General features: G+C 38.3%; 113 protein-coding genes, 2 pseudogenes, 1 riboswitch and 2 other annotated features (2 of these 118 cut by a window edge). Of the genes and pseudogenes, 80 read left to right on the forward strand and 35 right to left on the reverse strand.

The features are described from left to right. On the forward strand, positions 1–54 hold the 3' portion of the coding sequence (locus IGI49_RS23735) for an NADH-dependent flavin oxidoreductase (RefSeq protein WP_429965172.1). 1,086 nt of this gene lie to the left of the window's left edge; the window shows 54 of its 1,140 coding nt (coding positions 1,087–1,140); its start codon lies beyond the left edge, outside the window; the stop codon is at positions 52–54. A 35-nt stretch (positions 55–89) separates the two neighbouring features. Here IGI49_RS23735 and IGI49_RS23740 read toward each other — a convergent pair whose 3' ends face one another. Both IGI49_RS23740 and IGI49_RS23745 read right to left on the reverse strand, forming a co-directional pair. Beyond that, on the reverse strand, positions 90–293 hold the full coding sequence (locus IGI49_RS23740; RefSeq protein WP_429965171.1) for a hypothetical protein: 204 nt from the start codon (positions 291–293) through the stop codon (positions 90–92). 45 nt (positions 294–338) lie between these two features. Further along, complete coding sequence (locus IGI49_RS23745; RefSeq protein WP_429965170.1) at positions 339–785, reverse strand: OsmC family protein; 447 nt, start codon at positions 783–785, stop codon at positions 339–341. A gap of 160 nt (positions 786–945) precedes the next feature. On the opposite strand from IGI49_RS23745, the gene IGI49_RS23750 reads away from it, so the two are divergent. The 18 genes from IGI49_RS23750 to IGI49_RS23835 all read left to right on the forward strand — a co-directional run bounded on the left by IGI49_RS23750 (position 946) and on the right by IGI49_RS23835 (position 18,583). Continuing rightward, the gene (locus IGI49_RS23750) at positions 946–1,818 is read left to right on the forward strand and encodes a formate/nitrite transporter family protein (RefSeq protein WP_429965169.1); all 873 of its coding nucleotides are present in this window, start codon (positions 946–948) and stop codon (positions 1,816–1,818) included. A gap of 160 nt (positions 1,819–1,978) precedes the next feature. Then, positions 1,979–2,791: a sugar-phosphatase gene (gene yidA, locus IGI49_RS23755; protein WP_429965168.1), complete on the forward strand. Its 813-nt coding sequence runs from the start codon at positions 1,979–1,981 to the stop codon at positions 2,789–2,791. Positions 2,792–2,860: 69 nt separating this feature from the next. Beyond that, positions 2,861–3,199, forward strand: a complete 339-nt coding sequence (locus tag IGI49_RS23760; protein ID WP_207704502.1) for an iron-sulfur cluster biosynthesis family protein — start codon at positions 2,861–2,863, stop codon at positions 3,197–3,199. Positions 3,200–3,308: 109 nt separating this feature from the next. Then, positions 3,309–4,412 (forward strand): NADH-dependent flavin oxidoreductase, encoded by a 1,104-nt coding sequence (locus IGI49_RS23765; RefSeq protein ID WP_429965167.1) that lies wholly within the window; start codon positions 3,309–3,311, stop codon positions 4,410–4,412. A gap of 68 nt (positions 4,413–4,480) precedes the next feature. Further along, positions 4,481–4,706, forward strand: a binding site (T-box leader). 322 nt (positions 4,707–5,028) lie between these two features. Continuing rightward, entirely contained in the window at positions 5,029–6,390 is a 1,362-nt protein-coding gene (gene trpE / locus IGI49_RS23770; protein WP_429965166.1) for an anthranilate synthase component I, read from the forward strand. Further along, complete coding sequence (locus tag IGI49_RS23775; RefSeq protein ID WP_429965165.1) at positions 6,387–6,965, forward strand: anthranilate synthase component II; 579 nt, start codon at positions 6,387–6,389, stop codon at positions 6,963–6,965. The genes trpE and IGI49_RS23775 overlap by 4 nt, the downstream gene beginning before the upstream one ends. Next, positions 6,949–7,962, forward strand: coding sequence for an anthranilate phosphoribosyltransferase (gene trpD, locus IGI49_RS23780; RefSeq protein ID WP_429965164.1), 1,014 nt, complete (start codon positions 6,949–6,951; stop codon positions 7,960–7,962). The genes IGI49_RS23775 and trpD overlap by 17 nt, the downstream gene beginning before the upstream one ends. Continuing rightward, positions 7,962–8,720: an indole-3-glycerol phosphate synthase TrpC gene (trpC, locus tag IGI49_RS23785; RefSeq protein WP_429965163.1), complete on the forward strand. Its 759-nt coding sequence runs from the start codon at positions 7,962–7,964 to the stop codon at positions 8,718–8,720. The genes trpD and trpC overlap by 1 nt, the downstream gene beginning before the upstream one ends. After that, entirely contained in the window at positions 8,717–9,334 is a 618-nt protein-coding gene (locus tag IGI49_RS23790; protein ID WP_429965162.1) for a phosphoribosylanthranilate isomerase, read from the forward strand. The genes trpC and IGI49_RS23790 overlap by 4 nt, the downstream gene beginning before the upstream one ends. Continuing rightward, positions 9,312–10,505, forward strand: coding sequence for a tryptophan synthase subunit beta (gene trpB, locus IGI49_RS23795; protein ID WP_429965161.1), 1,194 nt, complete (start codon positions 9,312–9,314; stop codon positions 10,503–10,505). Before IGI49_RS23790 ends, trpB begins: the two co-directional genes overlap by 23 nt. Beyond that, positions 10,502–11,287 carry a tryptophan synthase subunit alpha gene (gene trpA / locus IGI49_RS23800; protein WP_429965160.1) on the forward strand — a complete coding sequence of 262 codons (786 nt, stop codon included), beginning with the start codon at positions 10,502–10,504 and terminating at the stop codon, positions 11,285–11,287. The genes trpB and trpA overlap by 4 nt, the downstream gene beginning before the upstream one ends. Before the next feature lie 180 nt (positions 11,288–11,467). After that, positions 11,468–12,529, forward strand: coding sequence for an ABC transporter permease (locus IGI49_RS23805; RefSeq protein ID WP_429965159.1), 1,062 nt, complete (start codon positions 11,468–11,470; stop codon positions 12,527–12,529). 11 nt (positions 12,530–12,540) lie between these two features. Continuing rightward, positions 12,541–13,230, forward strand: a complete 690-nt coding sequence (locus IGI49_RS23810) for an ABC transporter ATP-binding protein (RefSeq protein WP_207704512.1) — start codon at positions 12,541–12,543, stop codon at positions 13,228–13,230. Between the two features lie 630 nt (positions 13,231–13,860). Further along, positions 13,861–14,667 carry a MetQ/NlpA family ABC transporter substrate-binding protein gene (locus IGI49_RS23815; RefSeq protein WP_429965158.1) on the forward strand — a complete coding sequence of 269 codons (807 nt, stop codon included), beginning with the start codon at positions 13,861–13,863 and terminating at the stop codon, positions 14,665–14,667. Continuing rightward, positions 14,660–15,484 carry a DUF169 domain-containing protein gene (locus IGI49_RS23820; protein ID WP_429965157.1) on the forward strand — a complete coding sequence of 275 codons (825 nt, stop codon included), beginning with the start codon at positions 14,660–14,662 and terminating at the stop codon, positions 15,482–15,484. The genes IGI49_RS23815 and IGI49_RS23820 overlap by 8 nt, the downstream gene beginning before the upstream one ends. Next, complete coding sequence (locus IGI49_RS23825; RefSeq protein ID WP_429965156.1) at positions 15,471–16,442, forward strand: methionine ABC transporter ATP-binding protein; 972 nt, start codon at positions 15,471–15,473, stop codon at positions 16,440–16,442. Before IGI49_RS23820 ends, IGI49_RS23825 begins: the two co-directional genes overlap by 14 nt. Next, entirely contained in the window at positions 16,435–17,091 is a 657-nt protein-coding gene (locus tag IGI49_RS23830) for a methionine ABC transporter permease (protein WP_207704516.1), read from the forward strand. The genes IGI49_RS23825 and IGI49_RS23830 overlap by 8 nt, the downstream gene beginning before the upstream one ends. A 79-nt stretch (positions 17,092–17,170) precedes the next feature. Next, complete coding sequence (locus IGI49_RS23835) at positions 17,171–18,583, forward strand: C69 family dipeptidase (protein WP_429965155.1); 1,413 nt, start codon at positions 17,171–17,173, stop codon at positions 18,581–18,583. A 50-nt stretch (positions 18,584–18,633) separates the two neighbouring features. Here the strand turns inward: IGI49_RS23835 and IGI49_RS23840 are convergent, their stop codons facing one another. Continuing rightward, complete coding sequence (locus IGI49_RS23840; RefSeq protein ID WP_429965154.1) at positions 18,634–19,149, reverse strand: hypothetical protein; 516 nt, start codon at positions 19,147–19,149, stop codon at positions 18,634–18,636. 271 nt (positions 19,150–19,420) lie between these two features. Between IGI49_RS23840 and IGI49_RS23845 the strand changes: the two genes are divergently transcribed. Together IGI49_RS23845 and IGI49_RS23850 are read left to right on the forward strand one after the other, a co-directional pair. Then, complete coding sequence (locus IGI49_RS23845; protein ID WP_429965153.1) at positions 19,421–19,930, forward strand: ClbS/DfsB family four-helix bundle protein; 510 nt, start codon at positions 19,421–19,423, stop codon at positions 19,928–19,930. A gap of 12 nt (positions 19,931–19,942) precedes the next feature. After that, entirely contained in the window at positions 19,943–20,134 is a 192-nt protein-coding gene (locus IGI49_RS23850; protein WP_429965152.1) for a DUF6440 family protein, read from the forward strand. A 138-nt stretch (positions 20,135–20,272) separates the two neighbouring features. On the opposite strand, the gene IGI49_RS23855 is transcribed toward IGI49_RS23850, so the two are convergent. Then, on the reverse strand, positions 20,273–21,289 hold the full coding sequence (locus IGI49_RS23855; RefSeq protein WP_429965151.1) for a C45 family autoproteolytic acyltransferase/hydolase: 1,017 nt from the start codon (positions 21,287–21,289) through the stop codon (positions 20,273–20,275). A gap of 148 nt (positions 21,290–21,437) precedes the next feature. Between IGI49_RS23855 and IGI49_RS23860 the strand changes: the two genes are divergently transcribed. Further along, positions 21,438–22,049 carry a TetR/AcrR family transcriptional regulator gene (locus IGI49_RS23860; protein WP_429965150.1) on the forward strand — a complete coding sequence of 204 codons (612 nt, stop codon included), beginning with the start codon at positions 21,438–21,440 and terminating at the stop codon, positions 22,047–22,049. 11 nt (positions 22,050–22,060) lie between these two features. Then, positions 22,061–22,453 carry a hypothetical protein gene (locus IGI49_RS23865; RefSeq protein ID WP_429965149.1) on the forward strand — a complete coding sequence of 131 codons (393 nt, stop codon included), beginning with the start codon at positions 22,061–22,063 and terminating at the stop codon, positions 22,451–22,453. A 204-nt stretch (positions 22,454–22,657) separates the two neighbouring features. On the opposite strand, the gene IGI49_RS23870 is transcribed toward IGI49_RS23865, so the two are convergent. Beyond that, entirely contained in the window at positions 22,658–23,071 is a 414-nt protein-coding gene (locus tag IGI49_RS23870; RefSeq protein ID WP_207704524.1) for a GFA family protein, read from the reverse strand. Positions 23,072–23,211: 140 nt separating this feature from the next. Here IGI49_RS23870 and IGI49_RS23875 point away from each other — a divergent pair, with 140 nt between their 5' ends. Both IGI49_RS23875 and IGI49_RS23880 read left to right on the forward strand, forming a co-directional pair. Next, positions 23,212–23,859, forward strand: a complete 648-nt coding sequence (locus IGI49_RS23875; protein ID WP_429965148.1) for a TetR/AcrR family transcriptional regulator — start codon at positions 23,212–23,214, stop codon at positions 23,857–23,859. Beyond that, entirely contained in the window at positions 23,856–24,479 is a 624-nt protein-coding gene (locus IGI49_RS23880; protein WP_429965147.1) for a class I SAM-dependent methyltransferase, read from the forward strand. The genes IGI49_RS23875 and IGI49_RS23880 overlap by 4 nt, the downstream gene beginning before the upstream one ends. Before the next feature lie 57 nt (positions 24,480–24,536). On the opposite strand, the gene IGI49_RS23885 is transcribed toward IGI49_RS23880, so the two are convergent. Beyond that, positions 24,537–25,268: a GntR family transcriptional regulator gene (locus IGI49_RS23885; protein WP_429965146.1), complete on the reverse strand. Its 732-nt coding sequence runs from the start codon at positions 25,266–25,268 to the stop codon at positions 24,537–24,539. A 195-nt stretch (positions 25,269–25,463) separates the two neighbouring features. Between IGI49_RS23885 and IGI49_RS23890 the strand changes: the two genes are divergently transcribed. The 5 genes from IGI49_RS23890 to IGI49_RS23910 are packed head-to-tail and all read left to right on the forward strand — an operon-like array spanning position 25,464 to position 32,718. After that, on the forward strand, positions 25,464–27,218 hold the full coding sequence (locus IGI49_RS23890) for a class I mannose-6-phosphate isomerase (protein ID WP_429965145.1): 1,755 nt from the start codon (positions 25,464–25,466) through the stop codon (positions 27,216–27,218). Between the two features lie 19 nt (positions 27,219–27,237). Continuing rightward, positions 27,238–28,020 carry a glucose-6-phosphate isomerase family protein gene (locus tag IGI49_RS23895; protein ID WP_429965144.1) on the forward strand — a complete coding sequence of 261 codons (783 nt, stop codon included), beginning with the start codon at positions 27,238–27,240 and terminating at the stop codon, positions 28,018–28,020. 15 nt (positions 28,021–28,035) lie between these two features. Further along, positions 28,036–29,694 carry an alcohol dehydrogenase catalytic domain-containing protein gene (locus IGI49_RS23900; protein ID WP_429965143.1) on the forward strand — a complete coding sequence of 553 codons (1,659 nt, stop codon included), beginning with the start codon at positions 28,036–28,038 and terminating at the stop codon, positions 29,692–29,694. Position 29,695: 1 nt separating this feature from the next. After that, positions 29,696–30,814: a hypothetical protein gene (locus IGI49_RS23905; protein ID WP_429965142.1), complete on the forward strand. Its 1,119-nt coding sequence runs from the start codon at positions 29,696–29,698 to the stop codon at positions 30,812–30,814. 35 nt (positions 30,815–30,849) lie between these two features. Further along, on the forward strand, positions 30,850–32,718 hold the full coding sequence (locus tag IGI49_RS23910; RefSeq protein WP_429965141.1) for a PTS fructose transporter subunit IIABC: 1,869 nt from the start codon (positions 30,850–30,852) through the stop codon (positions 32,716–32,718). A 37-nt stretch (positions 32,719–32,755) separates the two neighbouring features. On the opposite strand, the gene IGI49_RS23915 is transcribed toward IGI49_RS23910, so the two are convergent. After that, complete coding sequence (locus tag IGI49_RS23915; protein ID WP_429965140.1) at positions 32,756–33,124, reverse strand: nuclear transport factor 2 family protein; 369 nt, start codon at positions 33,122–33,124, stop codon at positions 32,756–32,758. A 367-nt stretch (positions 33,125–33,491) separates the two neighbouring features. Here IGI49_RS23915 and IGI49_RS23920 point away from each other — a divergent pair, with 367 nt between their 5' ends. From IGI49_RS23920 to IGI49_RS23930, 3 genes are read left to right on the forward strand one after another with little or no spacing between them, the layout of a single operon-like run. Further along, positions 33,492–34,352 carry a PRD domain-containing protein gene (locus IGI49_RS23920; RefSeq protein WP_429965139.1) on the forward strand — a complete coding sequence of 287 codons (861 nt, stop codon included), beginning with the start codon at positions 33,492–33,494 and terminating at the stop codon, positions 34,350–34,352. A 35-nt stretch (positions 34,353–34,387) separates the two neighbouring features. Continuing rightward, entirely contained in the window at positions 34,388–36,232 is a 1,845-nt protein-coding gene (locus IGI49_RS23925; protein WP_429965138.1) for a beta-glucoside-specific PTS transporter subunit IIABC, read from the forward strand. Between the two features lie 25 nt (positions 36,233–36,257). After that, positions 36,258–37,691 carry a family 1 glycosylhydrolase gene (locus tag IGI49_RS23930; protein ID WP_429965137.1) on the forward strand — a complete coding sequence of 478 codons (1,434 nt, stop codon included), beginning with the start codon at positions 36,258–36,260 and terminating at the stop codon, positions 37,689–37,691. A gap of 334 nt (positions 37,692–38,025) precedes the next feature. Here IGI49_RS23930 and thiD (IGI49_RS23935) read toward each other — a convergent pair whose 3' ends face one another. Together thiD (IGI49_RS23935) and IGI49_RS23940 are read right to left on the reverse strand one after the other, a co-directional pair. Next, positions 38,026–38,826 (reverse strand): bifunctional hydroxymethylpyrimidine kinase/phosphomethylpyrimidine kinase, encoded by an 801-nt coding sequence (thiD, locus tag IGI49_RS23935; protein WP_429965136.1) that lies wholly within the window; start codon positions 38,824–38,826, stop codon positions 38,026–38,028. A gap of 62 nt (positions 38,827–38,888) precedes the next feature. Beyond that, positions 38,889–38,986: riboswitch (TPP riboswitch) on the reverse strand. A gap of 79 nt (positions 38,987–39,065) precedes the next feature. Further along, positions 39,066–39,662 carry an ATP-dependent Clp protease proteolytic subunit gene (locus IGI49_RS23940; RefSeq protein WP_429965135.1) on the reverse strand — a complete coding sequence of 199 codons (597 nt, stop codon included), beginning with the start codon at positions 39,660–39,662 and terminating at the stop codon, positions 39,066–39,068. A gap of 163 nt (positions 39,663–39,825) precedes the next feature. Here IGI49_RS23940 and IGI49_RS23945 point away from each other — a divergent pair, with 163 nt between their 5' ends. From IGI49_RS23945 to IGI49_RS23965, 5 genes are all read left to right on the forward strand, one after another. After that, positions 39,826–40,296, forward strand: coding sequence for a TspO/MBR family protein (locus IGI49_RS23945; protein ID WP_429966069.1), 471 nt, complete (start codon positions 39,826–39,828; stop codon positions 40,294–40,296). A gap of 70 nt (positions 40,297–40,366) precedes the next feature. Continuing rightward, entirely contained in the window at positions 40,367–40,837 is a 471-nt protein-coding gene (locus IGI49_RS23950) for a helix-turn-helix transcriptional regulator (RefSeq protein ID WP_429965134.1), read from the forward strand. A gap of 6 nt (positions 40,838–40,843) precedes the next feature. Then, positions 40,844–41,278 (forward strand): WYL domain-containing protein, encoded by a 435-nt coding sequence (locus tag IGI49_RS23955; protein ID WP_429966068.1) that lies wholly within the window; start codon positions 40,844–40,846, stop codon positions 41,276–41,278. Further along, positions 41,275–41,892, forward strand: coding sequence for a uracil-DNA glycosylase family protein (locus tag IGI49_RS23960; protein ID WP_429965133.1), 618 nt, complete (start codon positions 41,275–41,277; stop codon positions 41,890–41,892). The genes IGI49_RS23955 and IGI49_RS23960 overlap by 4 nt, the downstream gene beginning before the upstream one ends. Before the next feature lie 388 nt (positions 41,893–42,280). Further along, positions 42,281–43,087: a sortase domain-containing protein gene (locus tag IGI49_RS23965; RefSeq protein WP_429965132.1), complete on the forward strand. Its 807-nt coding sequence runs from the start codon at positions 42,281–42,283 to the stop codon at positions 43,085–43,087. 57 nt (positions 43,088–43,144) lie between these two features. On the opposite strand, the gene IGI49_RS23970 is transcribed toward IGI49_RS23965, so the two are convergent. Next, positions 43,145–44,710, reverse strand: coding sequence for a helix-turn-helix domain-containing protein (locus IGI49_RS23970; protein ID WP_429965131.1), 1,566 nt, complete (start codon positions 44,708–44,710; stop codon positions 43,145–43,147). A 438-nt stretch (positions 44,711–45,148) separates the two neighbouring features. Beyond that, on the reverse strand, positions 45,149–46,489 hold the full coding sequence (locus IGI49_RS23975; protein WP_429965130.1) for an AAA family ATPase: 1,341 nt from the start codon (positions 46,487–46,489) through the stop codon (positions 45,149–45,151). Between the two features lie 365 nt (positions 46,490–46,854). Between IGI49_RS23975 and IGI49_RS23980 the strand changes: the two are divergent. The 13 genes and pseudogenes from IGI49_RS23980 to IGI49_RS24040 all read left to right on the forward strand — a co-directional run bounded on the left by IGI49_RS23980 (position 46,855) and on the right by IGI49_RS24040 (position 59,177). After that, positions 46,855–47,542 (forward strand): annotated as a pseudogene (locus tag IGI49_RS23980) (hydrolase). Between the two features lie 1,057 nt (positions 47,543–48,599). Continuing rightward, positions 48,600–50,096, forward strand: coding sequence for a ribosomal protection-like ABC-F family protein (gene abc-f / locus IGI49_RS23985; protein ID WP_429965129.1), 1,497 nt, complete (start codon positions 48,600–48,602; stop codon positions 50,094–50,096). Between the two features lie 295 nt (positions 50,097–50,391). Further along, positions 50,392–50,694: an urease subunit gamma gene (locus IGI49_RS23990; protein WP_207704538.1), complete on the forward strand. Its 303-nt coding sequence runs from the start codon at positions 50,392–50,394 to the stop codon at positions 50,692–50,694. Between the two features lie 102 nt (positions 50,695–50,796). Further along, complete coding sequence (locus IGI49_RS23995; protein WP_429965128.1) at positions 50,797–51,120, forward strand: urease subunit beta; 324 nt, start codon at positions 50,797–50,799, stop codon at positions 51,118–51,120. Further along, on the forward strand, positions 51,117–52,829 hold the full coding sequence (gene ureC / locus IGI49_RS24000; protein ID WP_429965127.1) for an urease subunit alpha: 1,713 nt from the start codon (positions 51,117–51,119) through the stop codon (positions 52,827–52,829). The genes IGI49_RS23995 and ureC overlap by 4 nt, the downstream gene beginning before the upstream one ends. 11 nt (positions 52,830–52,840) lie before the next feature. Next, a complete protein-coding gene (locus IGI49_RS24005; RefSeq protein ID WP_429965126.1) occupies positions 52,841–53,293 on the forward strand; it encodes an urease accessory protein UreE in 453 nt (150 codons plus the stop codon). Next, positions 53,283–53,966 carry an urease accessory protein UreF gene (locus IGI49_RS24010; protein WP_429965125.1) on the forward strand — a complete coding sequence of 228 codons (684 nt, stop codon included), beginning with the start codon at positions 53,283–53,285 and terminating at the stop codon, positions 53,964–53,966. The genes IGI49_RS24005 and IGI49_RS24010 overlap by 11 nt, the downstream gene beginning before the upstream one ends. Before the next feature lie 20 nt (positions 53,967–53,986). Further along, complete coding sequence (ureG, locus tag IGI49_RS24015) at positions 53,987–54,592, forward strand: urease accessory protein UreG (RefSeq protein WP_429965124.1); 606 nt, start codon at positions 53,987–53,989, stop codon at positions 54,590–54,592. 2 nt (positions 54,593–54,594) lie between these two features. Further along, positions 54,595–55,419 (forward strand): urease accessory protein UreD, encoded by an 825-nt coding sequence (locus IGI49_RS24020; protein WP_429965123.1) that lies wholly within the window; start codon positions 54,595–54,597, stop codon positions 55,417–55,419. A 10-nt stretch (positions 55,420–55,429) separates the two neighbouring features. Then, entirely contained in the window at positions 55,430–56,347 is a 918-nt protein-coding gene (locus tag IGI49_RS24025) for an urea transporter (RefSeq protein ID WP_429965122.1), read from the forward strand. 6 nt (positions 56,348–56,353) lie between these two features. Then, positions 56,354–57,436, forward strand: a complete 1,083-nt coding sequence (locus tag IGI49_RS24030) for a FecCD family ABC transporter permease (protein ID WP_429965121.1) — start codon at positions 56,354–56,356, stop codon at positions 57,434–57,436. Positions 57,437–57,445: 9 nt separating this feature from the next. Next, entirely contained in the window at positions 57,446–58,234 is a 789-nt protein-coding gene (locus IGI49_RS24035) for an ABC transporter ATP-binding protein (protein WP_207704547.1), read from the forward strand. Between the two features lie 13 nt (positions 58,235–58,247). Further along, positions 58,248–59,177 carry an ABC transporter substrate-binding protein gene (locus IGI49_RS24040; protein ID WP_429965120.1) on the forward strand — a complete coding sequence of 310 codons (930 nt, stop codon included), beginning with the start codon at positions 58,248–58,250 and terminating at the stop codon, positions 59,175–59,177. A 405-nt stretch (positions 59,178–59,582) separates the two neighbouring features. Here IGI49_RS24040 and IGI49_RS24045 read toward each other — a convergent pair whose 3' ends face one another. Next, on the reverse strand, positions 59,583–60,449 hold the full coding sequence (locus tag IGI49_RS24045) for a MurR/RpiR family transcriptional regulator (RefSeq protein WP_429965119.1): 867 nt from the start codon (positions 60,447–60,449) through the stop codon (positions 59,583–59,585). Between the two features lie 165 nt (positions 60,450–60,614). Here IGI49_RS24045 and IGI49_RS24050 point away from each other — a divergent pair, with 165 nt between their 5' ends. Further along, positions 60,615–61,640, forward strand: coding sequence for a Gfo/Idh/MocA family oxidoreductase (locus IGI49_RS24050; protein WP_429965118.1), 1,026 nt, complete (start codon positions 60,615–60,617; stop codon positions 61,638–61,640). An 11-nt stretch (positions 61,641–61,651) separates the two neighbouring features. After that, on the forward strand, positions 61,652–62,608 hold the full coding sequence (locus tag IGI49_RS24055) for a Gfo/Idh/MocA family protein (RefSeq protein WP_429965117.1): 957 nt from the start codon (positions 61,652–61,654) through the stop codon (positions 62,606–62,608). 545 nt (positions 62,609–63,153) lie between these two features. Here IGI49_RS24055 and IGI49_RS24060 read toward each other — a convergent pair. The 6 genes from IGI49_RS24060 to IGI49_RS24085 form a co-directional block, all read right to left on the reverse strand. Then, positions 63,154–63,312: a hypothetical protein gene (locus IGI49_RS24060; protein WP_207704761.1), complete on the reverse strand. Its 159-nt coding sequence runs from the start codon at positions 63,310–63,312 to the stop codon at positions 63,154–63,156. Continuing rightward, positions 63,309–63,893, reverse strand: coding sequence for a DUF1700 domain-containing protein (locus IGI49_RS24065; RefSeq protein WP_429965116.1), 585 nt, complete (start codon positions 63,891–63,893; stop codon positions 63,309–63,311). The genes IGI49_RS24060 and IGI49_RS24065 overlap by 4 nt, the downstream gene beginning before the upstream one ends. Next, positions 63,880–64,203 carry a PadR family transcriptional regulator gene (locus IGI49_RS24070; RefSeq protein ID WP_207704759.1) on the reverse strand — a complete coding sequence of 108 codons (324 nt, stop codon included), beginning with the start codon at positions 64,201–64,203 and terminating at the stop codon, positions 63,880–63,882. Before IGI49_RS24070 ends, IGI49_RS24065 begins: the two co-directional genes overlap by 14 nt. Positions 64,204–64,424: 221 nt before the next feature. Beyond that, on the reverse strand, positions 64,425–64,913 hold the full coding sequence (locus tag IGI49_RS24075; protein ID WP_429965115.1) for a prolyl-tRNA synthetase associated domain-containing protein: 489 nt from the start codon (positions 64,911–64,913) through the stop codon (positions 64,425–64,427). 170 nt (positions 64,914–65,083) lie between these two features. Further along, positions 65,084–66,385 (reverse strand): glycosyltransferase family 2 protein, encoded by a 1,302-nt coding sequence (locus tag IGI49_RS24080; RefSeq protein WP_429965114.1) that lies wholly within the window; start codon positions 66,383–66,385, stop codon positions 65,084–65,086. Further along, a complete protein-coding gene (locus IGI49_RS24085; protein WP_429965113.1) occupies positions 66,382–66,891 on the reverse strand; it encodes a cell division protein in 510 nt (169 codons plus the stop codon). Before IGI49_RS24085 ends, IGI49_RS24080 begins: the two co-directional genes overlap by 4 nt. 210 nt (positions 66,892–67,101) lie before the next feature. On the opposite strand from IGI49_RS24085, the gene IGI49_RS24090 reads away from it, so the two are divergent. Genes IGI49_RS24090 through IGI49_RS24100 form a run of 3 tightly spaced genes read left to right on the forward strand, consistent with a single transcriptional unit; the run spans position 67,102 to position 68,414 of the window. Then, entirely contained in the window at positions 67,102–67,683 is a 582-nt protein-coding gene (locus tag IGI49_RS24090) for a DUF6434 domain-containing protein (protein WP_429965112.1), read from the forward strand. A 1-nt stretch (position 67,684) separates the two neighbouring features. Continuing rightward, positions 67,685–67,945 (forward strand): DUF5131 family protein, encoded by a 261-nt coding sequence (locus tag IGI49_RS24095; protein WP_429965111.1) that lies wholly within the window; start codon positions 67,685–67,687, stop codon positions 67,943–67,945. After that, on the forward strand, positions 67,938–68,414 hold the full coding sequence (locus IGI49_RS24100) for a DUF5131 family protein (RefSeq protein WP_429965110.1): 477 nt from the start codon (positions 67,938–67,940) through the stop codon (positions 68,412–68,414). Before IGI49_RS24095 ends, IGI49_RS24100 begins: the two co-directional genes overlap by 8 nt. Positions 68,415–68,496: 82 nt before the next feature. Here the strand turns inward: IGI49_RS24100 and IGI49_RS24105 are convergent, their stop codons facing one another. The 5 genes from IGI49_RS24105 to IGI49_RS24125 all read right to left on the reverse strand — a co-directional run bounded on the left by IGI49_RS24105 (position 68,497) and on the right by IGI49_RS24125 (position 73,613). Continuing rightward, positions 68,497–69,270 (reverse strand): DeoR/GlpR family DNA-binding transcription regulator, encoded by a 774-nt coding sequence (locus tag IGI49_RS24105; protein WP_429965109.1) that lies wholly within the window; start codon positions 69,268–69,270, stop codon positions 68,497–68,499. 656 nt (positions 69,271–69,926) lie between these two features. After that, positions 69,927–70,487 (reverse strand): ECF transporter S component, encoded by a 561-nt coding sequence (locus IGI49_RS24110; protein ID WP_429965108.1) that lies wholly within the window; start codon positions 70,485–70,487, stop codon positions 69,927–69,929. Then, positions 70,477–71,301 carry a bifunctional hydroxymethylpyrimidine kinase/phosphomethylpyrimidine kinase gene (gene thiD / locus IGI49_RS24115; protein WP_429965107.1) on the reverse strand — a complete coding sequence of 275 codons (825 nt, stop codon included), beginning with the start codon at positions 71,299–71,301 and terminating at the stop codon, positions 70,477–70,479. Before thiD (IGI49_RS24115) ends, IGI49_RS24110 begins: the two co-directional genes overlap by 11 nt. Positions 71,302–71,444: 143 nt before the next feature. Next, the gene (gene aspD, locus IGI49_RS24120; RefSeq protein WP_429965106.1) at positions 71,445–73,043 is read right to left on the reverse strand and encodes an aspartate 4-decarboxylase; all 1,599 of its coding nucleotides are present in this window, start codon (positions 73,041–73,043) and stop codon (positions 71,445–71,447) included. A gap of 135 nt (positions 73,044–73,178) precedes the next feature. Then, positions 73,179–73,613 carry a GNAT family N-acetyltransferase gene (locus tag IGI49_RS24125; protein ID WP_429965105.1) on the reverse strand — a complete coding sequence of 145 codons (435 nt, stop codon included), beginning with the start codon at positions 73,611–73,613 and terminating at the stop codon, positions 73,179–73,181. 213 nt (positions 73,614–73,826) lie between these two features. Here IGI49_RS24125 and IGI49_RS24130 point away from each other — a divergent pair, with 213 nt between their 5' ends. From IGI49_RS24130 to IGI49_RS24145, 4 genes are all read left to right on the forward strand, one after another. After that, a complete protein-coding gene (locus tag IGI49_RS24130; RefSeq protein WP_429965104.1) occupies positions 73,827–74,072 on the forward strand; it encodes a hypothetical protein in 246 nt (81 codons plus the stop codon). Positions 74,073–74,504: 432 nt separating this feature from the next. Further along, the gene (locus IGI49_RS24135; protein WP_429965103.1) at positions 74,505–75,227 is read left to right on the forward strand and encodes an ATP-binding cassette domain-containing protein; all 723 of its coding nucleotides are present in this window, start codon (positions 74,505–74,507) and stop codon (positions 75,225–75,227) included. Continuing rightward, positions 75,224–75,895: a methionine ABC transporter permease gene (locus IGI49_RS24140; RefSeq protein ID WP_207704746.1), complete on the forward strand. Its 672-nt coding sequence runs from the start codon at positions 75,224–75,226 to the stop codon at positions 75,893–75,895. The genes IGI49_RS24135 and IGI49_RS24140 overlap by 4 nt, the downstream gene beginning before the upstream one ends. 11 nt (positions 75,896–75,906) lie before the next feature. Then, positions 75,907–76,725, forward strand: coding sequence for a MetQ/NlpA family ABC transporter substrate-binding protein (locus tag IGI49_RS24145; protein WP_429965102.1), 819 nt, complete (start codon positions 75,907–75,909; stop codon positions 76,723–76,725). Here the strand turns inward: IGI49_RS24145 and IGI49_RS24150 are convergent. Next, a pseudogene (locus tag IGI49_RS24150) lies at positions 76,722–78,391 on the reverse strand (IS1182 family transposase). The gene IGI49_RS24145 and the pseudogene IGI49_RS24150 overlap by 4 nt on opposite strands. Before the next feature lie 144 nt (positions 78,392–78,535). Further along, entirely contained in the window at positions 78,536–79,282 is a 747-nt protein-coding gene (locus IGI49_RS24155) for an ElyC/SanA/YdcF family protein (RefSeq protein ID WP_429965101.1), read from the reverse strand. A 350-nt stretch (positions 79,283–79,632) separates the two neighbouring features. Here IGI49_RS24155 and IGI49_RS24160 point away from each other — a divergent pair, with 350 nt between their 5' ends. Continuing rightward, positions 79,633–80,043 carry a YybH family protein gene (locus IGI49_RS24160; protein WP_429965100.1) on the forward strand — a complete coding sequence of 137 codons (411 nt, stop codon included), beginning with the start codon at positions 79,633–79,635 and terminating at the stop codon, positions 80,041–80,043. Between the two features lie 74 nt (positions 80,044–80,117). Here the strand turns inward: IGI49_RS24160 and IGI49_RS24165 are convergent, their stop codons facing one another. The 3 genes from IGI49_RS24165 to IGI49_RS24175 all read right to left on the reverse strand — a co-directional run bounded on the left by IGI49_RS24165 (position 80,118) and on the right by IGI49_RS24175 (position 82,568). Continuing rightward, on the reverse strand, positions 80,118–80,381 hold the full coding sequence (locus IGI49_RS24165) for a DUF6442 family protein (protein ID WP_207704742.1): 264 nt from the start codon (positions 80,379–80,381) through the stop codon (positions 80,118–80,120). A gap of 187 nt (positions 80,382–80,568) precedes the next feature. Then, complete coding sequence (locus IGI49_RS24170) at positions 80,569–81,246, reverse strand: YoaK family protein (protein WP_429966067.1); 678 nt, start codon at positions 81,244–81,246, stop codon at positions 80,569–80,571. 62 nt (positions 81,247–81,308) lie between these two features. Continuing rightward, positions 81,309–82,568: a cytochrome P450 gene (locus IGI49_RS24175; RefSeq protein WP_429965099.1), complete on the reverse strand. Its 1,260-nt coding sequence runs from the start codon at positions 82,566–82,568 to the stop codon at positions 81,309–81,311. Between the two features lie 666 nt (positions 82,569–83,234). Between IGI49_RS24175 and IGI49_RS24180 the strand changes: the two genes are divergently transcribed. Both IGI49_RS24180 and mgsA read left to right on the forward strand, forming a co-directional pair. Beyond that, the gene (locus tag IGI49_RS24180; protein ID WP_429965098.1) at positions 83,235–83,849 is read left to right on the forward strand and encodes a histidine phosphatase family protein; all 615 of its coding nucleotides are present in this window, start codon (positions 83,235–83,237) and stop codon (positions 83,847–83,849) included. A 19-nt stretch (positions 83,850–83,868) separates the two neighbouring features. Continuing rightward, positions 83,869–84,291, forward strand: a complete 423-nt coding sequence (gene mgsA / locus IGI49_RS24185) for a methylglyoxal synthase (RefSeq protein WP_207704738.1) — start codon at positions 83,869–83,871, stop codon at positions 84,289–84,291. A gap of 47 nt (positions 84,292–84,338) precedes the next feature. Here mgsA and IGI49_RS24190 read toward each other — a convergent pair whose 3' ends face one another. Together IGI49_RS24190 and IGI49_RS24195 are read right to left on the reverse strand one after the other, a co-directional pair. Continuing rightward, positions 84,339–84,833, reverse strand: coding sequence for a GyrI-like domain-containing protein (locus tag IGI49_RS24190; protein WP_429965097.1), 495 nt, complete (start codon positions 84,831–84,833; stop codon positions 84,339–84,341). A 67-nt stretch (positions 84,834–84,900) separates the two neighbouring features. Continuing rightward, entirely contained in the window at positions 84,901–85,872 is a 972-nt protein-coding gene (locus tag IGI49_RS24195) for a GIY-YIG nuclease family protein (RefSeq protein WP_429965096.1), read from the reverse strand. Between the two features lie 269 nt (positions 85,873–86,141). Here IGI49_RS24195 and IGI49_RS24200 point away from each other — a divergent pair, with 269 nt between their 5' ends. The 15 genes from IGI49_RS24200 to IGI49_RS24270 all read left to right on the forward strand — a co-directional run bounded on the left by IGI49_RS24200 (position 86,142) and on the right by IGI49_RS24270 (position 106,680). Continuing rightward, positions 86,142–87,740 carry an NlpC/P60 family protein gene (locus tag IGI49_RS24200; RefSeq protein WP_429965095.1) on the forward strand — a complete coding sequence of 533 codons (1,599 nt, stop codon included), beginning with the start codon at positions 86,142–86,144 and terminating at the stop codon, positions 87,738–87,740. 611 nt (positions 87,741–88,351) lie between these two features. Beyond that, positions 88,352–89,386 carry a zinc-dependent alcohol dehydrogenase gene (locus IGI49_RS24205; RefSeq protein WP_429965094.1) on the forward strand — a complete coding sequence of 345 codons (1,035 nt, stop codon included), beginning with the start codon at positions 88,352–88,354 and terminating at the stop codon, positions 89,384–89,386. A 154-nt stretch (positions 89,387–89,540) separates the two neighbouring features. Beyond that, positions 89,541–90,254, forward strand: a complete 714-nt coding sequence (locus IGI49_RS24210) for a GntR family transcriptional regulator (protein WP_207703240.1) — start codon at positions 89,541–89,543, stop codon at positions 90,252–90,254. Positions 90,255–90,391: 137 nt separating this feature from the next. Then, the gene (locus IGI49_RS24215) at positions 90,392–91,270 is read left to right on the forward strand and encodes a class II fructose-bisphosphate aldolase (protein ID WP_429965093.1); all 879 of its coding nucleotides are present in this window, start codon (positions 90,392–90,394) and stop codon (positions 91,268–91,270) included. A gap of 15 nt (positions 91,271–91,285) precedes the next feature. Next, on the forward strand, positions 91,286–91,948 hold the full coding sequence (locus IGI49_RS24220) for a ribulose-phosphate 3-epimerase (protein ID WP_429965092.1): 663 nt from the start codon (positions 91,286–91,288) through the stop codon (positions 91,946–91,948). A 142-nt stretch (positions 91,949–92,090) separates the two neighbouring features. Continuing rightward, complete coding sequence (locus tag IGI49_RS24225) at positions 92,091–92,681, forward strand: TetR/AcrR family transcriptional regulator (protein WP_429965091.1); 591 nt, start codon at positions 92,091–92,093, stop codon at positions 92,679–92,681. Between the two features lie 2 nt (positions 92,682–92,683). Beyond that, a complete protein-coding gene (locus IGI49_RS24230; protein ID WP_429965090.1) occupies positions 92,684–93,388 on the forward strand; it encodes an ABC transporter ATP-binding protein in 705 nt (234 codons plus the stop codon). Beyond that, positions 93,388–95,586: an ABC transporter permease gene (locus IGI49_RS24235; protein WP_429965089.1), complete on the forward strand. Its 2,199-nt coding sequence runs from the start codon at positions 93,388–93,390 to the stop codon at positions 95,584–95,586. The genes IGI49_RS24230 and IGI49_RS24235 overlap by 1 nt, the downstream gene beginning before the upstream one ends. A gap of 58 nt (positions 95,587–95,644) precedes the next feature. Then, the gene (locus IGI49_RS24240; RefSeq protein ID WP_429965088.1) at positions 95,645–96,094 is read left to right on the forward strand and encodes a histidine phosphatase family protein; all 450 of its coding nucleotides are present in this window, start codon (positions 95,645–95,647) and stop codon (positions 96,092–96,094) included. Positions 96,095–96,313: 219 nt separating this feature from the next. Continuing rightward, complete coding sequence (locus IGI49_RS24245; RefSeq protein ID WP_429965087.1) at positions 96,314–96,730, forward strand: DUF6323 family protein; 417 nt, start codon at positions 96,314–96,316, stop codon at positions 96,728–96,730. Further along, positions 96,723–97,943, forward strand: coding sequence for a DUF6179 domain-containing protein (locus IGI49_RS24250; RefSeq protein WP_429965086.1), 1,221 nt, complete (start codon positions 96,723–96,725; stop codon positions 97,941–97,943). The genes IGI49_RS24245 and IGI49_RS24250 overlap by 8 nt, the downstream gene beginning before the upstream one ends. Before the next feature lie 529 nt (positions 97,944–98,472). After that, positions 98,473–100,176: a glycerophosphodiester phosphodiesterase family protein gene (locus IGI49_RS24255; protein ID WP_429965085.1), complete on the forward strand. Its 1,704-nt coding sequence runs from the start codon at positions 98,473–98,475 to the stop codon at positions 100,174–100,176. A gap of 1,444 nt (positions 100,177–101,620) precedes the next feature. Further along, positions 101,621–103,783 carry a hypothetical protein gene (locus tag IGI49_RS24260; protein ID WP_429965084.1) on the forward strand — a complete coding sequence of 721 codons (2,163 nt, stop codon included), beginning with the start codon at positions 101,621–101,623 and terminating at the stop codon, positions 103,781–103,783. Positions 103,784–103,793: 10 nt separating this feature from the next. After that, positions 103,794–105,818, forward strand: coding sequence for a glycosyltransferase family 2 protein (locus IGI49_RS24265; RefSeq protein WP_429965083.1), 2,025 nt, complete (start codon positions 103,794–103,796; stop codon positions 105,816–105,818). Continuing rightward, positions 105,787–106,680: a glycosyltransferase family 2 protein gene (locus tag IGI49_RS24270; protein ID WP_429965082.1), complete on the forward strand. Its 894-nt coding sequence runs from the start codon at positions 105,787–105,789 to the stop codon at positions 106,678–106,680. Before IGI49_RS24265 ends, IGI49_RS24270 begins: the two co-directional genes overlap by 32 nt. Positions 106,681–106,971: 291 nt before the next feature. Here IGI49_RS24270 and xerS read toward each other — a convergent pair whose 3' ends face one another. The 3 genes from xerS to metE all read right to left on the reverse strand — a co-directional run bounded on the left by xerS (position 106,972) and on the right by metE (position 111,965). Continuing rightward, positions 106,972–108,069: a tyrosine recombinase XerS gene (xerS, locus tag IGI49_RS24275; RefSeq protein WP_207703227.1), complete on the reverse strand. Its 1,098-nt coding sequence runs from the start codon at positions 108,067–108,069 to the stop codon at positions 106,972–106,974. Between the two features lie 766 nt (positions 108,070–108,835). After that, on the reverse strand, positions 108,836–109,717 hold the full coding sequence (gene metF / locus IGI49_RS24280) for a methylenetetrahydrofolate reductase [NAD(P)H] (protein WP_429965081.1): 882 nt from the start codon (positions 109,715–109,717) through the stop codon (positions 108,836–108,838). Next, positions 109,704–111,965, reverse strand: a complete 2,262-nt coding sequence (gene metE, locus IGI49_RS24285; RefSeq protein ID WP_429965080.1) for a 5-methyltetrahydropteroyltriglutamate--homocysteine S-methyltransferase — start codon at positions 111,963–111,965, stop codon at positions 109,704–109,706. Before metE ends, metF begins: the two co-directional genes overlap by 14 nt. Before the next feature lie 169 nt (positions 111,966–112,134). Continuing rightward, positions 112,135–112,383, forward strand: a binding site (T-box leader). 56 nt (positions 112,384–112,439) lie between these two features. Here metE and IGI49_RS24290 point away from each other — a divergent pair. Both IGI49_RS24290 and IGI49_RS24295 read left to right on the forward strand, forming a co-directional pair. After that, positions 112,440–113,378: a LysR family transcriptional regulator gene (locus tag IGI49_RS24290; protein WP_207703224.1), complete on the forward strand. Its 939-nt coding sequence runs from the start codon at positions 112,440–112,442 to the stop codon at positions 113,376–113,378. Next, positions 113,371–114,477: a PLP-dependent transferase gene (locus tag IGI49_RS24295; RefSeq protein WP_429965079.1), complete on the forward strand. Its 1,107-nt coding sequence runs from the start codon at positions 113,371–113,373 to the stop codon at positions 114,475–114,477. The genes IGI49_RS24290 and IGI49_RS24295 overlap by 8 nt, the downstream gene beginning before the upstream one ends. A 62-nt stretch (positions 114,478–114,539) precedes the next feature. Here the strand turns inward: IGI49_RS24295 and IGI49_RS24300 are convergent, their stop codons facing one another. Both IGI49_RS24300 and xylB read right to left on the reverse strand, forming a co-directional pair. Then, entirely contained in the window at positions 114,540–114,779 is a 240-nt protein-coding gene (locus tag IGI49_RS24300; RefSeq protein ID WP_429965078.1) for a hypothetical protein, read from the reverse strand. 396 nt (positions 114,780–115,175) lie between these two features. After that, positions 115,176–115,343 carry the final stretch of a xylulokinase gene (gene xylB, locus IGI49_RS24305; protein ID WP_429965077.1) on the reverse strand. The gene runs 1,332 nt beyond the window's last position, so the window shows 168 of its 1,500 coding nt (coding positions 1,333–1,500); its start codon lies beyond the right edge, outside the window — the gene reads right to left on this strand; it ends in the stop codon at positions 115,176–115,178.

The following is a 115,343-nucleotide window of genomic DNA, read 5'->3' on the forward strand; positions in this document are numbered from 1 at the left end:
GAAGAGGGCAGTGCCCTGCCGCCACTTCCTGGAGATGAATACCTTAAAGCATAAACAAAAATGCTCTCGAAGCTGACGAGAGCATTTTTTTAACTGTTTCGACCAAGTAAGAAGATAAAAAGGATCATGTACAGGATAGCTATTTCCAAAATAGAAAAAAGTAGAATAAAGAATAGTTGAATCATCCGCTTTTCCTTAAACGATTTGATCGCACCAATCAGGATAAGTACTGGTGCTATTGCTAATAGAATAAATGGAAAGATAAAAATGCTGTCTCCAAGTGATTTAAACATCAGGGCCCCCTTTAGGATTGGCTTCAGCGACTGTTGACTGCGTGATCATGTGGTTGAATGGAAGGAAAGATTCGTTTCCATTTCAGGTGGATTGACTAGTGTATCCTTAACTGGGCAAGTTTTTTCAATAAAGGCGATGAAGGCTTCGATTTCAGCATGCGTATTTGCTGCTTCAATGGTGTAATTGGTTATAATTTTTGAGAAACCAATTTTAACGTCGGGTTTTCCTTTTAATCGGTCGGAGTCGATTTCTCCTAAGACTTCTACCTTCATTGATTTCAATTCAATCTCCTGAGCTTGATAGAAAAAACGAGCGACCATCATTTTGCAGGCGCCTAGAGAGCAAAGTAATGCTTCTAAGGGATTCATCGCAATATTTGAGCCACCAGCACTTTCGGGTTCATCAATTAGAAATTCAAAACCTCTTGCAGAGCATTTAAGCTGCAAACCACCTAGGGATTCTACTTCAGCTTTTAATACTTGTTTTGCCATCATATGTCCTCCTAAACTCTTTTCTTTATCATACCGTGTTTATTAGCAGGTTAAAAGATCCTCATGGCAAAATATTAATGAAAAAGAAGTTGAAAACGTGCTGAAAATAATGTATGATAGGTGCAATTGTGGTCCTATTTTAGGAGAAGGAAGGAAACAAATGAAGTCAAATTTAACAATGGAAATAGATGAGGATACGATGGAAAAATCAAAATCAACGGAAGTATCACAGGCAACTGTAAAATACTTCCCATTAATGAGCCAATTAGATAAATCAATTAAAAAGAAAAAGGAATTATTGGATAACAGTTTTGCGCGTTATGCTGTCCGATCCATGTTTGCTTGTTTATTTTTAGCATTAGGAACAGCGATTGCCTTTTATATCGCAATCCGCACACAAGAGGCCATACCTGGTTTAGAAAAAATGAGTTACGCTTTTATGTTTAGTTGGTCATTAGTAATGATTCTATTCATGAATGCTGAACTTGGAACCTCTAATATGCTTTATATGACGGTTGGCGTTTATCGTAAAAAGATTAAACTTGGTTTTGCAGCGAAATTATTATTCACTTGTATCTTATTCAATTTAATCGGCGGTGTGCTTTGCGGATATTTGCTTTCCCTAACTGCACCTTTTGGTCATTTAGAACCTGGCAATTATATGTTTACTGGTATTGCTGGTAAATTGGCTAAGCCAACCGGTCAAATTCTGGTTGAAGGTATGTTTGCCAACATCGTAGTAAATACGGCTGTTTTAGTCAGCATGCGTATGAAGGACGATGCGGGTAAAGTTATGGCGATTATCTTCATCATCTTTATCTTTGCTTTCTTAGGTTATGAGCACGTTATTGCTAATTTCCCTGCTTTCTCATTGGCTTACTTTGCTTCTCACGGAACCATTGAAGGCATGACGACAGCAAGTGTCCTGCACAACCTTTTCTTCACGTTGATTGGCAATTTTGTCGGCGGCGGATTGGTTATGGGATTAGGCTATGCTTGGTTAAATAAAACAGACACTTCATATGTGGATTAAACACTGCTTTGGCAGTGTTTTTTTCTTGTGTTATTCTCCATTTGTGGCAAACGGTAAATATTTTTCAGGCGGCAATAAATTCTTGCGGTTGCTTTGGGATTGTGGTTAACTGGTAAATGGAGCAATTTTCTATTTTAAGCGGGAATAATAGGAGGAAATTATGGCAGTAAAATTAGTTGCTATTGATATGGATGGCACATTATTAAATGAACGAGGCGAGCTTTCGCCAGCTGTAATCGAAAGTGTAAAAAAAGCACGAAAGACAGGTGCGTACATTGTAATTTGTACGGGTCGACCATTATCAGGTGCTTTGGAGCAATTAGCAGATCTGGATTTGTTGTCGGTGGATGATTACGTTATTTCTTACAACGGAAGTCTAGTCTTAAACACAAATACATGGGATGTAGTCTCACAGCATGGGTTAACTCGGGACGATTTCTTGTACTTTGATATGCTGGCACGTAAGATCGGTGTTCACATTCATACAGTGAGCCGTGATTCGATTTACACGTCTAATCGCGATATTAGCCGTTACTCTGTTAATGAAGCCCATATGGTGAATTTGCCATTGAAGTATCGGACACCTGAAGAAATAGCGGATGAGGTATCACCAGTCAAGCTAATGATGATTGATGAACCTGAGATTTTAGAAGCAGCAATTAAGAAGATTCCTAAGCAGTTATTTGAAGAATACACCCTAGTAACCAGCTCACCTTATTATTTGGAAATCTTAAATAAAGAAGCCAGCAAAGGCTCTGCAGTTAAGGAATTGGCTGCTCATTTAGGGATTGAGCAAGCAGAGGTTATGGCAATTGGTGATGCGGAGAATGATTTGTCCATGTTGAAATTTGCCGGGATATCGGTAGCGATGGGAAATGCTACACCAGAGGTCAAAGCTGTTGCTAAATACGAAGTGGCTTCTAACCAAGAAGATGGTGTAAAAGAAGCTTTGGAACGCTGGGTCCTACAATAGAACGGTGAGCAGATTTGTTTCGTCTCCTTTTCCTCCGCGTTATAATTCAAAGAGAAGGAGGAGATAGTTATGAAGTTAGACATTCGCAAACAAGCAGTAGAAGCACTAACTGACAAACTTGGTTCAAATGAAGGCTTTATTTTAGCCTTGAACGACGGTTCTAACCAATTTTCAACCGTGGGCGGGTCTTGTGCTGTGGGCGATAAATTTCAAATCATTCCAACAGAAGGACCAACCGAGCAGTTTCAAGAAGTATTAGAAAATGACCGCTTTAAAGTGTATATCTCTGACGAAGAAAAAGTTTTCTTAGGCAATGAAGTGGTGATTGATTACAATGATCGCTTGAGCACCTTCTCTTTGAAGAATGAGAGTGGCACCTTAGATTCCAATATTTTATTGAAGAAATAGATCGTAGAAGCAATCCTGTGAATGTATCATGGGATTGCTTTTTTTATGCAAAGCTTTAGCCAACTTCTGCCTAGCTGTGCTATGCTTAAAAGAAAAAGGAGTGGATTAAATGGCTAAATTAACTGAACCACTAACTTTCAACCGGGGCTTAACCTTGAAGAATCGAGTTCTGATGGCTCCAATGACCACCAAAATGAGTTTTTTCGACGGCGTAGTGACACAAGACGAGGTTGATTATTATAGTATGCGTGCTGGTGAAATTGGCGCAGTCATTACCGGGGCAGCCAATGTACAGGAGGACGGCAAAGGCTGGGAAGGTGAGCTGGGTGTTTACGACGATAAATTTATTCCCGGGTTATCTAATCTGGCAGCGGGTATCAAACGCAATGGCACCAAGGCGATTCTGCAAATCTTTCATGGTGGCCGTATGACCAGCAGTCAGATTTTACGGGGGGTTCAGCCAGTTTCTGCTAGTGCGGTAGCAGCAGAGCGACCAGCGGCTGAAACTCCGCGTGAGATGGAAAGCGAAGAGGTTGCAGCTTTAATTAACAATTTTACAGCAGCCGCTAAACGGGCGATTTCAGCTGGCTTTGATGGAGTGGAATTGCACGGGGCAAATACCTATTTAATTCAACAGTTCTTTTCTCCTCATTCGAATCGACGAGAAGATGAATGGGGTGGGAGCTTGGACAAGCGGTATCATTTCATTGAGGAACTAGTAAAAGCTGTAACTACAGCAGTAGATGAGTCGGGTGCCGATAACTTTATTGTCGGATATCGTTTTTCACCAGAAGAATATGAAACACCAGGAATTCGATTTGAGGATACGTTGTATTTAGTTGATCATTTAGCAGACCTGTCATTGGATTATTTACATGTTTCTTTAAATCAAGCAGATAAAGTTTCAGCCAGTCAAGACTATCAGGAAAAATCAATGATGGCATATATTAAGGATAAGATCGCAGGTCGTGTACCACTTATTGGGGTCGGGGATGTTCGTACTGGTCAGGATGCAGAAGAAATTTTGTCTATGGCGGACGGAGTAGCTATAGGAAAAGCATTGTTGATGGATCCAAATTGGCTGCCTAAAGTAGTGAATGGTCAGGAAAAATTGATTCGTCACGAGCTTTCCCACTTTGATTGTGAGGAGCTGCGGATTAGTAATGGTGTCTGGGCATTTTTAGAGCAGATGATGCCAGAGCGTCTCTATTAAAAAGATCTAAACATTTTTTCATAAAAAGTGTTGACTCTTTTAATAAATAGGCGTATTATTTTAAAAAAATACAGGTTAAACAAAAGAGTAGTAACATGATTTTCTCTTTTCAGAGAGCTGATGGTGCTGTGAATCAGTAAGGAAAATGATGCGAATGGACTTTTGAACCGAGATTTTGAAGTAAGTAGGAATCTCCGGGAACTCCCGTTACAGAGAAAGGCTGTTGTTAGACAGCTGACAGAGATGCTTTTTAAGCATATATTGAGGTGGCACCGTGGATTAACCGCCCTCAAATTGGATAGTTGTCCGATTTGAGGGCTTTTTTTATTAATAAAAATCAGAAACAAGAGAAGTAGTTTGGAAAACGAGAAGGTACAGAAAGCTTCCAGTGATGAGAATGAAGCACTTTTCACCAAATGAATGGACTTGTTGGAGCATCCTTGAACACGGAGTAGGGGATGACGGGAACTCCCGTTATAGAGAAAGATTGTTGTTAGACAATCGAGAGAGACATGCTTTTTTAAGCATATGTTGAGGTGGTACCGTGCAAAATGCGCCCTCAAGCTAGACCATTGTGTCTAGCTTGAGGGCTTTTTTCTTTGAAAGGGATGAAAAAATGAAGATTGTAAAAAAATTGAGTGCTGATTGTTTAACCCCCGTTTCCTTATATTTCCGTTTAGGTGGGGAGTCTAAGTGTTTGTTAGAAAGTATTCCTAGGGATTCAGAAAGTAACCGTTATTCGCTCTTAGCTTTCAATCCGGTACATCATATCCAGTTTCAATCTGGGGAGTTTCAAATTGATAAAAAACATTATGCCTGCAGCGATCCTCTAAAAGAACTGGAAAAATATGTTTTGAAGGAAGAAACAATTGAAGGGCTGCCTTTTGAAGGCGGAGCGATTGGCTATGTTGGGTATGACATCGCTGCTCTCTATGAGGATTTAGGCGAGGTTCCCGAAGACGTTTTGGAGCTGCCGGATATGCAATTTTACTTGTTTGAAACGTTCGTGATTTATGATCACCAAAAGCAGACGCTGAATATCGTAGCCAGTGATTTGTACAGCAAATGTGGTGAAGCAGCCTTGCAGCAGCGAATTACTGAAATTGAGAAAGAGATTTTTACGCTCCAGAGAACGGAGAATGATCCCTTAGAGCCTATTCAGTTAAGCTTTACCAGTAACTTTACTCAATCAGAGTACGAAGCCGTGGTGGAAAAAGCTAAGCAGCATATTCGTGAAGGTGACTTATTTCAAGTTGTTCCGTCGCAACGTTTATCAGCTGATTTTCCAGTAGATCCTTTTCATTATTATCGTCAGTTGCGGGTAACAAATCCTTCAGCTTATCTTTACTACTTGCCATTTCCAGATGTGACAGTAATAGGAAGTTCGCCGGAAAGTTTGGTAAGAGTAAAGGGGGATATCGTCACCACCAATCCAATTGCTGGAACGCGGCGACGGGGATTAAATGAAACGGAAGACGATCATTTAGCGGAAGAATTAATTAATGATGAAAAAGAGATTGCTGAACATCAGATGCTGATTGATCTAGGACGTAATGATATCGGTAAGATAGCCGAAATTGGGAGTGTTCATGTTCCATTGTTTATGACGATCGAGCGCTATCGCTTTGTCATGCATATTGTATCCCTAGTCGAAGGAAAATTAAGACCGGATAAAACAACGATGGATGCGTTGAAGTCTACTTTGCCAGCTGGAACAGTTAGCGGTGCGCCGAAGATTCGAGCGATGACTCGGATCTACGAGTGGGAGCCAGTTAAACGCTCTATCTACGCAGGAGCGGTGGGTTACCTATCCTGCGATAATCAAGCCGATTTTGCCATCGCGATTCGTACGATGGTTGTCAAAGATAAAAAAGCTCATGTACAAGCTGGTGGTGGCGTTGTCTATGATTCCGATCCTACCAGTGAATACCTGGAGACGTTGCAAAAAGCCAAAGCCTTATTGGAGGTAGGAAAATGATTTTATTAATCGACAATTATGATTCGTTCACCTATAACCTGGTTCATCAATTTAACCATGATGAATTGGTTGTTGCTAGAAATGATGCACCTGATCTATTCGAGCTGGCTGAAGAAGCTGACGGTATTGTACTTTCACCAGGTCCAGGCAGGCCCGAGGAAGCAGGGTTGATGGAAGAAGTGATTCGCCGATTTTATCGGGACAAACCGATTCTAGGCATTTGTTTAGGGCATCAGGCAATTGGCGAAGTCTTCGGTGGGAAGGTAGTGGCAGCTCCGCAGATTATGCATGGCAAACGCTCAACCATTTTCTTTAAATCAAAAGGCTGCTTTAGAGAAATTCAAACACCGCTGGAAGTGATGCGGTACCATTCATTAATGGTTGCCAAAGAAAAATTTCCAGATGCACTAGAAATCGTTGCGGAATGTGACGATTGCATCATGGCACTACAGCATAAAAAATATCCCGTTTACGGGCTGCAATTTCATCCGGAATCGATCGGTACTGAGAAAGGTCAACAGCTGATTGATCAATTTGTAAAGGAAGTAGGAGAAAGACATGCAAACACTATTTGAAAAAGTTTATCAAGGGCAACATTTAACAACGGACGAAATGATTATTATTTCTACTAATATTTTTGAAGGACAATTAAGTGATATTCAAATCAGTGCGTTATTGGTTGCCTTGAAGCTAAAAGGAGTCACCTCTGAGGAATTGACAGGTTTAGCTACCATCATGCAAGGCGAGGCTGAAAAAATGTTAACTCCGCCTAAGGGTGTCATGGACAACTGCGGTACAGGAGGAGACCACTGCAATAGTTTCAATATCAGTACAACCGCAGCTTTTGTTTTGGCCGGTGGGGGTATTCCCATGGCTAAACATGGCAATCGCAGTATTTCCAGTCGTTCAGGCAGTGCAGATGTGTTAGAGACTTTAGGCATCAATTTAACGGTTTCGCCAGAAAAAATCGATTATTTATTACGAGAAGTAGGTATCGCCTTCTTGTTCTCTCCAGCTATGCATCCAGCAATGAAATATGTAATGGGTATCCGGCGGGACTTAGCTACACCAACCATTTTCAATTTAATTGGACCAATTATTAATCCATACCATTTAGATAATCAATTGATGGGTACTTTTGCTGGGGATTCATTGGTGGAAACGGCGGAAACATTAGGAAAAATGGGGCGGAAGAAAGCGATTGTCGTTCATGGCGCTCATGGGATGGATGAAGCAAATCTAGCCGGAACAACTAACTGTGCGATTTATCAGGAGGGAAAAGTCTCTAGCTTCTCGTTTACACCAGAAGAGTATGGTTTTAAGCAGGCACCAATAGAAGCAATCGTTGGTGGTGAAGCGCAACAAAATCGGGACATTTTATTATCGGTCTTACGTAATGAAGCTTCGGTTTATTACGACACAATTTTACTAAATGCTGGTTTAGGCTTTTTGGCCAGCGGCAAGGTAACAACGCTGGAAGCTGGGATAGTTGAAGCAAAGCATTCTTTATCTTCTGGTGCTGCCATGGATTGTTTACAAAAATTAGCACAAGAACAGAAGGCGGTGGCTTAATGGATTTCTTAGCAACGATTTTAGCAAAAAAAGCTGAAGAGGTCGCTCAATTGCCAGAGTCAGAAGTACAAATAGAGACTAAACGCCCGTCATTTTACCAAACTGTTAAGGACGCACCGGCAACGGTTCATTTAATCGGAGAAATCAAACGAGCTTCTCCTTCTAAAGGAGATATACGAACAGATGTAGATATTTTGGCTCAAGCGAGGGCTTACGAAACTGGTGGTGTTAGTGCCATTTCGGTGTTGACTGATGAAGTATTTTTCAAAGGAACAATCGATGATTTAGAAGCGGTGGCACAGGTCGTTGAGCTGCCAATTTTATGCAAGGATTTCATTATTGACGAACGACAATTGGTTCGAGCAAAAAATGCTGGCGCAAGTATTGTTTTATTGATTGTCGCTGCTTTGACAGAAAAACGATTGGCTGAGCTTTTCCAGGCAGCAAAAACGATCGGATTAGAGGTGCTGGTGGAGACCCATAACCAACAGGAATTGGAGGTGGCCCATCGTATCGGCGCTAAAATCATTGGTGTGAATAATCGGGATTTAACTACCTTTGAAGTAACGATTGCTACAAGTGAAGCATTGGCTCAGCCGTCTAACGACCGAGTGTACATTAGTGAATCAGGCTTTAAAAACGGCGAAGATGTCCAACGGATTGCAAAAGATTACCAAGCTGTTTTAGTAGGTGAGACCTTAATGCGCTCAGATAATATTTCAGAAAAAATCAAGGAATTGCGAGTGAAGCGGACATGACCCAAATAAAAATTTGCGGGTTATCAACACGAAAAGCGGTAGAAACTGCAGTCAACAGCGGTGCCGATTATTTAGGCTTCGTCTTTGCCAAAAGCCCAAGGCAAGTAACACCAGCGCAAGTTAAAGAAATTACCTTAGATCTGCCGACGAACATTAAAAAGGTAGGAGTGTTCGTTTCTCCTAGTCAAACAGAGGTGGAGGCAACTATTCAAGCAGCAGGCTTAGATCTGGTACAAATTCATGGTGAGCAACTATCAGAAGTGCTGAGTGTTCCAATCATTCGGGCAGTCAGCATCCGCAAATCGTACCCATTGTTTGAATCAGGAAGTGAAGACTACTTATTATTAGATGCACCTCCGACAAAATACATGGGGGGAAATGGGGAAGTCTTTGATTGGCAAGCAGTCAATCCAGCCGAGCTGCAACAAGAAAGACTGTTCATTGCCGGAGGCTTAACCCCAGAAAATGTCGCAGCCGCTATACACTATTTTCAGCCATTGGTAGTAGATGTTTCCAGTGGAGTCGAAACGGATGGAGAAAAAGATCATAAGAAGATAACTGCCTTTTGCCAAGCAGTGAAGGAGGAAACCGATGTATCAGCAACCAACGAATAAAGGATTTTACGGTGAATTTGGTGGACAATTCGTTCCAGAAACCTTAATGTATGCCGTCCAAGAATTAACTGAAACCTATGAAAGCTCCAAAACCGATCCCGAGTTTCAAAAGGAATTGGCGTATTATTTAACGCAGTATGTGGGAAGAGAAAATCCTTTGTATTTTGCAGAACGCTTGACCGAGCAATTAGGCGGTGCCAAGATTTATCTCAAACGTGAAGATTTAAACCATACGGGTGCTCACAAAATTAATAATGCCATCGGTCAAGTATTATTAGCCAAACGGATGGGCAAAAATAAAATTGTAGCTGAAACGGGAGCTGGACAACATGGGGTTGCCACAGCGACTGCCGCTGCTTTGTTCGGTATGGAATGCACCATTTTTATGGGCGAGATTGATGTGAAGCGTCAGGAATTAAATGTTTTTCGTATGGAGTTGTTAGGAGCTACTGTTGAAAGTGTTACTTCAGGTAGTAAGACGTTGAAAGATGCTGTAAATGAAGCACTGAGATATTGGGTAGCAAATGTAGAAGATACCCATTATGTTATGGGATCAGTTTTAGGCCCGCACCCTTTTCCAGAAATTGTACGGGATTATCAAAGTGTGATCGGTCAAGAAGCACGCCGTCAAATTTTAATTGCAGAAGAAAGACTGCCGGATGTAGCACTGGCTTGCGTTGGTGGCGGTAGTAATGCAATGGGATTGTTCTATCCTTTTGTTGAAGACGAAACTGTTCGATTGATTGGGGTAGAAGCGGCTGGAAAAGGTGTCCACACGGATGAACATGCCGCACCGATTACCCAGGGAGATATTGGTGTATTGCACGGAGCACGGATGCATTTGCTGCAGGATGATGATGGGCAAGTTATTGAAGCCTATTCCATCTCAGCTGGTTTGGATTATCCTGGTGTTGGGCCTGAGCATTCTTACCTGTCCAGTATTGAGAGAGCGGAATATGTCACTATTGATGACGAAGAAGCTGTGGAAGCTTTTCATCTGCTGTCTCAAGTGGAAGGTATTATTCCCGCTCTAGAAAGTTCTCATGCGATTGCTCATGTGATGAAACTAGCACCGCAAATGGAAAAAGATCAAATTATTGTTCTGTGCCTATCCGGTCGGGGCGACAAAGATGTTCAACAAATTAAGGATCGAATGGAGGCAGAAAAATGAAAACCTTGACCACCTATTTAAGTAAAAAAGCGGAAAAGCAAAAATTATTTGTTCCTTACATTATGGCGGGAGCACAGGGATTAGATGCCTTGCCGGATGAAATTAATATGTTAGCTAAAAATGGTGCTACTGCCATCGAAATTGGCGTTCCTTTTTCTGATCCAGTAGCAGATGGCCCGATCATTCAAGAAGCAGGTCTGCGGGCTTTGGCTAGGAAAGTTACTTTGAAAAAGATTATTCAGCTGCTTCAGCAATTTGATTCGCCAGTCCCTCTGATTTTTATGGGCTACAGCAATTCCTTTTTCCATTATGGATTAAAAAATCTGGCAGAGGATTTAGCCAATACCGATGTAAAAGGATTTATTATTCCCGATTTACCTTATGAGCACCGCGATTTAGTTTTGCCCACCTTTGATGAAGCAGATTTGGCTTTACTTCCGCTAATTTCATTGACTAGTCCGCTGGAACGTATTCGGACGCTGTTAGCTGAAGCGGAAGGATTTGTCTATGCGGTAACGATTAACGGAACAACCGGAACAGGTAAGAATTATCGTGAAAATCTGGATGAGCATCTGGCATTAATTACTAAGGAAAGTAAAATTCCTGTTTTAGCAGGCTTTGGTGTTTCGAAACGGACACATGTTGAGCGTTTCAACGATTGCTGCGATGGTGTAGTTGTAGGCTCAAAGATTGTCCAAACTTTGCAGGATAAAGGAGTAAAAGAAACAGGAAAATTAGTCAATTCTTTAACCAAACCCTTAAAGCAGGCTAGTGCTATCTAGAGAAAAAACTTAGGATATTCGTACCGATGCCCAAAGGTTAGATCAACGATCTAGCTTCTGAGCATCGTTTTTTATTGGAAAGCAAAAATCTTAAAAATGTATCTTCTAAGCAGGATATTTCTATTTCTAAAAAATTCGTGTTACCTTGATTTTATCAAGTGATAAGTGGAGGTCTTTTTTATGTTTTTGGCAATTAATGAAATTCGCCATTCAAAATTACGATATACCTTAGTAATGGGCGTGATGTTTTTGATCGCTTACTTAGTTTTTTTCCTAACTGGTTTGGCCTACGGGCTTGCTCAGGACAATCGTACAGCTGTAGATAAGTGGGATGCAGACAACATTTTATTAAACGAAGAGGCAAACAATAATTTGAACATGTCAATGATTCCATTAAGCACCTTCGATGATGTTAAGTCAGATGAAAAAGCCTATCTGGCTCAAACAGCAGGAGTCATAAAAGGGGACAGCGGAGAAAAGATTGATGTCAGCTTTTTTGGAATTGACAAGAACCAGTTTATTGCTCCCAAGTTGATAGATGGTGAAATGTTTTCGTCCGATGATGAAGCAGTTGCAGACAGCTCATTGCGAGATCAGTACGATATCAAATTAGGCGAAACGGTGAAAATGGCTGGCAACGAGAAAAAATTGAAAATTGTTGGCTTCACCGACAATGCCAAATTTAATGTTGCGCCAGTGTTGTATACGACCATTGGTGCCTATCAGGAAATTCGGTTTGAAACAACAGGTACTGTTGAAAATACGCGAATTAATGCCATCATTACTCGTGGAAATGTTCAAACCATTCCAGATGATTTAGAAGAAACCAGTATCAGCTCTTTTATTAATGAGCTTCCTGGCTATAGCGCACAGGTCTTGACCTTTGGCTTTATGATTGGGTTCTTGATTGTAATTGCAGCAATTGTCATCGGTATTTTTATCTACGTCCTAACGATGCAAAAATCGGAGATCTTTGGTGTCATGAAAGCGCAGGGGATTTCCAGTCGGTACATCTCGTTTTCCGTGATTGCTCAGACCTTTTTACTGGCAACAGTCGGTGTAGCAATAGGATTGTTGGCGACACTAGGTACTAGTCTTGTCCTGCCAGAAGCTGTACCATTTCAGGTCAATATCTTGTTCTTTGGAGGCATCAGCGGGTTGATGATTCTAATCGCAATGGTGGGTGCTTTCTTCTCGGTACGTACTATTGTTAAAATCGACCCACTAAAAGCAATTGGATAGGAGGAATAAAAATGAGTGCAATTGAATTCAAACAAGTAACTAAATCTTTTAAGGATGGCGATTCAACAATTGAAGCCTTGAAGGAAACGAATTTTTCGGTTGAAAAGGGTGAATTTGTGGCAATTATTGGTCCCTCCGGTTCTGGGAAAAGTACCTTTTTAACCCTTGCTGGTGGCTTACAATCCCCTTCCTCTGGTGAAGTTTTAATTAACGACGAACCGTTTAGCGACAAAAAGGAAAAAGAACGGGCAAAATTACGCTTTAAAGAAATTGGCTTCATTTTGCAAGCTTCTAATCTTGTTCCTTTCTTAACCGTGCAGAAACAGTTGAAATTAGTGGACAAAGTCAGTAAAAAGGCCAACACTAAAGTAGCAGAAAACCTTTTTGAACAATTAGGCATAGAAAAGCTGCAAACAAAATATCCTGAAGAACTTTCTGGTGGCGAACGCCAACGTGTGGCGATTGCTCGGGCATTATATCATGATCCAACAATTATTTTGGCCGATGAACCAACTGCCAGCCTGGATTCCGAGAAAGCTTATGAAGTAGTAGAGATACTCGCTAAGGAAACCAAAGATAAAAACAAAGCAACAATTATGGTGACCCACGATACTCGGTTAGTAGATTATTGTGATCGAATTCTAGTCATGAAGGATGGGAAGCTGACCGAACAGTCGAAAGATGAAATAAACGCTGAATAAAGATAAAAATAAAGCCTCGTAATGAACAGAGAAATACTGCTCATTACGAGGTTTTTAATGATGAAAGAAAGTACTGAGTCAGTACCGATTTTGGAAAAAGTTTCTTTAGTGTTGATATCAGTCAACGCTGTAATACAGTCAACTATTCTGAGACCATTGATTTGTCTTTATGACATCGACTTACGATTGTTCATAACAACTATTCACTATAAACCAGTGCTTTATCACAGAAAGCTTCTGAAAGGATGATTATGAATAAATCGACAGATCAAGTGAAAACTATTACTCACGGTCTGATATTTATCGTACATTCGGTGTAATGTGGTTTGTATATCACTTTTTCCTTCTTTTTTATTTTCGGTTAAAAAATTTGTTGTTATTGCCAGAGTTTTTGGTCTATACTTGTGAAAAGACGTAAAGTTTTTGGGAGGTGGAAAAAATGCGTAAATTTCAACGGTGAGTTTGAAACAGCTTAGGTCTTAGAGTTTCTAAGCCGGCGAAAACCAATTTTTCCTCCAACCATTCGACTATAAATGTGATCGTTGTCACATAATCGACGGTTTGCGAGGAGGGCATGCTTATTTAAGTATGTTTATTTTTGTGACTAAAAAAAGAAACGGAGATTATGGGATGAAAAAAAGTACAATAATTTTAGGATTAGCAGCTTTATTATTATTAGCGGGGTGTGGATCACAAACCAAGGAAGCAACAGAAACAGAAAAAAAAGATATTAAAATTGCTTGTAATCAAGTATCAATCAACTCATTGGAAGCAGCCAAGGCAGCGATGGAAGAAAAAGGCTACAAACCTGAATTTGTGACTTTTTCTAACAATATCGAAGCGTTGCAAGCGGTTAATGATGGCAATGTTGATGCTTCATTTGCGCAGCATGAACCATTTATGAAGTCTTTCAACAAACAAAAAGAGGGCAAGCTAGCGATGATGACACCACATGTCTACTATACCGGGATTGGATTGTATTCTACAAAGTATGATGCAATTGACCAATTGCCAGAGGGAGCACAAATTGCGATAATGAACGATGCAATGAATCGCGATAATTCACTGTTGATGATGCAAGATGCTGGATTGATCAAGCTGACTGATGAGAAGGATTCTGGTTTTACCGCATTAGATATTGTAGACAACCCTAAGAAGTTCGAATTTGTAGAAATTGAACAGGCTCAAACAGTTCGTAGTTTAGAAGATTTAGATGCAGCAACATGCTTCTTTACCTTCATGTTCAATTCTGGCGAGGATTACAAAGACTATTTGATCCGGGATCAACATGCAGAAGATTTTCCGATCAGTTTGATTGTTCGCGATGAGGACAAAGACAGCGACTGGGCTAAAGACATCAACGCCTCATTCACTACGAAGGAAAGTAAGAAAGGCATAAATGATCATTTCAAAGGAGTCTTCACTTTTTATGAGTAATTTTAATGAACTCAATAAGCGTTTAAACTATTTGCTGAACTTGGAACGCCAGGCTGTAGGTATTACCTTTTTGCACTCTAAAGAAGATTTTCAGCAGCACCCGGCACCAAAGTACCCCAAGATGATTCCTTATTGCGGTGCTGTCCAAAAAGCAACCATGGGCGAACAAATGAAGTTGGATTTAAGCAACTTTGCTTGTCCAGCTTCAGCAGTGGCCATGGGACTGGTGGATAATGATGAATATAGTGCGAGCGGTGAAAAACACGCCAACATGAAAGTCTACAAGGATATTGAAGTCAGTAAGCAGGTAGCAGATGATATGGTCTATTGTCGTGAAGCTTCCTATGGGATTGCGATTGAACCGATTGAGACTTGGACGAAAGCGCCGGATGTAGTTTTGCTGATCACTGTTCCTTTTAACGCGATGCGAATCCTCCAAGGAAATGCCTATCACTATGGACAGGTCAAACAGATCAAAATGACTGGTATGCAGGCACTGTGTCAGGAGGGAACTTCTTATCCCTTTGAAACAAATGAAATCAATGTTTCTATGATGTGTTCAGGAACCCGTTATGTGGCCCGCTGGAAAGACGAAGAGTTATGCATTGGCATTCCTTACAATAAATTTGAAAAGGTAATTGTCGGACTGGAGCAAACCTTAAATCCAATGGAACTATTGGAGAAAAAACGACAGATTATTAAGAAAACACAAGAAAATGACGAAGCTGAATTCTATGATGTTCGTAAAAGGGATAATTATTTTCGCGGAGCATACCAAGGTGTGAAGCGGGCGGGTCGAGTACATGATCAGGATTGAAAATTTAATCAAAACCTTTGATCAGCAGCCGATTTTAAAAAATGTTTCCTTAACTATCGAAAAAGGCGATATTTACGCGATTCTAGGAGTGAGTGGTGCTGGAAAATCTACTCTGCTTCGTTGCATCAATGGTTTGGAACGATTTGATCAAGGAAAGCTGTTTATTAATCAGCAGGAAAGTGCGAAGCTGTCAGAAAAAGAGTGGCGTATTTTACGAAAGAAAATTGGGATGATTTTCCAGGGGAACTCCTTAATGGAGCAGTTAACAGTTTTTCAAAATGTAGCGTTACCTATGACATGTAGTGGTTATTCAAAGGAAGCTATTGCTGCTAAGGTCAATCAGCTTTTGAAGGAAGTTGGTATTTTAGACAAAGCCGACATGAAGCCCAAACAATTATCAGGAGGACAAAAGCAGCGGGCGGCAATTGCCCGGGCCCTAACCTTGGACCCTGAAATTCTGCTGTGTGATGAGGCCACTTCCGCACTGGATCCCAGTATCACTAATGAAATTGTTGATTTGTTGCGGCGTTTGAATCAAAAATACCAATTGACGATTGTAATTGTTACTCATCAGGTAGAGGTAGTTAAACGAATTTGCAATAAAGTGGCCGTTTTAAGCAACGGAGAGATTGCTGATCAAGGCGAAGTAAAACAAATTTTCTTGGATCATTCGCCCATTTTGGAGACGATTGTAGGAGAAAATCACCAGCCAATAACAGTGAAGAGTGGCCATTTTATGCTGAAAATAGTGGCGGATTTGCAAAAGATCGATGTTCTGCAAGCTCTTCATCAGCAAGATATCCAAAACTATCAAATACTGCATACGCAAACAGAGCGCTTTCGTGATGAAGAAATAGCAGTATTAACACTTATTTTACCGGCAAGTGAACAGAGTAACGTGCAAAAACTAAATGATACCTCCATGATTCAGTATCAGATAGGAGAAGTCCATGAGTAATGACGTATTGATGACCCAAGTATTATGGCCGAATTTTATCAGTACCTTGATCATGGTCGGCTGTTCGGCTTTACTGTCAACAGTGTTGGGTTTTTTACTGGCTACTGTTTTGATAGTGACCAATAAACAAGGCTTGAAGCCGAATCCTTCTGTGTATCGGGTATTGGATTTTATAATCAATGTGGTTCGTTCTTTTCCGTTCATCATTTTGATGGTAGCTTTGATGCCGGTAACTCGTTCCTTAGTAGGGACTACGATTGGGACCACTGCCGCGATAGTTCCCTTAACCTTCGCTATGGCTCCTTATGTGGCACGGCTATTTGAGAACAATATGCTGGAAGTAAACCCGTATACAGTAGATGCAGCGAAATCTTTTGGAGCCAGCAATACTCAAATTATTTTTAAGGTCCTTTTAGTGGAAGCTTTTCCTAGTTTAATTTCTAGTTTAACCTTAGCAATTATCTCCGTATTGGGTTATACCGCTATGGCTGGAACCGTCGGAGCTGGTGGTTTAGGTGCAGTTGCCATAACCTATGGCTATCAGAATTTTGATGACCGAGTGATGTACAGTACAGTTCTTATTTTAATTGTTTTTGTTCAATTAATTCAGGTAATTGGCAGTCGTTTGTATAAAAAATTGAAGGCTTAGCGTTATCTGGTTATTGGTTTGTACTTTAGCATCAAAGTGCTATAGTAGAAATAGATGAACAAGAGGAGAGTGTTTCATTATGCAAAGAAGAACAGGTTCTTGTACGACTATTTTGGTGGGAAAGGACGCCTCGATTAATGGCTCCACGATTGTCGCCCGTAACGACGATGGTCATGAAGCACTTGATCCCCAACGCTTTGTGGTAGTAACTCCTGACAAGCAGCCGAGACGCTATCAATCGATTATCAGTAAAGTGACGATTGATTTGCCAGACAATCCATTGTGCTACACCTCGACTCCTAATGCCATTTTAACTGATGGAATTTGGCCCGCTGCCGGTATAAATAGTGAGAATGTTGCGATGTCTGCTACTGAAACGATTACTACAAACCCACGTATTCAAAGCATTGATCCCTATGTAGAAAACGGAATCGGCGAAGAAGATATCGTGACCTTAGTTCTACCTTATATTCGCAGCGCTCGTGAAGGAGTTATGCGCTTGGGGGAATTACTGGAAGAATATGGCACCTATGAGCCAAATGGAATTGCTTTTTCAGATCAACAGGAAGTTTGGTGGCTGGAAACAATCGGCGGACATCATTGGGCTGCGATTCGAATTCCTGATGATGCCTATGTAGTAGCACCTAATCGAATGAATATTGATGAGTACGATTTTAATTCAGAAGATACTTTATACTCCTCTCATTTACCTGACGTGATTGAGGAATACCAATTGAATCCTGATTTTGTGGGAGTTAATCTGCGCCACATTTTCGGCAGTGCGAGCATTAAGGACACCGTTTATAATAATCCGAGAGCCTGGTATGGTCAAAAATACTTTACTCCAGCTATTGAACAGGACCCTATGGACCATGATCTGCCATTTATTTGCCGGGCAAACCGCAAAATTACGGTAGAGGATGTCAAGTTTGTTTTAAGTTCTCACTTTGAGAACACCGTATATGATCCTTACGGAAGTGGAACTGAAGCAGAAAAAACGTTGTTCCGCCCAATCGGAATTAACCGTAACCATAGCGTACACATTTTAGAACTACGCAACCATGTGCCTGACCAACTTGCTGGAATCCACTGGTTGGCTTATGGTGCAAATACCTTTAATGCAGTTGTACCGTTTTATGCCAATGTTAATGACACTCCTGCTAGTTTCCGTGATGCTGATGGAACCTTCGATATGACGAAAATGTATTGGTTAAGCTGTACAACTGCTTTGCTTGGAGACAATGACTACGATATGTATGCAGACTTCCGTAATACGTTTGAATTACAAGCCATGAGTGCTTACCATGCGATTCAATTAAAAGCTGAGAATGAGATTTCTGAAATTGAAGGATCGGAAGAACAGCAGGCTTATTTGGAAAAAGTTAATGAAGAGCTGGCAGAAGCTGCCATGGAACGTGCTACCAAACTTTTAGGAGACATGGTAATTTTTGGTTCAAATCATATGAAGCTGCGCTATAACCTAAACGACTAAATTCAATCAAAAAACGGTGAGGAGTAGATTCTCACCGTTTTATTGCGTTATTAATGATAAATGATCCCATCAGGTGATGCCAGATATTGTGGGATAAACTGCTCGGCAGCTGCAGCAAATTCCTTATTTTGAAATCTTTCTAAAAAATAAGCTAAAATAAGCTGGTAATCCTTGGTATGCTTTTCTACTTCAGGTTGATTATCAAAAGCTAAAACCTTCATGAAAAATAATTTCTCCAAAGAGATCACTTTACAGTGTTCATACTCAATGGCACCCGTTGCCAGAAAAGCATAATCAAACCGAAAGATGCTTCGCAAAAACTCATAAGATGCTACTGATAAAAACCTGTCACCCCACTTATCTTGCTGATTTTCAGGGTGCTTAGCTGCTAATGCCTGATAGTCTTCCTCTGCAACTATAAAATCAATGTCATTTCCGTGTTTACGAATACCATAATATTCCATAGATAAACCACCAATCAAGAGTGGTTTTTCCCTAAAAGTGATTCCGGCAATCGATAAATCAATTTCTTTAATAAGCTGTTCATTTTCAATTTTTTTAAACATGGTACTTTCTCCTTTATTTTGTAGTTAATAAAAGACAAAGTCCAGCCGGGTAGTTTGATTTAATAGCTTCATACAAATGTTACCCGCAGACTTTGTATGAAGCTATTACAATTACGAGCCTCATGGGATCACTCCTATTTTTAATTAGTCATTATAATCAGCTTATCACAGGCAAATTATTCTATCAAACAAAAAAATATTTATGAAATCGCTTGCTTTTTATAGTATGATTTTATTAGAGTTATTTAAGAAAAATGAAGGAGGCGGACAGGTGAAAGAGTATGAAAGCAAAGAGGCGTTAATTGCTGAGATCGAGAAAACTTCGAGTAAGTATATCGAGGAATTTGCAGACATCAATGAAACAGATGCTAATAAGCGGATTGAGGGAGTTGATCGTACTCCTTACGAGAACTTAACTTATCAATTAGGTTGGCTAGCTTTGATTGATCAGTGGGAACAAACCGAATTAGCAGGGAAACCCTTAGAATTGCCAGCACCGGGAATTAAATGGAACAAGATGGGACCGCTGCATGAGCAGTTTTATGAAGTTCATCGAGGCCAATCTTTAGCTGAACTAACGGGATTGTTTAATCAAGCAGTGAAGGATTTAATTACGTGGATCAATTCATTATCGGACGAAGAATTGTTCCAGTCCGGTGGTCGTAAATGGGCACAATCCACTGCTTCCAACTGGCCGGTTTGGAAATGGGTGCACATAAATACTGTAGCACCATTCAAATCTTTTCGAACAAAAATAAGAAAATGGAAGAAAGAACTGTAAGGAGGAGAAGCAATGGCAAAGGACAAAAGATTTGTAAAGGTATATAGTCAAGGTACTGCAGACATAGTAGCTATTCTTGTTGATAGAGAAACAGGTGTGAACTATGTTGCTACGAAAATGGGTTATGCTGGTGGGTTAACAGTCCTCGTGGATCAAGAAGGCAAACCGGTGATTACACCTAAAAATGAAATACCTGAGAAGTAATTCTTTATAAAAGCAGCATTTGGCACAGGCAGCATTTTAGAAACTTGTAAAAATCCTTTTGGTTAAAAAAAACTATCCGAACCTTACTGCTAAAACGTCAAAGTGTTTCATTCAGGTTCGGATAGTTTGATGTCCTATTTAGTCTTTTTGTTTAGGCCAAACGTCTTTTTTAAAGGGACTATTAGCTGGATTTCCAGCAGTACGATAAACTTGGGATGAGTCGAGATCGTAAACACAAGACCATACCGTATCCTTACCAGTGCTGCGGTCATAATCGCACATAAATCCGTAATCTCCAGCCAATAGTTGCTGGGCTTTTTTTATGTCAACTTCGGCAGCATATTCTTTGAGATATTTACGCATCGTTTCGTATCTTTCTTCTGCCCTCCAAGTATCCTCAGGTAATCGATTGTGTTTAATCATTCCCGGAGTATTAAACATATTAGTAGCAATCAAATAGCTTTCAGCTTCATCCAAGGAATAAATCGCTGTTTGATCAGGACTCAGTTCAACTAAAATCCCCTCAGCATTTGCATCTCCGATTACTAAAGTGCCAGAGCCCGCGTGAGGAATTTCGCTTATCAATTTTGCTGCCTCGTGGACGGTTCTGCATTTCTCTAAAACCAAACGCAGTAACATCCCCACATTTAACCCAGCCTGAACCTTGTAAGGAGCAACTGAGGTTAAGGCAATAGATAATCCATGCTGGTTAATGCCATCCTCCATTTCTACAAATGCTGTGGTATTACCCAAAAAATTAAAGCCTTCATTAGCGGTAAATGTGTAAGAGGTGTTTAGGCACTGTTCTTCTGTGAAAGTTAAAAAGTCGCTATTTCGTCCTAAGAAACATCCTTGTCGGTTTTTCACAATAAAACTGGAGCAGTGGGAGCCTGGCATCAGGCAATACATTCCAAACAAAGCAGCCTGCAATGGTTGTACAGAAATTTCCTGACCATCGGCAATGCCTTGAATTTCAGCAAGTATTTCTGGAAAATATTGTTGGTAAACAGGTAAGCAGGTTTTGATAAATTGACTTCGCTGTTCGTCTAACTCAAACGGAATCATGTCTAGCAAGCATAGATTATTTCGTTTTAATTCGGTACCGAAAGTACGACCGATAGAGTAATGATCACCTTGAAAATTCAGTTGTTGCATGTTTGTTGCCTCCTAATTTGTATTAGGATGTCGACGTCCTTACATTCAGTCTAATAGAATAAAAATTTATAAGCAATTGAATAATATGAGAATCGTTTTCAATTTTTTATTGACAAGCTAACGATCATTAGCTTAGGAGGTTGATAGGGTGAAAACAGCAGATAAGATTTTAGAAGAAGCCTTAATATTGTTCTCTATTCATGGTTATCAAGGTGTTTCTATTGAAATGATAGCTAAAGCAGTAGGAATCAAAGCAAGTTCTTTGTACAAGCATTACAGAAATAAGCAAAGTATTTTTGAGGGAATTTTTACTATGATGAAAGACCGTTATCAGGGACAAGAGAAACTACTAAATAATCCTCAGGGAGCTGAAGAGGTACAACATTTTTACCAGCAGCTTCAACCTGACCAATTGGAAAAAATTAGTGAAGACCTGTTTCTCTATTTTATCAAGGATGAAAAAGAGGCGAGATTCCGTCATTTATTGATTATTGAGCAATTCCAAAATCCATATATTGGTGAGATTCTCCACCAGCGCTATTACAAAGAGCCTCTACTTTTTCAAAAAGAGCTGTTTCAGAGCATGATGGATGTTGGTGTTTTCAAAGAAGGCGATGCCAAAATAGCTGCACTGCAATTCTTTTCACCAATTATTATGTTATTAAACTGTTGTGAACAAGGGGGGATATCTGTCGAAGAAGCTCTAGCTGAACTACGCAAGCATGTTCAAAAGTTCCGTCAATTATATAGCAAAGAATAAAGGAGAGACCCATGATTAATTTGTATGTTGGCAGTATTAGTCGCATTTTATCTAGTAGTCTTATTTTAAGTGCACTTGTATTTATTCTCTATACGCTAGGTCAAAAAGAAGTACAATGGAGCCGAACGTTTGCTGTGTTGTTTGTTTTAGGATTATTAATGTCGATTATGTCAGGCACTAGGGATGGCATTGGAACAGTCGGAGGTTTTCCTACGCAAGGGAAATTATTTGTTGTGCTATGTGGTTTGGGGATTTTAAGTTTTGTGGTAGGAATAGCCGCGTTGCTATCCAATTTTTTCGACACTACATTTGTTTTTAAATATGGCTCTTACTTATTGATGGTAGTGATTGTAATGAAAACATTTTTAGTCGAGGGCCATCGTCTTATGCAATATTTTTCGTGAAGAAATACCAAAACAAAAAATCTAAGAGAAACTATCAAAATCATTTTTTATTCGAGATAAGAGAACTTCTTAGGGTAGGTTAATTAATCAATAATCGATTGGATGGTTTATGGTTTGTTGGAAAAATCACTAAACCGGTCACAAAAAAACTCAGAGCTGCTTTTGAAATCTAGAAAAGCAACCCTGAGTTTTTCGTATTCATTTTTATTCTACTTCCTGCCACTGACTATCAAACTTTTTAGTTTCGTTGACAAATTCATAATAAGCAGGCTTGCGATCGTAAAAAACCTGTAGACCAAAAGTTGCATCAGCGATAATATCTGGAAATAATTCAGCATTCAAGCAATAATGATCTCGCTCCAAATGATGCCAGAAAAGATAGGTGCCGCAGGTAGAACAAAAAGCGCGCTCTACCTCTTCACTTGAGTGATAATAAGTGACTGATTCGGAATCAAGTTGCAGCTCCACATTGTCACTTTTCTCAGGATCTACTGCCATAACTGGACCCGCATTCATTTTTCGACACATATCACAATGACAACTGTAGACGAAATTTCCATACCGTTTAATTGTTATCTGATTCTTCTCACACAGACACGTTCCTTGAATATTTTCCATAAGCTACCTCCAACCATTTTCCTTTATTGTAGCATGAAAAGGCTCTTAATTTATTGAAACATTTATACATATATTTCATTATTATTGAATTATGCGATCTGATAGTGTATTGTTGGAAGTTAAGAGGGAGGTGTCAGGGTGTGAATAACAAACGAGGGATGATTATTGAAGCGGCTTTAAAGCTGTTTGGCCAAAGAGGTTTTTCAAAAGTAAGTATCAAACAAATTGCCCAGCAGGCTAATGTATCCCAAGTAACAATATACAATCATTTTGAAAATAAGGAGATATTGGTTGAGGAGATTGTCAATGGTTTGATGGGGAAAGTGATGAAGGCTGCTGATGAGGTTTACTCTTCTGAGCAGTCTTATGAAGGAAAGTTGACAGAGGTTTTTGAGCTATGTAACAGTGAAACAATGAAAGTAATCGAGCATTATTTTAGCTCGGAATCCTTAACTGACTACAACCTAAGGGAATTGATTTTTCAAGCTGTTAACACACAAAAAGAGGAAATCTACAATAAGTTTATTGATTTAGGGTATGCGCTTAAGGTTATTCCCAGCAAGATTAATAAACAATCCATATTATTTATGCTGCGGGCATTAAATTTCAGCGGCAAGACATTAGACATCGGCGAAGATGCAACGAAGTTGAGTCAGGATTTAGTTTACTTATTTCTTTACGGGATTATCGGTAAAGAAAAAGGGGGAATTCAAGATTTGTCTGGTGAAGAGGTTCTACAATTGCTAACGCAACAAGTAAAGTATGAATTAGAAAAAGGTGCCGAATGAAATATATCCTCTGGACTTTACTAGCTATCGTAGGAATAATCGTTTTTTTTAAGCATCTAATTAATCAATCAAAGCATCCGGCAGGGCTGATTGGCAAACTGATGATGAAAACGTGGAATCGCACATATTTTCCGATGATAAAGTGGGCTGTAAATAGTATCGAAAAAACCTCAGTTCTTCAAATTTTAGATGTGGGCATTGGAAATGGTCTTTCGTCAGAATACTTGTTTCAACAGTTTCCTAACAGTGAATTGCATGGCATTGATATCTCGGAAGAAGCGATTAGACAGGCTCGCAAAAGACTAGATCAAGGACAAGCAAATTTTCAGGTTTCGGGGATTGAGGACACTAATTTTGCCAGTGAACAGTTTGAACTGATTTGTGCCTTCCAAACTCATTTTCATTGGGAAAAGTTGACAGAGTCCTTTGACGAAATTGCACGCATTTTAAAACCGAAGGGTCACTTGTTATTGGCCTGTGAAACAAGTAAGATCAAAATCTATTTACCTGAACTAGTGGAGAAAGAAAGCTTTCAACAGTTTTTAGTAAAATCTAATTTGATGATTGCTGAAACTTCATCGTCTGGTGGTTTTGTCAGGTATGTGATTCACAAAAAATAACTCAAAATGAGTCAAGCACCTGCAACCAACTAAAAAAAGATTGTAGGTGCTCTTAATCTAGGAAAAATCAATATAGTATTTATACTGATTGCCAATATAGAAGCATTCGCTGTATTCTCTAAAATCATTTTCTTTTTGCTTGGTCATCCGAACTCGCTTCAAAATTGGCTGCGATTTATCCACCTTTAAAATGCTTTGAACTTCCCTTGAGGGTACAACAGCTTCAATATATTCCTTTTCCTGATTGATGATTACCCCGAAGTCTTTCAATAGTGCATAAAGAGAGCCATAATAGGCCTCATTCTGAGTAGGGTAATCATGATTGTAAGTAAAATAAGTAACAAAATAGGCAAATGGATCTCCAACTGTTCCTCGTACTCTTCGCAAAACCATAATTTTTTCATTTAGATCGACATTAAGGAATTTAGAAGTTTTTTTGTCAGCTTTTTCAATACTAATCGCTGCTTTTAACGTGACTGCGCTCTTTCCTAGTTCTTTCATCTCATTCGTGAAGCTCCGAACTAAAGTGAAATGTTCATCTTCCTCTTCAATCCAATCAAGAACAAAGGTACCTTTTGCTCGCTTACGATAAACTAGTTTTTCCCTGACCAATTCATCAATACTTTTTCTAATAGTAATTCTGCTTACGTGGTATAAATCACATAATTCAAGCTCGGGAGGGATTTTGTCCCCAGCCTTCCATTCTTCAGATAGTATTTTCATTCGTAAATCTTCAGCTATTTGAGAATAAAGCGGAATGGTATCAATGAATTTCTTTCCAGGTTCCAAGACGTTACCCTCCTAACGTTTTATTGTCATAACAATCCTATCATGATCTAGTTAAATTATCAAATCCAATGGAGTGTTGATTTGAAGGGGTTATTGTATTGTATTAAGAAAAATAGACATAAAACACTAATGACTTCTTAAGAAATACATTCTATACTCATATTGTAATGACAATGAGCTATGGAGGAAAATAATATGGTTGATTATCAATTGAAACCCGAAATAAAGGTATCGAACGGAAAAAAGGGCTTTAAAGGATATCCTGCAATTTCAGAAGAGCTAATGCGAGTCGTCAAAGCAAAAGGATTGGAAAAAACAATAGTAGCAGTAGAGTGTTACCCAGGTGTCAATTATCATGAGTTGACAACAGAATTCTTTCCTCATTTATTTCCGGCAAAAACGATTTTTGTAGATGATTATAGTTTTTCAGTAGAAGAGGTTCAAGCGAAAATTAAGGACTGTATTACTGATGATCGCGTATTCGGTGTTCTTTCTCATTATACGATCGATCAATTTTTCAAAGCAGAAAAAATTGTTGAAGCACAGAAGAAATTAGCAAGTTCTACAGGAGTGACCATTGTTTATGGAACAGGCACAACGATTGTCTGTCAACCGGATATTCTAATTTATGCGGATCTAACTCGTTGGGAAATTCAGAGTCGTTACCGTTACAATCAGTTGCCGAATTGGAAGAGTGCGAACGAAACTGAAGATGCGTTGCGAAAATTCAAGAGAGGATACTTCTTTGAGTGGCGAATGGCTGATCGACAGAAAAAGCAATTATTCGATCAGGTAGACTTCCTGTTAGATACCAATGAACAAAACCAGCCCAAAATGATTGATGGAACCTCTTACCGGCAAGCGATTGAGGAAACTGCTCATCGGCCCTTTCGTCTAGTTCCTTATTTTGATGCAAGTGTTTGGGGTGGTCAGTGGATGAAGGAACGTTTTGGTTTAGATTCGAATGAGGATAATTTTGGTTGGGCTTTTGATGGAGTACCAGAAGAAAATAGTATTTTATTAAACTTTAAAGGAATAAAAATTGAAGTTCCGGCGACTAACGTGGTATTTCGACATCCCAATGAACTATTAGGGGAAAAAGTTCACTGGCGATTTGGAACGGAATTCCCCATTCGTTTTGATTATTTAGATACGATGGGTGGCGGAAATTTAAGTTTGCAAGTTCATCCACTGGTTGAGTATGCGCAAGATAAATTTGGTATTCACTATACACAGGATGAAAGCTATTATATTTTAGAGTCAACGGAGCGATCCACTGTTTATTTAGGAGTGAAAACAGGAATCAAAAAGGCGGAGTTGATTGCTGATCTGAAAGAAGCAGCCAAAGGGAAAAAACGATTTTCAGATGAAAAATATATCAACGTCTTTCCAGTAAAGAAACACGACCATGTTTCAATTCCAGCTGGTACGATTCACTGCGGCGGTCCAGATACAATCGTTTTGGAAATCAGTGCTACACCTTATATTTTTACCTTCAAGCTTTGGGACTGGGGAAGAACTGGCCTAGATGGGGTGCCTCGACCAGTGCATATTGAACATGGTGAGCCAAACATTTTGTTGGAAAGAGATACTGAATTTGCGAACCAAGAGCTTATTGACCGTAATGAAGAGGTTCATGGGAATATTTCAACTCAATCAGGAGTGATTACTGAAAAAACTGGTCTGCACGGTTTAGAATTCATTGAAACACACCGACACTGGTTCAACGACTCCGCGGTTTTTACGACTCATGAAAGTGTAAATATGCTGAACTTAGTGGAGGGGAAAACTGCGGTAGTGGAAAGTATAGATCAAACCTTTGAAGCTTTTCCTGTCAGTTATGGTGAAACCTTTATTGTTCCTGAAAGTGTTAAAAATTATCGAATCACCAATATGGGAGACCAAAAGGAAAAAATTGCAGTGATTCAAGCGTTTGTCAGAAATCTATAATAATGGAGGTAAATAAACATTGGACAAATTTTATCCGGGATTTGATATTACAGTTAATGAAAAGAATTTGACTTTCAGCTATGGAGACACCGTATTTGGTCCAGCTGTTGAGCGTCGGAAATTAGAAGATATCCGGCAAAGCCTCCGGGATCCTGAAACAGATGGCCCGATAATTCCTTACGTCGTAGCCATGGATGTTGGTAAAAAGAAAGATCAGACAGACTTAAAGAACCGTTCTCTTCTATATGGGGCCATGATTTATTCAAAGGGGCGGTTTGGGGAAGAACCGGTGCGCAGCCAAGGACACATTCATGCTATTTCTCGATCCTGCAACTCTTCTACAGCAGAAGTATACGAGATATGGCAAGGGCAGGCAATTATCTATATGCAAGAAACGGCTCATGATAATCCGGGCAACTGTTATGCTGTCAAAGCTAAAGCAGGCGAAGTTATCATTGTACCTCCTGGCTGGGCCCATTATACGGTGAATGCAAATCCAGATCGTCTTATGGCTTTTGGTGCGTGGTGTATTCGTGATTATGCTTTTGACTACGAAGAGGTTCGCGCTCACGGGGGGCTGGCTTATTTTCCTATCTTGGACCGAGAAAACCATATCTCGTGGGAGGCTAATTCAAGCTACCAGGCGGCGCCCATCATTGAAAGAGCAGCTAGAGAATATTGTGAATTTGGTTTAGTAGCGGGTATTCCCATTTATACTCAATACGAACAGAATCCCGAATGCTTAAATTTTGTGACGCAACCTGAAATGGCTAAAAAACAATGGGAACAATTTGAACCCTAAAAGGAGAGATAGACGATGGCAAAGAATCAGACAAATACCTATTGGCCTTTTGGTGGAAAAGGATTGGCTTCTTTTGGTGTAAATGATCAGCTTTTAATTGAAGAGCTCCCTGTTCCTAAAGAGGATGAAGTTCTTGCGAGGGTTGATGCGTATACAATTTGTGCTTCTGATGTAAAAATGATTCATATGGGCAATGATTATCCTCTGTTTAAGGATCGGGATTTTACCAGTCAACCCGCTCGTTTAGGTCATGAATTAGCTTTGACAGTAGTGACAGCGGGGAAAAATAGGAGAAAGGAATGGTCGGTGGGGAAACGATTTGGGGTTCAGCCTGATGTCTACCTAAATGGAGATCGGTATTGCATCGGTGTGAATGTAAACGGTGGAATGGCTGAATATATTTTATTAGGGGCAGAAGTGTTTTCTTCTGACATGGGAAGCTGTGCTTTTCCAATAACCGGTGAATTTTCTGCCGCAGCGATTGCTCAAACTGAGCCTGTCGCCTGTGTTGAGGCAGCTTTTATTAATCACACAAGAAGCCATTATTTTGAAAATGACCGTATTTTTCTTTGGATTGATCCCAAAGCGGATAAAGTCTTTATGCTGGATTCTCTATATTCAGTCTCAACTATCCAAGTTTATGATCCAGCAGATCGCTTGCATCAAACTGTGATGTTACCAGAGTTGGTTTCCAGCGAGAAACTTTCAGAGATTCCGGAAGGATCGTTTGATGGAGTAATCGTAGTTGGTAATCCAACTAATAAAGAATTGACAGGGTTAACAGAGTTGCTGAACCCGAAAGGAATTTTTGCTTGGTTACCTGAGTATAAACCTGACCGCTATGCAGAGTTAGATATTGCCAAGGTTCATTACAACAAGCTCAATCTAGCCGCTAGTATGTCTGGCAAGCTTTCTGAGGCATTAAATCCACAAAAGTACCGCTACGATTATTCACCGGGTGGTACCTTGATTATTTCTGGTGGTGGTGGGGCAATGGGGAGAATTCATGTGATGCGAGCATTACAGCATGAGAATCCACCAAGTAAAATTATTGTGACTACCCGTAGCTCAGAACGACATGCTGCCTTGCATAGAACTTTTGACAGGCTGGCTAAAGAAAAAGATATTGAGCTGATTACTTTAGTAGTCGAGAAAGATTCATATAAAGAAAAAATGTGGGCAATCGTCGGAAATTCGGGGGCGTCGGATATCATTGTTTGCGCTCCAGGTGTTTCACCAATTGATAATGTAGTGGAATTTCTTGCTGAAAATGGATTAATTGTCTTATTTGCTGGTACTAGTTATGGTCATTTTGCCAAGCTGCCTTTAGGTATGGTTGCAACACAGGGGGTATCAATTACTGCCAGCAGTGGGTCTAGTGTAGCGGATCAAACTCGAGTCATCGAAAAGATGAGAAAAAAGCAGCTTGATCCTGATGTGAACATTGCAGCGATAGGAGGACTGAGTGCGGGAAAAGATGGAATCCTGGCGGTGAAAAATGGGATGTATTCTGGAAAAGTAATTATTTTCCCTCATCTTTTTCATCTTCCGTTAACTGCATTAGAAGATTTGGATAAAATTAGCCCCAGGTTAGCTGCTAAGGTTCAACATGAAGGCTGGTCTAAATCAGCCGAAGATTTATTAGCTGAGATTTGGCAGAAAGGAGAGAAATAGTTTGAAGAAACGAGTGGTTCATTTCGGGGGAGGAGCTCTTGGTAGAGGATTGGTTGTGCCTCTATTGGTTCAAAGTGGCTGCGAAGTTGTATTAGTAGATGTGGATGAAAAACTTTTATATGAAATAAAGGATCAGCATGGTTATTCGTTGCTGGTAACGGATGAAGAGACAAACCGGCAGCAGCAGTTTATTCCGGTAAAGGACGTAGTTTCCTCTCTGCTGGAACAAAAAAAACTGGCCACATATTTAAAGGAAGCTTCAGTTATTACAACGGCAGTACGTCGCGAGAACTTAATTCACGTAGTAAATACCTTAATCGGTTCCTTGGATGGTCAGCAGGAAAAACTAGTTATTTGTGCGGAAAATATTGAGAATGTGAATCATTATTTTAATGAATTACTTCATCAGGCTGCTAAGACTGAAGCTCAAAGAAAGGTTGCCAATAGCTTAGTCGTTCCCGATACGATTGTTGATCGTATCTGTTCATCGGACTGGCCGAGCAGCTTACAAATTAATACGGAAACTTTCCATGAGTTAGCAGTGGATCAATCCTTGGTACCAGAAACTCACCTTTCTTTGATTCCTGCGGTTGAAAATATTGATGCAGCATTTGCCCGCAAACGGCTGATGGTCAATACGTATGCAGATGCAGCTTCTTTTTTTGCTTTGGCAGCAGGCAAAAGCTATTTGCATGAGGCGGTAACGGATGAAACTATTCAGCAGCACTTGGCTCCCTATTTTGTCGGTTTTCGTAAATTGCTTGAGGAAAAGTATCAATATACGGCGGAAGAATTAGCTGATTGGCACCAGATTTATACTAAAAGGTTATCCAATCCTAAAATTAAACGGGAGCTTAACTCAGTAGCACGCAATCTTTGGGAAAAGATGACCTTAAAGGAACGGTTTATCTGGCCTTTGCTGGAATTACTAGATTTAAAAGTAGATGTTGCCGATAGCGTGAGAGTATTAATTGATTTAATAAAATGTAGTTCAAACGAAAGTGACCAGGTAATTCAGACAAAACTGAAGAAGTTATGGAGTACGGATGCCCGAGGAAGCGTACTTTATAAAATCGCTGAAGATTATTTAGCCGTCCCATCTTCAGAAGAAAACGAATAATCTTTTTTGAAGCCAAAAGGTCAGGAGGAACTTTTATGAGAATTTCTGAAATCCTTCCCCATTCAAACATTATTCTTTCCCAAACAGTTAAAAACAAACAGCAATTATTCGATGTTCTTACCGAAAAAATGGTAGAGATCGGAAAAATCAATGCCGATGACCAACTTGAATTTAAACGAACCTTGGAGGAAAGAGAAAAATTATCTACTACTGGGATAGGTGATGGGATTGCAATTCCCCATTCGCAAAACGATATAACCCAAGAACCTACAGTGCTGTTTTTACGGTCTTCTGAGCCGATTGAGTATGAAACCCTTGATGATCAACCAGTTCATTTAGTTTTTATGATTTCAGTTCCCCGGCAGTCAAATCAGCAGCATTTAAAGATTTTAGCTGAGTTATCCCGCTGGTTAATGGATACAACTTTTCAAAACGAACTAATGAAAGCGGAAACAGTCGATCAAGTGTTGTCAGTTATTCGAAAGAAAGAGAAACAAGGGGAGAGTGCCATGCAGGAAGAACAGAAAAAGGGTTATATTATTGGTGTAACAGCATGTCCTACTGGAATTGCCCATACTTATATGTCAGCAGAAAAATTAGAGAAGGCGGCTGTTGAGTTAGGATATGAAGTAAAGATCGAAACTAATGGATCAGTAGGTGTTGAAAATCAGTTGACGCTTGAGGATATTCAGCAAGCGGATGCAGTGGTCGTGGCTGCCGATACAAAAGTCGATACTGCTAGATTCTCTGGGAAAAAACTTTATAAAACCAGTGTTTCTAAAGGAATCAAAGAGCCAAAAGAAACAATTGAGAAGGCATTACATTCAGAGGTGTTCATCACGGATGCTCCAGCTAACAATGAAGCCAATAAGCAGAAATCAATTGGTTTTTATGGAGCATTAATGAATGGTGTATCTAACATGTTGCCGCTGGTCGTGGCTGGCGGTATACTTATTGCCATTTCTTTCTTCTGGGGAATTAATTCGGCTAGTCCGGACGATGCTTCTTATAATGTTGTTGCCGCATTGTTTAAACAGGTTGGGGATGGAGCGTTTGCTCTTTTTGTTCCAGTAATGGCAGGATATATTGCTTATGCTATCGCAGATCGTCCAGGGTTTGCACCTGGGATTGTAGGTGGATATCTTGCTAACAATGGCGGTAGTGGTTTTCTTGGTGCAATTCTAGCTGGATTTTTAGCTGGTTACACCATTCTATTGTTAAAGAAAGCCTTTAGTGGTTTGCCAAAGTCATTAGATGGTATCAAACCAGTATTACTGTATCCTTTGCTATCAGTATTTATCGTGGGAGTTATTACTGCTGCGGCTGTGAATCCGGTGATGGGGGAACTGAACACGTGGATTGTAACTGTGTTGGATAGTATTGGCACAGCTAACAAGATTGTTCTTGGTTTTGTTATCGGTGCGATGTTGGCAGCTGATTTAGGAGGTCCCATTAATAAAGCGGCTTATTTATTTAGTGTGGGGGCTTTAGCTACCGGAAATTATGAAGTAATGGCAGCAGCTATGTGCAGTGGAATGGTGCCTTCATTAGCTACTGCGCTTGCAGCAACTATTTCTAAGAAGAAATTTACTAAATCGCAGCATGAAGCGGCAAAGGCTAATTATGTATTAGGTCTGTCATTTATTGCTGAAGGTGCAATTCCTTTTGCAGCCAGCGATCCAGTACGTGTGTTGCCCGCTTTAATGATTGGTTCAGGAATAGCCGGGTCACTATCAATGATTTTTAATGTAACTTGTCCCGCTCCTCATGGTGGTATCTTCGTTTTACCCGTTGTTGGTAATCCCATTATGTTTATTGTAAGTTTGTTGATTGGAACTGTGGTTTCAGCTGGTTTGTTGTTGTTTTTGAAAAAAGAGCTAACTGAGGAAGAGTTAAGCATATAGATCGGATAAAGAGTAGGCGATGTCGCTTCCTCTTTATTTATCCCATAGAATCTAACTGCTTCTTAGAATCACAAAATATCTGCCAAACTTCAATTTGCTGCCCGCTAATCACTACTTTCCAGGCAGCTGGAAATTCCCAATAGCGTTCAGGATTGCCAAGGTAGGACCCGCTGGCTTTACCAAGAATAACTGCGAATTGATCATTGGCAAGGTAATCATCAATGGTGATCTGATAATCAGGAAACCATTGAAAATAACCGGGCCAACCAGCTTCCATGGCTTCCTTATTTTCACAACCGCCATAAGTGTCGATAAATTGAAAGTTTTCAGCCATCAGCTCATTTATTCGTGGAATGTTTTGTTGATTAATGGCTTGCACAAAAGCGTCTACAATTTTTTTGTTCATGGCCAGTTCTCCAGTCTTTTTCTTTTAGTATATACACAAATGTTGTGAAGGTAAACGTCTTACGCATGGTTGATTTATCGCTGTTCATACGTGAAAACTTTTTTATCTGCTAATCAAGAACGATTTATTCAAAATCAACAAGGGGGACGATACATTAATATCTCTATCCAAAATCTATCTTTTAAGAAAGCGTTGACATGTTTCGGGATATCGCTTACAATACGAGTGAGAAAACTGAAATCAGAGCAACGGTGGTAGTTGCTGTTTTGAGTATGTTACTGGTTACGCAGGCAGAACTCAAATTACCCAAGGATAAATACACTATCCTTAGGTAATTTGGGTTTTTTTGTTTGAAAGGAGGGAAAGCATGATTATCAGTCAAATTTTGAACAATAATGTAGCCATTGTAAAAAAAGGGAGCAATGACCAAACACGCGGAAATGAGGTCATTGTCTATTCAAAGGGGATTGCTTTTAGGCGCAAGGTCGGGGATATAATCGAGGAAAAGGAAATTCAAAAAACCTATGTTTTGGATTCCCATGATAAATTGGAACATTTCAGTTATTTACTTTCAAATACCCAGGAGGATTATCTTCAGATTGTGACGAAAACAATTGAATATGGTGAGAAAGTCATTCAAAAGAATATTTCCGATTACCTATATCTTGCATTGTTGGATCATATTGATTTTGCTATTAAACGTTTGAGAAAGAGCCAGATCATCAAGAGTCCACTTGATTGGGAAGTTCGAAAATTTTATCCAGATCACTATAAAATTGGACTTTATGCCGTTGATTTAATTGAAAAGGCCACTGGAATGGAATGTCCAAATGAAGAGGCTGTTTCCGTTGCTTTGCACTTTATCAACCTGCAAAGTCAAGGGGAAGAAGCAGATAGTATGATGAAAATGATGGAAGCAGTGCGGAATATTTTATCCATTATTAAGTATCATTATCGGCTAGATTTTGAAGAAGACAGCATTAATTATATTCGTTTAGTCACCCATTTACAGTACTTCATCGTTCGCATGTTTAAAGGAGAAGCACATTCGTCAAATGAAAGTGAGCTTAATCGGCAAATTCGCAAACTTTATCCTGAAGCGTATAATTGCGTGAATAAAATCCGGATTTATGTCAAGGATAGTTTTGAGAAAGATTTGTCTGAGGATGAAGAAGCCTATTTAATGCTTCATATTCAACGCGTCACTAAACGAGAAGAAGATAATTAATCAAGTAGTGTGAAAATCAGAAAAGAGGAATTCAGATGGAATATAAAGAATTTTGTGAGCAGCTGATTGAATTAGTCGGCGGTAAAGAAAATATTCAAAGTGTAACTAACTGTATGACTCGTTTGCGCTTCAAATTAAAGGATCGCGATGCGGCAAAAACAGAAGAGTTTAAGGAATTGACTGATGTCATTGATGTAGTATCCAACGAGGTAGCCTATCAAGTCATTATCGGCACACAAGTTCAAGAGATTCGTCCTGAAATGAATCAGATTTTAGGACTGACTGGAGAAAATAAGCAGTCAGAAACTGGAGAAAAAGAAAAATTCGTTACCATGGCTTTACGAGTTTTATCAGAATCGATGGGACCGATCTTAATCCCGATTATGGCAGCCGGATTGTTAGCCGGTATTTTATCACTAATTTCTTTGACCGGTCTGGTTTCAGCAGAAGATTCAACTTATATGATTTTAGATAGTATTCGTCAAGCGGTATTCTTTTTCTTACCGGTATTAATTGCAATTTCCTTTGCTCGCAATTTGGATGTGAATGAGTATTTAGCGGTAACAATTGCATTGACTTTACTGTCTGAAACAATCAATGGTGTAAAAGGATTGGATTTTCTTGGTTTAAAATTACCAGAGACCACCTACTCTAATTCATTCTTCCCAATCATTTTGAGTATTATCTTTATGAAATACGTCGGCAAAGCATTGGAAAAAGTCATGCCGAAAGCACTGCAATATTTCTTTAATCCGGTACTTATTCTAATTATTACGTTGCCAATTACTTTGATCTTGTTTGGCCCTTTAGGAACCTATATTGGTGAGGGCTTGAACTTTGTCTTTGATTTTGTCGGAAATACGTTTGGCAGTTGGAGTGTTGTCATGTTATATGCTGCGTTACAGCCATTCTTGATTACGATTGGTGCGGGAAACTTTATTATCCCAATCTTCATGAACTCTTATGCGACGTTAGGGTATGACCCAGTCTTTACCGTAGCTTGGATTATCTCTGATATCGCTGTATGTGGAGCGGTTCTGGGGTATTTCTTCCGGTCAAAAGACCAAAAACAAAAACAATTATTTGCGATAACTGCTTTCAGTGCTTTGATGGGTGTTACTGAACCGGCAATTTATGGAGTCTTCGTAAAATATCGTCGGCCTTATCTTGCTGTAATCATTGGTGGTGGACTTGGTGGACTATTTGCTGGGTTGATGAAAGTTATTGGTTATGCACCAGTTAGTCTGTTTGGTCTGGCATCATTTATCGGACAAAATAATTACCAAAATTTTTATATGATGATTGTTGCGGTCATCATCGGGTTTGTCGGAGCAAGTATTGCAGCATTTATTCTGGGCATCCCAAATGAGGAAAAAGTCAAAGAAAAATCAGCTGTCTCTGTTGAAACAAATGAAGAAGCCGTCACTAAATTGTTGGTCAAAGCACCAATAAAAGGAAAAAATGTCGTCTTAAGCAATGTAAATGACAAGGCATTTGCTTCCTCAGCACTAGGTAAAGGTTTAGGAATTGAACCAGAGGAAGATCTGATTTATGCACCAGTGAACGGGGAGGTCGTGAGTTTGTTTCCGACCAAACATGCCATTGGAATCAAAACCGAATATGGTGTAGAAATCTTGATTCATATTGGGATCAATACCGTAGAACTAGAGGGTAAGTATTTTGAATCCTTTGTAAAACAAGGAGATCAGGTCGCTGTTGGAGATCCGATCTTGCGAGCAGATATGGCAGGTATTAGAAGTGAGGGTTACGATCCAGTTGTTATCACCGTAATCACAAATACAGCAGATTATTTGGATGTTTTACCATCAAATGATAGTAGCTTGAGCAGCCAAGAAGATTGTCTGACTGTTGTCGTTTAGTAAACGAACATTGGAGGGGAAAGTAGTGACAAAATTAGCAAAAGATTTTTTATGGGGCGGCAGTATTGCTGCCCATCAATTAGAGGGTGCTTGGCAAGAAGGTGGAAAGGGTCCAGCAATTATGGACTATGCAACTTCGGGTTCAGCTGATACACCACGAGAATATACGAAGGAAATTGAAGAGGGTCGGCGCTATCCTTCTCACGAAGGGATTGATTTCTATCATCGCTACAAAGAGGATATCGCTTTGTTTGGGGAGATGGGTTTTAAGAGCTTGCGTATTTCTATCGACTGGTCACGAATTTATCCCAATGGCGATGATGATAAGCCGAATGCGGCAGGTATTGCATTTTATCAAAGTGTTGTTGACGAATTGCTAAAGCATAACATCGAACCAATCATAACCTTGTATCATTTTGAATTACCAATGAATTTGGTCACTAAATATGACTCATGGAAAAACAGACAGTTAATCGAGTTTTATTTGAACTTTGTAGAAACAATGGTCCAGACATTAAAAGGTAAAGTTAAATACTGGGTAACCTTCAATGAAATGAATCATATTGATCCACAAACAGAAGCTTCTGACATGTTTACTTATATTTTAGCAGGACTGAAATATAGCGAATTAGAAGGTAATAAGAAAGAAGTACTAGCAGTAATTGGCTATAATATGACTCTGGCTGGGGTCAAGGCGACGAGATTGATTCATCAGCTTGATCCAGCAAGCAAAGTCGGCTGCGTCTTCGGAATTACACCAACTTATCCAGTCAATTGTGATCCGGTCAATGTTTTGAATGCTTTTAAAGAAATGGATCGTGATTTCTATCAAATTGATGCGATGTGCAATGGGGAATTCCCAGAGTACAAATTAAGAGAATACCAAGATCTGAAGATCGAAGTTGGTTTGACTAAGGAAGATAAACAGGATTTTGCGGAAGGTCAGCTTGATTTTATCGGTATGAACTATTATATGACAGATGTTGCTCGTTATAAAGGCAGTGAGGAGGAGGAGGGTTCGCTATTTGGCGGCGTACAGAATTCGTTCCTTGAAAAAAGTGTTTGGGGCTGGGGGGTTGATCCTATTGGATTGAGGTATTTATTAAATTATACTTACCGCAGATATGGCTTGCCAATTATTATTTGTGAAAACGGATTAGGTGCTGTGGATAAAGTTGGCCTAGATGGTGTCGTGCATGATGATTACCGAATTGATTTTTTACAAAAGCACTTGAGTGAGTTGAAAAAAGCAGTAGAGGAGGACAAAGTAGATTGTTTTGGTTATTTAATGTGGGGACCGATTGATTTAGTGAGTACAACTACTGGAGAAATGAAGAAACGATACGGCTTTATCTATGTTGATAAACACGATGATGGAACAGGGAATTTGTCTAGAAGTCGTAAAGATTCATTTTATTGGTACAAAAATCTGATTGAAACCAATGGAGAAGACTTGTAAAAATGAAAAAAATGTTCGGAACACTGCTGATTTTCTCGTTGGGTTAATTTTTGTTAGCAGTTTGACCGCAGGATCTGAGTCAGACGCTGCTAAAGGGAGGCCTCAATAAAAATTTCATGAATAGTACTTACTTGAAACACCTCATAAATGAATTTAACGGTCTCGACTACATGAATTGGAAAAGCACTAGTTAGACAGTAATGTGTGCCAGCAACTCTGTTTTGATAACTTACGAAGGCGATTAGAAAACACAGTTATTCATGATACAAGTTGAAGAAGCACGAAAGTTTTTTCTTTCGTGCTTTCCGGTGTGGGTTAGGATTAAGCGTGGTACTTATTCTTTTAGTCCAGATTGATACAAATCGTAAAAATGATTGGTGGGTCCGTGTCCATTGCCTAACGGTAATGAATAGCGAATTGCTGTAGTTACGTAGCTTTTGGCTTTGGCAACAGCTTCATCCAGTTCTATTCCAAGAGCTAATTGTGACGCAATAGCAGAAGAGAAGGTACAGCCAGTGCCGTGAGTATTTTTGGTATCAATCCGTTCGCTAGTGTATTGAGAAAATCCTTGACCAGCATATAAAACATCGGTGGCTTTGCCGACTTTGTGTCCACCTTTAACCAGAGTTGCGGCACCACATAAGTCATAGATTTTTTTTGCAGCAATTTCCATATCTTCTAAAGACTGGATGGAAAGACCGCTGATTTTTTCTGCTTCTGGAATATTTGGTGTTATTAAGTTAGCCAAAGGCAGAACTGCTTCAATCAAAGTATCAATTGAAGTAGGGTCCATTAGAGCACAGCCGTTTTTTGCATACATAACTGGATCTAAGACGACTTTTTCCGGTTGCCACTTTTTTAAACTAGCTGCGACAGCTTGCATTGTTTCTACAGTAGAGAGCATACCGATTTTGACTGCATCAGGTTTGATATCTTCAAAAACGGCATCAACTTGTTCTTGAATAATTTGTGGTGTGATATCCTGATAGGAAATCACCCGAACGGTATTTTCAGCAACCACGGAGGTGACCACTGACATGCCAAATACTCCATGGGCCGAAAAGGTTTTCAAATCGGCTTGAATCCCAGCACCGCCGCTGCAATCTGAGCCGGCGATAGTTAATGCTTTTTTCATCTAAAAACTTCCTCCTTTACGCGTAAAAAGGGCGTCACCTTAAAAAAGGGGACGCCCATCAATTTTATCTTAGACTTGCTTCCCTCCGACGGTGTTAACCAACAGGTTCTAAGGGTCAGGTTTTACCTTCTCAACGCTAAGCGTCCCCCCGCAAAAAAATATTCAGTTAATCGTCACAGCTGCACAATTCTAATACAACTTATCTAATGGTATAACAAAAGGAGCAGTAGAACAAGCTCTTATTTGCCGATTTCTTCAGAAGTAGAAATGATTTTTCCGACGATACCGTAGTCTTTTGCTTCATCAACAGACATCCAGAAGTTGCGATCCGTGTCTTGCTGAACCTTCTCGACCGTTTGTCCAGTTGCTTCCGCGATTAAGCGGTTAATCCGTTCTCTCGTACGGATAATTTCCTTGGCCTCGATTTGAATTTCAGTTGTTTGTCCACTAACGCCACCAGCGGGCTGGTGAATCATGTAACGAGTGTTTGGCAAACTGTAGCGATTTTCTTTTTCAGCTGCTAAGAAAATCGTAATGCCGGCACTTGCTACCCATCCAGTTCCAATCATATTAACGGTTGGTTCAATAAATTTGATGACATCATGAATCGTGTCCCCAGATTCTACATGGCCACCAGGGCTGTTAACGTAAATCGTAATCGGATCATCATTCAATGCTGACAGCAGCAACAATTGTGAAGTAATATCTTTTGCTAATTCTTGCGTAATTTCACCATAGATTAAAACAGTCCGCTGATCAAGTAATTTTTTACGGTACACATCTGGAATTTCATTGGTTTTATTTTCATTATCTTCATTTTCATCTAAGTAGAACATTCAGACACCTGCTTTCATTTAGTTAACCTCAATTATAACACATGTAATAAAAAAGAGTGAAACAGACCTCCTAAATGCAAGAAAAATCAGTCTTTGAGCGTATTTATCGCTTGATAAAATGAATCGTGGTAGAGTGGGTTTATGGAAGGAGGGAAGATCTATGATGAACATTTTGAAGGACTTTCGCTTTTGGGTGTGTACGATTGGTGTAACCTTGTTAGGCTTACTTTCTGGTCTTTTTACAACGAACGCACAAAGTTATTACCAACAATTGGAATTGCCATCATTTGCTCCTCCAGGTTGGTTGTTTGGTCCAGTCTGGACTATTTTATACATTTTGATGGGGATTACATTTTACCTAATTTGGACACATCCCGTAAAAGAAGAGCGCCGTACCATGATTCCATTGTTCGTGGTTCAGTTTATCCTAAACTTTTTATGGTCGCCACTATTTTTCGCAGTACAAAACAATCTGCTTTCTGTAATTGACATTACAGCATTATGGATTTTATTAATTATTCAGCAACTGTTTTATTTGCGTCACCGACCAGTTGCCATGTGGTTAATGGGACCCTATTTCCTTTGGGTAACATTTGCGATGTTTTTAAACTACGGAATTCTTATTTTGAATTAATTTTCACAAAAGCTTAAACCCTGACAATTATTGTCAGGGTTTTTTGATACAATAAAATAGGTGATCACTTATGAAAACAAATCGGATGATTCATTTATTGTTTTATCTTTTGCGTCAGCGCAAAACAACAGCTGTGCATCTAGCTGGAAAATTTGGTGTTTCCTTACGGACAATTTATCGCGATCTGGATCAGCTAAGTCAAGCAGGTGTTCCTTTGTATACGACTACTGGTCGAAACGGTGGAGTTGCTTTGATGGAAGATTTTGTGTTGGATCGAACATTTTTTACTCAGACAGAGCAGAGTGAATTGATTGTGGCCCTCAGTAGTTTGGCTGCAACAGGTTTTGTGGAAATTGACAGCTTACAAGAAAAACTGACCAGCTTGCGAAAAGAAGCAGCCGAGCCTTTACTAGTAAATTTTTCTCGCTGGGGAGTCGATCCTGCTCAGGAAGCAGAGCTCTTCAATCAAATTAAAAAGGCCATATTGGAACATCAGGTTTTAGCAATTAATTACCTTAATAGTCAAGGGGAAGAAGGGTGACGGCGGATCGAACCCCAAAAATTAGTGTTTCAGGAAAATCAATGGTATGTGTTGGGATTTTGCCGCTGCAAGGCTGACGTCAGGCTATTTCGTCTGTCTCGTATTTTGGAGTTGGAGCAATCAAAAGAAACTTTTAAGTCAAATGCTTCTATTGAAAAGCATTTTAATCAGATTCAACGAAGTTTCAGCGAGCGAATTTTAGTAAAACTAACAACATCTCAAGCAGTCAAGCATCGCTTGGTAGACATTTTTGGCAGAGAAGCTGTTCAAACGATCGGATATGCGGTACAGGTAGAGACAAAATTGCCGATTGATGAATGGTTAATTTCATTTTGCCTGTCTTTAGGTTCAGAATTGCAAGAAATCCACCCAGTTGAATTGAAAGAAGCAGTCACAGCCGAACACCAAAAGGCTTATAAGCAATTAAGGAGGAATAAATGAAGATGGAGACATTAATTACTTTTGTAAAGAAGCATTATCCTAAAGATGCCGAAGAAATATTAACGTATTTGCCTAAACAGACCATTGATCCGCAAAAAATTCGGGTGATTATGATTAACGAGGTAGTAGCAAGCAGCCCAATGGAGGACTTTTATAGTCTGGAAGACAAACCAGAATATTTACAGACGACTTTAGCGATCTTTGAGCAGGCCGATGTCTCAATCCAAACTATGGATGATATTTTGGACTTAGGTATTTACATCACTAACACTGTTAAGATGCCTAAAGGCTCTACTGTTATTCCAAATGAAACCATTGATTACTTTTTACCAATTTTAAAAACTGAGCTTGAGTTGTTTCCGAATTTAGAGGTAGTTATGCTAATGGGAGATGTGGCTCGAAAAGCATTCAATAAAATTGCTAAAGCAGCCACTAAGAAAAATGCATTACCTAGTGGTTCAACATATAAGCTGCGCCACAGTGAATGGTATTATCAAAACCTGCGTATTCTAGCGGCCTATATTTTAACTGGCAAGAATTTGAAGATTGAAAAGTCCAAGAGCAGGATGTCAGCAGAAGAGATTAGAAAAATGTTGAGAATCATCAGACTATAAGTAAAAGGATTAATTGACGTGTCAAACGAATCAATTACGCATTGTCTGTCTTAAAAGCAAAATAGTGTTATTTTTCACAATATTTTAAAAATTGTTCCTGTAATCCGTTAATTTAAAAAAACGCAAGAAAATTGACTTGCACTTCACAATTTTTATAAAAAAACAAATTGTTGGTAATTAAAAAACTTTCTATAATGCTCAATCACTTTTTTTTTTTTTACAATAAATTATGCAAAAATATAATAAACGCTTTTAAATCAATCTTTTTTAATGATTTGTTGTTTTGGGGGCGTTATCTAAGAAACAGCTCTTTTTCAATTTTAGGCTTTACCCCTTATGATTAAAGCACAAGGAGAGATACCTTAGACTTTAAAAGGAGGGGCATAAAATGACTATACAAAAAACAGTAGCTGTAATTGCAGCAGTCACGTCATTAACTTTGTTCGGAAATTTGGTTATATTTCAGAGCCCGGTAGCAGAAATTTCGGCCCAAACCAGTACCTCTTCAACTACTGTGAAAGCTGAAAATGACAATAAATCAGAACAATCATCAGAAAAAGAAGCAGGAGAAGAAAAAAGCTCCACGTCAGAAGAAACGAAAGCAACTGAGAAGACTCAAGCAAGCTCTGAAAGTACAGTAGCTTCAGAAATAGCTGAACCAAGTGAGGAACTTGCAATAACTGAAACACCAATCGTTGAAGCACCAACACCAGCTCCATCATCTGTAGAGGCAGCCGCTGTTGAACAATCAGATGTAATGGAGGACACTTCTGAACCAGTATCACAATTACAGCCTAATATGCTGCAAATTGCCGGTTCGTATATTTCTTACAGCAATGCAGGACAAGGCTCAGGCCAAGCAGTAATCGATGCCGATCACAGCACAGCCGCTACTTGGGGTGGTTCGCCTGTACAATCAGGAAACGACGGAATGAATACTCATATTATCGGTCATAACCCAGGTGCATTCAATGCCTTGTTTTCATTAGGTGTTGGTTCAACCATCGAAGTATCTGATGCATCTGGCCAAATCAGTACTTATACAGTCCAAAATATTGTAACAGTCGATGATAGTGCCTACGGGGTAGATGGCAATGACTATTGGGATCAAATTACTGGAACAGGTGGGGGCGAACGACTAACCTTACAAACCTGTATCAATGATTTCCAGAACTTAATCGTCTTTGCTGCATAAAAATAAATGACGCAATGATCAATCCCATGATAGATGGAACGGTCATCGCGTCTTTTTTTAGTTTAATTGCTTTTGAGAGGGAATATATGGATAAGAGTAAATTTGTTTTGCCCTTCTTAAGTAGGAGTAACCAATGTCGCGAATGAAATCCAATGAAGCTCTTTGTTGAATATCCAAAATACTATTTTCAATAGTATCGCGGTCTGAGGCCGAAATGAAATTATTGACGATCAGGCAATTGTTCTTTTGATAATTTTCAATTGGATTGTTGCTAATAACTAAATCATAATCGTTCAGCGACTCGAAATCCTCAGGAGTGGAGAAAAGAACCGTGAATTCAAAAATATTTAACCCCAGTTTTTCTCCGTACTGTGCGTGCAAGAAATTCCGCATCATCTCTGCATGTTTTCTTCCGAGATTGCTGACGATAATCACAGAAACCTGCTTGCGCATTTTTTCTAATTGAATTGGCAGCTGGCTCCATTCTCGCATCAAAAGAGCTACTACATCATGCAAGCGAACATTGATCCAAAGTGTCGGGTTGCGCTTATCAATGTCTTCCAAATAGAGTGTCACCAATGTGGAAAAGACTGGATACATGTGATGAACTCCGTGAGCGAAACGTCGTTGTTTATCGTATAAAATGATTCTTTTAAAGGGATAAAAATTGTATTGAACGTACCAAATCATCATTTGCTGGATAATTTTATTCCGATCCTCTTCCAATAGAGGAAAATCAACGGCTTTAACCATTTTGTCTAAAAAGGTATTAAGTTTTTTATGAATGCGAATAATTTGCTCTTCGTTATCCCAACTGTAAAATTCATGGAAAACTGTCCGGGCAACTTCCTTGTACCAGCTGTCAGTCAATGAGTAGGGCGTACCTTCCACTAAATGGGCTACTATCTCTTCGCTGTATTCAATGACTTTATCAATTGTATCATCAGGTTCACTGTATACCTCATCAGATAAAGCAAAGCCTTGGCTCATACGAATTAAGGTAACCATTAAGAGAAACGAGGCATCCTGAACTTCTTGATCATCTAAAGAGACATCAAAGTCTGTTGACGCCCGCATAACATAGCAAAATGTATCTTGTTGGTTGATCTCAAAAGGCCATTCATTAATACCATATGCCTCAGTATAATATTGTTGATAAAAAACACGCACCCAGCGTTCATCTGGCGCGGTCACACGAAAGGGTCCACGTTCCAAAATTAATCCACGCTTTTCGAGAAAAATCTCCACCGCATTCACCATTCTATAGAATGAAGCTTCACTCATAAATAGTTCATTAATCCAGTATTCTGCATCTTCATCAGGTGCGTATAGCAATTTTTCAATAAATTGAAATTCATCGCACTCTTGAAAGATAGTGCTGTAAACATTGGCCATCTTGTTGGATGCGAGGTTATTTAGACGGATTCCTTGAAATTTTGAATACTCAACATATACATATTCACCCCAAAATTCATTAATGTAATCAATATCACTCAGCAGGGTTTTTGCCGAACAGTCTAAAAAATTTGTTACGTCTTTCGTAGGGCACCAAGTAGAAAAATTATCCAAAAATTCCAGCAAGGTTATCTTACGATAGATTGCGGTGCTTAACAAAGCTTTCATAGGATTTTTCCTTTCTTAACGGTGTTAGTGTTCATTAGTATTTTACCCTTTTTTAATCTTTAATTCATCTAAATCACAAAAAAATTATGAGAAAATTCCAATGATAAAAAAACGTATAGATATAAATAAGTACTAATGCTTTAAAAAGAATAGTTTAAAACTAGACTTATAATCATATGACAATGATTTGTTACTTAATTTTAGCCATAAAATAGTTATGTGACAAGTGATTTGAACAGAAATTATGAATGTAGATCATTTAATTAAATAAATAACCACAAGATAATCAGAAGTTGGCTAATACAATAGAGGTAAAAGATTAGAAAGGATGTTTTAGATGAGGTATTTATCTCTTCGATTACGAATCTCGCGCGGTAGGTTAACAGTAGTGTGTGTTAAAGCAGGCAGAAAAAGCAAAACTTACTGAAGTTACAAACTTCAGTTAAGCTTTGCTCTTAATTGTTCTAAATAGATGAGTGGCTGATACATTTCATCGTAAATTGCTTCTAAATTGTCAGTCGTATCGACAATCAGGCTGGCATTTGCATCTCGTTTATCCGGCGAGGTGTTGTAAAATTTGGTACCGATTGACTCCTGGGTTGAGAAAATATCCAACGCTTCAATAATATAGGGACTGCGGGAGGTAATTAGTACCTTAACCGAATAAACGGTCGTTATGCGAACCAATAATTCTGCTAGTTTTACCTGCCATTGAGGATGAAGATGAGTTTCTGGTTCAACAAAAATCAGACAACTACTATCAGCTGCGATCCCGTTTAACACAATCAACTGCAAGAGCGCAAAAATTTTCGTTCCAGAGGATAACGAATTGAACGGAACGCCTTTTAACGAATTTTTTTGAAAAAAATAGTAGCCGTCTCGTTTGCGTACTAGTTGCCCATTTAATACTTCAGAAAAAATAGCTATAATTTTTTTATCTCGCAGATAGTTTTCTTTAGGCTGGCGTTGCATAATTTGTTTAATCAGCCGTTTTCGATGAGAAGCTTCGTTAGCCTGCTGGAGCTTCTCGGAAGGTGCCTTGCCAAAAAATTGTTCATCCGTTGCAAGTGCTAAATTATCCAACAAATCGGGATCATCCAGACAAATGGCTTCTTTATAGGTATGTGTTAGTTGAAATTGACACTGAAAATTGTCCAGTCGATTGCTTTTATAAGGTAGAATCAGATGATCATCTTCCTCTTGAAGAGAGAGAAGCGCTGATTTGTTTAAAGAAGAATCACTAATGATGTAATTGGAAAATTCTTGACGCAGCAATCGATCAAATAAAGCAGCCACAGTCTTTTCATCCAAATAATCACGGTTTTGTTGCTGAAAAATAGTTTTTATAATAGCCGCAATCTGTTGTCGGTTAGGCCAACGAACTTTTGTCGACATTTTTCGTTGAATATTGCTTAAAAGATCAGTAATTTGCTCAGTTAATTTAGTATCTTCAGCAAAAATCTCTTTGTGATCTACTCCGTGTTGATTGTGCTCAACCTGGTAAAGGACAGTCTGGACCTCCCGCCGAAGTGCGTTTACTGAGGGAAAGGTATCTTTTTCTACCCAACGCTCCAAATTCTCCAATTCTTCCATGATTACTGTGTATTTTAAAGCAAACAAATAGTTTCCTTGATAGAGGTTAATTCCAGTTAAAAGAGCGTACAGTATCTTACTTACCGTACCTTTTCCCGAGTTGTTGACACCGGTTATTACCGTAAGGTCTGTCAGTTCAATCGTGGCCTGTTTTATTTTGGCAATATTTTCAAATTCAAGTAACATCGGCTCACTCCAAACTTTTCTATTATTAATTCAAGTATACACTAAAATGTTCTATAATCGGCAGCTATCTTAGTAAAACTGGTTTTGTAAATTTTTCAATAAAAAGACCATTTATAGTAAGAGTTAACTGCTCTTTGACATCTGGTAATCCTTATATTATTGTTAAGAAAAGAAGACCAAAGTTACGCACAAAAAGAATAACATTTTGCCAAAAGAGAGAGTAAAGTTGTAACCAAGTCGAACGTTTGACTGCAAATTTGGTTGTAAACTTGAATTATTAGCTAAATGTTGAGTCCTGCTGCTTTTAGCAAGTCATTGTTTTTAATTTTTTGCACGAACAAATTAGTCGAATGGGGGAGTCTCCTATGGAAAAACAAGATAACGGTACTGAACAATTTATTCCTGAATTATATTCTGAACTTAGACAAAGTATTATTAAAATGCCTAAGGTGATAAAAAAAGCCTCGGGTATCCAAATCTATGGCAAGCTTATCAAAAGTATCATTTATTCTATGGATGTTGCGGTTATTGCCAACAATGATGCAGATGCTATATTGGCTGTATACCCTTGGACACCCAATACCCGAATCTTGTCAGCCATCTCTACTGTTTCTCAAGTTCCGATTTTAGCTGGTATTGGTGGTGGACTAACTTCAGGCAATCGCTCTTCACGTTTAGGATCATTCGCAGAGGAACATGGAGCTTTTGGCGTAGTTCTGAATGGTCCCTGTGACTTGGATACAATTGGCATTGTAAATGAAACAGTGGATATTCCCATTATTTATACAGTGGTCAACGACAAACGCAACCTGCAGGAGCTGATTGACAACGGAGTTGATATCTTTAATGTGGCTGGTGGAAAAGAAACGACCAATCTTGTTCGCTGGGTTCGTGAACAATTTCCTGAATTTCCTATTATTGCTTCGGGTGGTCAAAACGATGAGCAAATTTTATCCACTATTGAAGCAGGGGCGAATGCAATTACTTATACAACTTATGGCAAAACTGAAAAATATTTCCAAGAAAAAAATGGAACAATATCGAAAGTTATAAAGCAGCTGTTTACAAAAAGACGCCTTGAGTCTAGGTGTCTTTTTTGTTTTATTTTTAAGAGTAAATGCTTTTTATCCGAAGTGTTTTAAAAGTCTTTAAAAAGTTTCTTGCTTATTTAGTGGTGTTTCTTGTGTGTTATTTTTCTCATTTTTCGTTTATTTTTCCAGTTTTAAACTTTCTGTTTTTTAGATTACACATTTTTTAGTTATTTTAAATTCGTTGATAAAGTACCTATTAAACTCGTGGTGTGAAAAGTTCTTTAAAAGTTTTTAAATAGTCGCTCGCTTTTTCTGCTTTTTTATCGTTCAATAAATTTTGGATGAATTGTATGGATTGAGAGCTTTGGAAGATCAGTTTTAGCTTCCAAGCGATTTCCAAGAGTCATTGCCCATAGAATAAGTTTCTTAAATGATAGTACTTTTAATAACCGTTTCATAGTTATTTGAAAAATAGCATAGTTAAACTGGGTATCAATTCCAAAGGTAGCAGATTGAAATGAGGGAGTATCCGTTCTTTTACTGTTTCTCGTTAGCGGAAGTATCTCGTTTTGGCATACATTTTCTAATTTTTTTACTAGGTACTTATCCGTAATAGTGATGGCTGTTTTTCATTTAGAAGTTATTTTTCTAAGATGTTTCATCTATTCAAGTATTATTAGACGAAAAACTCTTCTTTCGACTGAGGTATTTACCATACATGAATCAACTTTGGATTATAAATGATAGGTACAAATTAGCGAAAATTTTTTTGACCGGTAAATGATTTCTTGTTATAGTGAAAGTACAGAAAGTGAGGGATCCCGATGCGTAATTTCACCAAATAAAGTAGAAGCTGCATTCAGACTGTACCGTGGATTGACCAAGGGAGCAGTGTGCAGATTTTCGAACAATTGGTGAATGTAGTAAAGAGGGAATCCTTTTAAGACGATCTTTGTAGCAAATGTTTGCTGCGAATTTTCGGTTCTATTTATTGTGGATCAGCTCAACCGCCAGTTGTCGAAAAGAACTGACGGTTTTTTTTGACTTCTGGGAAGAAGTCGCTGCGAGGTGTTATCCATATGAGTAATATAATAATGAATCACGTTACATTCGGTTACGATCAGTTAGGTACTCTTTTATTTGATGATGTACAGCTGATTGTTGATGAGCAATGGAAGCTAGGATTAGTCGGCCGTAATGGACGTGGCAAGACCACTTTATTGAAATTGTTGCAAAATCAATTACCCTACCGAGGTACGATTAATCACACAATGAATTTTGTTTATTTTCCTTTGAGTATCGCTGATCCGAGCCAGCTGACTTATTATGCACTGTTGGAGCAGAGGGATTTTGAAATTTGGCAATTGGAACGAGAGTTGAACTTATTGGCCTGTGATCCAGCAGTATTGTGGCGGCCGTTTCAATCTTTATCTGGTGGGGAGCAAACCAAAGTTCTGCTAGCGATGCTGTTCGCCGAGGAACATTGCTTTCCACTTATTGATGAGCCGACCAATCATTTAGATATTTTAGGGCGTCAACAGGTAGCAAAGTATTTACGGAAAAAGAAGCAGGGCTATATTTTGGTTAGTCATGATCGGCAGTTTTTGGATGAAACGGTTGATCATATTTTAGCAATTGAGAAAAGCCAACTGATACTATATCAGGGGAATTTTTCCATTTATGAAGAACAAAAGGCGCAAAAAGATGCTTTTGAGCAGGCACAAAATATTAAGCTGAAAAAAGAAATTGCTCGTCTGCAGCAAACCGCTAGGGAAAAAGCAGCTTGGTCTGCTTCGCGTGAAACCGATAAACTGAACAAATCTAAAGGGTTCATTGATACAGAATATCGTCGGGTAAGTCCTGGAGCAATCGGCGCGGATGCTGCCCGAATGATGAAAAGGTCCAAGGCAATTTTACAACGTGTAGAAACTCAAATCAGTGAAAAGGAGCAGTTGCTGAAGAATATTGAAACAGTAGACGGTCTTGCGATGAATTGGCAACCTAGTCATCGTCGTCGGTTGATTCAAGTAGAAAATCTACGGCTAGCTTATGATGAGCATCTTCTTTTTGAGAATGTTTGTTTTGAGTTGAATCATGGCGATTGTTTGGCAGTCACTGGCACGAATGGTAGTGGAAAAAGTGCTTTAGTACAAGCTTTATTGGGGACATTTACCGGTGAGTGTTTTGGCAAAGTTTTTATACCTAAGGGCTTGACTATTAGTTACGTGCGACAAAAATACGAAGACAATCAAGGCACTTTAACAGATTTTGCATTACAAGAAGGGCTAGATTATCCAATGTTTTTAAATAATCTCCATAAGTTGGGAATGGAACGTAATGTCTTTGAAAATCGAATTGAGCAGATGAGCATGGGGCAGCGAAAAAAGGTTGAGTTGGCCAAATCGCTTTCTCAGCCATCAGATATTTATCTTTGGGATGAACCTCTGAATTATTTAGATGTCTTTAATCAACAGCAGATTATTCAATTGCTGCAGCGGATTCACCCAACTATACTGGTGATTGAACATGACCAGCATTTTATTGAGGCAGTTAGTACTAAAAGGTTAGAATTGTGACCGGTAAAATTATTATGAAAAAGAAAGTCGTTTCTTCAATGAAGCGGCTTTTTTAGTTTGCAGTTAATCATAGGGATGTAATCAATAGTCACATCTTGTGTTCGGAAAAACGATGTTCCTTCCATTTTATGAGAGATACATTCTGTAAAAGATCAGTGGCGATCGTTGTTTTAAAAGTGTATGTCAGAAAACGTCACATTACATCTTGGCGGATACTAGATTAAATGAGAATTTAATGATAAACTCATTTTAAATTTACAGAATATTTCCAAAATTGTAATCAAGGAGGAACTAGATGAATTTAGTAGCGCGAGAACAAGAAAAATTGATGATTGTGGTTGCTGCCGACGTAGCTCGCCGCAGAAAAAGTCGAGGGTTGAAGTTGAATCACCCGGAATCGATCGCTTTGATTACTTATGAAGTAATGGAGGGGGCTCGTGATGGGAAAAGTGTTGCAGAATTAATGACTTATGGTGCCACGATTTTATCAGTAGAGGACGTCATGGAAGGAATTCCTGAGATGATTCATGATATCCAGGTAGAGGCTACCTTTCCAGATGGGACAAAGTTGGTTACAGTCCATAATCCAATTCGCTAGCTCCTTTTTCTGTATTAAGAGAAACAAGGCTAGGACGTCGAAGTTTCAGATAAACAAATGATTAATTTTAGTAAGTTCAGTTAAAAATCGAGGAGGATGTTCATGAAACCCGGAGAAATTATTGTTGGTACTGAACCGATTCAATGCAATATTGGCCGTGAAACCAAGCAGATTGCCGTAACAAATACTGGGGATCGTCCAGTACAAATTGGTTCCCATTATCATTTTTTTGAAGTGAATAGTGCACTGCGATTTGATCGCGAAGCGGCCTATAGTTTTCGCTTAAACATTCCGGCAGGAGTCGCAGTTCGTTTTGAACCTCAGGATGAGAAGACTGTCGAGTTAGTGGCGCTAGCAGGTAAGCGGGAAGTTTACGGCTTGAATGCAAAGACGAATGGTCCATTGGATAAGGAGGGAATTAAATGAGTTTAGAAATATCGCGTAAACAATATGCAGAATTATATGGACCAACGGTCGGCGATAAAGTGCGTTTAGCAGACACAGATTTATTTATTGAAATTGAAAAGGACTACACTACATACGGTGAAGAAGTAGTCTTTGGCGGTGGCAAGGTCATTCGTGAAGGCATGGGGATGGATCCGTTAATCACTCGTGATGGTGGAGCGCCTGATCTGGTAATTACTAATGCAACGATTGTTGATTACAGTGGCGTTATTAAAGCTGACGTTGCTATTAAGGATGGAAAAATTTCAGCGATTGGCAAAGCTGGTAATTCATTCATCATGGATAATGTTGCTATTCCAATTGGCGCAGCAACCGAAATAATAGCCGGAGAAAATAAAATTTTAACAGCTGGTGGAATAGATACTCATATTCATTTTATTTCTCCTCAGCAAGTTGATTCGGCTTTGCATAGTGGTGTAACTACCATGATTGGTGGTGGAACCGGACCAGCAGAAGGAACCAATGCCACGACGGTTACTCCGGGTGCCTGGAATTTGGAGCGGATGCTGCAGGCAGCCGATGGTTTGCCAGTCAATCTAGGTTTTTTAGGTAAAGGTCAGGCAGCGATTGAAGCACCACTAGCTGAACAAATTGAAGCTGGCGCGATCGGATTGAAGATTCACGAAGACTGGGGGACGACTTTCTCAGCGATTCAACATTCTTTGGAAGTAGCTGACAAATATGATGTCCAAGTAGCAATTCACACGGATACTTTAAACGAAACAGGTTTTGTGGAACGGACGATTGAAGCTTTCGGTAATCGGGTAATTCACACCTATCATACGGAAGGGGCCGGTGGGGGACATGCACCGGACATCATCAAGATTGCCAGTCAGCCAAATGTATTGCCCTCTTCTACCAATCCAACTATGCCTTATACTGTCAACACGGTTGATGAACATCTGGACATGCTGATGGTGTGCCATCATCTGAATCCCGATATTCCTGAAGATTTAGCCTTTGCTGATTCGCGGATACGTAAAGAAACAATTGCTGCTGAAGACGTGCTGCATGATATGGGAATTTTCAGCATGATGAGTTCTGATTCTCAGGCGATGGGTCGGGTCGGTGAAGTGGTGACCCGTACTTGGCAAACCGCCGATAAAATGAAAAAGCAACGAGGACCAATGACAGAAGATGCTGAAGGCAACGATAATTTTAGAGTAAAACGCTATATTGCCAAATATACGATTAATCCAGCAATTACTCATGGGATTGCTGATTATGTCGGCTCAGTAGAAGTCGGAAAAATTGCTGATCTAGTCTTGTGGGATCCGGCCTTTTTTGGAGTAAAACCTAGCAAAATTTTGAAAAACGGGATGATTGCAGTAGCACAAATGGGCGATCCTAATGCCTCAATTCCAACGCCGCAACCTGTTTTTTACCGGGAAATGTTTGGCAGTTTGGGTACGGCTTTAGAGAAAAGCTCTTTTACCTTTGTCTCCCAAGCCGCCCAAGAGAAGAATATTAAAGAAAAATATCAGCTAAAAAAAGAAACCTTACCTGTTAAGGGGATACGAAAGCTGACAAAAAAAGATATGAAATTTAATGGTGAAACGCCTGAAATTACTGTTGATCCACAAACCTATGAAGTGACCGTAAATGGTCAAGTGGTGACTAGCGAAGCAGCCGAAGTCTTGCCGTTAGCACAAAAATATTTCCTATTCTAAGGAGTGATTCTATGATCGTAAAAGAAATCATCGGTAACATCAACAGCTATCCAGCAGCTGAAAGTAAAACCAAAGACTGGATAGCAATAGAAAATGAAGCACTAGCTAAGCGGGTACATCATTTGAATACAGCAAAAAATGGTGAAGTAAGTGTACGTTTGGCACCTGGAAAGCACCTGCATGTGGGTGATATTTTGGCCGAAACGGAGGATACCTTAGTGGTAGTGGATGTCTTACCAGAGGATGTTTTAGTGATCAAACCGAACGCCATCCATGAGATGGGTGTCATTGCCCATGAATTAGGCAATCGGCACTTGCCTGCTCAGTTTATCGACGACACAATGGTGGTGCAATACGATTATCTAATCGAGCACCTGCTGGGACACAAAAGTATGAGCTTTGAGCGCAAACACGTAAAAATGCCACATCCATTCCGACACATCGGACATAGCCATGATCACTAACCTGTTTCTCTTCCAAATGAACGATTCCAATTTTCCGATTGGTTCGTTTAGTCATTCTTATGGCTTTGAAACCTATTTACAGCAGAATCGAATTAAAAATGCGGAAGCCTTTGAGTTATGGCTGAAGCAGTTTCTCAACAACCAAATTTTATCCACTGATGGGTTAGCTATTCGTATTGTTTTTGAAGCTTTGGAGAAGAAAAGTTTGACAGAGGTTTTAGCGGTTAATGTTGAATTGAATGCACTGCTTTTACCCAGTGAAATGCGACAGGCTAACAAAAAGATGGGTCAGCAGTTTTTAAATATTGGTAATAGTCTGATGGATGACTCCTTGCTGAAGCATTACCAGCTGCGATTAAGGGAGCAGCAGCTAGCACCTCATCCAGCAATTGTTTTTGGATTACTAGCTTATTGTTCGAAGGCTGTGGTTACAGAAACTTTGTCTGTGTATCTACTAAATACTACGATTACCTTGGTACAAAATGCTGTACGGGGAGTACCGATTGGCCAAGTAGCTGGACAAAAAATTATTTATGCAGTGTCACAGGAGATTCCTCAACTGACTGAAGCAATCCTTACTATGCCGCTGGATCATTTTGGTGCTACTGCACCGGGAATTGAAATTTCCCAAATGCAGCATGAGTTTTTGTTTGCCCGCAATTTCATGTCTTAGAAAAATTTAGGAGGACTATAATGGACACAATCAAAATAGGAGTTGGTGGACCAGTGGGTGCTGGAAAAACCTTTCTCATTGAACAAATTGTACGCAAGCTGCAAGATAAGGTGGAAATTGCCGTTGTTACCAATGATATTTACACCAAAGAAGATGCGAAATACCTGATCAATACTGGAATTCTTGATCCGGCTCGGATTATCGGGGTAGAAACAGGCGGCTGTCCTCATACCGCGATTCGCGAGGATACATCTATGAATACAGCGGCAATTGAAGAGCTAGAGGAGCATTTCCCAAATTTAGAAATCATTTTTGTGGAGAGTGGTGGCGATAATTTAGCAGCCACCTTCAGTCCAGAGTTGGTAGATTTGTCGATTTACATTATTGACGTAGCCCAAGGGGAGAAAATTCCTCGTAAAGGCGGACAAGGGATGATCAAATCAGATCTTTTTTTGATTAATAAAATTGACTTAGCACCATTTGTGCATGCGGATTTATCAATTATGGCTAGCGATGCCAAGCAATACCGTTTGGAAAAGCCGACTGTCTTTACTAATTTGCAGAATGGTACCGGCTTAAATGAAGTCGTTGACTGGGTGAAAAAGCACGCTTTTATTGGAGTGTAGCTATGAAAACAATGACCGGTACATTGGAACTAGCCGTAAAACAACGTGATAATCGGACAGTACCAGGACATATTTTTTATCAAGGAGCGTTGAAGGTGATGCGTCCACAGTATTTAGATGACAGTGGGCAAGTGACTTATTTTGTTCTGAATCCTGGAGGCGGTTATTTAGATGGCGATCGATATTCCTTAACTATAGACGTGGGACCTGAGGCAAGCCTATATTTAACCACTCAATCGGCTACAAAAGTTTATCAAACGCCTAAGGATCACGTGTATCAGCTTAATCAAATTGCTGTTAAGGCTAAAGGAGAGTTAATCAATCTGCCTGACCCCATCATTCCCTACGAAAAAAGTATCTATCAGCAGGAACAATTGGTTTATTTAGCTAATGATGCCCGTTATTTTGCTTCAGAGATTGTAACACCTGGCTGGGATTCTGCCGAACGGGGTTTTACTTATCGAAAAGTCAATTTGCTAACAAAAATTTATTTGGACAATCATTTGGCAGTAATGGATCGGGTGTTGCTGCAGCCGGACTGCCAAAATTTAGCAGGCGCAGGGATGCTGGAGGGGTTAAAAAAAATAGCTTCCTTACTAGTAGTTCATCCCGAGATTGATCAGGAATATATTACTCAGCTTCATCAGGAGTTAACAATTGTCTATCCTGCTTTACATTTTGGTTTGTCGCTGTTTCCGATTAACGGATACAGTTTGCGTGTTTTGGGAAATGATACACAAGAAATGGAATCGGTTATCCAAGCTTGTTATCAACACTATAATCAAACATTTTGTAAAAAAAAGCTGCCGCAAACTAGGAAGTATTAGGAGGGATTTAATGGTGGAAATGACTGAAGAGACAAAAGTTTCATGGTTGAAAGGAATATGGACCAGTTTTTCCCAAGTAGTACTAATTGAACATCCAGTTAGTGGGGCGATGATTTTCTTAGCAGTAGTAATAGCAGATTTTCAGTTGGCAGCCTTGGCTTTAAGCAGCTGTCTATTCGCTAATCTGACTGCTCATTTATTACAAGTAGAAAACGATCAAATTAAAAAGGGATTGATAGGTTTTAGTCCGGTTTTGGTTGGAATTGCAGCGGGAACTTTTGTTGAGGGATGGGTTGCTTGTCCAATTGCTCTAGTTGGAAGTGTTCTGTGTGTCTTGATGACTTTGGTCATCAATCATTTGTTCAGGCAGCAAGGGCTGCCTGGTTTAACTTTCCCATTTATCTTGATCACCTGGTTATTCCTGCTAATCAGTTTTAATAGTCGCTGGATAACTACTAGTCGAACCGCCCGCTTGCCACAGACACTTTCAAGTACAGGAATGTTGACTCTTCCCGATATCTTTATCAAAGGGGTTGGGGAAATTTTCCTATTGGACAATGTCATCAGCTCTCTTTTGATCCTAGCAGCGATTTTTATTGCGAATGTTCGCTGGGGAGCATTGACAATTGGAGCAATTGGTTTTAGCTTGATGGGTGCGTATATCCTAGGTGGCAATTTGGAGACTGTGTCTTTAGGCTTGTACAGCTATAATTGTATTCTAACCTTTTTAGCCTTGGACTTATTTTTAGAAAAAAAGGATTCCCACTGGATCTTGCTAATGATTTTAACAGGTGGAATACTCACCATTTGTTTTGATTTTGCTCTACCGACATTATTAGGAATCGCTGGGCTGCCAGTCTTGACATTTTCTTTTGTATTGGCCACCTGGTTTGTCTTAACTGTCGAAAAATTGTTGGTAAGGAAGTGAGTGCAGATGCTCCACCGTTTTGATATTCCTCAATCAGTAGCCTGGTTCAAAGCAGGCGTTCGCCGCCGTCCGCGGCTAAGGCCGCTTTTGGTTCTATTAATTATACTTGCGATCATTTCCATCGTGGCAGCTACGGGATTAGGAGCGGTTAATATACCAGCAAATGTTACGTCAGATATCGTACTTAATCATATTACACAAGGATTTTATCCATCTAGTGGTACTTTGCTGCAACAAAATATTGTTTGGAATTTACGGCTTCCTAGAGTTCTGTTGGGTTTTGTTGTTGGAGCAGCTTTAGCAATTGCTGGGGTCGCTATGCAGGCTTTAGTACGTAATCAGTTGGCCGATCCATTTTTACTGGGTGTATCCTCAGGAGCAGAAATGTTTGGGACATTAGGTATGTTGTTTGGAGTTTTTAGCTTTTTAGGGACGTATGCTTTGTCCTTATCGGCTTTTTTAGGCGCAGCATTCTCTTTGTTACTGGTTTATGCACTCAGTCGCGTAAAAAATAAAATTGTGATTACTCAGCTTTTGCTATCGGGTGTGGTTGTAGCAATGATCTTTCAAGGAATTACAAAAGTGATTGTGTTAAGCGCTCCTAATGCATTAGGATTGCACAATGCTGAATTTTGGATGTCGGGTAGTCTAGCTAATACGAAATGGAGTTTTTTAGGTTTGCCAACTATTGTGATGCTAACCTGTGGGATTTTTTTAACCTTAAATTATCGTGTATTAAACCTATTGATAATGGGGGAGGAAACAGCTGCAACTCTAGGAATTTCGGTTCGTACCTTTCAAAAAATCCTGCTAATTGTCACGTCACTTTTAGCAGGAACGACGATTGCTGTTAGTGGAACAATTGGTTTTATTGGGTTAATTTGCCCACATTTTGCAAGGCTTTTAGTAGGTGGTGATCACCGAAAGGTTTTACCAGTAGCTAGTTTAATCGGTGGTATTCTAGTGGTCTGGACAGATGTACTGGCTCGAACCATATTAGCGCCGGAAGAATTACCATTGGGAATTTTAACCTCTATTCTAGGTGGTCCATTTTTCATCTTATTACTGAAGAAAAATCGAAAACATTAGGAGACTGTGATGGAATTACATGTGGAGAATTTATGCTGCAGTTACGAAAATCAATCTGTTTTAAGCAATTTAAATTTAAAAGCTCATCACCAGCAATTCGTCGGCATAATTGGACCAAATGGCAGTGGCAAATCGACATTGTTAAAAGCTGTGTATCGAGCATTAAAGCCGAAAAGCGGTGAAATTCGTTTAGACGAAACACCGTTAAGAGTGATGTCTTATAAAGAAAGTGCTCAAAAGATGGCAGCGGTTGGGCAGGAAAATGAATTACCTTTTGATTTCCGGGTGGAGGAAATTGTTCAAATGGGTCGCTACCCTGCTAAAAGATTCTTTGATAACGATACTGTTGAAGATTATCAGTTAGTAGCGGAAGCTTTGGAGCAGTTGGGAATTACTCATTTAGCACAACGAAATTTTCAGCACTTATCTGGTGGGGAAAAGCAGAGGGTATTGATTGCACGGGCTTTGGCACAGAACACCGATTTGTTGCTATTGGACGAACCGACCAATCATTTGGATATTCATTATCAGCTGGAAATTTTTGAGCTGTTAAGTCGTTTGCCGCTGACAGTTGTTTCGGCGATTCATGATTTGAATATTGCTGCCATGTATTGTGATTATTTGTATGTCATGGAATCTGGGGAGATTTTAACTAGCGGGAATCCAGGGGATGTCCTAACTAAAGAGACGCTGCAACAAGTCTTTCAGGTTCATGCTGAGATTAAAATTCATCCACTATTGCAGCGGCCGACCATTACTTATTTACCTAAAAATGGTCGGTCGCCAGGTCAGATATAAAGAGGGGGCTTTTATGAAGAAATTTATGCTAAGTATTTTGCTGCTATTAACTATTTCTGGGTGCAGTGATTCGAAAGCTAACCAAACAGCTGTTGATGAAAATCAGCTGGTGATCACTAATTATGGCCGCACTATCACGATTAACGAAGTTCCTGAAAAGGTGCTTACCATGGGGCCAAATACCACTGAACTTTTTTGTCAGCTGGGATTAGCTGATAAAATTATCGGCAATACCTTAAACAATCACAGCCGCGGTTCTTTGTCAGAATACAAAGAGGACTATGAAAAAATCCCGGAACTGACACATGGCTCGGCCACGCGAGAAGCTGTTTTATCAAGTGGTGCTGATTTTATTTATGGTATTGACTGGGAGTTTGGCTCAGAAGGCCTTTCATTAGACGAACTGGAAGAAAATGATATCACTGTTTACCAAAATAGTGCTAAAACTATTGATGAGGTCTATCAAGAAATTACAGATATCGGTACTATTTTTGATGTAGAAGATCAAGCTGCTACATTTATCCAGCAGCAAAAAGACCGTTTGCAAGCTGTTGCCAATACAGCGGCAAAGGAGCCCACCAAAGTCCTTGTTTATGATAGTGGAGACAGTGGGATATTCACCGCCAGCGGTAGCAATTATGAATCTCGTCTCATTGAAGCAGCAGGTGGTGTCAATTTGTTTGAAGATCAAACTGAGAAAGATTGGATCACTGTTAGTAGTGAAGAGGTTTTAGAACGACAGCCAGATATTATTCTAGTTCATGACTATGATCAGCCGACTCTCAATGAAAAAATTGCAGCTATCAAGTCTGATCCAGCACTCTCACAGTTAGATGCGGTCAGAAATAATCGTATTGTTTCCATGAGTCTTGAAAATGCTTTGCCAGGACCACGTTTGGCAGAAACTGTTGAAACATTAGCAGCTGGATTTCAAAAGAAATAAGGTCACTAAATGATCGAAGAAGGCATTTAAGCTTCTTCGATCATTTTTTAGCTGTAAGTCAATCTAGGTATTGCTATCCAAAACAGATGCGCTGCGCGCTTAGCGCCTCTGTTTTAGGATAGTCTTGTTTGCGACTATTCGTTGAGTCTGGGGCAAAACGACAGGACTTAGCGCTTTTTCTTTTTACCCTTTTTTTCTTTTAGCTCCCTGATAAGCACGAACTCGTTCTACTTGAGCCTTTCTTTGGCTTATAGATTTCTGAATCCTTATTGGATCCTCTGAAGTCTCCAGCTCATTTAATTAGGAAATGCTGCTTCTTAACGTTTTTTGCATGAGATAATCCTAAAAAACCGAACCAAGCAAGCGACCAGGTTCGTGGCATAAAAACATGAAATGATCATTTTCTTACTCTTGATCAGCTAACAGACCAGTTTGCATCAGCTGCTGGTTTTCTTTTAGCTTACGCAGATTAGCCTCATAGTTCTTAGTATACATTACCGAATAAATAGTATTCAGAATATATTCAAAGGCGGTTTGAGAAGAAAATGTTGCAATTTTAGCAAAATCATATTCCTCCTGCTTGGTTAAAAGCAAATGAGTCGCAAAGGGTACCATTGGCGACTCAGGATTACCCGTCAGCAATAGTATAGGGATCCCTTTTTTATGAAGATATTGCATAATTTTGTTATAAGGGGGCACGATACCGCTATAAGAGAGAAAAAAAGCACAGTCCTGCTGGGTAATTCCCACAGCTGTCCAGTCAGTATCTACATGTTCTTCCACTTGAATCGCAAATTTATTAATTTTGATTAACTTATTTTGGAAGCCGCGGGCTCGTATTTGAGTATCGCCACGGGCAAAGAGAAAGATTCGGTCCGCCTCCATCAGGGTATTCACCGAAGACTTTAAAACTTCGTTGTCTAATTGAACTAAGGAACGTTGAATAGTACCAATGGTTAGATCAGCCATTTTTTTAGCAATTTCAGTTGGTGTATCTAACGGATGGAAGGGAAAGTTGACATTGACCTCTTCTGTTGAGAGCAACTGTGCGTATACCACTTCGGCAATTGCATCCTTAAACTGTCGAAAACCGGAATATCCTAGTTTTTGTGCTAAACGAACAATCGTAGAATGAGAAGAAAAAGTTTTCTCAGCCAAGTCCTGAATAAAAATTTTAGGAATATCCGGCAGGTGCTCCAGTATATATTCAGCAATACGCTTCTCAGCAATACTAAAATCAGTTTGTTGTTTCAAACGTTCGATTATAAGCATTCGATAGTTTCCCTTCTTAGTGTATTTTCAATGAACATGATGTTCATTATTTAACTTTCAATGAGTGAAAGACTGGACATGAGTTGCTAATTAGCTATTTGATATGTAATTAATCAGTAAAATAGTTATAATTTAATCATTGATAGGAAAGAGAGCTGATTGTTCATGTTAACCATCGCATACTTAGGCAACGGGAAAAGTACCAACCGTTATCATTTACCATTTTCCACCAAATTAGGAGATAAAATCAAGGTAAAGACTATTTATTCTCCATCAGGGCGTCAAGCATGGACACCACTTGCTGGCACTCATTATACCACTGATTTAGATGATATTTTGACAGATCAAGAAATTCAGCTGGTGGTGGTCACCACTCCTGTAAAATTTCACTATAGCTATGCAAAAAAAGCACTAATGGCTGGTAAAAATGTTTTACTGGAAAAACCCTTTACGGAAACGTCTGATGAAGCCAAAGAATTATTTGCTTTAGCTAAAGAAAAAGGTTTGTTTTTACAATGCTATCAAAATCGTCGGTTTGATTCTGACTTTTTGACTGTTCAAAAAGTGATCGAAAGCGGCAAGCTGGGAGATTTGTTGGAAGTGGAAATGCATTATGATTATTTTCGTCCCGAAGTCCCAGAAAGTGCGGAACATTTTTCTCAGAATGATAGCTATTTATATGGACATGGTTGTCACACGATTGACCAAGTGCTGAGTTATTTTGGCGAGCCAGACCATATTCACTACGATGTCCGCCAATTATTAGGTCAAGATCGTATGAATGATTACTTTGATCTAGATTTTTACTATGGCAAGTTGAAGGTTTCGGTTAAGTCCAGCTATTTCCGTTTAAAGGAACGTCCAAGCTTTGTAGTTTATGGGAAAAAAGGATCTTTTGTTAAACAAACCAAGGATCGTCAGGAAGAACATTTAAAGCTGTTCTATTTGCCTAATCATGAAGATTTTGGTATTGATCGTCCAGAGCATTACGGGGTATTAACTTATTTAGACGATGAAAAAGTTTATCATGAGGAAAAGGTTGTCTCCGAAGTAGGGGATTACAGTCGGATTTATGAAGGAGTTTACGAAGCAATCATTAATGAGAAAGAAAAAATCGTAAAAGATGAGGAAACCATCCTGCAGATGGAAATTTTGGAAGCAGGCATTACTGAGATGTTGACGAATCAATAGGGGGAAAAGTGATGAAATTAGGAATTGTTGGGGCAGGAATGATCGTAAAGGACTTTTTGACAGTAACACCTGATTTGCCGCAAATTGAGCTTTCAGCGATTTTGTCTTCGGAACGTAGCTTGGAGAAAAATAAGGAACTGCAGACAGCTCATGGGATCAAAGCGATTTTTACTGACTACTCAGACTTTTTAAGGGAAGGTAATTTTGATACAGTGTATATAGCTCTTCCCAATCATTTACATTATCAATATGCTTTAGAAGCTTTGATTGCTGGGAAGCATGTAATCTGCGAAAAACCTTTCACAATGCATTTGCAAGAGTTGCAAGACTTACAAGAAAAAGCGAGAGAAAAAGATTTGCTGCTGTTTGAAGCGATTACTAATCAATATTTAGGTAATTTCCGAAGAATTAAGGAACACTTAGACAAGATCGCACCAATTCATTTGATTTCCTGCAACTATTCTCAGTATTCTTCTCGTTATGACGCTTTTAAAAAGGGTGAAGTTCCCTTGGCCTTTGATCCAGCTGCTGGCGGAGGGGCGTTGATGGATATTAATATCTACAATCTGCACATTGTAGTAGGTTTGTTAGGTGAACCCCGAATTGCTAGGTATTTCCCTAATTACCAGCGAGGAGTGGATACTTCAGGAGTGGTAATGATGGATTATGGACAAGCCAAGGCGGTATGCGTTGGATCTAAGGACACTGACGCTGAAAGTTATGTACGTATCCAAGGAGAAGCAGGAGAAATAATCGTCAAGGGTCCGACCAATTCTTTGAAATCTGGTTATGTGAAATTACGCAGTGGGGTGCAACACGTATTGAATAATAATGTTCATACTCACCGGATGTATGAAGAGTTCCACCGTTTCGCTAAAGCGATCGACCAGCATGATATTGTGTTTGCTAATGAGAAGATGCGTCATAGCTTGGAAGTAATGAGTGTATTAGAAAAAACTAGATCGTAAACCATAATGAGCAAACAGATTGATGATTTTCTATCAAACTGTTTGCTTTTTTTGTGACAAGAGTATATAAGAATGGGTTTTCAGGGATATCTCAATGTTGCCAAAACATTCATTGAGTAGTGTGAGTATCCTCAAAGAGTACTTTGCTTGTACAAATGGTTTGAACATTATTAATTTCAGTGGAATTTTTATGAATCTTAAAAAGCAGCAAATAAAAACTTATGCTGATGATAAGATAACCAGAAGTCTGATTGGAATAGAACAAAAGTCATTTGAAAATGATAAATTCGTAGTAATAAGCTGACAGATTTTGCTCTTTTAAACTAAATCTTCTTGTTGAATAGGATGAGCCAAACTTAGAAAGAATGGTTGGTAAAAATTGCTAGCTTTATCATCATTTCGTAGTTGTGTTACTCGATTCAAAGATAAGTTGCTGACTAGATGACAGTCCATCACTGCTACGATTATTATATAGACACAAATTTTTGTATAGTATAGTTCAAAATAAAAATGAGACCGACTTGGTATAAGCCGACCCCACATTTCTATTCATTATATACACTAACGACGTTGTACCAGCGACGTTCATGTTGAGCGTAACGATTGAGCGAAAAGCCAGATAGAGCGAAGCCTAACATAGAGATAATCAATCCAAAGATAATCAACCAGCTGGCAATTTTGGGGATTAAATACTTCGATTTCATACGCTTACCACCTTTCTTTGAAAGACTGATTGACGAATCTTGCGTGTCATCCAACGGTGACTGTTAATGAAGACAGCACTGCATTTATAGGTTGCCCATAGGAAGAACATTCCTAGACCAAACAATAACATACCAACACCGAGTTGAGTTACGCCAATAAAGAAAACATTCATAATTGCCAGTGGACTAGTCAATGTAGCAATTAATCCGCCTAACAAAAGTCCGCCACCTAAACAAGCAAAGGTGAATGGAATACACCAAATAACAATATAAAAACTAACCACGACACAAAAGGCGGCTAAAGCCAAGCTGCCCCAAATTGGGAAACCTAGAATCAGTAATAGTATAATAAGTGGACTAAAACGTCTAGGAACCTTGATTTCCTGTGGAATACCTGCTGCTTCGTAGGCCAAAGCTTGTGGATCGCCCATTTTTGCTACGGCTTCTTCTTCTGTATAACCGTCTTCGATTAAATCCATAATCATTTCATCGTAATACTCAATCAATCGTTGCACTTCACTGGGGCGTACTTCATACGCTAAATAATTACTCAATTCTTTAATAAACTCAACTCGCTGCATTTTCGACACTTCCTTTAATGTATTGTTGGATGGCTTCTACCTGTTTCCAATCGTTTAAAAACTGTTGGATGCTTTCTTGGCCTTCATCGGTCAGCTGGTAATATTTTCGCAAACGGCCATTATGAATTTTTGAGTAGGTAGACACTCGTTTACTGGTTTCTAAACGCTTCAAAATTGGATAGAGGGTGGATTCAGTAATCTCAATTTGGTGATTGATCTGTTTAACGATTTCATAGCCGTAAGAATCTTGATGGGCTAGTGCAGCTAGAACACAATATTCAATCAGCCCTTTTTTCAATTGGCTATTCATACGCATCACCTTTCTATACCTTATACTATACATGACATAGTATAGAACGACTATAGGACTAAAGCCCTATTATTAGAGAATGCTGAAAATGCAATTGGATCGAAGAATTTATTATTCATAGTAGATGCTTAATGATTTATTTTTGCGCTGAAGAAAAAGAGATGATTGAAAATTTATCTAAACAAAAAAGCTGCAACCAAAAGTCACAGCTTGATAATCTATTAGATTTCTGTCACATGAACTTGATTGCCATGCTGCTTAATAATAGCAATTAAGTCCTCAGTTTTTACCCAAACGGTTGCCGTATTATCATTCGGATGAATACCAATCAAACCAGGATCTTTCAAAAAATCTTCATCAATAAAGAACTGCACGATACATTCAGTGTCATTTAGTATACCAAAGGGTGATACGGCTCCAGGAATTAATCCCATAACAGTCATCAAGTCAGTTTCTGAAGCAAAAGATAGTCGACGGGTTTCATGCTTCGCTTTAAATTCTTTGAGATCAACTCGCTTATCTCCTTGAACGCTAATTAAATAATAATTTCTTTTTTTATCGTCACGGACAAAAAGATTTTTAGCATCTGCTTCTGGGTAGGGAAGATCTACCTCACTCAGTTCTTCCATGTTGTATACAGCTTTGTGCTCAGTAATCTCGTACCAAAAATTTCCTTCATTTAAAAACTTAAAAATTTCTTCCTTATTCATACTCAATTCCCCCTTACAACCATTATTAACTGTAAATTATATCACAAGGATTAGCGTAAATGAAAGATGTTTAGTCCGAGATTTTTTAAGTCCCCAGTCAGTTTACAAAAAGAACTATTCACTCAAAAGTGAGTGAATAGTCAGTCAACAGGCTAATTTTCTTTCACAAGCTATTTTTGCCTCTCTGGACTCTTCCAAGTTCCAGAACCAAAACCTAGAATGGATTTAATTGCTGGGATAAAGGTAGTAAGAATTGTCAGAGCATTCATCATCCAATAGAAAAGCATATACAAAGGGGCAAAAAATAAGTATTTCAACTTCCTGCCGTGATCGTCGGCAATTAATGAAGCCAGCAGCTGAAAGACACCGGAAATCATTTCGAAGCAGACGAAGACAAAAGCCATGGTAAACATATGGTAAATTCGCTCAGTATTGCCTTCAAATAAAAAGTGGAAAAAGAGTAGAATGAAGAGAATGGTTGAAATCCAAAAAAAGAAAGACCAAATAATACTAAGGGATTGATCAACGAACATCACGGTTCGGCCGATATTTTTTAAGGGGTGAAAGCAGACTTTTTTGAAATTGGTTAACCAAACTTCAGTCCCGCCCTTGGCCCAGCGTTTTCGTTGACGATACAACATCCGAATATTTTCGGGAACCTCCATGAAAAACATGATCTCTGGAGAAAACAGAGATAACCAGCCGTCCATTTGGTGATCCCAAGCGATACTAATGTCTTCAGTTGCTCGGTCTTGCCTGAATAACCCAACATCAATTAAAGCATCTTTTCGGTACATCGTATTCGCTCCACTATAAGCATAGATACCACCTAGCACACCAATTTGAGTTCGTTTAATAATCCCAACGATACTAGAGAATTCAACAGTTTGAGATTTAGCAATTAGACGAGAACGGTTTTGAACATCCATATTCGCAGTCACTGCAGCAATATTAGTGGAATCTGGTCTTAAGAAATAATTGACATAAAGATTTAAGGCATCAGGTTCAGGAACAGTATCAGCATCATTACTCAAAATAAGTTTTCCTTTTGCAAAACCGAGTCCAATATTAAAAGCATGAGCTTTGCCCCTATTCTTTTCAATCCGGATCACGCGCAGGGTGGGGTATTTTTTCTGAAGCTTCTCCAAAATTTCTGGTGTTTGGTCAGTTGAACCGTCATCGGTTACTAAAACCTCATAATTCTGGTAGTTTAGGTTTGTCATCAGATAATGGATGGTTTTCTCAATAACAATCTCTTCATTATGAGCCGGAACCATGATTGTTACAAAAGGTTCAATCTCTGTTGGTATGTCATCCCATTCCTTTTGGCGATACTTGAAAAGAAATCCGTAACAGAAAACACCAATAAACCAGTTAAAGCCACCGAGAATCGGATAGGTAATCAGCACAAGAAAAAGAATAGTCAATAAAGCATCTAGCACAGGTCTGCCTGTTTGAACAAGCGTGATCATAAATCAACATCGCCTTTCTTGTATAAATCACGAACATAATGAGCATCCAAATTCTGCTCTTCTTTTACCAAGTAGTAACAAGTGCTTTCTCGTTCTTCTTTAGGACCAAAACGTTTTTCAAAATCATCACTTAATAGCTGGTTACGCTTTTTAACTCGTTCAACGTCATACATTTCTTTTCTTTGAAGCAGGTGACTGAAGCGATAGTTGTTCCAAATTGTTAAGATAACGGATAATACAAGGATCACAAAGAAAGCAATTGTTAGAAAAATCAATAAGAACTTAAGTGTTTGAAGCTCCTCCACGTAAGTAAACAGATTGAATCTGCGAGCTAAATTACCGAAAAGAAGTGGAGATAATACCCAAATAAACGGAAGAATAACTAAGATCCAACCAATAATGGCAACTATGAATTGAACTATTTTTAAACCTAAGTGTCCTTTTTCGTAATAGGAGTCTGTAACTAATAATTTAGTGACCTCATCCCTGCTTATATATTTTTTCATTATTCATAATCCCTTTCGTAAATGTTAAAGTATGCACATTATAAGATATTTTTCTAGTAAATGCTTTTAAGACGGCTTGGATTTTGTCAACATAACAAGAACATAAACGCAAGAGAGTAACAAGAAATAAAGAGTAATAGGTATTTATACTTCAGTATCGAGAACAAGTGTTCTTCTTATGGTATAATTAGGAAAAACAGGAGGATTGGAATGGAAAGACCAACGCTGTCATCACAACTATCAACAGAACAATTTCGTCAGTATTATTATTTAAAAGAGGAATTAATCAGTTTTTGTCAGCAAGAACAGTTGCAAGCCACTGGCAGTAAGCAAGAACTAAATGATCGAATTGCTCATTATTTAACGACTGGTCAAAAGCAAACAATTCATCGAAAACGTAAAAAGAGTCTGCGTACCAACGTAATTACTTTAGAAGAACCAATAGAAGAAGACTTTGTTTGTTCGGAGATTCATAGAGCTTTTTTTAAAGAGCATCTGGGTCAGCAATTTTCCTTTAATGTTGCTTTTCAAAAATGGTTAAAAGAAAGTGCTGGTAAAACTTATCAAGAGGCTTTAATTGCTTATCAAGAGATTTTATTACTAAAGAAGAAACAGCCAACAATTATTGGTCAGCAATTTGAGTACAATACGTATATTCGAGCCTTTTTTACAGATAATCCGGGAAGTAAACTACCGGAAGCTATCGCTTGTTGGAAGTGCAAGAAGTCGCTGCCGGGATCGAATAGCTACCAACCACAAGATTTGGAGGCTTTAAAAGAGAGAAGAGAATAGGGTGGCTATTTGGAATCCATGGCGGGGGTGTCATCGAGTAAGTGATGGTTGCCGTTTTTGTTTTATTCATGAAGGAGACAAAAAACGTAAACAAAATACTAGTATCATTGAGCAAACGACTCAGTTTTCAGCACCGATTAAGAAAACAAAACAAGGTATTTACAAAATGAAGGGTCCTCAACAGGTATTTGTTTGTTTTTCCAGCGACTTTTTTTGTAGAAGCAGCGGATGCTTGGCGTCCAGAATGCTGGAAAATGATTAAGGAACGCTCCGATCTGAATTTTTTCTTTTTGACTAAGCGAATTCACCGCTTTGAAGAAGTGATACCGCCCGATTGGGGTGACGGTTATGAAAATGTCAGTATCGGCGTTTCAGTGGAGAATCAACAAATGGTCGATCAGCGCCTCGCCTATTTTCAAAGCTTGCCAATTAAACACAAAAGCATCGCGTGTCAACCGTTGTTAGGTCCTGTAAAGTTGGCAGAATATTTGACGGGTATTGAGCTAGTTGTGGCAGGTGGTGAATACCACAAAAAGGCTAGACCATTGGATTATCAATGGATTTTGGACGTACGAGAAGAATGCATAGCTAGTCAAATCGCTTTTGAATTTCGCCAATGCGGGACGCATTTTGTTAAGGATGGCCAAAACTATCAGCTCAATTATCGTCAGCTATTTAGTCAGGCCAAAAAAGCAGCAATCAATTGGTATCCTGAAAATAAAGAATTATAAATATCGCAAAGGAAATAATTAGTAAAAATAAAAAAACTAGAATCCGCTATTGAATTAACAAAGATAGACGGATTCTAGTTTTTTAGACTTTAATAATTTCTTTCAAGCCATTACTTCGCAATTGGTCTTCCAGGGCTGTTTCTAGCCCTTGATCGGTCACCAGCGCATCCATCTGGTTGATCGGCAAGAAAGTGTACAGCGCTCGATGTCCTATTTTGGTGTGATCAGTCACAACAATGCGGATTTTAGCAGCTTTAATCATATTAGTTTTAGCAGGAACCAGCAGTTCATTGAAGTGGGTAAGGCCTTTTTCAATGTTCAATGCAGGTGTGGCTACGAACACTTTATCAACATCCAATTTTTCTAAAGTTTCATTTGTAATTTGCCCATTTAACATAAAACTGTCATGAAATAAGGTTCCACCAGTAACGATTGTTGTAATTCGACGGTTTTGACGCAGCACAGAGGCAATATTTACATCATTTGTAACAACAGTTAGTGCTTGATAGTGAGTACTTTCATTTAGTGCTTTAGCAATTTGCAGCGTAGTAGTTCCTGAATCTAAAATAATACACTCGCAATCATTAACCATTGTAGCAGCATAGGCGCCGATGCGCATTTTCTCATTAATACACTCGGTTGCCCGATCCTCAAAATCTGGTTCATCTCGCTTAATACTTACAGGCACTACACCACCATGAATACGAGATACCAGCCCTTGTTCCTCTAACTCATCTAAGTCGCGTCGAATAGTTGTCTCATGAACGGCAAACATTTTTGCCAACTCATTGACTGAGATAAACTGATTTTCTTCGATCTTATCGAGTATTTTGGCTCTGCGTTCTTCTGTTAGCATATTCGTAACCTCACTTTCGCTCGTTTTCGCTCTTTTTCTATTGTAACCTAAAACGGGCAAGTATGCCTAAACGACCTACAGACTTTAAATTTATTTAAGTTAATTATACCTAAAAAAGAAGTAAGCCACAACTAATGTTGCAGGTTGTTCTTGTCAGGTAGCAGATTTTTTGACAGCTGACAATTAGGTTTCTTTGATCTAGTCAGTTGTTGGAATAAAACCATTAAGATATTAAGAGGTTAGGCCATCGCTATATGCCACTAAGACAACGCTTATTGAATCCTCGAGAACAATAATATTTTCTTTTAGCTGGGTTAAAACGATGGTAGCTAGTCGTAGAGCGTTGGGAGGAAGTTTGCTCTATGGTAATTCATTAATCGAATGTAGTGGAAAAAAGTCTAATGTTTCTAACTATTCGAGTATTTTTACTGGAGAGATGAAGCAGATAATATCCATATTTTACTAAGCTCGTGAGAAGTACGAGTTTTCTCGATTCAAGTCGAAACGAGCGTTCATTCAGCATAAAGTTATATCTCCATGCAAAACATTTCTTTTCGGAGTGACTAAGTAGTTCAATCATAAAAAATACACCTTATCAGAATTACTTTCTATTTTCTGTTGAATTCATCATAAAAAAAGTCATAAAATCAAGGATTTTACGACTTGGGGTTGATTGGCTGGTTATGAAAGATGGTTTGCATGGCCCGTCGTAAAGGGAAATAAACTAGACTGACTATTATAATAGTAGAAAAAATATTAATCACGGTGGCAGGCATAGTTGCTAGAGCTGCAAAGAAAGCGGGTTTAATTTGTGCACCAGCAATCATGCTCATGATGGTCGCTTTGATGACTGACATGATGAATTTAGCAATACCTGCCATGATTCCTATAATAACTATTTGCCAAACCTTTTTTGGATTTTTCTTAAACAATAGAAAACCAGCATAGGCTGCCGCGCCTACTACAAAGCTTTCAATCAGAAAGTAGGGGGCTTCATTGGCATAACCGTTGAATAAATCAAAAATGAAAAAACCTAATCCGCCTGCTAGAGAACCTTGCCAATAGCCGGTTAATAATACCGCCAACAAGACTACGGCATTTCCGAAGTGAATGAAAGCACCTGTAGGCAAGGGGATTTTGATCATTGTTCCGGCAATCGTTAGAGCAGTAAATAAGGCAATTAAAACCAAGGTTTGTACTTTTTTGTCACTGTTCATAGTTTTTAAACTCCAATCGTTTTTCTGCATGAGTGTATGCGCCGTGCCAGACATGTCCGACAAAAGGGTTAATGGCAAAACCGGATCGAATAGCTGCTTCCACAAAACGAATCGCTAAGTCAATAGCCTCAACTACCGGGTAATTCTTAGCTAAGGCTGCCGTAATTGCTGCAGCAAAAGTACATCCGGCACCATGATTATAATCGGTGTCAATCAGTGGGTGAGGATAGAAGGTAAAATTAACTCCATCGTAATGCAGATCGTAAGCTTGGTCCAAGCTTAGACGTGTACCACCCTTAATGACTACATGTTTTACACCCAAAGAATGGATAATTTCTGCAGCTTTTTTCATTTCATTTTTGCTGGTCAGTTCGCCTAATTGGGAAAGAATGCCTGCTTCCCGCAAATTTGGTGTAGTAATGAAAGCCTGAGGCAATAATAAGTGCCGGATAGCCTTTACAGATTCCGCATGAATGAAATCATCAGTACCTTTACCACCAATTACCGGATCTATCACAATCTTTTTCTGATAGTGTTGCAGACTGCAACTAACTAGTTCAATAATGTCTTTTGTTGGCAGCAGACCAGTTTTGATGGCATCAATCGGGCCAGCGAAGGCGGAGTCAATTTGCTGTTGAATCAGGGCTGGTTCTAAAAAGCTCACGTTATGCTTGCCAGTTTTAGGCGCCATCGTTACAATCGAAGTGACCGTTGCTAGACCAAAAATGCCGAATTCTTGAAAAGTTTTTAAATCGGCTTCTAATCCGCCCCCGCCGGTTGCATCTGAGCCAGCAATAGTTAATACTTTTTCCATAAAATGACTCCTTTCAACTTTCTTTCAAGGATAGAGGAAAACACCGAGAAAAGAAACATCCAATTGGCTTTGTTTTTCCTCAGCCAATTTTATTGAATAAAGTAACTAAAAAAGCAGCCATAAAAAATGACTGCTTATACTATTTATTTGGTTTCTTTTAGCCATTCATCGCGAATGGATTCGGTCAAATGAATGATCCGTTTGCCGACCTCGGCGTACTGGCTTGTAGAAAGGTTTGCTAACGAGACTCGGACAGCCCATTCACCACTGCCAAAAGCATTGGCTTTTAAAAGCATCAATTGTTCTTTCTCGGCCAAAATTGTCAATATTTTGGTGACTGTCCAAGATTTCTTCAAATAGTTAGTAAAAGCTTGCCCATACCGTTTACGTACCCAGTCTTCAAAATTAATTTCACAATAGTAAGCAGTATCTAACGAAGCTAAAGGTTCCTCTAGTCCCAGAGTACGAAACAATAATTTTTCTCGCTCATGACAGATAGACATGACTTCATCTTTGTATGCTTGTCCTTCGTCCATCAAAGAATAAAGACTAAATAGAGTCATCATAACCTGTTGCGGGGAAGAAAGGCCGGCTGCATGGTTCAGAGCTACATCACGACTGTCAGCAACAATTCGATCAATGAAAGAAATTGAGCTTGGATCGCTGGAAACAGAAGCATAACGTGCGGCTAATTTTGCTTGATATTCACTGGGTAGCTCAGAGATCAATTGATCAAAAAGTGATTCTTTTGCAACTGCGATTGTTCCTACTCGCCATCCAGTAGCGCCAAAATATTTGGAGTAGGAATAAATACACGCTGTATTATATGGCAATTCAGCAAATAAGGAAGCAAAAGCTGGCACAAAGGTACCATAAACATCATCGGTTAAAATCATTAGATCTTTGTGATCTGTTGCAACAATTTCCTTGATTAATTCAATTGTAGGCTGACAAATCGCATTTGCTGTTGGGTTGCTTGGATTTACTACGAACACAGCCTTAATACTGTTGTCTCGCAACTTATTAATTTCGTTGTCAGGAAACTGATAACTGGTTTTGCCATTTAAGACAGTTTGCTGCGCTTGGATTTTTATCACATCAAAATTATACTGTGGCAATTCGGGAATTTCTAAATAGGGTGCAAAGGTTGGCAGCATTAGAGCGATTTTATCACCTTGATGCAACAAAAAATTATTCATTAGGGTATCAAACATATAGCAGATACCCGCGGTGCCGCCCTCGACTGCAAAAATATCGAAAGGAATCGCAGAATCTGCAAACAGCTCTTGATTTAGATAAGCTTTAATTGGTCCTTCACAGGCTGTCAAGCAGCGCACGGGATTAGGATAGTTATCACCAATAATGTGATCCAAAATTTCCGTCAGCCATTCTTCTTTGGGTAAGCCTAAATAGTTATTATCGGAATACCAGACTTTTTTCAAAAAATCGCTTCCCTTACCAGGGTGCTGACGCAAAAACTCGATAAAACGCTGGCAGCGTCCGTCTTTAGCAACAATCATACCGGCGGTTAACTCACCATTATCATGAAGTGTTTCCAATGTAGCAAATTGACCTAACAGGAAGAAGGCTTCACGGGGTGTAGGAGCGGTCCAGTTGGGATTACCACGACCAGCATTTAAAAGGTTCTTTCCATTATTGTTCTCATGGATTTTTTTCTCCAAAAATAGACTTAATTCAAAGGGACTTAATTCTTCTAGGTTTTTCTCGGTAGCGATGGGCATAAGTTCTCCTCACTTTACGATTTATACCTCTATCATATACCCTTAGTTTTGAAAAATACCGTTAAACCACTAAGAGCTTCCGAAGAATCTAGGTGAAGAAACTCTCATATTCTTTTTGATTTTCTTTGTTTATTTTTACCTATTCTTTAAGGATAGGTGGGTAAGAGGGTAAGCGCGTCCTTGTCCGTCTATTGGACTTTCTCCAGTTATCGTGAAACCTTGCTTAAGATAAAAATGTAACCCAGATTCGTTTTGTGAGTTAACATCTACTGAGTAAACACCATCTTTTTGAATTAATTGTTTTATAATTTGGCTCCCTAAGCCTTTTTGCCGATGCTGAGGAGCTAGAAACAACATTTCTAAACTATAGTCTGATGTTCCACTAAAACCAATTAGTTGATCGTAGTCATACCAAAGCTTTAGAGTGACCTGAGGAAAATAATCCGGAAGTTCTTTTTTGATTTCCAATAAATCTTGTTCGCTTAAAAAAGCGTGGGAAGCTCGAACAGAATTTTCCCATAGTTCAACTAAAACTGGGTAATCTTTTCTTTCAGCTAAGCGATAATACATATATATCATCCTTTCCATCTCTCATTTTCTCACAAAGCCTGCTATCAAACCAGCCGGAAACATCCTAAAGAAAAACCAAGCTGAAGTTCTAGAAAAATTCACTTTTTTATCGTAATCTGAAATGGCTGAAGAAAGTCTGAGAATAAATCGGGCGCAGGACCCATGAGTAAAAATAAGAAAAGAGCGATAATAGTTCTTGTAGGAGGGATCGTCATGGATCAGATCATTGCTTTAGTATTTATTGTTTTATTAGTATATTTTGTTGTAAAAGTTGGCTCGTTTTTATGGCGTATTGCGGGAGTCTTATTTTTACTATTTCTTTTGTACACTTACAAAGATCAAATGATTAGTAGCATTCAATCCTTTTGGGTATCCCCTAACCTAGGTGGATTATGGCAGCAGGCAACGGATTTTGTGGGAAGCTTATGGCAAAAGGTTGTTGGATTTATTTCTATCTAGACAGCAAGCTAAAAAAATTAGCTATAGTTAAAGTTGAATATTTTATGTAGCCAGGCAGGAAATCTGCTTGGCTATTTGCATGCTTTTAACTTTTTATCGTAACCTTTTTAGATTTTTATATAAAGCCTGTTGCTGAAATAAGTAATTGATGAGAACTAAATAAAGAAGAATGGTATCGATAATAAAACAAATTGCGTTTTCTTATAACTGTTTTTCATGCTATAAAATAATACAGATGAAAAACAGGTGGTTTATTCGCCAAAAAAATAAAAGACTTGAATTTTTTCTCGTTTTAAGGGATTATAGGTATAGTTATAAACCGATATCAGGAATTCGATTATTTTCCGAGGTATATCGAGATTCCGTTTTTCAGATATATTGATACAGATATTTATATTGTTATATTCTGTTACTTTATCTTAGGGGGCAACTATGTTAGAGATGATAAATGTTTCGAAGAGCTATGGGGAAATTAAGGCACTTAGAGAGACAACCTTTTCAGTTCAACCAGGTGAAATTGTCGGAATTGTCGGAAAAAGTGGTTCTGGTAAGACAACTCTGCTGCGTCTGTTGAATTTGATGGAACAACCAAGCTCTGGAAAAGTTTTGATTGATGGAGTGGATGTTCAAACTCTATCAAAAAAAAATATTCGTCAACGGCAGCAGCAAATGGGCATGATTTTCCAGAACTACAATTTATTGGAAAACTTGAAAGTATACGACAATGTGGCTCTCCCGCTAAAGTTGCTCAAGAAACAACAACCAGAGAAAATTCAAAGTCTATTAGAATTTGTAGGTATGGAACATAAAGCTAAATCTTACCCTAGCCAACTTTCGGGAGGTGAGAAGCAGCGAGTGTCGATTGCTCGAGCATTAAGCAGAGATCCTAAATTTCTGCTTTGTGATGAAGCAACTAGTTCACTCGATGAGGAAAATACTGAAGCTGTGGTTCGATTGTTGCACAAAACGCATCAGGAACTAAAGCCAATCATTTTTTTTGTTAGTCATGAATTGGAAACGGTAAAAAGTTTGTGTGAACGAATTCTAGTAATGGAAAATGGTCAGTTAGTCGGAGAGTTCAAAAACAATCCCCGTAAATTTTCAGATGAAAAACTTTCCTACTTAGAAAAAGTGGAAAGGAGTTTAAGTTTATGATCTTCTCAGAAACTTTAATAGAATATTGGCCTTCATTATTGATGGGATTGAAAGAAACCGGTATTATGATGGTCATTTCTATGTTTTTTTGTTTGGTAATTGGTTTGCCATTAGGGTTAGGATTGTTTTTGGCTAATCCCAAGGTAAAAGGTAATCACTTAGGTTTGTATTGGTTGTTGAACTTTCTCGTGACAGTAGTACGATCGTTTCCGTATTTATTATTTGTGATTGCTTTGATTCCAGTGACCCGATCACTATTGGGGAAGGCTTTTGGTCCAATACCTTCATCAGTCCCATTAAGTATTGTTGCGGTAGCCATTTTTGCCCGATTGGTGGAACAAGTTCTTTTAGACGTGCCGGAGGAAATTTACTTTTTATCTAATTCATTAGGAACCTCTCGATTACAGTATATTTGGAATTTTTTACTGGTAGAAGCACGAAGTGGATTGGTTTTAGCTTACACCACTACCACAGTCAGCATGGTTTCTTATTCAACAGTAATGGGCGTAGTTGGTGGCGGCGGGATTGGCGATTTCGCAGTTCGAGTGGGCTACCAGCGCTATGAATATGGAATTATGTACATTGCTATTATCATTATGATTGCGTTAGTCTTTATTTTACAAATGATAGGGAATTTGATTGCCCAAAAAATCGATAAACGAAAATAGGAGGAGAAAGAATGAAAAAAATTTATTTTGCTGGGTTAGCCTTGGCTGCGACAGTGGTTTTTGCTGCATGTGGAGGAAAAGATACTGCGACTACTAAGGATACTAAAGAAATTACCGTGGCGGTTCAATTGGAATCTTCAAAAGATATTTTAGAAATTGCCAAAAAGGAAGCTGAAAAAAAGGGCTACACTATTAATATTATGGAAGTTAGTGACAATGTAGCTTACAATGATGCCGTGCAACATGAAGAGGCTGATGCAAACTTTGCGCAACACGAACCATTTATGAAAATGTTTAATCAAGAGAAAAAAGCTGATTTGGTAGCAGTTCAACCAATTTATTATTTTGCCGGAGGTTTTTATTCTAAAGAATACAACGCTGCAAACGAACTTCCCGACAATGGGAAAGTTGGCATTCCTAGTGATCCGACCAATGAAGGCAGGGCTTTAGCAATTCTGAATGCCAAAGGTGTGATTCAATTAAAAGAGGGAGTAGGTTTTGACGGCACAATTGATGATGTTGTAGAAAACCCTAAAAACCTAAAATTTGAAAGAGTTGACTTGTTAAATTTGGCAAAAGCCTATGATGAGAGTGACATTGCAATGGTATTCTGTTATCCAGCATATTTAAAACCCATTAAACTGACTACAGACGACGCTATTTTGTTAGAGGCTGAAGACGCAAGTAAACACTATGCTTTGCAAGTAGTGACTCGTGATGGAGAAAAAGATAGTGAGAAAATTAAAGTTTTAAAAGAAGCGATGACCACCAAAGAAGTAGCTGATTATATTAAAAACAGTTCAGATGGGGCGAATATTCCAGCCTTCTAATTTAAAGCTTGAAAAGAGGCTGTGACATAAATAGTCTCTAAACGAATAAAAAAATGACCACCTCCCGAAAATCTATCAATGATTTTCAGTGAGGGGGTCATTTTTTCTATGTAAGAAGTCCTGAAGTTCGTCCTGCAACTGCCAACTTCATCATATTGAGGGCCAACACGAGGAGGCCAGTTTCTCTCTTCACTTTTTCCATACCTCGAACATGGTAACGAGTGAAACCTAAACAAGCTTTCATCCGACCAAAAACAGGTTCTACGTCGATTTTTCTTCGTGCATAGATTTTTCCTGTTTCAGGAGTTGAAAGCAGTGTGACTTGTTTCGCTTTAAAATATTCCCAGGAAGGGTTGACACTTATTTTTCTGGTATATCCTTTTTTTGTTAATGCGGCTGGAATAATTTGCTTATTCTGATCGTATTTCTCCGCTTGATATTCTTTAAAATCTTTTACGAACCCTTCATCATCTATTCGTTGACGGTAGGCATGAAAATTGAAACGAACACCCTTTGGATCCACGTAATAATCGGCTTCTTCATAATAGGTCCAGTTCATGACTTTTCGCTCATCCGTTTTCCATTTCTTACTTTGTTCCTTGAGCATTGTTGCATAAGGAATCAATGCAGTATACTGTGCGTACTCATCCTCTAATTGTCGATAATTTTTTTCTGACCCATATCCTGCATCAGCAACAATCACGGTTTCTTCAACCAAATCCATTTTGTCTAAAAATGGAAGTAACGTTTTTGTGTCTGTCGGATTTTGATAAACATCATAACCTACTATATATTGATTACAAGTGGCCAGCTGTAGATTATAGGCCGGCTTCAACTGGCCATTATGCATGGGATCTTCTTTAACCCGCATGAAAGTAGCATCTACATCCGTCTTTGAATAACTGTTGCGAGTTCCACAAAGAGTGAGACGAAGGTGATGTTCAGCCATTTTTTCGCGACGTTCCGTTAGTTTTCGTTTTTGTGATTTCACTGTTCGACGTTGTTGTTTTGCAGGATTAGGAGAGACCTTTTTGGTCTCTTGTATTTCCTGTTCTACCTCTTCTAAACGCAGCTCTAACCGTGTTAAAACTTCATCCAATCGGTCCAAGGTAAGGTCTGAACCTTCAGGAATATGTTTTACTTGATAGGCTTCTTTTAACTCGGTCATCAAGGTCAAGATCGTTTCACGATTCATTTGATCATACCGAAGTGTGCTCTTTTTCCAAACAAAACTGTATTTATTCGCATCGGCTAGAATCTTTGTGCCATCAATAAAGAGGGCGTCATCAATTAATTGACGTTCCCGTAAATAGCTGGTTAATGATTCCAGACTTTGATTGACTAACGTTTCTACATCGTTGGAAATACGGAAACGTGCAATAGTGCGATAAGAAGGCACACGTTCCTGCGTCAACCAGCGTGCTGGCAAACTTTCTTCCGCAAGTTGTTCAATTTTACGGCTAGTAAATACGCTGCGAGTATAAGCAAATAAAACGAGTTTTAGCATTAAACTAAGATCGTACTCCCGAGGTCTACCAAAAAGATAAGGTTCCTTGAACTGAAGAGCCTCAACTAATTCATGAATAAACCAGGCAGTATTCTCTTTTTTTGGAACATAGGAAGTAGATATATTCAAAGTAAGCTGAGCCATGTTATAATTAGTCATGTGTTTTGGTCCTTTCGAGGATTAAAGTTTGAGTATAGGCGGCCACCTATACTCTTTTATTTTACCCAAAAATGCCAGTAAAATGAACGATAATCGTCATTTCACCGGCATTTTTTTAAGACTTATGTCACAGCCTCTTTATTTTTAGACTTCACGAACATCTTTTTTTAGAAGCAACTGACAACGTTGGTAACTATCAACAATATTTTTTGGCACATCCACATGAGGGATGAAGTTGGCACCTTTAGGACCATAACCCTCTGAAGTATCCTGCAGACGACGAACCTCACCAATTACTAAGGAAAGAAAATATTCGTTACTCCACCAATTATCCATTGCTAAGTTAGCAAAATGCGGGCCTTGATGATAGCCGATTAAAACTGGCTGTTCTAAAGGAACCGGCTGAATAGACGGTTGAGGCAAATGCCATTCTTTAGCTAGGGTAACATGACTGCGCAATTGCAAAAGTGGATCTTGAACTAACCAGAAACTTTTAGGTCTTTGGTTTTCTGTAAAGAGATCACGAGAGAAACGGGCATTTTCCCCTGTATTGGAAGATTTCATATCAAGATAGAAAGTTAGTTTATGGTTAGGATAATAACTGTCAAACAAGGCAGCTGTTATCTCGGCCTCTGATTTTTTTTGCCAATCAGCTAGGGTCATTTTTGGACCACGTTTCTTGATACTATCAATAAGACGCTGCGTTCCATGACCAATACCACCAGCAAAAATTATTTGTTTAATACTGCTCTGCTGCTGACAAAAATCAGCGGCTGCTTCTGTCAACTCAGGAATGCTGTTACCGGCTATCAGCAAGGTATCCGATTCGAAGCTCTCGTTTTTGGGGAAATCAGTCAGATAATCAACTAGCAGAGTTAGATCCTTTAACATAATAGAAAAATCCTCCTTGACGTTTCGAGTAAAACCGTTAGTATGTATTGTAACATTTTTATAGGCAGTAATAGTGAAATGAAGCAACTTTCAACAAAAATTTGGCTGATTTTCTGGGAAAGAAAATCACTAATTTAATGGATGTTCATGATGCAGTAGAGTTGGAAAAAGGACAAATTCCTGCAGCAAAAAATAGTTTTGTTTCCTATACTTGAAGCATATAATGACTATAAGGAAGAGCAGATCTATTTGATTGGCACTCTTGACAACAGTAACTTGCGTTAGTTGCCTGTTTGGTAGTATGAATATCTGGATTGACAAAAAAGTCTAATTAGTAGGAGGTTGATTTGATGCAGGATAAACAAGCCGAAAAAGAAATCAGAAAAATTATTGATGAATGTGATCATCTGATCCAAGTCGAAAAATTTGATGAGCTGGTTAATTATTACACTGAGGACGCAACATTGGTGGTCAAGCCAGGGCTAGAAGCCCATGGACGAGAACAAATTAAGTCAGCATTTATCAAGATTGCTGCATATTTTGATAATTCTATGAAACCCGTGGAAGGAAAGATGGTGTATCTTTCGGGCGGAAATGTCGTTTTAGTCTTGTCACAAACCTTTTTAGAGGCTAGTGAAGCGGCAGTTAAAAATTCTGAATTCGGGATGGAACGAAGAGCTACTTACATCTTTCAAAAAGTTGGAGACCACTGGCTGTGTGCAATCGACAATTCCTACGGCACCTCTCTCTTAGAAACTTAAACCTCTTTAGAAGAAGACCAAAAAGCGAAGAACTTGCCTGGTAAAGACAAGCTCTTCGCTTCTATTTGTTTTTACTACAAAATGTACTTCATGAAAAAGAATACACAGCCTAAGAAGAAAATACCCGATACAATTAACCAGCTTTTATGTTTAATCATAATAAATTTACCATAACAAAATGCTCCGACTGCTCCAGTGATCAGACTTAAAATATCCATCACTTCATGATCGGTTATGATGCGAGCAATCAGCAGAATGCTCATTAAAATCAGACTAAAGGCTGCAGCTGTGCCCATTGCGAATTCATTGCTGCTCATTTTTTGCTGTCGTTTTTCCATCTTTTTCGCTCCTCACCAAGCCCTGTGTTTAACTATTATACGTGATTCCGCTTACAAAGTCACTGGTTTTTGTGGCTTAAAAAAAACGTTAGATTAACTAAAAATTAAGCTGGTTTTAGTCAATTCACTCAAAAAATTCTACTTCTGAGTGAATCGACTAAGACCAAGCTCAACTAATGTATAACTGTCACACAAGTGATTTGGGTGGCGAGAGAATTAACAGGATAAAAGCCAGTATTAACCAAAAGCCGGAGACTAGAATGGTTTGATTCTGCAAATGTGGAACCAGTAAGCTAGTTACTGCAGCTCCAAAAACAAAGCTAAGAATAATCGTCCCAATGTCCGCGGCTTTTTGAAAAGACTTTTTATTCTTCGAAAAGAAGCCATCCGCTAGATCAGCTGCTAAAGTGCGCAAATTACCGGTCATCATTAAAGAAGTGAAAGGAGCACCTTTAAGTTTACGAAATTCTTGTAATTGGGCAGCAGCTGCAAGTGACAGCAAAGCACTAGCCCAATAATCAGCGATTCGATTTGAAAATAATGCAACAATTATGATACAAAAAATTTCCCAAGCCAACACGATCAGTTGTCTTCTAGGTTTACGCTCTTCTGGGTAATGTTGCTGCAGGAATCGAACAATAATGGTTCCCACCATAAATGCCCCGATTGCGATTAAATAGCGGCTAATGCCCATACTAGTTCTTAAAAAAAGATGAATACCCAATAGAATTAAGTTTCCTGTCTGCAACCCAGCAAAGACTTCACCATGAACTAAATAGGTATAAGCATCCAAGCCACCAGCAGACATCGCCAATAGAATCCCAATAATCAATGTCTCATGTACAGGTATTTTTGTTTCCATAATTTCCACTTCCATTCGTGTTCATTATGCTTTCATGAGACAAAGAAGGCAACGATTTTGTCTGGCTACTCTTTATAGAGTTTAGCCTTGCTATTTGGGAAGGTTGGAAAGTTGTTCATGGGAATATCCCAGTCCTGTTCAGGAATTGAAAAAGTATATTTATTAACTAGTTGATCGGAGAATACACGCATTGTGTGTAAGGTGATCCATTCTCCAGCGCAGCGATGCATCTCAACAAATTGTCCTCCACCTTGAGCGATCATTTCATATTCTTCCTCATAAGAAATGTGCTTTTCGTTGCCTAAATAACGGTTTAAACGAAAAACATCGGGCGTTTCAATTGTTCGTTCGTCATGATTCGTACAATAAATATCTAAAACTACCCAGCTATCTTTTGGAATCAAATATCCATCAACCTCAACATCCTTGATAGCAAAAGCTGGGAGCATCGGGAAGAAAGGATAGTAACGGCGCATCTCTTGAATGAAGGAATCCTGCAGTTCAGAAAAATCTGCTTTCAACCGTTGGTAAATATCGGGTCGGCTGTATAAGGCATGGCCCATTAACGTAATCCAAACAGTTAAGGCTACAGTTGGGCGAATAATGTTAAGCAATTCCACTGCTGCGGTATCAATGGGTAAAAGCTCCCCATTACTATCAGTTGCCTGAGCAAAAGCATACAAAGCAACATCTTCTTTACCAGGAACGGGATTAATTCGAGCATTTTCAATCAGGCTCTGAGCCCACTTTTCGGATTTTTTACGGTTTTCAACACCTTTAAGATGAGCAGTCGGACTGGTGATAGCTGAGCTGATCATAGAAATTTGATAGTTAGTTAATTCCTCAATTTCTTTTTCGCTGTAGTTGGCTAAGTTGATGCCGGACCATTCACAAATCGAACGAAATAATACATCTTTTGCTATATCAAATAATGTAAATTCACCATGCTGCTGATCCAACTTTTCCGTTAAGCGATGATCTAAAATGCGATGATATTCTTCCATCCGCTTAGGATTCATTAACTCCATGAAAATGCTTTTGCGATGGGTATGGTCCTGTCCATCAAGTGTTTGGACACCTTCTTCACCAAATAAAGTTTTTAAAACCAGTTTAGGCATCGCACCTTCACGTTTAAAGTTGTGGGGATTATAGAAAATTTTTGCAGCATTTTCTCCGTAGATAGCGATGATTTCCTTATTTAACAGATGGGCCTTTACAACCGGAGCGTCGGCCTCATTACGCAATTCGCTTAACAGCAAATATCCCTCGTCTAGCCGTTCAGTCACATCGGTCACTTTAATTTTAATTTCTGGTACTTGTTTCATTTTTGCTCACCTTTCCTTTTTGTTCTCTTATTTAAGAGTAGCTTTTTTCGTCGCAAATCACAAAAAATATACCTTGAAGGAGCTAAGAAAGGGAAGCTAAACTTTTTGTGCCTCGATGAAAAAGAGTAGCACAATTCAGCTCAGTAATTGTTTAGAGGTTTTCCATGGATTCTTTTTTTTTTAGGTTGCCGGTTAAAAGGTAGATCATACGAGAATTACTATTTGGATTATTTTAAGTTAGGTTGTCAGTTGATGACATGGGTAAACAGCCTGGTTACTCGATTATCTGTTAATATTATTAGCCTTTTACGTTTAAACAAAGACTATTGGCAGCTGGTCTTTGGTTTGCTCAGATGCTATTATGGCTCATTTCATTTATCCGCGATTCTGCAAGTTTAGCCATATTCATTTTGATTTTCCCTGTTTATCCCGGGTATAACAAAAATAAATGAGAATAAATCCATCGCTAGGAACATGAATATTTTCGTCAAGACAACTAAGAAAATTTTTTTTCATTTGAGAATTCAGTCAGTTCTCGCGATTTTGTAAGGATTGGTCATTCAATTATGAGATAGGTTATTGTATACTTATCATGAAAACAACTGACACGAATTACTGTAATCACATACAGGCAGAAACGCTTAGGCTGCTAAAGGAGAGAATCAATTGTCTATATTCTATTTTGTTCGACATGGAGAAACGGAAATTAACCGTCAAAGGCGCTTTAACGGAGCAACTGTGGATTCGCCTCTAACAAGAGAAGGCATAGAAGCGACCAATCGTCTGGCAGAAAACTTAAAGGATGTTCCGTTTGATTTAGTGGTATCTTCTACCCAAGTTAGAGCCCAGACTACAGCTGAAATTCTATTAGATCATCACAGCCACCTGGATCTCAATGCACTGACCACGGACAGCCGCTTAATTGAGCTGAATTTAGGTGAGTGGGAAGGGGTAGAAATTGATAGTGTATCTGACCATCCCGAGATTGCTCACTATATGCAGCGCCCGGATCTTTTTGATGCTGAATCAATTGGGGCAGAAACCTATGATAGTTTATTGGCACGCACAAATGAAGTTTTAGAAGAATTAAAGCAGCAATATCCTAATGGGACGATTTTAATTGTTAGTCACGGGATTGTTCTGCGAACTCTGCTGAAGACTTTGCAAGGTATTCCTTTAGCAAAGACCAGAGAAGGTGCACCTTTTGCCAATGCGAGTGTAACAATTGCTCATACTGAATGTAATCAGCTAGTATTTGATCAATGGGGCCAAACATTCTAATAAGAAAAGGAGAGATCATTTGAATATTGCTTTAATTGCCCACGACCGCAAGAAGGATTTGATGGTAAAACTAGTAACTGCTTATGAGATTATTCTAAAAGATCATCAATTGTATGCTACAGGAACAACTGGAACTAGAATTATGTCAGCTACTGATTTACAGGTTCATCGTTTCAAATCAGGACCACTAGGCGGTGACCAGCAAATTGGTGCGTTAATATCTGAAGATAAAATGGACATGGTAATTTTTTTGCGCGATCCTTTGGCTGCCCAGCCTCATGAACCAGATGTGAATGCCTTGATCCGTTTGAGTGATGTGTACGAAATTCCTTTGGCAACAAATATTGGTACGGCGGAAATCTTAATTCGGGGCCTGCAGGAGGGCTTAGCAGATTTTCGTGAGATTGTTCATGAAGGTGACAATCGACCATTATCTTTGTAAACTAAAAACAGCTAAGTCCGTTTTTTTAATCGGACTTAGCTGTTTTTTTATTTGAAACTTTCGGCCCGTTCCTTCGGGAGATAAGCCAATTCAATCATCGTTTCCTGTTGTTCTAGAGGTATGTTTGAATCAGTTAAGAAATACTCATAGCTGCGTTGAGCAAAAATACCATTCAATTCTTTGATAGCTAGCAGTAACTCCTGATAAGGCGCAGTCAAAACCTCATAGTCCCCAATAAAGACCGTACGCACTGCATAGTAAGCAGTTTGCTGATAGGCTTGAAACCTTGCTGTCGAAGGCAATAGACGTTCCACTGGGAAGCCGATTTCTACATACTGCAACTCATCTTTCGCCTGGCCATTTTCGTCAAGGTTCAAGTAGGAAATATAGGGAGTTCCCATTAACTGGGCTTCATTTTTTTGAATGTAGGCGGATAGCTCCGCGAACGCAGTGCCGATATATCTTGGCAAATGCTCGTAGGAAATATGGGTCGACATTGATACGACCCATTGCTCAGGCTTTAGGATCTGTTCAATCTGCATACGATGGCTCCATTCTATGGTGTTGTAATTTTATTGTAACAATCTTTGAAATCGAATACAAATTCTTTTATAGCTCCGGCCATGAAAAACGGATGATTTGTCCATTGCGGTTCAGGTAAATAAAAAAGATCGGAAAAAGATCAACATCTTGTTTACACAAATATTTTTTTTCTTGCAAACTGCGCCAATTCTTAGCAGAAACTTGTTTAATCAAACGCCGATAAACCTGGTCAGGCTGAGGTTTTCTTTGATAAACAGCGCGACTAATCAACTGGCCTTTAACATAGAGGTAGCAATAATATTTTTTGTTCTCTGATAATATACCTACAAAAACTGAATTATTTGTGGCCTGCAGCAGTTGCCGGTTACGGCGTAAAAAGCGCTCAATCAACAAATAATTACTCCACCATCTTTGGGCGGCTTCAAAATCTTTACGGGCACTGGCTGCTTCCACCCGTTCTTCAATCCGAGTCAAAACATTGGTGGATCTTCCTAGCAGCGTTTGTTTAATCTCTTCCAGACGCAAGAGAAATTCCTTTTCAGGTGGAATATTTTGATAATCTGCAACGACTCCTTTGGCATAACGCAAAGGTCCTTCCAAGTGATAGACACTGTTCATTGTATTCTTGAATTCCAGCATTTTACTTTTCCGATAGAAAGGACCAATAACAAAACCTTGGTCAGACCAATCATCCAAAACTTTAAAAAAAGGAGACTCATTAAGAAATTGGAAATAACCATACTCCTCATAATGATTCATTAACCGATTAAAGGGCGGACGCAATCGATGAATGGTCTCGCACTCCAAAATTAAGGCGTCAAATTCAGTGTTTACTAATTGAAAGTCAAAATGATCAATCAAGCGGATCATTTGCTTTGTTTTATTGGCATGTGCTTTACTGTTTACGAAGTAGGAACTGACGCGTCGGTTCAAATTTTTGGCTTTTCCTACGTAGATTACTTGGTTTTTCACGTTTTTCATGTAGTAAATTCCTGGTGTTTCAGGAAGCTGTTTCACTTTTTCTTTAAGTGTTAACATAGTGACCTCCTAACTGATTCTATTGTAATCGTTTGGAGGCGAAAATTCGACAGAGAAGACTCAAAAAGAAATGAGTTCATTAACTTTATTTTTTGTTAATTTAATGCAAGAAACATGTGCTTACCAAAAGAATTAATTTGTGCAAGCGTCAGCAAACATCAATTTTGATCCAAAAAGTTGAAAAAAATCTAAGCTTTTGGTAACTGGATTTTCTCAAATGTGCTATAATCGAAAGTGAAGTAATAATTTTATTGAATGGAGAGGTGTTAATGGAGAAGAAAGTACTCACACGCAGAGAACTACGCCAACAAAAGCGTCGTTTTACTAATAATTATCAATATCTAAAGAAGGGATCGGCTGTTGTCGGAACCGCATTAGTAACCTGTTCTGTAGCGGCACCGCTATTTGGTGTGAACAAAGTAGAAGCTGTAGAGAACGACAATACTGTCTCTGCATCAAATGTTGATAAAGCCGCATTCATCAGCGAAGTCGCTAAGGTTGTGGAACCTTTAGCAGAAAAAAATGACTTATATGCCTCAGTAATGATGGCTCAAGCAATAATAGAAAGTAACTGGGGACAAAACAGTTTTGCTAAAGCTCCTTATTACAATTTATTCGGATTTGAAGGCCAATATAAAGGTCAATCAGCGATGCTAGACAAAGAAGATTTCACAGACGGAGCTTCTGTAACTTCGAAAAAAGAACTGAAAGCATATGGTTCCTTTAAGGAAGCCGCTCAAGACTATGTAGAAATCATGAAAACTACTGAAAAAGACGGTCAGGATTTGTACTTTGCAAGTAGCTGGAAAACAAATGCTGGCGATTATCAAGCGGCGGTAAAAGCTTTAGAAGGTCGTTTTAACCAACAACCTGGCTATTCAGATGCTTTGATATCAACGATTGAAGAAAATGATTTAACTAAATATGATACTGCAGCAGTGCCTCAGCCAGTCGCTGCAACGCCAGCACCTGTTGCATCAACTCCTGCAACTCAATATGTGGTTCAATCTGGCGATACGGTAGCTTCTATTACCTCCAATTTTGGAATTACTACGCAAGATTTTTCTGCATGGAATAACTTACAGGATAATGTGATTTATTCTGGTCAAACTGTTATCGTGGGCCAAGGAGCTGTGACAACTGAGCCAGCACCTGCTGTGGACTACACTGCCAATGTCACTCCAACACCAGTTGTTGAAAATGTGGCCGTAGCGGAGACGCCTGCAGTAACGGAGACGCCTGCTTTACCAGAAAATCAAGCAGCTCCAGAGACTCCTGTCCAAGTGGATACTACACCAGCTGTAGATAATGTTGTGACACCGGAGGAAGCTCCTGCTCCAGATTCTACAAATCAAGTTGAGACACCTGTTGTAGATAATACTGAAACGACGAATGGTGCAGAACAAGCAACACCAGATGCAAATCAGTCAAATAACACAACCAATGATCAACAGCAACCAGCACCTGAACAGCCTGCTGTTGACCAAACACAGCCAAATCAGGTAAATTCGACTGGCGAAGCGATTGTTCAAGAAGCCGAAAAATATGTGGGAACTCCTTATGAATGGGGAGGCAGAACACCAGACGGTTTTGATTGTTCTGGCTTCACGCAATATGTTTATAAGCAAGTAACTGGACAAGACATCGGTGCGTGGACAGTACCACAAGAATCATCAGGTACTCAAATTGCAGTTGACCAAGCACAACAAGGTGATTTGTTATTCTGGGGTGACCAGGGTGCCACCTATCACGTAGCTATTTCAACCGGTGGTGATGGTTACATCCACGCTTCTCAACCAGGGGAAGATGTAAAATATGGTTCTACTCAATATTTCACACCCGATTTTGGAGTGCGTGTAGACTACTAATTTTTTTAAAAAGATACAAGCAAGCGATGCATACAAAGTATGCACTGCTTGCTTGTTTTTTATTGTGCAAAAATGCAAAAAAGAGCCAAATTCAAACTAGAAAAATTTATTGTAGGAAAGATAATTACTATTTATTCTTTTGAGTAATTGATACTTTTTAAAACTACTAAGAGCTTATTTAGAGATGGTCTTAGCACCCTTGCTTTTTTGCTTGTTGACAAATAAGTTTCCACAAGTTATATTTATCTTGCGAACAGTACCAATGGTTCTTTTTTAAGTCCAAAGGATTTTTTTGTAGAGAAACTGAAATAAAAAAATCTTAGAAGTAGACATTCATTGAAAAAGATTTTGCTAGTGAGTAAACCCATCAAGTACGTATACCATAAATTTAGTTGCAACTTCCTTGATAACTATTATCTAGGTTGTCAGAGTTTAGCTGAAATAAGGAGAAATTTAAAAAAATTTTTTTAAAGCATCTTATATTCTAGAAAGTACATTACTAGCTTTATATCTATTGAAAATAGAATGTTAAAATCCATCACGGTTATTCTAATTCTTGTGGTAATAAGCGTAATCTTTAGTACGCTAAATATATTTTAAGGGATGGTTAAATGAAAACAGCAGTTTTTTACGGAGTAAAGGACCTACAAATTGAGGAGTGTACGAAACCAAAAGCATCCTCCAATAAGATTTTGATTCGGATTGATGCGTGTGCTATTTGTACATGGGAGCAGCGAGTATACACTGGTGTAAAAAAGGTTGAGTATCCATTTATTGGCGGCCATGAAATTGCAGCCGAGATTGTTGATTTAGGCAGTGAGATTGATACGAAGAATTGGAAGATTGGTGATAAGGTTGTTTTTGGTACGAATTTAGCCTGTGGCAATTGTGAATTTTGCAAAAGCGGTGAAGAGCAAAACTGTTTAGATTTTGATCACAGTAAGCATTTGGAAGGACTCCCTCACAAAGGAATGGGTGGTTTGTCGGAGTATATGCTGGTAGAGCCAAAGCATTTGTTCCATTATTACAATGTGTCCGCAGAAGAAGCAGCGTTAACAGAACCGTTATCTTGTGTAGTTCACAGCTGCGAGACTGCTGATATTCAATATGGAGATTTAGTAGTCGTAATTGGCTGTGGCATTATGGGGCAATTGCACATCGCTTTATCAGTAAAAAGTGGTGCTACTGTTGTAGCCTGTGATCTGAATGAGGAACGTTTGATTTTAGCTAAGGAAAACGGTGCACGTTATACAGTAAATTCGGGTACACAAAATTTAGCCAAGGAGGTAGCTAAAATTTCTCATGGTTTAGGCGCTAATGTTGTTTTTGATACAACACCAATTGCTGATTTGGTTCAGGATTCAGTCGGAGTTGTAGCCAATACTGGACGAGTGATTCTTTATTCTTCCTTCTATCCGGATGAACCAATTGGCTTCAGTCCAGATCAACTGCATAAAGGCGGTTACAGTATTCGTGGAACTGCTAACTCCAATAGTCGAGATTTTATTCGAGCAGCTAAAATGATTAGTGAACGAACAATTGATGTACGACCATTTATTAGTGAAATTGTTACCTTTGATGAAGTAGGGAAGGGCTTTGAGTCAGCAATAAAGGGGGATAAATATCGGGTAGTGGTGAAGTTTTAACTAACTGGATAGTCTGGCTTTTTCCTTAAACTTATGTCGACTTTAAAAAATAAGATATAATCAGATTGACAATAAATCAAGCAAGGCTGTCTGCTTAGAGAATTCTTTAATGGGAGATTTTCTTGTAGGAACAGACAAATAAGGAGGTTTCTTAATGGAAGAATTCATTCCAAAATATAAAAAAATTAGTGACGATATTCAAAATTTGGCCAAGGTTCTGAACGGACAAGGCAAACCATTGCCTAGTGAAAGAAAATTGTCAGATACCTTTAAGGTTAGCCGGACTACTATTAAGAGGGCGCTGGAATCTTTGGAAAAACAAGGAATTGTGACTTATATCGAAGGAAAAGGGTTCATCATTCCAGATCGCGATGTAAAAATCAATTCAAGTATGCATATTTCTGGTTTCTATGAAGATATTGTTTCCAAAAAGAAGAAGATAAGTTCAAAGGTATTAAAGAAAAACATATTGGAAGCCGATAATCAACTTAGTGAAAAGCTTGGGATTAAGGAAAACGACTACGTATTTTATCTTTTACGACTGCGGAGCGTTGACGGCATGGTCTATTCCTTAACTGAAAGTTTTATTCCTTTAGCTCGCTGTCCGGAAATTGTGACTTCTGATTTAACGGACAAATCTTTATGGAAAACCCTAAATGAATTTGGAATTTATCCCGAAATCATCAGTCAAAAAATTAATGCCCGAATGGCGAACTATACAGAAATTCAACATCTGAATATCTCCAATCCGGCGGTGGTTATGGTGGTCAATAATGTGGCCTATTTTGAGGACAAACCGATTGAAATTTCTTATGTATATACGGACGTTTTTTCAACCAATTTAGAATATCGCTTTAACCGGGAATAGAACAGCCTCTCTACTTCTTCGCAGAAAAAGTATCAAGTAACAAGCTAGCTGCGATCCAGATAGTGGAAGAGGCGTTGTATTGAGAATTAGAATCTTTTTTCTCTAAAAGAATTCTTCAAATACCAAGGAGGAGTACTATGTTAGTAACCTTAAAAGAACTTTTAGCTGATGCAAAAAAGAATAAATACGCCGTAGGAGCATTTAATGTTCCAAATTTGGAAGCCATCAGAGCAGTAATTGAAGCAGCTGAAGAATTGAACTCACCAGTTATTCTACAACATGCTGAAGTCCATGAAGGCTTAGTATCAATAGAAGAAATTGGTCCGTTAATGTTGGATTATGCCCATAAAGCAAAAGTTCCAGTTGCTGTTCATCTAGATCATGGAGCAACTTTTGAAATGTGTGTTAAAGCTATACAAATGGGTTTTACCTCAGTTATGTACGATGCTTCCAGCAAAGAATACGAGGTTAATCGGGATGAAACCAAAGAAATTGTAAAAATTGCTCATGCAGTAGGTGTTTCAGTAGAAGCTGAATTGGGACACATATTCACTTCGGCTGTCGGTGGCGGGGAAGGACGCGGATCAGATTCTAGTGAAGACTATGAAGATTTGGACGATGTGTATACCGATCCTGATTTGGCGAAACATTTTGTAGAGGAAACGGATGTAGATTGTTTAGCGATCGGTTTTGGAACTGTTCATGGTGTATATTTGAAAGAACCAAAATTGGATCTGGATAGGATTACACTGATCAAAGATAAAGTTGATGTACCTTTCGTAATGCACGGCGGGTCTGGTGTTTCAGAAAAAAATTATAAAATCGCTATCAATAACGGTATTTGTAAAATTAACTACTACACTTACATGAATAAAGCTGCGGGCAACGCGGTAAAGGATTTTCTTGAGAGTAGGGACGCTAAAGCTCCTGTTTTCTTTGACGAGATTTCGCTAACTGCCACAGCGGCAATGAAAAAAAATGCTAAAGATGCCATGGCGATTTTTATGAATCCATAAAAAGGGGATAAATTCATGAGTAAAGTGGTAGCTTCAATCATGTGTGCCGATCAATTGAATTTAGCTAAAGAGTTGAGGTCGTTAAATGAAGCTGGAATTGACTGGCTTCATTGTGATGTTATGGATGGTCAATTTGTGAATAATCTTGCAATGGGGCCTTATGTGCTGGAACCAATTATACAGACCCAACAATTTACGACCGATATTCACTTAGCATGTGTTACTCCAGAAAAATATGTGTCAATGTTTGTGCAAACAAAGCCGGATTATATTACTTTTCATATTGAAACGGTGAAGGATCCTAGCAAAATCATTGATCAAATACATGCATCAAATTGTGGAGTAGGAATTGCAGTAAGTCCTGAGACGCCAATTGAATCAATTTTTCCTTTTCTTGATGACCTGGAGCTGGTCTTGATAATGACTGTTAATCCTGGCTTTGCTGGTCAGCCTTTTCAACATCATGTGTTGGACAAAATAGCTAGGTTAAACCAAGAACTTTCTAGTAAAACTACTAGGCCACTAATTGAGGTTGATGGGAACATATATGCTGAAACGGCAAAAGCGATTAGCCAATTTGGGGCAGATCTATATGTAGTGGGTACCTCAGCATTATTTAATAAAAAAACTGGCTCTTACAGGGACAAAGTTCAAGCAATGGAACAATCAATAAATTAGACTGGAGGATTGAGTGTAATTAGACTTGATCCTTTTTTGTCGCAATAAAAGACTAATTATTATTTACAAAATCTTTATATTCCAGTATAATGACCATATTAACTAAATTGGTCATAATGGTTTTTAAGAAAGCAGGGGTTTTATGCCAAGAGAATTAACACCAGAAGAAAAAGAACTACAAAAGCACCAGTTATTGCTTGAGGGAAAACAATTAATCTTTCGATATGGAATAAAAAAAATAAGTGTAGATGATATTGCCAAAGCTGCCGGAATAGCTAAAGGATCATTTTATCACTCGTTCCGTTCAAAGGACGATTTCCTGTACGAGCTGCTTTATCAAATTCATGAGGAAGCTTTCAACCAAGTAAAAACCGGAGTAACCCATCTAAAAGATGCTCCTTCTTCAGAAAAACGACTGCAAATCAAGCAGTTGTTTCTAAAAATTTTTCATGACCCGCAAATTGCTTTTTTCATCGAAGCTCATGACGATATTCAAAGTTTTTTAGGACGCCATGACAGAACAACACTAAAAAAAATGGAGGAAATGGAACAGAAGAACTATCGTGAACTATTCAAACAACTGGGTTTGGAGAATAAACAGCCAGAAATATTACAGAATTATGTGCACATAATTTATTTTGGTGTCAGCCATAAAAAAATTATGATTGAGGATTATCTAGATGCCACGGTTGAGGTTATGTTGGACGGCTTATTAAATTACTTGGAGGTGTGAAAATGAGTATTTTTCAAATCAAAAGTCTCTCTAAAAATTATGGAGAAGGTGAGTCGACAGTTCAGGCACTCAAAAATATTTCAATTGATTTACCTAAGAATAAGTTTATCGTAGTTTTAGGGGAGAGCGGTTCGGGAAAATCGACCTTTTTGAACATGATTGGCTGTATGGATAAGCCCACAACCGGAGAAATTATTTTTGAAGGAACTGATATTACGAAGTTAAACAAAGTTCAAATGACTGATTTTCGTAAAGAAAAGATTGGTTTTGTTTTTCAAAGCTATAATCTTCTGCCGGATCTAAGTGCATTGGAAAATGTTGAATTCTCAACTGAGATTGTTAATCATTCAAGTGAGGAGGCTGAAAAGGCAGTAGCTTCAGTAGGATTAAAAGGACGAATGCATCATTTTCCTGGACAATTATCAGGAGGTGAGCAACAGCGGATTTCCATTGCACGGGCGATCGCTAAAGCTCCTGAAATTCTTTTATGTGATGAACCAACAGGTGCTTTAGATTTTGAGACGGGTATTCGGATTTTGGAAGTATTAAAGCAGGTCAAGGAGGCTCACAACAGTACGGTCATTTTTATTACCCACAGTAAAGAAATTGCTAAAATTGCTGATGTTGTTTTACGCATGCGCAGCGGAGAAATCATTGAATATATTGAGAATGAAACACCGTTAGCGCCGAGTGAGGTGGAATGGTAATGAGAACCTCAATGAAATATATGTTCCGTAAAATGAAAAATCACTTCGGTCAGCTGTTAGGGATGGGGCTGCTGATACTAATTGCTTCACTTTTTTTCTCAACTCTTTTCTCTTTCAAAGACACCTATGAACAGACGACCAAAAATTACTTCGCCAGCTATCACTACGCAGATGTCACGTTACAAGGTAAATTTCAAGACAATGATATTGCTGCGCTGAAAAATGATCTGAATGCAAGCAATGTTGAAGGTCGTTGGGTTCACGATGTAAAGAAGGATGATCTGACAACTCGTCTAATTTCCCAAACCCAAACTACCAATCAGTTAAAACTAGAAAAAGGCCGCCTTGCCAAAACAAAAGATGAATGCGCAGTGATTAGTCAATACGCTAGAATGAATAAGACGCAGCTGGGAGATACTCTCATTGCCGGTGATCAAATTTTGAAAGTTGTTGGAATTGTCTCATCGCCTGAATATGTCTACTATGTTCAAAACGCTCGAACAATGATTGCTGACAAGGAAAACTTTGCGATAGCATTTGTTTCTGAAGATTTTTCGCCAGTGTATAATCAAATATTGCTGCGAAATGATCAGCGAATTAGTGAAAAGCAGGTAAAAAAAATTGTAGCTTATGAAGCATTTACACGACAGACGGACCAGATCAACTATCAAATGTTTGAGGGAGATTTGGATCAGTTTGTTTCCTTTGCGTACATTTTCCCAACTATCTTCTGGCTGCTTTCTTTTGGTATCATTTTTATTCTGCTGCGACGAACTATTTTAAAAGAGCATAAGCAAATTGGTGTTATGAAAGCGTTGGGACGAAACAATTGGGGGATTATCAAAATTTATACTTTCCAGTTTGTTTTAATGGGACTACTTAGTTCAATAGCAGGCTGCTTATTAAGCTTGCCAGTATCTAAATGGTTGTTGACGATTTTTGCTAGTATGATTGAGGTACCTGATCTGACAGCTGACTTCAATCCTTTGTATTGGCTAATCACCATCGGAGTTTCAACTATTGGTTGTTGGATATTTAGTATTCTCTCCATGCTTGATATTTTGCGAGAATACCCGTATACATCTATGAGCCCACGGGTTCCAAAAATCTCTGCCAAACGGCGAAACTCAAAAGTGTGGAAATATGTTTCCTTTAATACTCGCTATGCTTTTAAGACAAGCTTACGTAATAAGGGACGCTTTTTTCTGATGATCTTAGGAATAGCGGCTTCGGCAGCTTTACTGGTGTTTTCATTCGGCTTTAATGATTCCCTAAAAGAGGTAACGAATCAATATTTTCGTACCTTTGCAAGTTATGATTTAATTATTGAAAGTCAACCTCAGCAGTTAACAGATGACTTGGTGGAGGACACCTTGATTCAAAAAGAGGACAAAGCTTTGCAAATGGTTACCAAAGTAAATGGTGAGGAGTATTCCTTGATTATTCTAGATGGGCAGGTTGATACGCTTGAATTAGCAGATGAAATGCTGCGTGAGGGAATAATTATTCCAGAATACTATGCTGAGAAATGGCAGGTAACGGTAGGAGACACCATAAAAATTGATGACCGATCTGTTAAGGTATCGTGTATCTTACCACTAGGTATGGGATTAAGTATCTTTACTTCCTATGATTATGCTGAGTCAATATTTGATGATCTGCCAAGAGTTTACAATACGTTATACGTACAATCAGACCGCCCTGAAAAGCTAGAACAGCATTTGAAAAACCAAAATATGGTATTCACCACAGCTAATAACGATCGCGAAATGTTCCGTTCTCTACTAGACAATATGGGAATTCTAATTATTTTTCTGATTATATGTTCAGTCATTTTAGGGATTACGGTCATTATGTGCATGAACTTGATGAACCTAACAGTACGAGAATTTGAATATATGTTTATGAATATTATGGGATACTCCAAACGACGTATTTTGTCGGCAATTGGAAAAGAGACCCTTTTACAGTTGATTTTAGCTATTCCTCTTGGATTTTTTCTGGGCTATCAGTTGTTGCAGGCCATCAAGGGGGAATTTTCACAAAACACCTTTGCATTGTATCCGATTGTTTCCTTAAAAAGCTACCTGATTTCAACGACCATTGTTTTTCTAATGGGTAGTACTCGTATCTTGTTGTCTAATCGCTACATTGAGAAGCTGGATATTGTAGAAGGTTTAAAGGTACAAGAAGACTAAATTAGTAAAAGGGGATTCTTTATTTTTGCTTGGTGACAATTTTCATTAGGATAAGCGAATGTTGACAATTATTTATTTGATCTTCAGAACGAGAGATTTTTCTTTTTTAATACTATGGGGTGTGTTAACCAAAGTTTTAAATTTGGACAACCCTGATGAAATTGTCTCCAAACCGATTACTTATAAAGAGTTGGCAGATGCAATTGTCACAGCCGATACGACTGGATGGGCTGAGTCGTATACTGAAATTGAAAAGCGTATTTGGGATGGCTTTGAATCAATTGCCAAAAGCTGTGAGAACAAGCAGGGAGGGAATGATTTAGTTATGACACATGGGTATACTATTGCCTTTTTCCTTTCCTTAATCGATTCATCACGACCGATTCGTTTTGATTTGAAAAATGGCAGTATTACCACCGTTTCTTATGACGATGGAAAATTTACTATCCACTCGGTCAATGATGTACATTATATAGAAAATGGCAAAAAAGAGTTAAAAACTAGCTAACGGATAAATACAAAACAGCGAGTACAGTTTAATGTACTCACTGTTTTTTTATAATTATGTTGACCAAAAATCAAATCAGAAATTCATTAAAAAAAGTTTAAGAAAGTATTTTCCCCTCGTTTTTCTACTTCTTCATAATACCACAAAATGAGCTATAATTCAAGATTGTCTTCCCTACCAAACTATGGTATTTAGTCTGTGGAAGGGTAGGGGAAGCAGATGGATAATTATGAGTTGTCGTTATTTAATCAACAAACTAAGCTTCAGATAGTCCAACAGGTGAATCAGCTATTACAGTTAAACAATCAATCATTTTCGTTAACGACTGTAGATGTTGAAGAAGTATTGGATAATCGTGACCAGGCATTAAAAGATTATCAATTAATCGATTTTAGTTTATCCAACACACTTCATTTTATGGAACAGGCTGCTCAAGAGCGTCGTATGGTAAAAAATGAATATTTGACTATGGTGGAGGTGCTGCAGGAAAGTTTTTATTATTTGCATAGTCTGCAGCCAGCAGAAGATGAAACCCTCTGGGAAAAAATCCAAGAAATCTATGAAAAGTTTGATGGCAACTTAGAATACGTTCAAGGATATATTGAGGATTTTCCAACGCTAAAGGAGGATGACTGAATTGTTTGAGTTAAGCTATTCCAACGATGAGGAATTTCGTCGATTTTTGATTCACAAGGTCCAACAGCGGTTAAGCGGAACAAGTGTGATGCCCGTAGATGAGATCCAAGAAATCCGTGCATCTATTCTATTTGTCATGGATCATGCTGAAAAAGGAAATTCTGTTGTAGAGCGCTTTAACAATGGAAAAGAGCTTCTGACAGCAAAGCTGCAGTATACATTTGTCTTGTATCAGCAGCTTGCGAGTGATTATAAAAGTTTTGAAATTGAATCAATCAAGGATACTTTGGACGAAATAGGAGGATTTTTCAAATCTTACAATTTAGACTATAGCGCAACTGTTTCGGGGGCAGGACTAATTGATTACCAACTAGCGAACCCAGTTAACGACCTTCAGTATCAAGGCATTGATTTTATTCATCAGTACTTGACTCGTTTATCATCAGAAAATAAGTTTATAGATTTCATTCCTCCCAATCAGATTCGCGAAATCCTGCAGGTCTATACGCAAAGGTTAGGGTTTGATTATCGAAAGGATATTAATAATTTGTATCAATTGATTTTTGATCAATGGATCGCTAAAAAAATAGCAGGATCCTCAACACTTTCCCTTTTGTTAACAGAACCAGAGGCCCAATTTGTTTATAGCATTATTCAGCAAAGGAGCATTCCAGCTGAATTAACGCAATTTTTAGTAGAGCATCCATATCACCAGAAAACCTTTCAGCGCTTTGTTCAACGTGTTCTTTCATTGGATGAACCGGCGTCAATAAAAAATGTTTTGCTGCTGGAGGAGTCTTTGCAATATGAGCTGACATTAATTTCTGCAATGCCAGCAAATGACTTTACTCGAATGCTAGAAACCGTTGAAACGTTAAAAAACCAACAGGATCAGGTACATTTTCTATTGGAGAAAATCACTTCACCTTATGACTTGTTGGATTTTTTAGAACAGGAGTTAGTTTCTCGCGAATGTTGCCTTCAATTATTGAAAGAAGTTTCATTCGAATTAGGTTTGGGATTGTTGCTGCTTGTGAATCAGTATCAGGAGGGGATGCTTAAATCTTGGGATGATGTGCTTTTACTGGAGGAGGATGAGGAGTTAACGATTGAAGGTGTAAAATCATTTGTTCATCGATTGGAACCACAACAAAGAGTAGAGGTAACTAAAGCTCTACAGCAATTTACAATTGGTGAAAGAGATTTTTCGTAGTATTTTTCAGATTTGAGTATTCGGTTAACATAATAATTTTACTTGAATGCAAGTGGTGTGCGCCACCTTAATTTTTTAATGATTAAGGTAAATCGGAGAATATGTTAAGGATCAAAGCTATCTCAAAGGGTCTGCGGGTGGTAGTTCAAATAGATTGTAATATACAGCATTTCTAGTTTACCATAATAATATTATGAAATTTATCTTAGTATTGCTGTATTGCTAAGATTTTCCGAATTAATCTAAAAAGGGAAAAGTACGAAAAACTAGGAATATAAGGCACAGCTTCGATTCTTTGTTTCAGTCGCTGATAAAATGTCTTTATTTAGAAAAGACAGCTAACTAAATAATCACTGAGCGTTGGATATTTTCGTTCGTTCGCTGCAATAAAGAAGATCCTCTCAGAAAAATGGACAAATCTGGAAATTATCCTTATACTGCACACATGAACAAATTAAATTTACTAAAAATGATTAAAATAAGTGGGACGTCTTTTTTCTTACTGTTGTTCTTAACTTTTGGAGATAGGATGGCATTTGGGGCCGAAGATACATTTGAGCTTTTAAATGATTCGCCCTTCTCACAAGCTAATTTTCCAGTGAATGCTTACGAGAAAAAAATGAAGCGAATGAATTCGGACGATGTCTGGCTAAACAGTCAGTTCTCTGAAACTTTGGACAATCGCTTTTATCAAAAGAGTTTGCAAAATAACAGCATAGTAAATACTCGTCCAGTTTTTCGTCTGGTTAATCAAGATAAGAAACAGACAGTGTATCATATGCTGGCTGATTTTACCTATACAAGGGATATTGAGAAGGTTGAATTTGTCGTTTGGGGTGATCAGAAAAATTTTACTGATCGTCAAAAATATACCGCTGCATTGGACTCAACCTATCAAGTGTGGAAAGCCGATGTTCCCATAAAGAATCACAAATTTGCTGGCTGCTATCAAGTTCTAGTCTTAGCAACTAATAAAAATGGCCGCTGTGACAAGATCGAGTTTGGGGAATTCGAGGTTAAACAACCAACTATTTCAGCAAAACTTGATCCTGCAAGAGTGGACAAAGGACAATTTGACTTATTGATGGAGATAAACAGTGCGGCTGATGTAGAAACAATAGACGTCCCTGTATGGTCCAAAGAGGATAAAAGTGATCTAAAAGTTTATCGGGGGCAGCAAAAATCTTCCACAACTTATAACATACGGATGGATTATGAAGATTTTGATTTTCAAAACGGAATTTATTCTTCTGAAGCTTTTTTCACTAGTCAGAATGGGTTATCTGCTCAAAGTGAGATGAATCAGGTGGAGATTAATTTGATTTTACCAAAGCGTGTACGTGTGCTGCAAGATACGACAATTTATCAAGATCGAGCATTAAATGAGGGAGGCAATAGTCTAGAACGTAACTCGATGCTAAAGGTTGAAGGGATCGTCTATAATGAAGAGCAAAAGATCTTCAAGACTCCAAATGGCTATATTTCTGCAGATAATTTGGAGGTTAGTGAAAAAAGTGAAGATGTTCGTTTTGTCAGCCACAGGGGAAATAGCCGAGTAGCTCCCGAAAATTCTTTACCCGCGTTTCAGCAGGCCACTACATGGGGCGTTGAGACAGATGTTAGGCTGACTAAAGATCGGCAGTGGGTTATCATGCATGATGATAGTGTGGACCGAATGACCAATGGCAGTGGACTGATTAGTGAGCTAACTTTAGCGGATATTAATCAGCTGAGAATTGATAACGGCAGAAATGTCGAAAGCTATGATCAAGGCCAACTAATCGTTCCCACATTAGAAGACTATCTGGCTACAATACAGTATTACCAGAGAGTTCCTTTGATTGATTTGAAGCCAACTGATTTAACAGCCGAAGACTATGATAGTCTAGCTTACCTAATTGATACTTATGGTTTCGGGGAAAATGGCATGGTGATTTCTTTTGATTACCGTCATTTGCAGGAAATAAAGCAGCGGTTGCCAAATATCCATGTACAGTTATTAAGTGACGAACTAAATGAACAATTGATTGCTGATGTTTATCATTTAGGAAACAATGCTGGATTAGATATTAGATACGATAGTATTATTTCTCAGGTTGATTTAGTAACACAGGCCCAATCTCTCGGTTTAAAAATAAACGCCTGGACAATTCCCAAAAAAGAATGGAAGCAAGCTGAAAAAATCGGTGTGGATTTTATTACTGCCAAAACTGGACCAAAAAACTCTGGATAGTGAACGATCGTTTTGAGAATCGGAACTCAAAACGGTTTTTTTTTGCGCAAAGATTTAGCTATTTCGAAATGATTTATCGTTAATTAACGTATCTTATAGTGAGAATGAAAAAGAAAATGTATATTCTCAAGGTAATTTATAAATCGTAATTACGAAAGGAGATACATGGGAAAAAGAATACAACCTTTATCTGATAATGAAAAAAAGAGATTCATGAGACGTTATTCGGAAATAAGGAACTCTATTAAAAATAGAGGAATTCGCAGATTCATACTGGCGATAGCGAGTACAATTATTTACTTAACGTTACGAGATCGACAAATATTTTTGGAAACTTCTCTTAAGTTTATTGTCTTGTTATTTTTGGTTGGCACTTTAAAGTCTTTTGGGCACATGATGCTATTAGACAGAATATACGCTTGGTTTAAAAAATATAGTATTTAAAAACTATCAAGATCGTTTGCTGGCTAGATAGTGAGATCCAAAATAATTAAAAATTTTTCGAATTACAAGCTGACAATTTTGTTAAAGGTCCTATATTTTTTTATAGTGAATGAAAGTCTGATAAAAAAAGAAGTTCTACTTTTGAACAAGGTCAAACCGCTAAAAAATTATCGAGCTGGAAGAACTGGTTGGACAATCTGAGCGGAGGAACTGGTAGTGTCATCTGATTTACAAAAAAGCCTAGTCATAAAATACGCCATTGAATTAGGCTAAAAGACCTGATTTAAACAGCGTATTTTATTACTAGGTTCTTCATTTACAGTGTTTCCTCAAAAAGTAATTGTAACAAAAACGAAATATATATTCACCATTACACGTGATTCTGGATAAACGTTAATGACAACTATCTTTTCATTATTGGTTTAGGATAGGGGATCAATTAAATCTATTTTAGTAGTCAAATGCCGATTTTATAAGTCGCATTATTTATAACGGTTATAATCTATACGTTAAACTTATTAAAAAAGTAAAAAGATTAGTTGGTAATAGTTTACATAAGTAACTAGTATTTTTAAACTTAGGGTAAAGTGGAAAATTTATATTATAATAGGGAGTGTGGACAAAAAGATATATTATATCTTTTATATTCTCATTGTATAGTTAGAGAGGATAAAATCATACGTATTGAATATGATTTATAAAAAAATAATATATTAGTTACACAAAAAAGAAATAAATTGTTGGAAGTGTTGTGGATTTAATCCAAAGAAAATTTATTATGCTTTAAGAAAAGCTACTCAGAATTGACTAGAAGAGATGAAAGAACTTAGCTGCTTACTAGTATTGGAGCTATTCCTCCGTTCGAAGTCATCAGAAAAAAAGATACCCAATTGTCTTTTATATTTAGTCTGGAGATCTATCATCTGACTATTACAACTTTTTTTACAGGTCTAAAAAAAACTTAGATCAAAGAACGATAAGAATTTTAAGGAGTCAACACATGAGGAAGCACCGTACAATCGTTATACTGATACTACTTTTAGCACTTATTATTACAGGATACATTATGAACAATGCTTATTTGTTTAGCGCTGCATTATTGTCATTTTATATATTTGGTTTTGGTACGTGGTCATATGTGAATTTCAAAAAACAACTATCTAAAAGGTCTCAAATTGGCTTATATCTCATCATTGGAGCCTCTATTTTTTGGGGTCTATTTTTTCTACACTGGTATAGCTTAAATGATACAAATATCAAAATATATGATGACATTAATTCATACTTAAAAGTATTGGAACGCTATGAATCCTATCGTATCAACGTTCAGGATTATCTCCATTTTGTAAGGGATACTTTGGCGAATGATTATACGCACATTGACACATTATTATTGGCACCCGTTGCTTGGGTTGTCCCTTACAGCTACAGCGTCCATTGTACGGCCGTTTATATTCTATACTATATTCCGGCTACAATGGCTTTATTAATGATAGCATTAAAAATATACAATGGGATACAGAAATCGAAACCGTTAAGCAGTCTGCAGGTGAGCATTAGTTTCTTATTAATTCTTTTAAGCGCTAATATGTTTTATCCACTGCTCAATGGCTTCGATGATGTATGGGGATTAATGTTTGTAGGCCTGTTAATTTGTCAAACCTTTGATATAGACTACACTAAGTATTCATTTAAACAAGTAGTGTCGTTGAGCATACTTAGCTTTTTAGTTATTTTAGTACGACGCTGGTACGCCTATTTTATTATAGGGTTCTATTTATCATTTTTCTTAGATTTGCTCATTATCCAATGGAAGCAGCGGAAATTAGACAGGAAGCAGTGGGGTGTATTAATTGCTACAGAGGGGACGATAGCCGCTTTAAGTATTGTGGCCTTGTCATTCTTGAATTCGAATATAATTCCAAAATTTCTTTCGAACTACTCCGATCAGTATGAAGCCTATGCATCCAGCGAAATATCAACAAGACTCATGTATTTGGTGAATAATTTTGGCTATTTGCTTATTGGAATGGCTTTTTTAGGTGCTTACGTTGCACTAAAAAGACCCGCTACATTTTCTATTACAAATCGCTTAATAACTACGGTTGTTATTGCCATGGGGATTTTTGCGACAGTACAAGAAATGGATTTTCATCATCAATATCTGATCGTGTGGTTCTTAGTTGTTTTTGCTGCCTTTATATATATGTATACGATCAACAATTTATACTTGCATCATAAACGATTTACGCTGCTCGTAGCATCTATAATCTTATTTAACGCAGTATTTCCTATTTCTACAAAGACAAACAGTGTTCAAGCATACACCAATCCATTAACCACAGGATTGGAGGCTAAACCTGAAGCTGTAACTTCTGAAACAAAGAGTTTATACCAACTTGATTCATATTTGAAAACAACAATGAATGATCAAAATGAGTTTGCTTATGCTGTTGGAGACATGAAACAGCTATCTTCTGAATCATTTAAAAGATTGTATTTACCTGAAACTGTCGATAATTTTCCTAACATGCTAGAAACAGCAAATGCGGATAAACGAGATGGGTTTCCGAGTTATTTTTTTCAGGCGGAATATGTAGTTTTATCTGATCCATTGGCCTCTTGGTATCCTGAAAAGCAAATTGAAATGCTTGGATTAATTGAATTGATTAAAGAGACAACAATTGGAAAGGAATTTTATCAGCCGATCCAAAAAATAGAATCAAATAAATACACCTACACAGTTTATCATCGTATCAAAGAACCAACAAAGGATCTTGTTGATTCCTTATATGGGGCATTTCAAGAAAAATATCCTGATGATAAATTCTTTCAACCAAATTATGCCTTAGCATTAAGTACTATTGCTAGTGAATCAAAATCATATGATTTATGGCAAAATTATTTTGATATACATGGAAGGGATCGCATTGCTGTCACTGTACCAACAAAAGGGTTTAAAACGTATTCTTTTATGGTCGAAACATATGAGGCGAATATGTCCGTCACAATCAACCTTGACGGTGAACAAACAGAACAACAAATAGTAACGATAGGAAAGCATGACTTCGAAATACCCGTCGATAATAGTCGAATTTTGACGGTTGAGATATCAAATCCAAACAATGTTGCCGTCCACTTTACGCCAACTGTTTTAGAATGAGAGGGAAACTATGCAAAAGCGAATCAAACTATTGATGATAGTAGCGATTGTTTCTCAAGTGATCTATTTGAGTTATCGTCTATTTTTCACCTTAGCAGTTCAGTATAATCTTATCTCTCTATTAATTAGCTTACTATTGTTTGTTGCTGAATTAACCTCCAATATGCAAGGAGTTTCAGATTTTTTTGGCCAGCTATTTTATAAAGATCCAATGAATATAGAAGAATTGCCCGCTGAATTTTTTCCAGAGGTAGATGTATTTATTATCACTCATGATGAAGATATTGAATTATTACAAAAGACAATTAATGGTTGTAAAACAATGGACTATCCAGATCAATCAAAAGTGCATATCTATTTGTGTGATGATGGTTTACGTCCAGCTGTAAAAAATATTTGTGAAAAATGGGATATTGGCTATATTGGTCTCGATCCACAAAAAAACAAACATAAAAAAGCAGGAAACATAAATCATGCACTGCAACAGACTTCGTCGCCATTAGTTGCATTTTTAGATTGTGATATGATTCCTAAGTCCAATTATTTAAAAGGTATCGTGCCACATTTCTATCAGTTAGGTGAAACGGATTATGATACTTATGAAGAATATCAGCAGGGATTAATTGATCAAGACTATAATTATCCCTTGGCATATGTTCAATCCGCGCAAGATTTCTATACCTTTGATTTATTTCAATACAATCTCTATGCTCAAGAAGAGCTGCCAAAGGAACAAACATATTTCTTCCAAACAGTGAATCCTTCTCGTAATGAAAGTAATGCGCCTATTTTCTGTGGTTCGAATGCGATTGTCTCTCGAAAGGCGTTAGAAAATGTGGATGGAATGGCTACTGACAGCATTACGGAAGACTTATCAACGAGTTTGGTCTTATTAAAGGCTGGATACAAAACCAAAGCAATACCTGAGAGTTATGCGTATGGGATGAATCCTACAGCAATTGAGGGCTTAAAAATACAACGGGAACGGTGGGCACGCGGATTTATCAAGAGCATTAGAAGTCATAACTTTTTTACCTCCAGTGTTGCTCTTCGAACTAAACTAGCCTATCTACACTCATATAATTACTGGTTTTTCCCTATAAGACGTTTGGTCTTCATGTTCATTCCAGCATTTACGGTTATCTTTCAGCTTAAAATCGTTATAGCCAATCCATTAGTGTTTCTAATTATATGGGGGACATCTTATATGATTTATAATTTGGCCTTGAAGCAGAGTTCTAGTAAAAAAGTCTCTGCAACCTATGCTAATATTACCGACCATATATTGACACCATTGATCATAAAAGGATTATTGGAAGAATTGATAGGTATTTCTCAAACAGATTTTCTTATCACACCTAAAACATATGAAAAGCAATTCTCAAAGTATTACGGGATCGTATTATTCTACTTGATCAACTTAGGCTTGAATGTTTTTGCAATATGGTTATTGTTCAGTAAGTACTGGACTGTCATGAACATTTTTTCAATAGGAATACTTGCCTATTGGTCACTTAAGAACATTATTTACGATATTTTTGCGATGAGTTTTATGCGACAACGAGACAATATCTCAAAAGAATTCACGATGTGGAAGCAGTCATTAAACCTTAAGACTGGAAATTGTTCAACCCAAACCATTAAAGTAAACGAACAATTTATTTACTTAGACAAGCTGCCAAATGAAATCGAACCAGATGAGATATTTACTTTTGAAGTTGGAACAGATAAATATCCTAATGTTCAGTTGCTTGGACGAACCAATTTAAAAAAGAAAAATGGTGTTTATGAATTAACTATCTTAAATAAATCGGATGAAGACTATTATCGGTATTTAAATATTCTACATGACCAGGATACCACCTACATCAACAGTGAAAAAAACGCTCGTTTTTGGGTACGTGTTTTCCTTTTAAATTTGACGAACTTACTCACACTAAGAAAGGAAGATAAAAGCAGTGAAGACTCTTTATCTGATAATTCCGTGTTACAACGAAGAAGCGATGATACCAATTCTTCTGCACCAATTAATTGATTATCTAAATAAGTTAATATCGCAACAGTTAATCACACAAGATAGTCGAATTGTTTTAGTAGATGATGGAAGTACTGATCGCACTTGGAAATTGATTGATGAATCTATAGATAGTTTGCCGGTTATCGGGTTGAAATTTAGTCGTAATTTTGGGCATCAGTATGCTTTGTTAGCCGGTTTGATGGAGACAAAAGGTCAAGCAGATATTTATGTATCGATAGACGCTGACCTGCAAGACGATATTCACGCAATCGAAGAAATGATTATCGAATTTAACAAGGGCTATGAGATAGTTGCCGGTGTGCGAAGAGAACGAAAAAATGATACTTGGTTTAAGCGAAATACTGCATTGTTCTTTTATAAATTTTCAAGATTTTTAGGAATTGATATGATACCTAACCATGCTGACTTCCGACTATTGAGTCAACGAGCGGTGGATACACTGGCTGATTATACAGAAACAAATCTTTTTTTAAGAGGAACGATTCCATTGATGGGCTATCCAACTTCTAAGGTGTATTATGACAGGAAAATTCGGTTAAAAGGTTCCACAAAATATAGTCTTAAAAAAATGGTAGCGTTAGCGTTCAACGGCATTACCAGCTTATCGATTGCTCCGATGAAATGGATACGTAATTTAGGTTTTCTTTGTACAGCATTCGGAATCTTATACATGGTCTACGTTTTAATTTTGAAATTGCTAGGGAATACAGTTCAAGGATGGGCATCGCTTATGATAACGCAATGGATATTGTCAGGTTTTATCATGACGGCGGTTGGTTTACATGGTGAATATACAGGAAAAATTTATTTGGAAACAAAAAAAAGGCCACGATATATCATTGAAGAAAGACGAGAATGAGCGATTGATAAACTCTTGATTGCTGCTTAGATTTGCTGTCAGCGAAGTGAGGGGTTACTTTATCAATGGCCCTGCAACTAAGATAAACAGCTATTAAAGCTACTCCTGCATAAGTTGCGTGTACTTTAAAACTTGATTTGCGTTCTATCTTTTTCTCGCGTGTCAAAAATTTCTAGAAAGAACAGCAGCGAATGGACGACTTAAAATAGAAAAATCCTGTAGGCTATGATTTATAAACTACAGCTAATAAACCAACCATAAAAATTCTAGTTTTTATGATTGGTTTATTTTTTACAATTGATTTAATGCATCTGTTGTCGTATCGCTCTCAATATGTGTATACAATGTTGTAGTCGTAGTTGAACTGTGCCCTAACTGCTGGGCAGTAAGTACCAGGTTATTGGTTTGCTGATAGAGTCTGGTAGCCAAAGTATGACGCAATTTATGAGGAGTTACGCGGATTTTGAATTGTGCTGAGTATTTTTCGACCATTTTCTCTATTGCCGATCCTGTAATTCGCTTGGCTTTTCCTTTACTAATTGAGAGGAAGAAAGCTAGCTCATATTTGTCTGGATGATACCGTTCTTCGCGAATAGCAAGATAGGAAGCTAAATATTCCATAGCAAAGGCTGCAATTCGTACTGAATCAGTTTTATTTCCCTTACGAACAACCGTCACACGATTTTGTTCAAAGTTGATATCGTCAAGATCTATATTCACTACCTCTGATAAACGAAGACCAGAAGCAAGCATCAAAGCGTTAATGGATAAGTCGCGTTCGCAATCACGACGATAAAATTTCATTGCTTGCGGGGAAAGATTTTTAGGATAAATATCGCGAATGTACTCCAGATAATTTTCCGTTTCATCACCTAAGAAGAGCTTATCTTCAATCATATCTGCTCGTGATTGCAGTGTTCGACGATCGGATACATTAGCAATTTCTCGCATAATATCATGAGTCAAATAGGGCTTGTTTTGACTATTGTTGGAACTCTCAGCTAAATATTTGAATAGTACCTTTAATGCGGTGATATTCCGTTGAATAGTTACTTTTGATAGGGTATCGCTAGATTGCTTTTTTGAGCCGTCTTGGTTTATTTGACGAGTATTTTGTTTTTTACGTCTTAGTAGATAGGACTTGTATTGAGTAGCCGTTCGCAGCTGCAGATTGTCTAAAGAAGCAGGAGAGATGGCGCTCATTTCAATTTCTGGTACATGTTTTTGTTGGATCAGCCACTGAAAGAACTGCTGATAATTTTTTAAGTATTCAAGAATTGTATTAGGCGAGTATTCATCCGCGCTTTTTATTTCGACAAATTCCTGAATGAATGAGGGCATGCGATCAAGAAGTTGATCAATTTTTTCATTGGCTTTTTCTTTGGACATAAAATCACCTTCCTGTATAGACCAAATTTGTGATAATGAGAAGAGAGGCTCTTACTATAATAATAGTCGGTATATACCAATTTGTCAAACATTTTTATTTTATTTTTTTTAAATGCCTTAATGGTGATAATAGTAGGGGATAAGAAGTATTAGTATTGTTATTTTATTTTTCTGAAAAAACACATCTTTTCAGAATGATGGGGAATTTGTTTACATAATATATTTATGAATCACTATTTGAAATCGCCAGAAAGTCTAAACCCGAAAAATGCTTTAAAATAGCTAAAAAATGATTTCAACAATGCTTTATCTCAAATTTTTTCTTCGGTTAGTTTTCAGCTTAGCAACGACCCAAGTAAATTGATTGTTGCTAATAATGAGCATGTTTTTACAAAAAAATTTGAGGTAGAAAATTAGTGAAGCAAAGTGGCAACTAAACCTTTTAGAAAAATGACTGTTTTGACCCAATTAGACCTATATATGACTATAATTGTCTATTCAATAAAATCTATTATACCCATCTTTCCGAAAAACGTACATTTTTTAGAAAGATGAAAAGAAATCTTTAAATAAAAGCCAGTCATTCAGGCCTTCCTATCTTGTTTGATGACCTAAAAAAATCGTTGATTAGGTATCAACTAATTCTTTTTAGAAGATTTACCGATTGTAGCTGTAATTTACTGAGAGATAGGATTCTTTCGTTAAATTATTCAATTTACGGGAACGTATATTCTCAGTGAGAATAAAAAAGAATCAACACGCAGATTTATGCTGATTCTACTACAGTATTATTAGTTTCCAAATCAAACAATGATTGTGTTGCATCATAAACAGTTCGGGCAATCTTTGCTTTATTCATTGTATACAAATGAATGCCAGATACACCTTGTGTTACCAGATCAACAATTTGATCAATTGCATAAGCCATTCCCGCATCTCGCAAAGCCACAGGATTGTCAGCATATTTATCTAAAATTGCTAGAAACTTTTTAGGTAGTTGAACATCTGCTGTTCGAAGGATTCGTTCGGCTTGGCGTTTATTGATAATCGGCATAATACCCGCTAATATAGGTGCTTCAATTCCTGCTAACCAGCAATTTTCCTGAAATTGATAAAAATTCTGATTGTCGAAAAACATTTGAGTAATCAGTTGATCTGCGCCTGCCTCGACTTTTTGCTTTAAATGATGGATGTCCTCTACCGTGTTGGCTGATTCTGGATGACCTTGCGGATAACAAGCAGCAGAAATTGAAAAGCTTGGATCCCACTTCTTAATGTAGTCTATCAAATCGCTGGCATGAGGAAAATCAGTGCTTCGTGGAATACTAGGATAAAGATCGCCGCGTAAAGCCAGGATATGTTGAAGATTTTTTTGCTGCAGGGAGGTCAAAATTGTATCAACCTCCCCTTTATTCAAATAGGCAGCTGTTAAATGAACAATGCTGTTTACTTGATGCTGTTGTTGAATATGCTCAGCAATTTTTACTGTACTATCTTCCAATGAAGCTTGCCGATTGCTGCAGGTAACACTAATAAAATTGGGTGCTAAACCTTCCATCTGCTCCAAAGAAGCAAACAAGCTGTCATCGGTGGCTTTCGAAGTTGAAGGAAATACTTCAAAGGATAAACTAGTTTTAGATGGTTTCATTGACCAACCTCTCCCTTATTTCTTTGGCGGCACGCGTTAAATTAGCCAAGCTTTCAAATGTTTCCTTTTCGCCCCTTGTTTTCAATCCGCAATCAGGATTAATCCATAATTTTTCAGTCGGGATTTTTTCTAATAAAGTTTCTATAGTTGTTTCTAATTCCTTCACAGCTGGAATCCTTGGTGAATGAATATCATAAACTCCTGGTCCTACAGCTGTTTGGAAATTCTGAGCTTTTAAATCATCTAATAAGGCTAAATTAGAACGAGAAGCTTCAAATGAAATTACGTCGGCATCCATATGGTCAATTGCCGGCAATATATCAGCAAACTCGCTGTAGCACATATGGGTATGAATTTGGGTTTGAGGAGCTACTTTGCTATGAACTAACCGAAAAGCTGGAATAGCCCAATCTAAATATTCTCCATACCAGTCGCTTTTTCGTAATGGCAGCTTTTCCCTCAAGGCAGCTTCATCAATTTGGATAATCTTGATACCGTTAGCTTCCAAATCTAAAACTTCTTCTTGAATAGCTAAAGCAATTTGTAATGTTGACTCTTTAATTGAAATATCCTCTCTCGGAAATGACCAATTTAAAATAGTTACTGGTCCTGTTAACATACCCTTCACTGGCTTATCAGTTAAGCTTTGGGCATAAGTGGACCACTTCACAGTAATTGATTGTTTCCGAGAAACATCACTCCAAATAATTGGCGGCTTTACACACCGTGTCCCATAAGACTGTACCCAGGCCTTTTTAGAAAACAAGAAGCCATCCAGATTTTCACCAAAGTACTCTACCATATCATTTCTTTCAAATTCACCGTGGACGAATACGTCCAAATCAATTTCTTCTTGAAAAGCTACGCAATCAGCAATTTTTTCTTTCAAAAAAGCTGTATAATCCTCGTAATTGATTTGCTGCTTTTTAAATCGTGCTCGTGTCAACTTAACCTCCCGGGTTTGGGGAAATGACCCAATGGTGGTTGTTGGTATTAGTGGTAAATCTAAGGTCTGTTTTTGAAGCCTGTTTCTCGTTAGGAATTCAGGCTGTCGTTGAAAATCTTTTTCGGTTAAGGCAGCTAGCTGCTTACTAAGCGCTTTTTTTTCAACAATTCTGTTTTCTCGGAATAATCTTTGGTTAAAGCTCCAACCTTCTGTTTCTTGATCCAAGTTTTCAGCTACTTCCTTCAACTCAGTCAATTTTTCCTTAGCAAAAGAAAAGTGCTTAGTAATTTCGGGTGGAAATGACTCTTGTTCGACGGAATAAGGAACATGAAGTAAGGAACAAGAGGTTGAGAGAACAAATTGCTTAGGTGGTAGTTTATCCAACAAAATCAACGACTTTTGGTAGTCATTGCGCCAAATATTCTTTCCATTAATCACTCCAGCAAACAATAATTTATCTTCAGGAAAATCAGAAGCAGTCACTAGCTCTAGGCTGTGTTTGCCCTCTACAAAATCTAAACCAATACCATCAATGTTCAGTTCTAAGAGATCTTCGTAAATGTCTCGAACATCACCAAAATAAGTTTGCAGCAAAAGCTTGATGTTTCGTGGTGAATTGGTCAAATTTTGATAAATTTTCAGAAATAAAGAACGATCCTCTTCTGATAAATCTTTCACTAGATAGGGTTCATCAAGCTGCAGCCACTGCGTTCCCTGCTGACTCAGACGATGGATAATTTCCTGATAGGCAGCAACTAATTGAGGTAAGTGTTCCTGATAAGTTGTATCCTTGAAAGCAGCCAACTTAATTAAAGTGAAGGGTCCTAAAATAACTGGTTTTGTTTCAACTCCATTTGTTTTTGCTTCCAAATATTCCTCAAATATCTTTGTGCCGACTACCTTCACCTGCGTATCTGTTTCAAATTCAGGAACTAAATAATGATAGTTGGTATTAAACCATTTCTTCATGGGCAAGGCAGTTACATCCCCCGCATCTCCTTGGTATCCCCTTGCTAATGCAAAATAAGTATCTAAGGTGGATAGTTTTAATTCAGCATAACGTTTCGGAATAATATTTAACAAGACAGCTGTATCCAGAGTTGTATCATAGAAAGAAAAATCATTGCTGGGAATCAAATCAATTCCAGCGTTCCTCATCAGCTGCCAATGAGCTTTTCTTAAACGTCTTCCCTCTTGTATCAGTTCTTCGGCAGTACTTTCTTGGTGTAAATAGCTTTCCGTGATTCTTTTTAATTCTCGATCTGCCCCAATTCTAGGAAATCCTACAACCGTAGTTTTCATTGAATCGCCTCCTCAGTAGTTATGAGAAGAACTGTAACACGGCTAAGTTTTACTGACTAACTGTAAATTTTTATAACCTGTTACAAAATTATTCTATAACTAAAAATGAGAAAAAAATGAGGAAGATGATTGACATATGAGAAAAAGTTGCTTATAGTATAAAACAATAAACAACGCGTCGAAAAGAAGAGTACAAATAGAAAACCATTTTGAAAGAGAGCTTCGGTTGGTGAAAAGAAGTAATGGGGATCGTTTGGAAGATGGTCTTTGAGCATTCAGCAGTGAGTGAAACCACAAGCAGCTGACGGAGGTGCCCGTTATCGCAACGCAGTATCAGTGAACAACTCGTACTGGCTAAGGTCCCATCTGCAAAGATGCGACAAATGAAGGTGGTAACGCGAATTCTTTCGCCCTTTTTCTTGTAATGAGAAGAAGGGCGTTTTTTGTGTTTATTTATGAAAGGAGACTACGTATATGCGAATTCAACAATTGGAGTATCTGGAAAAAATTGTCGAAATTGGTTCTATCAATGAAGCAGCAAAATGTTTGTTCTTATCACAGCCGACACTATCTAATGCTATCAAGGAGTTGGAAAACGAAATGGGTATTTGTCTGCTGCACCGGAGCAAGTTGGGAGTGTCCTTAACTGAAGAAGGTCGGGAGTTTCTGACCTATGCCAAACAAGTTACCGATCAGGTAGACTTACTGCAGAAGCGTTACAAACATTTCGATAGACGAGAGTCTCGCTTGTCGATCTCTTCCCAGCACTACGCGTTCTCAGTACACGCATTTGTAGAATTTATTCAAGCTTATGAAGACGATTGTTATCAATTTACTTTAAGAGAAACCGAGACTCAAAATATTCTGGAAGATGTAGCCAGCTTCCGCAGTGAAATTGGTATTCTGTTTTTGAATGATTTTAATCGTAAGGTTCTGGAGAAATTATTTGAAGAAAAGAATCTCGTGTTCTCTTCCCTCTTTGTTTCTGAACCGCATATTTTTATCAGCAAAGACAATCCTTTAGCAGATAAAAATTCTGTTTCATTGGAAGAACTAGAGAATTTACCTTATTTGTCCTTTGAACAAGGCAACAGCAACTCGTTCTACTTTTCCGAGGAAATTCTCAGCACTAGATCTTACAAAAAGCATATTAAAGTCAGCGATCGAGCGACAATTTTTAACCTGATGGTCGGTTTGAATGGATACACCTTCAGTACTGGAATTATCAGTCGTGAATTGAACGATGACAGTATCGTGGCAATACCACTAACTATTCCTGATCGGATGGAAATTGGCTGGATTAAAAGCAAGCGGAGTCATTTGTCTGTACTAGGCCAGCATTATCTAAATACATTGAAGAAACATATTCGCGATTATGGCTTTGCGACTATTGAGGAGGAAACCCATGTCTAACAAAAATAATTGGCAAGCTGCAACACAACTAGCTCAAATCGGTAATCATGCCAATGATCAAACAGGAGCAGTCAATACCCCGATTTATCTTTCGACTACCTATGCACATCCCAAATTGGGACAAAGCACTGGTTTCGATTACACTCGTACGGCTAATCCGACTCGTCAAGTGCTTGAAAATGCTTTAGCTGAATTAGAAAACGGAACGCATGGCTTTGCAACTAGTTCAGGAATGAGTGCAATCCAATTAGTTTTCGAGTTATTTCCCGTTGGCAGCTGTTTCTTGGTTTCCCGAGATCTTTATGGAGGCAGTTATCGTTACTTTAATGCACTTGCAAACAAAGGCAGCTATCAATTTGAATATTTTGATACGATTGAGGATTACAAAGCTAAGATTCGTTCAGAATTTGCTGGAGTATTTATCGAGACACCAACTAACCCTTTAATGAATGAAGTAGATATTTCTTATGTTGTAAAACTTGCTAAGGATCAGAACTGTTTGGTAATTGTTGATAACACCTTTTTGACCCCTATTATTCAAAAACCGCTAAATTTAGGAGCCGATATTGTAATTCATTCAGCAACTAAGTTTTTAGGTGGACATAATGATTTACTGGCTGGAGCAGTAGTCACAAATTCAGCTGAAATCGGAGAAAGGTTGGCGTATATTTTGAATACGACCGGTGCAGTTTTGGCACCATTTGATTGTTGGCTATTAATTCGAGGATTAAAAACATTAAAACTGCGTGTCAATCAACAAGAGAAAAATGCACAAGTAATCTCAGGTTTCTTACAAGAACACACAGCAATCCAGCAAATATTTTATCCTGGAAAAGGCAGCATGATTAGCTTCAAATTAAAAACCGCGGAGCAAATTTCTACTTTTCTGTCAGCATTGAAATTATTTACCTTTGCAGAAAGTCTTGGCAGTGTGGAGAGTTTGGTAACTTATCCAACAACTCAAACCCATGCGGAAATCCCACAGGAATTACGAGAGTCATACGGATTAACCGATAATTTATTACGGTTGTCGATTGGGATTGAGGACTCTGATGATTTAATTGAAGATTTGAAGCAAGCTTTGGAACGAATTAAATAAATAAACCGCCCGTAGCGAATACTCATTATTCACTACGGGCGGTTAAAAATATAATTGCTGGATTATTTGGTGCTGTATTTTTTCAATAAATAAATGTTTGTAAAACCTGCCGCAATGCCGGCCGCAACCATGATAGGCCCCACCACACTGTCAGCAAAAGCATCAACATTGAAACCAGTTAAAACGGCGGCCATAGAAGTGACAACAGAAATTTTTGCTTGTTTGCAACGTACTCGATTAGAAGCTTGAATTAATTTGTCCTCTGTATGGCTGTATTCCAAATGGCCTTCCATATTTTCCACTTCTCTTCCCTCCTTATCATTTCCCTTAAACCAAGGTGTTCTATCTATAAGAAGTGTAGCATGTTCCTCTAGCCCCTCACCTCAGTCTAAAGCCGCAAATTTCTATGAGACTATTTGCCAACTTAGAATTTGATGAGTAAGGGAACCGCCTACCGACAATAATGATTTTACCATAAATTTTCAGTCCATGAAAAGTGTATTTCTGAAAGAAATCTTTTCATTTTCAAAAAACAGAGGCCCCGTCATTAGTCAGAAAATACTGCAGCTGATTTCAAAGAAATGTTAGAATCGTTAATATTGTTTACATAATAAAATTACGAACGACAATCAGCCCATTCAGCAAAAAAACTTCCTACTGAATGGACTGTGGCTGATATTGTTATTCAATTTTAAAGGCTAACACATAAGATCTTTCAAGCCTTCATAAATTGCCAAGTATTTTTGATAGCCTGCTTGATAAACATCGGCTAATTCAGGATTTGGATAATGTGTTCGACCATAGGTTACGGTTTTAGCTACGGCTTCCTCAAAATCAGTGTAAACACCTATCCCTACTCCTGCCAA

The organism is Enterococcus sp. AZ071 (genome assembly GCF_050499065.1).
GTDB classification, from domain to species: domain Bacteria; phylum Bacillota; class Bacilli; order Lactobacillales; family Enterococcaceae; genus Enterococcus_A; species Enterococcus_A ferrettii.

Bases quoted from the DNA above. Each gene is read 5' to 3' on its own strand.
- IGI49_RS23740 (WP_429965171.1), bottom strand. From the start codon at position 293: ATGTTTAAATCACTTGGAGACAGCATTTTTATCTTTCCATTTATTCTA.
- IGI49_RS23745 (WP_429965170.1), bottom strand. From the start codon at position 785: ATGGCAAAACAAGTATTAAAAGCTGAAGTAGAATCCCTAGGTGGTTTG.
- IGI49_RS23750 (WP_429965169.1), top strand. From the start codon at position 946: ATGAAGTCAAATTTAACAATGGAAATAGATGAGGATACGATGGAAAAA.
- yidA (WP_429965168.1), top strand. From the start codon at position 1,979: ATGGCAGTAAAATTAGTTGCTATTGATATGGATGGCACATTATTAAAT.
- IGI49_RS23760 (WP_207704502.1), top strand. From the start codon at position 2,861: ATGAAGTTAGACATTCGCAAACAAGCAGTAGAAGCACTAACTGACAAA.
- IGI49_RS23765 (WP_429965167.1), top strand. From the start codon at position 3,309: ATGGCTAAATTAACTGAACCACTAACTTTCAACCGGGGCTTAACCTTG.
- trpE (WP_429965166.1), top strand. From the start codon at position 5,029: ATGAAGATTGTAAAAAAATTGAGTGCTGATTGTTTAACCCCCGTTTCC.
- IGI49_RS23775 (WP_429965165.1), top strand. From the start codon at position 6,387: ATGATTTTATTAATCGACAATTATGATTCGTTCACCTATAACCTGGTT.
- trpD (WP_429965164.1), top strand. From the start codon at position 6,949: ATGCAAACACTATTTGAAAAAGTTTATCAAGGGCAACATTTAACAACG.
- trpC (WP_429965163.1), top strand. From the start codon at position 7,962: ATGGATTTCTTAGCAACGATTTTAGCAAAAAAAGCTGAAGAGGTCGCT.
- IGI49_RS23790 (WP_429965162.1), top strand. From the start codon at position 8,717: ATGACCCAAATAAAAATTTGCGGGTTATCAACACGAAAAGCGGTAGAA.
- trpB (WP_429965161.1), top strand. From the start codon at position 9,312: ATGTATCAGCAACCAACGAATAAAGGATTTTACGGTGAATTTGGTGGA.
- trpA (WP_429965160.1), top strand. From the start codon at position 10,502: ATGAAAACCTTGACCACCTATTTAAGTAAAAAAGCGGAAAAGCAAAAA.
- IGI49_RS23805 (WP_429965159.1), top strand. From the start codon at position 11,468: ATGTTTTTGGCAATTAATGAAATTCGCCATTCAAAATTACGATATACC.
- IGI49_RS23810 (WP_207704512.1), top strand. From the start codon at position 12,541: ATGAGTGCAATTGAATTCAAACAAGTAACTAAATCTTTTAAGGATGGC.
- IGI49_RS23815 (WP_429965158.1), top strand. From the start codon at position 13,861: ATGAAAAAAAGTACAATAATTTTAGGATTAGCAGCTTTATTATTATTA.
- IGI49_RS23820 (WP_429965157.1), top strand. From the start codon at position 14,660: ATGAGTAATTTTAATGAACTCAATAAGCGTTTAAACTATTTGCTGAAC.
- IGI49_RS23825 (WP_429965156.1), top strand. From the start codon at position 15,471: ATGATCAGGATTGAAAATTTAATCAAAACCTTTGATCAGCAGCCGATT.
- IGI49_RS23830 (WP_207704516.1), top strand. From the start codon at position 16,435: ATGAGTAATGACGTATTGATGACCCAAGTATTATGGCCGAATTTTATC.
- IGI49_RS23835 (WP_429965155.1), top strand. From the start codon at position 17,171: ATGCAAAGAAGAACAGGTTCTTGTACGACTATTTTGGTGGGAAAGGAC.
- IGI49_RS23840 (WP_429965154.1), bottom strand. From the start codon at position 19,149: ATGTTTAAAAAAATTGAAAATGAACAGCTTATTAAAGAAATTGATTTA.
- IGI49_RS23850 (WP_429965152.1), top strand. From the start codon at position 19,943: ATGGCAAAGGACAAAAGATTTGTAAAGGTATATAGTCAAGGTACTGCA.
- IGI49_RS23855 (WP_429965151.1), bottom strand. From the start codon at position 21,289: ATGCAACAACTGAATTTTCAAGGTGATCATTACTCTATCGGTCGTACT.
- IGI49_RS23865 (WP_429965149.1), top strand. From the start codon at position 22,061: ATGATTAATTTGTATGTTGGCAGTATTAGTCGCATTTTATCTAGTAGT.
- IGI49_RS23870 (WP_207704524.1), bottom strand. From the start codon at position 23,071: ATGGAAAATATTCAAGGAACGTGTCTGTGTGAGAAGAATCAGATAACA.
- IGI49_RS23880 (WP_429965147.1), top strand. From the start codon at position 23,856: ATGAAATATATCCTCTGGACTTTACTAGCTATCGTAGGAATAATCGTT.
- IGI49_RS23890 (WP_429965145.1), top strand. From the start codon at position 25,464: ATGGTTGATTATCAATTGAAACCCGAAATAAAGGTATCGAACGGAAAA.
- IGI49_RS23900 (WP_429965143.1), top strand. From the start codon at position 28,036: ATGGCAAAGAATCAGACAAATACCTATTGGCCTTTTGGTGGAAAAGGA.
- IGI49_RS23910 (WP_429965141.1), top strand. From the start codon at position 30,850: ATGAGAATTTCTGAAATCCTTCCCCATTCAAACATTATTCTTTCCCAA.
- IGI49_RS23915 (WP_429965140.1), bottom strand. From the start codon at position 33,124: ATGAACAAAAAAATTGTAGACGCTTTTGTGCAAGCCATTAATCAACAA.
- IGI49_RS23920 (WP_429965139.1), top strand. From the start codon at position 33,492: ATGATTATCAGTCAAATTTTGAACAATAATGTAGCCATTGTAAAAAAA.
- IGI49_RS23925 (WP_429965138.1), top strand. From the start codon at position 34,388: ATGGAATATAAAGAATTTTGTGAGCAGCTGATTGAATTAGTCGGCGGT.
- thiD (WP_429965136.1), bottom strand. From the start codon at position 38,826: ATGAAAAAAGCATTAACTATCGCCGGCTCAGATTGCAGCGGCGGTGCT.
- IGI49_RS23940 (WP_429965135.1), bottom strand. From the start codon at position 39,662: ATGTTCTACTTAGATGAAAATGAAGATAATGAAAATAAAACCAATGAA.
- IGI49_RS23945 (WP_429966069.1), top strand. From the start codon at position 39,826: ATGAACATTTTGAAGGACTTTCGCTTTTGGGTGTGTACGATTGGTGTA.
- IGI49_RS23950 (WP_429965134.1), top strand. From the start codon at position 40,367: ATGAAAACAAATCGGATGATTCATTTATTGTTTTATCTTTTGCGTCAG.
- IGI49_RS23960 (WP_429965133.1), top strand. From the start codon at position 41,275: ATGAAGATGGAGACATTAATTACTTTTGTAAAGAAGCATTATCCTAAA.
- IGI49_RS23965 (WP_429965132.1), top strand. From the start codon at position 42,281: ATGACTATACAAAAAACAGTAGCTGTAATTGCAGCAGTCACGTCATTA.
- IGI49_RS23970 (WP_429965131.1), bottom strand. From the start codon at position 44,710: ATGAAAGCTTTGTTAAGCACCGCAATCTATCGTAAGATAACCTTGCTG.
- IGI49_RS23975 (WP_429965130.1), bottom strand. From the start codon at position 46,489: ATGTTACTTGAATTTGAAAATATTGCCAAAATAAAACAGGCCACGATT.
- abc-f (WP_429965129.1), top strand. From the start codon at position 48,600: ATGAGTAATATAATAATGAATCACGTTACATTCGGTTACGATCAGTTA.
- IGI49_RS23990 (WP_207704538.1), top strand. From the start codon at position 50,392: ATGAATTTAGTAGCGCGAGAACAAGAAAAATTGATGATTGTGGTTGCT.
- IGI49_RS23995 (WP_429965128.1), top strand. From the start codon at position 50,797: ATGAAACCCGGAGAAATTATTGTTGGTACTGAACCGATTCAATGCAAT.
- ureC (WP_429965127.1), top strand. From the start codon at position 51,117: ATGAGTTTAGAAATATCGCGTAAACAATATGCAGAATTATATGGACCA.
- IGI49_RS24005 (WP_429965126.1), top strand. From the start codon at position 52,841: ATGATCGTAAAAGAAATCATCGGTAACATCAACAGCTATCCAGCAGCT.
- IGI49_RS24010 (WP_429965125.1), top strand. From the start codon at position 53,283: ATGATCACTAACCTGTTTCTCTTCCAAATGAACGATTCCAATTTTCCG.
- ureG (WP_429965124.1), top strand. From the start codon at position 53,987: ATGGACACAATCAAAATAGGAGTTGGTGGACCAGTGGGTGCTGGAAAA.
- IGI49_RS24020 (WP_429965123.1), top strand. From the start codon at position 54,595: ATGAAAACAATGACCGGTACATTGGAACTAGCCGTAAAACAACGTGAT.
- IGI49_RS24025 (WP_429965122.1), top strand. From the start codon at position 55,430: ATGGTGGAAATGACTGAAGAGACAAAAGTTTCATGGTTGAAAGGAATA.
- IGI49_RS24030 (WP_429965121.1), top strand. From the start codon at position 56,354: ATGCTCCACCGTTTTGATATTCCTCAATCAGTAGCCTGGTTCAAAGCA.
- IGI49_RS24035 (WP_207704547.1), top strand. From the start codon at position 57,446: ATGGAATTACATGTGGAGAATTTATGCTGCAGTTACGAAAATCAATCT.
- IGI49_RS24040 (WP_429965120.1), top strand. From the start codon at position 58,248: ATGAAGAAATTTATGCTAAGTATTTTGCTGCTATTAACTATTTCTGGG.
- IGI49_RS24045 (WP_429965119.1), bottom strand. From the start codon at position 60,449: ATGCTTATAATCGAACGTTTGAAACAACAAACTGATTTTAGTATTGCT.
- IGI49_RS24050 (WP_429965118.1), top strand. From the start codon at position 60,615: ATGTTAACCATCGCATACTTAGGCAACGGGAAAAGTACCAACCGTTAT.
- IGI49_RS24055 (WP_429965117.1), top strand. From the start codon at position 61,652: ATGAAATTAGGAATTGTTGGGGCAGGAATGATCGTAAAGGACTTTTTG.
- IGI49_RS24060 (WP_207704761.1), bottom strand. From the start codon at position 63,312: ATGAAATCGAAGTATTTAATCCCCAAAATTGCCAGCTGGTTGATTATC.
- IGI49_RS24065 (WP_429965116.1), bottom strand. From the start codon at position 63,893: ATGCAGCGAGTTGAGTTTATTAAAGAATTGAGTAATTATTTAGCGTAT.
- IGI49_RS24070 (WP_207704759.1), bottom strand. From the start codon at position 64,203: ATGAATAGCCAATTGAAAAAAGGGCTGATTGAATATTGTGTTCTAGCT.
- IGI49_RS24075 (WP_429965115.1), bottom strand. From the start codon at position 64,913: ATGAATAAGGAAGAAATTTTTAAGTTTTTAAATGAAGGAAATTTTTGG.
- IGI49_RS24080 (WP_429965114.1), bottom strand. From the start codon at position 66,385: ATGATCACGCTTGTTCAAACAGGCAGACCTGTGCTAGATGCTTTATTG.
- IGI49_RS24085 (WP_429965113.1), bottom strand. From the start codon at position 66,891: ATGAAAAAATATATAAGCAGGGATGAGGTCACTAAATTATTAGTTACA.
- IGI49_RS24090 (WP_429965112.1), top strand. From the start codon at position 67,102: ATGGAAAGACCAACGCTGTCATCACAACTATCAACAGAACAATTTCGT.
- IGI49_RS24100 (WP_429965110.1), top strand. From the start codon at position 67,938: ATGATTAAGGAACGCTCCGATCTGAATTTTTTCTTTTTGACTAAGCGA.
- IGI49_RS24105 (WP_429965109.1), bottom strand. From the start codon at position 69,270: ATGCTAACAGAAGAACGCAGAGCCAAAATACTCGATAAGATCGAAGAA.
- IGI49_RS24110 (WP_429965108.1), bottom strand. From the start codon at position 70,487: ATGAACAGTGACAAAAAAGTACAAACCTTGGTTTTAATTGCCTTATTT.
- thiD (WP_429965107.1), bottom strand. From the start codon at position 71,301: ATGGAAAAAGTATTAACTATTGCTGGCTCAGATGCAACCGGCGGGGGC.
- aspD (WP_429965106.1), bottom strand. From the start codon at position 73,043: ATGCCCATCGCTACCGAGAAAAACCTAGAAGAATTAAGTCCCTTTGAA.
- IGI49_RS24125 (WP_429965105.1), bottom strand. From the start codon at position 73,613: ATGTATTATCGCTTAGCTGAAAGAAAAGATTACCCAGTTTTAGTTGAA.
- IGI49_RS24130 (WP_429965104.1), top strand. From the start codon at position 73,827: ATGGATCAGATCATTGCTTTAGTATTTATTGTTTTATTAGTATATTTT.
- IGI49_RS24135 (WP_429965103.1), top strand. From the start codon at position 74,505: ATGTTAGAGATGATAAATGTTTCGAAGAGCTATGGGGAAATTAAGGCA.
- IGI49_RS24140 (WP_207704746.1), top strand. From the start codon at position 75,224: ATGATCTTCTCAGAAACTTTAATAGAATATTGGCCTTCATTATTGATG.
- IGI49_RS24145 (WP_429965102.1), top strand. From the start codon at position 75,907: ATGAAAAAAATTTATTTTGCTGGGTTAGCCTTGGCTGCGACAGTGGTT.
- IGI49_RS24155 (WP_429965101.1), bottom strand. From the start codon at position 79,282: ATGTTAAAGGATCTAACTCTGCTAGTTGATTATCTGACTGATTTCCCC.
- IGI49_RS24160 (WP_429965100.1), top strand. From the start codon at position 79,633: ATGCAGGATAAACAAGCCGAAAAAGAAATCAGAAAAATTATTGATGAA.
- IGI49_RS24165 (WP_207704742.1), bottom strand. From the start codon at position 80,381: ATGGAAAAACGACAGCAAAAAATGAGCAGCAATGAATTCGCAATGGGC.
- IGI49_RS24175 (WP_429965099.1), bottom strand. From the start codon at position 82,568: ATGAAACAAGTACCAGAAATTAAAATTAAAGTGACCGATGTGACTGAA.
- IGI49_RS24190 (WP_429965097.1), bottom strand. From the start codon at position 84,833: ATGCAGATTGAACAGATCCTAAAGCCTGAGCAATGGGTCGTATCAATG.
- IGI49_RS24195 (WP_429965096.1), bottom strand. From the start codon at position 85,872: ATGTTAACACTTAAAGAAAAAGTGAAACAGCTTCCTGAAACACCAGGA.
- IGI49_RS24200 (WP_429965095.1), top strand. From the start codon at position 86,142: ATGGAGAAGAAAGTACTCACACGCAGAGAACTACGCCAACAAAAGCGT.
- IGI49_RS24205 (WP_429965094.1), top strand. From the start codon at position 88,352: ATGAAAACAGCAGTTTTTTACGGAGTAAAGGACCTACAAATTGAGGAG.
- IGI49_RS24210 (WP_207703240.1), top strand. From the start codon at position 89,541: ATGGAAGAATTCATTCCAAAATATAAAAAAATTAGTGACGATATTCAA.
- IGI49_RS24215 (WP_429965093.1), top strand. From the start codon at position 90,392: ATGTTAGTAACCTTAAAAGAACTTTTAGCTGATGCAAAAAAGAATAAA.
- IGI49_RS24220 (WP_429965092.1), top strand. From the start codon at position 91,286: ATGAGTAAAGTGGTAGCTTCAATCATGTGTGCCGATCAATTGAATTTA.
- IGI49_RS24225 (WP_429965091.1), top strand. From the start codon at position 92,091: ATGCCAAGAGAATTAACACCAGAAGAAAAAGAACTACAAAAGCACCAG.
- IGI49_RS24230 (WP_429965090.1), top strand. From the start codon at position 92,684: ATGAGTATTTTTCAAATCAAAAGTCTCTCTAAAAATTATGGAGAAGGT.
- IGI49_RS24235 (WP_429965089.1), top strand. From the start codon at position 93,388: ATGAGAACCTCAATGAAATATATGTTCCGTAAAATGAAAAATCACTTC.
- IGI49_RS24240 (WP_429965088.1), top strand. From the start codon at position 95,645: ATGTTGACAATTATTTATTTGATCTTCAGAACGAGAGATTTTTCTTTT.
- IGI49_RS24245 (WP_429965087.1), top strand. From the start codon at position 96,314: ATGGATAATTATGAGTTGTCGTTATTTAATCAACAAACTAAGCTTCAG.
- IGI49_RS24250 (WP_429965086.1), top strand. From the start codon at position 96,723: ATGACTGAATTGTTTGAGTTAAGCTATTCCAACGATGAGGAATTTCGT.
- IGI49_RS24255 (WP_429965085.1), top strand. From the start codon at position 98,473: ATGGCATTTGGGGCCGAAGATACATTTGAGCTTTTAAATGATTCGCCC.
- IGI49_RS24260 (WP_429965084.1), top strand. From the start codon at position 101,621: ATGAGGAAGCACCGTACAATCGTTATACTGATACTACTTTTAGCACTT.
- IGI49_RS24265 (WP_429965083.1), top strand. From the start codon at position 103,794: ATGCAAAAGCGAATCAAACTATTGATGATAGTAGCGATTGTTTCTCAA.
- IGI49_RS24270 (WP_429965082.1), top strand. From the start codon at position 105,787: ATGATACCAATTCTTCTGCACCAATTAATTGATTATCTAAATAAGTTA.
- xerS (WP_207703227.1), bottom strand. From the start codon at position 108,069: ATGTCCAAAGAAAAAGCCAATGAAAAAATTGATCAACTTCTTGATCGC.
- metF (WP_429965081.1), bottom strand. From the start codon at position 109,717: ATGAAACCATCTAAAACTAGTTTATCCTTTGAAGTATTTCCTTCAACT.
- metE (WP_429965080.1), bottom strand. From the start codon at position 111,965: ATGAAAACTACGGTTGTAGGATTTCCTAGAATTGGGGCAGATCGAGAA.
- IGI49_RS24290 (WP_207703224.1), top strand. From the start codon at position 112,440: ATGCGAATTCAACAATTGGAGTATCTGGAAAAAATTGTCGAAATTGGT.
- IGI49_RS24295 (WP_429965079.1), top strand. From the start codon at position 113,371: ATGTCTAACAAAAATAATTGGCAAGCTGCAACACAACTAGCTCAAATC.